Source organism: Streptomyces sp. ISL-12 (assembly GCF_018614415.1).
In the GTDB taxonomy this organism is placed as follows: domain Bacteria; phylum Actinomycetota; class Actinomycetes; order Streptomycetales; family Streptomycetaceae; genus Streptomyces.
The window spans coordinates 56,799-145,558 of record NZ_JAGGOO010000040.1; the positions used below are offsets into that span (position 1 = coordinate 56,799).

Genomic DNA, 88,760 nt, shown 5'->3' on the forward strand with positions numbered 1-88,760 from the left:
CGCGGCCGGCTCCTGGCGGGCGCCGAAGGCGCGCAGCCGGCCGGCGCACAGCCTGGCGACCGCGAGCAGGCGTTCCCGGTCGGCGGGCGGGAAGGCACCGCCGCGGCGCCGCAGCACACCGAGGCAGAAGCCGGACGCCTCGCCGCCCGGCACCGGCAGCCAGGCCCGCGACCGCCAGCGCTCTGGCGGATCGCCGATCAGCAGGTACCGCTCCCGGTCGCGGTCGAAATCCTCCAGCCAGCGCGGCTCACCGGCGCGCAGGACGTCCGGGGCGACCAGTCCGCCGAGCGGGGGCACCTGCCGCCACTGGGCGGCCAGCGCCTCGTCGATCCCGGCGTGCCCCGCCAGTTCCAGCGCGCCGGAGGGCAGTCGCGCGTAGAGCAGGACGGCGTCGGCGGCGGTCTCGGGGCCGAGGTGTTCCAGCAGAACCCGGGCCAGCTCCCGCGGGGACCCGACGCGGACCAGGGCCCGGGCGAGCCGGGCGAGGGCCGCCGGGACGTCGTCCGGGGCGAAGGCCGACGACATGTCGTCCGGGGCGGGGGACGCCGACGGGACCCCGGGGGCGGCGGAGCCGGATGGCGGGCCGCCGGTGCCGGCCACGGCCAGTTCCGGTCTCCGGTCCGGTCCGGAGACCGGCGGCCCCAGTGTCCCGAGGGTGATCCAGCACTCCTCCAGCAGCGTGCGGCGCCGGTCCTTCGCCCGCTGGAGCAGTGCCTCGCGCGCCTCGTCGGCCGAGCATCCGCGCAAGGCCATCTCCGCGCCCTTGGCGCGTTCGAGGACGGCCGACGTCGCGGCCAGGTCGCGCAGCCGGTCCATCTCGGCGCGCTGTCTGGCGACGACCTTGGCCAGAGTGGCCAGATCGGGCGTGGCGTGCTCGCTCGTCACGCCACGAGCATCGCACATCGGGCTGTCTCCGTTGTCCTGCTCGTCGCGCCGCCCCGGCGGCGGGCCGCAGGCCGTCGGGAGCCGGTGCCGGTGGGCCGGGCCGCGGGCGGGCTCCCGACCGGGTTCGCTCAGCGGCTGCCGCTGCCGCTGCCGCCGCCGTCGGAGAGCGCCGTCGTGACCGCGCGGACGCTGCGGGCGATGTGCTGCAACTGGCCGATCTCCGCCGCGTACAGCTTGATCGTGTGCTCGATGACGGACTCGGGCAGGCCCAGCCGGGGCAGGTCGGCCCGGGCGCTCTGCAGCGCGGTGCGGGCGACCCGGATCTCCTGCTGCACCTGGAGGTGCGCGTGGCGGGCGAGCAGCACCGGATGGCGGATCAGGGCCGGGTAACCGGCGTAGCGGGCCGGCACCAGCTCACGCAGCCACCTGACCGCGGAGCGCTCCCAGTCGTAGCTGCCGGGGTGCTTGACCTGGCACGGCCAGTCCGGGCCGGTGCGCGTGGACGTCAGGGGCATGATCTTCGCTTCCGGGTGTGCGGTCTCGCGGATGCGGTCCGGTACGGCCGGGTCGCGTTCCGTGAGCAGTATTTATATATACGGTCCGCTTTTCAAGAAGCATGAAAACATTCATACGGACTCGGCACAGGACCCGCACTCAGTCCCGCAGGAAGAAGCGGTGCTCCTCGGCGATCTGCTCGTACGCCTCCAGCCGTGCCTGCGTCCGCTCCGGATCGGCGTCGGTCATGGCCTGGAGCAGCGCCGCGCACAGCACTCCGGTGGCGGCGTAGGAGTCGAAGACCAGCCGGGACCCGGTGCCGGTGGCGAAGACGACGTCCGCCTCGTCCGCGACCGGCCCGAGCGCCAGGTCGGTGACGAGCGCCACCCGCAGGCCGGCCCGCCGCGCCACCCGCACCGCCTGCAGCGTCTCCCGGGCGTGCCGGGGCATGGAGAACGCCAGCACCCAGGTGCCGCCGGCCTCCCGCGACTGGAGCAGGGCGTCGTAGGCGACGCTGCCGCCCCGTGTCACCAGGCGCACATCGGGGTGGATGCGGCGGGCGGCGTAGGCGAAGTACTCGGCGTGCGAGACGGAGATGCGCAGCCCGAGCACGGTCAGCGGCACCGACCCCGACAGCGCGCGGCCCGTGCCGATCACCGCGTGCGGGTCGGCGAAGTCGCGCCGCAGGTTCTCCAGGTTCTCGATCTCGGCGTCGACCGCGGCCTGGAGCTCGTTGCCGCGGTACTCCTCGGCGGGACCGCCGCGCGCGGCGAGTGTCATCGACTGGAGCCGCTCCCGCAGCGCGGGGTACCCCGTGAAACCCACCGCCGAGGCGAACCGCGTCACCGAGGGCTGGCTGACCCCCACCCGGTCGGCGAGGTCGGTGATCGACAGGAACGCCGCCTCGGTGAGGTTCTCGATCAGGTACTGGGCGATGCGCCGTTGTCCGGGGGAGAGCCGGGGACGGTCGAACAACGCCCTGAGCTGGGACGCCGGGGAGGGTTCCGGCTCCGGGGCGGCAGGTTTCGAGGTGATCGCTGACGCCTGTGCGCGTGCCTGCTGCGGCGATGGCACCGTGCGCCTCCTTCGTCTGCCGAGGACGTCTCCCGCGGCAGGTTCAACATAGCCCAGGGATAGCCGCGGCCGGTCCGGGAACCCGCTGCCTCGGAACACCCGTACCACCGACGAGGAGAGGCGCCATGACCGTCCCCGAAGAGAACCGGCCGAAGACCGAGACGACCGACGAGGTCCTCGAACCGGAGAATCGCGAGGGCGACGCCCACGGCCAGGCCGGGGCGACCGGCCGCACGATGCGCGAGGCGCTGGAGGAGGCCCACGTCCGTCCTGACGACTACGAGGAGTAGCCGTCCCGTCGGCGGCGAGCGTCCGGCCCCGCCGGTTCCCGTGCTCACGCGCGAGCGGGGCGGCCGGCGGGCGGGGCGGTGACCGGGGTGAGGCAGAAGACGCGGATGTCCCGGCCGGAGCGGGCGGCGTAGGCGTCGTAGAAGGGGACGGCCAGCAGGACGCGGTCGCGCTGCCGCTCCTTTTCCCGGGCGGTGAGCAGGCGGGCGGTGACCTGCCAGGAGCGTCCCTCCGCGGTGACCGTGGCGTGGGGGCGGAGCAGCAGGTTGGTGCTCCAGGCCGGGTGACGGGAGCGGCCGAAGTTGCTGCCGACCACCAGCCAGGTGCCGTCCGCCGCCCGATGCGCGGCCAGCGGAGTGGACCGCGGGGCCCCACTGCGGTGGCCCGTGGTGGACAGCACGATCGTGTCCAGGGCGATCCTGCTCGGCAGCAGCCGGCCCCCGGTCAGGCGGTGGACGAACAGGTCCCAGCGCGGAAGGACATGAGGGGCGACACGCAGCACGGCACGGCTGGTGGCGAGCCGGACGAGAACGGGGTGGGTCACAGGGTCTTCTCCGTCGTGGGAAGCGGCACGCGCCGGTACGGCTCGCCCTGGGCGGGGCGTCGGTCGGGACGGCCGGCGGCGGGCCAGGCGGCGCAGGCCCGTTCGGCCATCGCCGTCACGGTGAGCGCGGGATTGACACCCAGGTTGCCGGGCACGGCCGAGGCGTCGGCGATGTGCAGGGCCGGGTAGCCGTGCACCCGGTGGTAGAGGTCGACGACGCCGGTGGCGGGGTCGGCGCCGACCGGGCAGCCGCCCAGCAGATGGGCGGTGACCGGCAGGCCCAGGGCGGCGCTCCACGGCAGCGCGGTCCGGCCGCCGGTGTGCCGGGCGTAGTGGTGCGCCACCGCCTCGGCGGCGGCCAGCCGTACGGGTTCGGGCCGCGGGCCGCCCGGCCGGAAGGTCAGCCTGCCGTACCGGTAGCGGCTGGTCAGGTGGGAGTCGCCCCGCTCCATGGCGAGGAGGACGGCGGTACGGCGGCCGAAGTCCCGCCAGGGGAGACCTGCCGTCGCCGTGAGCAGCGCGGCGGCCGGGTGGGAGCCCGGCCCGAGCCGGCACAGCTGGACCAGGAGGTCCGGGCGGGGCCGCAGCGCGCAGCTGATGGCGACGCCGGGCCCGATGTCGAAGCCGTTCGCGTACACGGCGGCGAACACCTCCCGGTTGGTGCGGGTGCGCGTGCCCAGCGCGGTTGACAGCTCCGGCAGGTATGGCCGGGAGCGGTGCAGGAGTTCCGCGGTGCCCCAGGCCCCGGCCGCGAGGACGACCTGGTGCGCCGACAGCGCCGCGCGGCGCCGGACGGGGCCGGCGCCCTCGCGGATGTGCACCAGCCAGGTGCCGTCCGGCCGTGGCTCCAGCGCCCGGACCTCGGTCAGCGGCCGGATGCGGGCTCCGGCCCGTTCGGCGAGGTACAGGTAGTTGTGGTCGAGGGAGTTCTTCGCTCCGGCGCGGCAGCCGAGGGTGCACCGGCCGCACTCCGAGCAGCCGGCGCGGGCCGGGCCCCGGCCGCCGAAGAAGGGGTCCGGCGTCGACCGGCCGGGAGCGCCGAAGTGGATGCCGACCCGGGTGGCACGGACCCCGCCGGGCACCCCGAGGGTCTCGGCCGCCCGGTGCAGGGCATGGTCCCCCGCCGCCCGCCGGGGGACCGGCGTGGTGCCCAGTATCCGTTCCGCCACCGCGTAGTGCGGGGCGAGTTCGTCCGCCCAGTCCACGGACGGGTCCCAGCAGGAGTCACGGAACACGGCCGCCTCGGGCCGGCAGTGCACCCCCGCGTAGACGAGGGAGCCGCCGCCGACTCCGACACCCGTCAGCGCGGTCAGCCGACGCCGCACCCGCAGGCGGGCGATGCCGCGCCAGCCGAGCCAGGGCGCCCACAGCAGGCGGTGCGCCTGCCAGGGGGAGGTGGCGAACTCCTCCGGCCGCCAGCGCCGCCCGGCCTCGACGACCGTGACGCGGTACCCCTTCTCCGCCAGCCGCAGCGCCGCGACGCTCCCGCCGAACCCGGAGCCCGCGACGAGCACTTCGTGCGGAACCACGCACCCCACCTCTCACTACTGCCGGTACATTGTCGATCACAGTATGTGCGTGTCATCCGATTTCAGAGAGGGCCCGTGGCTGTTTCCGTGCCTCCCACCCCCGTACCGACCGCTCCTGGCGCACTGCCCCTGCTCGGGCACGGCCTGAAGCTGCTGTGCGACCCGCTCGGCTTCATGACGTCGCTCAACGCGTCGGGCCCCCTGGTGCGGATGCGGGGCCCCGCCTTCACCCCCGACGTCTACCTGGTCAACTCGCCGGAACTCCTGCACCAGGTCCTGGTGACCGACGCCCGCAGCTACTCCCAGGCGCGGATCACCGCCGGAATCGGCTCCCAGTTCGGCATCAGCCTGGTGATGGACATGGAGTTCGACGGGTTGACGCTCTTCGCGTCGCACCTCCGGCACCGCCGTGCCGTCCAGCCGGCGTTCCACCCGCACCGGATCGCCGCCGGGACACCGGCGGTCCGGGACGCCACGCACGAGGCCGTCACCGGCTGGACCCCCGGCGCGACCGTCCGCGTGGACCAGGAGACGGCCCGCCTCGCCTACGACGTCAACGCCCGCGCCGTCTGCGGCGACACACCGGCGCTCGGCCGGGTGAAGGCCGCGCTCGCGGCCCTGAGTTCCCGGACCACCCCCGGCCTGTACTGGCGCCTCGCCCTCCCCGGGCTCGCCCACCTCCGGCACGTGCCGGGCACCGGCGGCTTCCGGCGGGCCCTGTCCCGCCTGCGCGCCGCCGTCGCGGCCTCCCTCGACCACCACCGCGGCCGGGGCGCGACCGGCGACGACGTCCTCTCCCAGCTCCTGCGGGCCCGCTACCCCGACACGGACGAGCCGCTCGGCGACCGGCAGATCATCGCCGACACGCTCTTCCTGCTCTGGGCCGCGACGCACGGCCTGAAGGACGTACTGCCCCACGTCCTCCACGAGTTGGCGCTCCATCCCGACGTCGAACAGCGGGTGCACGAGGAGATCGGCTCCGTCCTGCGGGGGCGTCCCGTGCGGGCCGAGGACCTGCCCGCGCTCGACTACACCCGGCGGGTCGTCAAGGAGACCCTGCGGCTGCACCCCGCTCCCTGGATGCTGGGCCGGCGCACCCTCGTCCCGGTCCGCCTCGGCGCCGCCGAGCTGCCGGCCGGTACCGAACTCGCCTACTGCACCTACGCGGTGCACCGCGATCCGGCGGTCCACCCCGACCCGCTGCGGTTCGACCCCGACCGCTGGCTGCCCGACCGCACCAGGGGGCTGGCGCGCTGCTCGGACATCGCCTTCGGCGCGGGGGTGCGCAAGTGCGTCGGGGACGCGATGACGGTCAACCAGGTCCTCACCGCCGTGGCCGCCATCGCCGCCCGCTGGCAGTTGCGCACCGTGCCGGGACACCGCCACCGACCGCGCGCCCGCATCGTCATCTCCCCCGGCCCGCTGCCCATGACCTGCCGTCCGCGCGGCAGTTGACCGCAGCCCGGCCCGACCCCGGCGGTGGTCGACTGCCGCCGTGCGCACCGGGACCGGCCGCCCGTCCACACCTCCGACGAGGCCGTCGGGCGTATGCCCCCGGTGCCCGTATCCGGCGGGGCAACCGGTCGCGACGGCTCTTCATCCGATGGTGTGATTGGCGGTACTTCGGTCCGGGGTGGTCGTTGGGCCGGGCGTGATCGATGACGACTCCTCCGTGCGGACGAGCGGCGGGCGCACCAGCCGCCGGCGGTTCGCTCTGGCACTGGCCCCCCTGCTCGTCGGCGCCTGCGCCCTGCTCGCCGGGAGCGCCACGGGGGTCGTCTCCGTGGCGTTCGCGGGGGAGGTCCCGGTCACGGTCCACGCCGCGCGGGTGTCCGGGTCGGGTGTGTCGGCCTCCCCGGCCGCCTCGGGCCGCGGCGGACTGCTGCCGGCGCTGGCCACGCGGATGGAGCGGGCGACCGTCGAGGACGCCTGTGTCCACTCCACCGCCCACCTGCCGGTCATCGGAGCGGTGACGGCCGTCGTACGCATCGAACGGGCCACCGCCACCGGGCTGACGGTGGAGGCGGGCATGGCCACGGCCCGGTCGGTGCGGCTCTCCGGAGCGGAGTTCAGCACGCCCGGGGGTCCCCGGACCAACCCACCGGACTGTTCACCGTCGGCGCGCGGGAGGTCAGCGGCAGCGCGGTGACCACGCGGCCGCACGCCTTCACCGCCGGAACCATCACGTCCCGGGGCGTCGCCGTCGAGCTGCGCCGTGGAGAGGGCGGCTGCGCGCCGGGAGCCACCCGATGACCACGGGGACGCGTCCCGGGGGGGCGGGGGTGGCGCCGAGGCCGCCCGTTCGCGGCGGGGCTGCTGCTGTGCCTCGGCGGTCTGGAGCTGGTCTGCGTCTCCTGGGCGGGGCTGGGCTTCCTCCGGCTCACCGGCACCGCGGGCGCCACCTCGTGGACCCTGGGCGCCGGGTTCGTCGTCGCCGGGGTGACGACGTGGCGCAACCCGGCCCTGCGCCACTTCTCCGGCGTACTGGCCGCGGTGCTGTCCCTGGTCAGTCTGGTCGCCGCCAACCTCGGCGGCCTGCTGCTCGGGTTCCTGCTCACCGCCGTCGGCAGTGCCCTGGCCCTGGCCTGGATTCCCCAGCCGGCACCTTCGACCCCACAAGAGGAGGCGTGAGGTGCGTTCTCCCGCCGTGCCCGCCCCCGGCGTCTACCGGCGCAGCGGCATCCACGGCGCGGCCCTGCGCCGCGGCTACGAGGCGTGCCGCCGCGCCACCCGCGCGACGGGCGAGATCGAGTACGCCGTCTCGCTGCTGCTGCCGCCCCCGCTGCGGACCGCCACCTGGGCGCTGTACGGCGCCGTCCGCGCCGTGGACGACCTGTCCGACGCGGCCGGACCCGCGGGCGAGGCGGACCCGGGGCGGGCCGCCCGGCTGGAGGCGTGGATCTCGGCGTTCGACACGGACCTGCGCGAAGGCCGCGGCAGCGACCCGGTACGGCGGGCACTGATCCACACCATGCTGACCTGGAACCTGCCGCCGGGGTTCCTGCACACGCTGTTCGAGGAACTCCGCCAGGACGCCGACGGACGGCAGTTCGCCACCTGGCAGGAGTGGCGGCACTACAACAGCCTGATCAACACCCCGCTCGTGCTGCGCGCGAGCTCACTGCTGCTGCGGGCCACGGGCCTGTCCACCGAGCCGGAGGCGATCGCCGCGGGCGTGCCGGACGTGGCCGTGGCCTGCCAAACCGCTGTCGAGGCGGTCTACCTCACCGACGCCCTCGTCGACCTCTCCGACGACCTCGGCCGCGGCCACGTGCCGCTGCCGCAGGAAGCTCTGGACGAGGCCGGCGTGCGCCGGGCGGACCTGCTGGCCCGGCGCACCACCCCGGCCTTCGAGGAACTGGTGCGCCGCCTCGCCGACCGGGCCCGCACCTGGCTGGACCGCACCCCACCGCCGCCGGCGCTGCACCCGGCGGTCGGCGTCGCGCTCGGCGCCTACACCGACCTGTACCGGCTGCGCCTGAAGGCCGCGGCCGCCGCGCCCGCCGCGCTGCTGCACCGCCGGCCGGCCCTGCCACGCGGCGCCCGGCTGCGCCTGCTGCTGCCCGCCCGGGCCAAGGCCGCGCTGGCCTGGGGCCTGTTCCCCTTCCCCGTCCGGCCCGGCCCACCGGAACCGGCACCGACGACGACACCCGAGGGGCCAGGCCGGGCCGAGGGGGCACACCTCCCCGCCTCCGGGCCTCGCCCGGCCGTCGCTCCGACGCCCCACCCCTCCGGCGCCCGCCCGCCCCGGCTGCCCGGCGAGGCCACGCCCCGCCACGTCGCCATCGTGATGGACGGCAACGGCCGCTGGGCCACCGCCCGCGGCCTGCCCCGCACCGACGGCCACCGGCGAGGAGCCGAGGCACTGGTCGACGTCGTCCACGGCGCCCTGGAGATCGGCCTGGAGTACCTGACCGTGTACGCGTTCTCCACCGAGAACTGGAAACGCCCCGCCGCTGAGCTGCAGGCCCTGATGTACGAGATCCCCCAGATCGTGCGTCACCTGGTGGACGAGAACCTGGACGTCCGCGTCCGCTGGGCCGGCGCGCGCTCCCGGCTCCCGGCCGACGTCGTCGAGCAACTCCTCCGCTTCGAGCGGCTCACCCGCGACCGCACCGGACTGACCCTGACCATGTGCGTCAACTACGGCGGCCGGGCCGAGATCACGGCGGCCGCGGCGACGCTCGCCCGGGAAGCGGCCGCCGGGAAGGCCGACCCCGGCGCCGTCTCCGAGCACGCCTTCGCCCAGTACCTGTACGTCCCCGAACTGCCCGACGTCGACCTGCTCCTGCGTACCGGAGGCGACCACCGCACCTCCAACTTCCTGCCCTGGCAGGCCACCTACGCCGAGCTGCTGTTCCTCGACACCCCCTGGCCCGAGGCGGACCGCCGCGACCTGTGGGACGCGATGGGCCAGTACGCCCGCCGCACCCGGCGCTACGGCTCCGTCCCCCGCGTCGTCGCCCAGGCCGCCGCCCCTTGAGCATCCCCCGAGGGGGGACAGTCGGTCCGCGGGAAGCGGATCACGACCCGCGCTGGTCCTTGACCCGGCGGAGCTTGCCGACGGAACGCTCCAGGCTCTCCGGTTCCACGACGAGCACCTCCACGCTGATGCCGACGCCGTCCTTGACGCCCTGCGCGATGGCACGGACGGCGTCGGCGCGCCGCTCCGGGCCGGCGTCCGGCCGCGCCTCCACCCGGACGGTCATGTGGTCCATGCGGCCGCGCCTGGTCAGCTGGATCTGGAAGTGCGGGGCCACGCCCGGCGTGCGCAGGACGACCTCCTCGATCTGGGTGGGGAAGACGTTCACCCCGCGCAGGATGATCATGTCGTCGCAGCGGCCGGTGATCTTCTCGATGCGGCGGAAGGCGGGCCGGGCGGTGCCGGGCAGCAGCCTCGTCAGGTCGCGGGTGCGGTAGCGGACGACCGGCAGGGCCTCCTTGGTGAGGGAGGTGAGGACGAGTTCACCGCTCTCGCCGTCGGGGAGGACCTCGGGGGAGAGGGGGTCGACGATCTCCGGGAGGAAGTGGTCCTCCCACACGTGCGGGCCGTCCTTGGTCTCCACGCACTCCTGGGCGACGCCGGGGCCCATGACCTCGGAGAGGCCGTATATGTCGACGGCGTGCAGGTCCACGCGCTCCTCGATCTCGCGGCGCATCTCCTCCGTCCACGGCTCGGCACCGAAGATGCCCACTTGAAGGGAGGTGGAGCGCGGGTCGACGCCCTGTCTCTCGAACTCGTCGAGGAGGGTGAGCATGTAGGACGGGGTGACCATGATGATCTCGGGCCGGAAGTCCTGGATGATCTGCACCTGGCGGGCGGTCATGCCGCCGGAGGCGGGGATCACGGTGCAGCCCGCGCGTTCGGCGCCGTAGTGGGCGCCGAGGCCGCCGGTGAACAGGCCGTACCCGTAGGAGATGTGGACCTTGTGACCGGGGCGGCCGCCGGCCGCGCGGATCGAGCGGGCGACGACGTCCGCCCAGGTGGCGAGGTCCCGCTCGGTGTACCCGACCACGGTGGGGCGCCCGGTGGTGCCGCTGGAGGCGTGGACGCGGCGCACCTCGGACAGGGGGACGGCGAACATGCCGAAGGGGTAGGTGTCCCGCAGGTCGGCCTTGGTGGTGAAGGGGAACCGGGCCAGGTCGGTCAGGGTCCGGCAGTCGTCCGGCGTGACACCGGCCGCGTCGAACTTCCCGCGGTACAGCTCCACATGGTCGTAGGCGTGCCGTAGAGTCCGGCGCAGCCGGCGCAACTGGAGTGCCTCCACCTCCTGGCGCGGCATGCGCTCGGCGTCGTCCAGCAGCTCTGCCGGAAGGGGCTCGCCACGACGGGACCGGGCGCCCACCGGTTCGGTCGGTTCGCTGATCATTGCGGCTCCTCGTACGACGTGTTCCGGACACTGCGGCTGCGGCCGCGGAACTCCGCGATCACCGTCTCGCCGCGTACGACGCTCACGTCGTAGACGCCGCTGCGCCCGAAACGGGTGGCCTCCCGGGCGGTGGCCGTCAGGACGTCCCCCTCGCGGGCCGGGGCCACGAAGGTGACATCCGCTCCGGAGGCGACGGTGACGGGGCCGTGGCTGTTGCGGGCGCAGGCGAACGCGGTGTCGGCGAACAGGAACAGATATCCGCCGTGGGCGGTCCCGTGCCCGTTGGCCATCGCTTCCGTCACGGTCATGCGGAGCACGGCGGTCCCCTCGCCCTGCTCCAGGAGTTCGATGCCCAGCAGCCGGGAGGCCCGGTCGGCGGCGAACACGCGCGCCGCCGGCCCCGGGACCGCGGGGGTTGCTTCCGTCACGGTTCACACCACCTTGTGTACCGACCGAACATTCGGTTAGCGTGCGGCACGGATCAGTAAGTCAAGTCGCGCCAGGGAATGTCAAGGGGTGCGCGCCCTCGGAGGCCGGGCGTCCGCTTCCATCGGTGAACGATTCGCTCCCGCCACTTGCCGGACAGGGGGAGGGGCGCCTTATCATATACCGAACGAACGGTCGGTTGGGATGGGTGGTACGGATGACGGAACAGCGGGCCGCCACGTCGGCCGCGGACACCGCGCTCGGCGGACCCCAGGAGCACTTCGACGCGACGATCGCGCGGGACCAGCGGATCGAGCCGCGCGACTGGATGCCGGAGGGCTACCGCAGGACACTGATCCGGCAGGTGGCGCAGCACGCGCACTCCGAGATCATCGGGATGCAGCCGGAGGGGGAGTGGATCACCCGCGCCCCGTCGCTGCGCCGCAAGGCGATCCTGTTCGCCAAGGTCCAGGACGAGGCGGGCCACGGCCTGTACCTGTACTCGGCGGCCGAGACCCTCGGCGCCGACCGCGCCGACCTCACCGAGCGGCTGATCGAGGGCCGGCAGAAGTACTCGTCGATCTTCAACTACCCGACGCCGACCTTCGCCGACGTCGGTGTGATCGGCTGGTTCGTGGACGGCGCGGCGATCTGCAACCAGGTCCCGCTGTGCCGCTCCTCCTACGGGCCGTACGCCCGCGCGATGGTGCGCATCTGCAAGGAGGAGTCCTTCCACCAGCGGCAGGGCTACGAGCTGCTGATGACGATGATGCGGGGCACCGAGGCCCAGCGGGAGATGGTGCAGGACGCGGTGGACCGCTGGTGGTGGCCGTCGCTGATGATGTTCGGCCCGCCCGACGACGCCTCGCCCAACTCGGCGCGGTCCATGGCGTGGAAGATCAAGCGCCACAGCAACGACGAACTGCGCCAGCGCTTCGTCGACATGACCGTCCCCCAGGCCGAGAGGCTCGGCGTGACCCTGCCCGACCCCGAGCTGCGCTGGAACGAGGAGCGGGGGCGCCACGACTTCGGCACGCCCGACTGGGACGAACTGGCGCGGGTCATCAAGGGCGACGGTCCGTGCAACGCCGAGCGGATCGAGCGGCGCCGCACGGCGCACGAGGAGGGCGCCTGGGTGCGCGAGGCGGCGCTGGCCCACGCCGCCAAGCGGGCGGCCCGCGCGCGGAAGGGAGCGGCGGCATGACCGGCGGGAAGCGGGAGTGGCCGCTGTACGAGGTGTTCGTCCGGGGCAAGCGCGGCCTGAACCACGTCCACGTCGGCTCGCTGCACGCCGCCGACGACCGGATGGCCCTGACCCACGCCCGGGACCTGTACACCCGGCGCAACGAGGGCGTCAGCATCTGGGTGGTGCGCAGTGAGCACATCACCGCCTCCACCCGCGACGAGAAGGACCCCTTCTTCGACCCGAGCGGCGACAAGGTCTACCGGCACCCCACCTTCTACGACATCCCCGACGACGTCCCCCACATCTAGGAGCGCGGGCATGAGCGACGACCACGTCTACATGTCCCTGGCCGAAGGACACGGGGACGACACCCGGTGGGCGTACGGCACCGGCTTCGAGGACCCGCTGCACGGCGTGGACACCACCGTCCCGGACGGTGTCGACCGGGACGGACTCGCCGCGTGCTGTCTGGCCCTCGGGGACGACGCCCTGGTGAGCGCCCAGCGCCTGGCGCAGTGGACCACCCGCGCCCCCGAGCTGGAGGAGGAGGTGGCCCTCGCCAACATCGGCCTCGACCTGCTCGGCCAGGCCCGCCTGCTGTACGCCCGCTGCGGCCAGGCCGACGGCACCGGCCGCGGCGAGGACGCCTACGCCTACTTCCGTGACCCGGACGACTTCCGCAACGTCACGCTGGCCGAACTGCCCAACGGCGACTTCGCGTTCACGGTGGCCCGGCTGCTGGTGCTCTCCAGCTGGCGGCTCGCGCACTTCGAGCGGCTGTCCGCGTCGCCCGACCCGGTGCTGGCCGCCGTCGCGGCCAAGGGCGTGAAGGAGCTGACGTACCACCGGCAGTACGCGGCCGAGTGGGTGGTCCGGCTCGGCGACGGCACCGAGGAGTCGCACCGCCGCATGCGGGCCGGGCTCCAGCAGGTGGTGCCGTACCTGGGCGAACTCGTCGACGCCCACGACGCCCGGGACGAGGTCCTCGGCGTTCTGCGGCAGGTCACCGACGCGGCGGGCCTCGACCTGCCGGACGTGCCGCCAGGCGTCGAGGGGTCCGGTCGACAGGGCCGGCACACCGGACACCTGGCTCCGCTGCTGGCCGAGTTGCAGTCCGTGGCCCGCGCCGACCCGGAGGCGACATGGTGACCGCCCTGACCCCGGCGCGGCGCGCCCGGCACATCGCCGAGCAGGTGCCGGACCCGGAGCTGCCCATGCTCACCCTCGCCGACCTCGGGGTGCTGCGCGCGGTGGAGGTCACCGACGACGGCACGGTCGTCGCGAGCCTCACCCCGACCTACTCCGGCTGCCCGGCGATGGCCGAGATGCGGGCGGGCGTGGCCGCCCGGCTGAGGGAGGCCGGCTTCGCCCGCGTGGAGATCCGCACGGTCCTCGACCCGCCGTGGACCACCGACTGGATCACCCCCGAGGGCCGGCGCAAGCTCACCGAACACGGCATCGCCCCGCCCGGCCCGGCACCGCGCCACCCGTCCGGACCCGTGCCGCTCACACTGGCGCCGACGCGGCACCGGGTGACGTGCCCGCGCTGCGGTTCGGCGGACACCGAGGAGCGTTCACGGTTCGGCGCCACCTCGTGCAAGGCGCTGTGGCGCTGCCGCGCCTGCCGCGAGCCGTTCGAGTACGTCAAGGAGATCTGATGGCGGACCTGTCGGCCCCTGCCCGCGCGACCCCCGCTCCCGGCCGCCGCACGCGCCGCCGCCCGGCCTTCCACGCCCTGCGGGTGGCGGACGTACGGCGGCTGTGCGAGGACGCGGCCGAGGTGAGCTTCGACGTCCCCGGGGAACTGGCGGAGGAGTTCGCCTTCGCGCCCGGACAGGCGCTCACCCTGCGCCGCGAGGTCGACGGACGCGAGGAGCGGCGCTCGTACTCGATCTGCTCACCGGTCGGCGACCGGCCCCGCATCGGGGTCCGTACGGTGCCCGGCGGGCTGTTCTCCTCCTGGCTGGTACGGGAGGTCCGGCCGGGAGACGTCGTGGAGGTGATGGCCCCGACCGGAGCCTTCACCCCGGACCTGTCCGTACCCGGGCACCACGTCCTGGTCGCGGCCGGCTCGGGCATCACGCCGATGCTCTCCATCGCCGAGTCGGTCCTCGCCGCCGACGGCCGCTCCCGCGTCACCCTCTTCTACGGCAACCGCCGCACCGACTCGGTGATGTTCGCCGACGAACTGGCCGACCTCAAGGACCTCTACCCGCACCGGTTCCAGCTCGCCCACGTGCTCTCCCGGGAACCCCGCGAGGCGGAGCTGCTGTCCGGACGACTGGACGCCGGCCGGCTGGCCGCGCTCGTCGACGGGCTGGTCGACGTGGCCGGGGCCGACCACTGGTGGCTGTGCGGCCCGCACGGCATGGTCCGCGACGCGCGACGGGTGCTGTCCGGGCTCGGGGTGCCCGACGACCGGATCCACCAGGAGCTGTTCTACGCCGGTGAGGAACCGTTCGCACCCGTGCGCCGGGAGGACCGGCGGCCCGACGGGCCGGTCAGCCAGGTCACCGTCGTCCTGGACGGCCGCTCCACCACGTCCCCGCTCTCCCGCGAGGAGCCGCTGCTCGACTCGGCGTCGCGGGTCCGGCCCGACCTGCCGTTCGCCTGCAAGGGCGGCGTCTGCGGCACCTGCCGGGCCCTCGTCACCGACGGCGAGGCCGACATGTGCCGCAACTACGCCCTCGAACCGGCGGAGGTGACCGGGGGGTACGTGCTGACCTGCCAGACGTTCCCCGTCTCGGACGCCCTGACTGTCGACTTCGACAGCTGAGCTGACGGCGGACCGTCACGGCGGGGCCTGGGGGATCTCGGCCTGGGGGTCTTTCGGGCGTGCCGGGCGTGTGTGTGGGGGGAGGAAGGAGGAGGGCCGGTCGGGTTGGTTCGTTTCGGGCCGGGCATGCGGGGTCCGGGCCGGTCGTTTCGTTCAGGAGCTGCTGCTCCGGGGTCCGGTCGGGGCGAGGGGTTACGGGCCGCGGGGCCCGGTCGGGGCGATTCCTCAAGGGTCACCGCCCCGGGGCCCGGTCGGGGCGATTCGCCCTGGGGCACGGCTCCGGGGTCCGGCCGGGTCCATCCGGCTCGGGTCGAGCATGCCGGGACCGGCCGGGCCCGTCCGCCCGGTTCAGCCGCGCCGCGCCCGGCCGGTGCCGGATCGGCGGGTGACGGACCGGCCCACGACGGGACCGGTCTCCGCTGAGTCGGCCTCCGCCGGGCCGGTCTGCGCCGGTCCGGGCCTCGCTGTACCGGGCCGGTCTGCGCCGGTCCGGGCCTTGCTGTACCGGGCCGGTCTCCGCCGGGCTGACCCCCGCTACGCCGGTCTCCGCCGGTCCGGCCCCCGCTCAGCCGACCCCCGCCGCACCAGTCCCCACCGCACCACCCCGCAGCGCCGACCCCGGTACCACCAGGTCGGCCCGTCCCCGGCCCGTGGCGACCAGGGCCGCGTTGCGTTCGTCGGTGCGCCGTACCCAGGCCTCCGCATCCTCGGGGGACTTGCCGAACCGCTCGTGCCGGGCGATCAGCCGGCGTACCCGTTCCGCGTCGTCGATCTCGCAGAACCAGACCTCGTCCAGCGCCCGCCGGACCCGGCCCCACGCACCGCTGTCCAGCAGCAGGTAGTTCCCCTCCGTCACCACCAGCCGGGCCGCCGGTTCCACCGGGACGGCCCCGGCGATCGGCTGCTCCAGCACCCGCTCGAAGCCCGGTGCGTAGACGACGTCGCCGCACCCGTCGGCGCCGTCCTCGCGCAGGCGCCGCAGCAGCGCCGCGTACCCCGCCGCGTCGAAGGTGTCCGGCGCGCCCTTGCGGTCCCGGCGGCCCAGCCGGTCCAGTTCGGCGTCGGCGAGGTGGAAGCCGTCCATCGGCACGTGCGCTGCCCACGCCGGCCCCGCGTCCCGGTTCAGCTCCCGCACCAGGCGCTCGGCGAGCGTCGTCTTGCCCGCCCCGGGGCTGCCGGCGATGCCGAGGACCGCGCGCCGCCCGTCCACCGGGAGGGCACGGGCACGGGCCAGGAGGTCGTCGAAAGTCAGTGGCACACCCAGCAGTGTGCCACCGCCGCCGCCGAGCCCTGGGCCCGGCGCTGTGTCACGGACCACCCGATGGGAGGCGCCCGGGCGGGGAACTGTCACGGGTATGACCACGCAGCTCGGCCTCCCCGAAACCGTGCAGGCATGCCTCTTCGACCTCGACGGGGTCGTCACCAGGACGGCGGTGGTGCACGCCGCCGCCTGGAAGGAGACGTTCGACTCGTTCCTGCGCGAACGCGACGGCGAGGACTTCCGGCCCTTCACCGACTCCGACTACGGCGAGTATGTCGACGGCCGCCCCCGCGCCGACGGCGTGCGCACCTTCCTCGCCTCCCGCTCCATCGAACTGCCCGAGGGCGACCCCGACGACCCGCCGGACCGGCAGACGGTCAACGGCCTCGGCAACCGCAAGAACGAGCTGCTCCTGAAGAGGATCCGCACCGACGGCGTCGAGGCCTACGACGGCACCCTGCGCTACATCCAGGCGGTACGCGCCGCCGGCCTGCGCACCGCCATCGTGTCGTCCAGCGCCAACACCGTGGACGTCCTGCGCTCCATCGACGCCGAGCGCCTCTTCGACACCCGGATCGACGGAGTCGTGGCCCGCGAACGCGGACTGCCGGGCAAGCCGCGCCCCGACACCTTCCTCGCCGCCGCCCGCGACCTCGGCGTCGACCCCTCCCGCGCCGCCGTCTTCGAGGACGCCCTGGCCGGCATGGACGCCGGCCGCTCCGGGCACTTCGGCTACGTCGTCGGCGTCGACCGCGTCGGCCAGAGGGACGCCCTCTACGCGCACGGCGCAGACCGTGTGGTCAAGGACCTCGCCGACCTCGGGAGCGGCGAGTGATCACCGACCGCGCCTACGCCGTCGACCCCTGGTCGGTGCGCGAGACCGAACTCAACCTCGACCTCCTCGCCCAGAGCGAGTCCGTCTTCGCGCTGTCCAACGGCCACGTCGGCTGGCGCGGCAACCTCGACGAGGGCGAACCGCACGGCCTGCCCGGCACCTACCTCAACGGCGTCCACGAACTCCACCCGCTGCCCTACGCCGAGGCCGGCTACGGCTACCCAGAGTCCGGCCAGACCGTCATCGACGTCACCAACGGCAAGCTGCTGCGCCTCCTCGTCGACGACGAGCCCTTCGACCTGCGCTACGGACGCCTCGTCACCCACGAACGCACCCTCGACCTGCGCCGGGGCGTCCTGGAGCGGGTCTGCGAGTGGACCTCCCCGGCCGGCTCCACCGTTCGGGTGCGCTCCACCCGGCTGGTCTCCCTGACCCAGCGGGCCATCGCCGCCGTCGACTACGAGGTCGAGGCCGTCGGCGGCCGCATCCGGGTGGTCATCCAGTCGGAGCTGGTCGCCAACGAGAGCCTGCCCGACCCCAACGGCGACCCGCGCGCCAGCAAGGCCCTCAAGTCCCCGCTGGAACCCGAGGAACACCACGCCCTCGGCCCCCGCCTGCGCCTGGTCCACCGCACCCGGCGCAGCGGCCTGCGGGTCGCGGTGGCCGCCGACCACCAGGTGGACGGCCCCGAGTCCACCACGACCGGCAGCGAGTCCAGCGACGACGTGGCCCGGCTGACCGTCACCTCCGTACTGGAGCCCGGGGAGCGGCTGCGGGTGCGCAAGACCGTCGCCCACGGCTGGTCGGGCGCCCGCTCCCGGCCCGCGATGAGCGACCAGGTCGAGGCAGCGCTGGCCGCCGCCGCGCACGGCGGCTGGGACGGCCTGGTGGCGGAACAGCGGTCCTTCCTCGACGACTTCTGGGCCCGTGCCGACGTCGAGGTGCACGGCGACGAGGAGATCCAGCAGGCCGTGCGCTTCGGCCTCTTCCACGTCCTCCAGGCCGGCGCCCGGGCCGAACAGCGCGCCATCCCCTCCAAGGGGCTGACCGGTTCCGGCTACGACGGCCACGCCTTCTGGGACACGGAGATGTTCGTGCTCCCGGTCCTCACCTACACCGAGCCCCGGGCCGTCGCCGAGGCGCTGCGCTGGCGCCAGGACACCCTGCCCGCCGCCCGCGACCGCGCCGCCCAGCTCGGCCTGCGCGGCGCGGCCTTCCCCTGGCGGACCATCGACGGCTCCGAGGGCTCCGCGTACTGGCCGGCCGGCACCGCCGCCTTCCACGTGAACGCCGACATCGCGCACGCCGCCGTCCGGTACGTGGCCGCCACCGGCGACACCGGCTTCGAACGCGACACCGCCCTGGAACTGCTGGTGGAGACGGCCCGCCTGTGGCGCTCGCTGGGCCACCACGACCACCACGGCGTCTTCCACATCGACGGCGTCACCGGCCCGGACGAGTACAGCGCGGTCGCCGACGACAACCTGTACACGAACCTCATGGCCCGCTCCAACCTGCTGGCCGCCGCCGAGGTCTGCGAGCGGTACCCGGACGAGGCGGCCCGGCACGGCGTGGACGACGAGGAGAGCGCCACCTGGCGGGACGCCGCCGAGTCCGTGCACATCCCGTACAACGAGGAACTCGGCGTCCACGAGCAGCACGCGGGGTTCACCCGCCACCAGCGCTGGGACTTCGCCCGCACGGGCGCCGACCAGTACCCCCTGATGCTGCACTTCCCCTACTTCGACCTCTACCGCAAGCAGGTCATCAAGCAGGCCGACCTGGTGCTGGCCATGTACACCTGCGGCAGCTGGTTCGACACGCACTGCGACGAGGAGCAGATCGCCCGCAACTTCGCCTACTACGAGCCGATCACCGTCCGCGACTCCTCCCTCTCCGCCTGCTGCCAGGCCGTCGTCGCCGCCCAGACGGGCCAGCTGCGCCTCGCCTACGACTACGCGGCGGAGGCGGCCCTGATGGACCTGGCCGACCTGGAGCACAACACCCGCGACGGACTGCACATCGCCTCCCTCGCCGGCACCTGGATGGCGCTGGTCGCCGGGTTCGGCGGCACCCGGCGCGACGGCGACATGCTCCGCTTCTCCCCGCGGCTGCCCGAGAAGTTCAGCCGGCTGGCCTTCCGGCTCCAGTTCCGCGGCCGGTGCCTGCGCGTCGAGATCGACGGGGGGAAGGCGACGTACACCCTGCTGTCCGGGCCGCCCATGCGCGTCGGCCACCACGGCACCGAGTTCACCGTGAACGGGGACGGCCCCGTCGTCCGCGCAGTCCCCCCGCTCACCCCGCGCCCGGAGCCCGAACAGCCGCCGCACCGCCGCCCGAACGCCCGCTGAGGGGGTCCGGCGACTGGCCGTATTCCGGCCTGCGGTCCCGCACACCCCGGGTTAGCTTGATCTCGTTCACCCGGGGTTCGCCCGGGGGTGTCCGTACGTGCGGGTGAGGGGTGCACATGGCCGACAGCGCGCACGCCGTCCTGACCGGCGGGCGGCGAGGCGGCACGGCGACCGGGCCCGGCGCCCCCGGGCTCCCCGCCACCCGCCTGTTCGCCGCCGTAGCCTGCGCCTTCACCCTGGCCCAGCTCCTCCTCGTCCACCCCGGCCTGGGCCTCGGCTGGGACGAGATCGTCTACGTCAGCCAGGTCACCGGACACACCCCCGCCGCGTTCTTCAGCGCCCCCCGCTCCCGCGGCCCCTCCCTGCTGGTCGCCCCGGTCGCCTCCTGGTCGTCCTCCACGGAACTGCTCCGCGTCTACCTCGCCCTCCTCTCCGGCCTCGGCCTCTTCCTCGCCCTGCGCGCCTGGCGCGGCCTGTTCCCGGCCGGCGTCCTCGCCGCGGCCGGCGCCCTCTTCGCCACCCTGTGGGTGACCCTCTTCTACGGCCCCCAGGCCATGCCCAACTACTGGGTCGCCGTCGGCGCCCTGATCTGCGCCGGCTCCTTCCTGCGGGCCCGCGCCGACCGCTCGGCGCGGGCCGCGCTGTGGGGCGTGGTGGCGGGAGCCGCGCTGATGGCGTGGATGCGCCCGGCGGACGCCGTCTACACCACCCTCCCGCTGCTGGCCGTCGCCCTGTGGCGCCGCCACGTCCGGCTGCTCGTCGCCCTCGTGGGCGGCCTCGCGGCCGGGGGAGTGGAGTGGGTGGTCGAGGCGTACGCCTGGTACGGCGGCCTCGGCGAGCGGCTGCGCGAGGCGTCCCGCATCCAGGGCGGCCTCGGGTGGCAGATCGCCGTCGACGACCAGCTCCGCACCCTGGGCGGACGCGCCCTGTGCCGCCCGTGCACCGGGTCGTTCCCGCACCCCGCGGTGACCCTGTGGTGGTTCGCGCTGCCCCTGCTGGCCGCCCTGGCCCTGGTGATCGCCGTACGGGCCGGACGCACCGCCCGCACCCTGCTGCCGCTCGCCTGCGCCGCGACCGCCGCCCTGCCCTACCTGTTCATGATCGGGTACGCGGCGCCCCGCTTCCTCCAGCCCTCCTACGCCCTGCTCGCCATCCCGGTCGCCGACGCCCTGCGGCACCTGGTGCGCACCCCCGGCGGCCGGTGGCGCCCGGTCGCGGCGACCCTGGTGGCCCTCGCGCTGGCCGGACACCTGGCGGTGCAGTACGCCGTACTGGACCGCACCGTCGACCGCACCACCCGCGCCCGCCAGGACTGGGCCCGCGCGGCGGACGCGCTTCACCGCCTCGGCGTGCGCCCGCCCTGCCTGCTCACCGGCCACGAGGCCATCCCGCTGGGCTACTACACCGGCTGTTCCTCCGGGAACACCGCCGGCCACAACGAGAACACCACCCCCGCCGAGGTCGAACGCACCGCCCGGCGCGTCCCGGTCGCCGCGGTCACCGCCCCCGGCGCCGCACCGCCCGGCTACGCCCGTACCTGGACCCCGCACCGCGTCGGCGACCTGCGCGTCCTCGTCGCCCCGCGGCCGGGGCCGGCCGGCGACGGCTGAGGGGCGGGTTTCCGGCCCGGCGGCATCAGGTAGGACTCCGGTTGTCGGTATCCGGGCGAAGGGGGAGAGGCATGGCGAGCGCCGAGACGGACGGGCGGCCGGTGGCGGAGTTCTTCACGCCGGGGACGTCGTCCTTCACCGAGTTCCTGGCGGCCCACCGCCCCGGACTGCTGATCACCCGGCGCGTCCTGCCCGACGGGGTGCGCGCCTCGGACGACGTACCGCACGGCACCACCGTGCTCGCCCTCACCTACCGCGACGGCGTGCTGATCGCCGGCGACCGCCGGGCCACGATGGGCAACCTCATCGCCCAGCGCGACCTGGAGAAGGTGCACCCCGCCGACGACCACACGGCGGTGGCGTTCGCGGGCACCGTCGGACTCGCGCTGGACATGGTCAGGCTCTACCAGGTCGAGCTGGCGCACTTCGAGAAGATCGAAGGCATCCCGATGACCCTGAAGGCCAAGGCCACCCGGCTGGCGACCATGATCCGGCAGAACATGGGCCAGGCCATGCAGGGCCTCGCCGTCGTGCCCCTGCTCGCCGGCTACGACGTCACCGCACCGGGCGGCGGACGCGGACGCGTCTTCTCCTACGACGTCGCCGGCGGGCTCTACGAGAAGGACGGCTTCCACGCCGAGGGCTCCGGCTCCCCGTACGCCCGGGGCGCGCTGAAGAAGCTCTACCGTGCGGACATGTCCCGGCGCGAGGCGGTCCTGGGCGCGCTGCACGCCCTGTGGGACGCCGCCGACGACGACTCCGCGACCGGCGGCCCGGACCTCGGCCGGGGCATCTACCCCGTGGTGTCGGTCATCACCGAGGCCGGGTTCGAGCGGCTCTCCGAGGCCGAGACGGAGGAGCTGAGCCGGGAGATGGTGGCGCAGCGCGACAGCCGGCCGGACGGACCGCCCGCCGCCCTCTGATCCCTTTGACGCCTTCTGGCTCCACGCCCCCTCGACGCCTGCCGAGGTTAAAGATCGCGTGACGGGAAACGCGAAAGCAGACCGAGACGCCCCAGGCGACGCAGCGCGAGCGAGAGGGAGGCAGCGATGGGCACGGACCCGATGGCCGACGATGTCTACCAGCCCACCGGAAGCAACGAGGGGCAGGAGGACGCCGCGCCGCTGGACATGGAGGACGCCCTCGACGAGCGCACCTACGACGACACCCTCGACGAGGGCTACTCCCCGCCGGAGAAGCCGCTCGGCGTCGACAAGGTGGGCACCACCGCCGCCGAGCAGCACGACGGCGAGACCCTGGACCAACGGCTGGCCCAGGAGGTGCCCGATGTCTCCCCGCCCGCCGGTGACGGCATCGGCGACAGCCCGGACGGCGAGGGCGAACCGGTCGACCCGGAGGCGGGCACGGACCGCTCCGGGCGCCTGGTCGCCCCCGACGAGGGCGTCCGCAGCGACACCACCAAGGAGACCGTCGCCGAGGACGTCGGCATCGACGGCGGCGCGGCCGGCGCGGAGGAGGCCGCCGTACACGTCGTCGAGGACGACACGGACCTCCCCTAGAGGACAGCACAGCTGTCAGGGCAGCAGCTTGTCCAGGGCCGCCGGGCCTTCGGCGGCCAGCTTGCGCCGGGCCCATTCCAGGTTGCTCTCGGTGAGGTCCCGTCCGGCCGCGAGGACCACGTCCTCGGGTGACACCTCGGTGCCGGTACGGGCGTGGAGCAGGCCGTCCGGGGTGACGCGGTCCTCGTCCGCGCCCGCCCCGGACGGCCGGGAAGCGTCGGGCTGTGGTGTCGACATGATCGGTACGCTCCTCGGGGTCCGGATCGCTGGTTCGGTCCCGGTGTCCATCTCCCGGTCCCGAATCTCCCGATATCACCGTAACGTCCCCGAGGGGCTCGGGCGCCCGGAGGAGCCCCTGTGGAGCCCCTGAGGGGCCCTAGAAGGCCGTGAGCGTCAGCCGGATCCCGGTGGGCGCGGTGTCCTGGATGTAGGAGGCGAAGTCGGCGACGTCGTCGAAGGCGAAGCCGTACGCCTTGCCGTCCTCGGTGGCCGCGTGCATCGCCTTGGCGTAGTGGTTGGTGAGCGCGGTGCCGTAGAACGCGGCGGGGTCGGTGGTCGGCTGGGCGGGCGAGGACAGCAGTGTGGAACGGTTGAAACCGGCACCGAGGACCGCCGCGACGGGACCGGTCGTGCCGTCGTTCGGCGCGGCCAGGGCGCCGTCGCAGAACAGCACGTCCCGGGTGGACGGCTTGGCGAAGGAGACCGAGGCCGGTCCGCTGAAGGTGAACTGCTCACCGCGCACCCGGCCGGTGAACGTCCCGGCGTTGGTGGTGACCGTGAGGTCCTTGCCGGTGTAGGTGCTCCACACCTCGTCGATGTACGGGGCGAAGTAGTCCTTCGCGAACAGCCCGGCGTCCAGGCCGTGCCCGGGGGCGATGATCCGGGTGTCGTCGATGACCAGCGGCGCGAACTCCTCCACCTGCCGGACCGCCGCGAACGCCGCCGCCCGGCCGCCGGCCTTCACGGTGCCCGTCGTCTGGTCCTTCGCGCCGGTCAGCCGGATGGCCATCGGCACGCTGAACATGTCGACCATCGTGGTGTTGCAGAACATGCCGGAGGCGTTGTACGTGAACTCCGCGCAGTCGTGCAGCACCCCGTAGTTGGGGTCGGACGACACCCAGCCCGCCGGGTACTGGAGCGCGGCGTTGCCGGCGCCGTCCGTGACCGCCTTGAACTTCAGCTTCTCGCCGAGCGCCACGTAGATCCGGCCGGACATGTACGGCAGGGAGAGCTGGGCCTCGCCGCCGCCGGACAGGCTGATGGCGTAGTCGGTAAAGCCGTCGGCGCCGTTGTCGGACAGGGCGATGGGGGCGAGGGTCCCGTCCGGGGTGAGCCGCACCTGCTTGCCGTCCGCGTTGCCCACGACGTACAGGTGGACGTCGCCGTTGCCGAAGGAGCCGGTCTCGTTGACGACCGTCAACGGCAGCGTGCCCGCCGCCTCGGTGCCGGCCCGGTCCGCCGAGCCGTTGTCGGCGAGGGCGTGCGGGGCGATGGCGGCGATGGCGGGTGCGGCCACCGCCGCTCCGCCGAGGGCGACGAGCAGCTTGCGGCGGCCGAGCGGACGCTGGTGACGAGCGGTCATGTGGGGGGCCTCCTGAGGGCTTGCGTGGTGCGGCGCGTGAGAGCGCTCTCAGAACGGGCCCGATGCTACGCAGGGGGAGGGGAGCGGCCAACGGTCGGTGAGGGAGTCAAATCGGGTGATCGGGTGAGGAGTTGGGGATACCGGAAGCGCCGCGGGTGCGCCTTAACCGGCGTTTAAGGGCCGCTTAATCCGCCCCGGCGCGGGCGGCGGCCCGCCGCAGCGCCCAGGCGGCGGCGCCGGCCACGATCACCGCGGCCCCCCACAGCACCGAGGCCGGCGGCAGGGCACAGGCCAGGACCACACACCCCGCCGCGCCGACGGCCGGCACGATCCGCGCGGGGCGGCCCTCGGCGGGCGTCAGGGTCCAGGCGGCGGCGTTGGCGACGGCGTAGTAGACCAGTACGCCGAAGGAGGAGAAACCGATCGCGCCGCGTACGTCGGTGACGGCGGCCAGGACGGCGACCACCGCGCCGACCGCGAGTTCGGCGCGGTGCGGCACACCGAACCGCGGGTGGACCGCGGCCAGCGCGTGCGGCAGATGCCGGTCGCGGGCCATGGCCAGGGCGGTGCGCGAAACCCCGAGGATCAGCGCCAGCAGCGATCCGGCCGCCGCCACGGCCGCCCCGGCACCCACCACCGGCACCAGCCCCGGCACGCCGGCCTCGCGCACGGCGTCGGCGAGCGGGGCCCCGGCCCGGGCGAGCCGGTCCGGCCCGAGCACCGCGAGCACGGCGACCGCGACGGCCGCGTAGACGGCCAGCGCGATGCCGAGCGCGAGGGGGACGGCGCGGGGGATGGTCCGCTCCGGGTCGCGGACCTCCTCCCCGAGGGTGGCGATGCGCGCGTACCCCGCGAACGCGAAGAACAGCAGCCCGGCCGCCTGGAGCACCCCGCCGAAGCCGGCCTCCGCCCCGGCGGCCGGCCGGGCGGCCCGGCCCGTGCCGCCGGCCAGACACGCGGCGACCACCGCGGCGAGCACCACCAGGACGACCGCGACGATCCCGCGGGTCAGCCACGCGGACTTGCGCACCCCGGCGTAGTTCACCGCCGTCAGCGCCACCACCGAGGCGACCGCCACGGCGTGCGCCCGCTCCGGCCACACATAGGTCCCCACGGTCAGGGCCATCGCCGCGCAGGAGGCGGTCTTGCCGACCACGAAGCTCCAGCCGGCCAGGTACCCCCAGAAGTCGCCCAGCCGCTCGCGGCCGTAGACATAGGTGCCGCCCGACCGCGGGTACCGCGCGGCCAGGCGGGCCGAGGAGGTGGCGTTGCAGTACGCCACCACGGCGGCCAGGGCCAGGCCGATCAGCAGCCCCGAACCGGCCGCGCGGGCGGCGGGGGCGAGCGCGGCGAACACCCCCGCGCCGACCATCGCGCCGAGCCCGATCACCACGGCGTCGAACACGCCCAGGTGCCGCTTCAGTTCGCCCGCTCCGGCAGCCGCCGACGACGTGCTCATCGCTCGCTCCTCGAACACTGGAAGGCCCGTTCATCTTCGTCCGGATTCGTCGGACACCCACCCCCGCGGCCGTCTACTCTACGGATAAAAGGAGTTACCCACCGTGGTCGTCCGAGGAGGATCCCTGTGTCATCGCCCTGCGACCCCCAGCACGCTCCCGCCGGCGATGTGGGCGCAGCGCTCATGATGATCGACTCGCGGCTGAAAAGCATCCACGACGGCAAGACCGGGACCGACCCCGAACAGCAGGAACTGATCGACCAGTTCGCCGCGTCCCTGGGGCCCGGCGGAGTCGATGACGTGCTCGACGGCGCCTGCACCCTCATCTACATGTTCATGCGGTGGCTGCGGATGGCCCACGAGGACCACGGCAAGGACGTCATCGAGTACGTGGTGCCCAACCTCGTGGCCACGATGCGGATGATGCCCAAGAGCGTTCCCCCCGAGACCATCCCCACCATGGCCGGCCTGGTCATCGCCGCGGGCACCGACCTGAGCCCCAGCCTCTGGCGCAAGCAGTACGGGTACTGGACCGAGGAGGAGATGACTCCCCTGGAGGCCACCGCCTTCCTGCTCGCGGAGCACATCAACCGCATCACCGACGATCCCGACTTCGCCACCCGCCTGATCACCGAGGCCCTGACCAGGTCGGACGAGGGCTGACGCGCCGCTGCCCGCGTCACTTCAGCAGCGCCTCGGCCTCGGCCAGGATCTCCGTCACCCGCAGGCCGAACGCGGCGTCGCACGGATGCGGCCGGCCTGTCCGGACGGCGGTGAGCAGCGCGTCCCCGGCCCGCAGCAGCGCGGGCACGGCCCCCTCCGCGCTCTCCGGGAGCAGCGTCACCCCGGTCTCGCCGCGCAGCTCCACCGTCGCGCCGGCCGCGGCCGGCGGTGCCGTCAGGCTGAGCGTCAGCACGCTCGACGCGCCGCCGGTGTGGTCCAGGACGACCTGCACGGTGTCCCCGGGGCCGGGCGCGGCCGCCGCCACCCGCCGGACGTCACCGAGGACCGGCAGCATGACGGAGAGCGCGTGCGGCCCCACGTCCCACAGCGCCCCCTTCTCCCGCCGCCACGGCGACCCCGCGAACGGGCTGTCGCCGGTGAACACCGCGCCGAGCCACTGCGCCCGCGCGGTGAACCAGCCGCCCCGGCCCGCCTGTTCACCGATCCACTCCTCGACCGCCGGCTGGAAGCGGGCGGTGAAGAAAACCACCGAGGCCACCCCGGCCGCCCGCACCGCCCCGGCCACGGCCCCCGCCTCCGCCACGGTGGTCGCCAGCGGTTTGTCCAGCAGCAGGTGGCGGCCCGCGCGGGCCGCGCGCACCGCCAGCCCCGCCTGGACCGACGGGGGCAGCGCGAAGGCCACCGCCTCCACGTCCGCCAGCAGGGCGTCCACGTCGTCGTAGGCCCGGGTGCCGTGCCGGTCCGCCAGTTCCCCGGCCGCCTCTAGGCGGCGTCCCCATACGCCGACGAAGTCGAGGCCGTCGTGGCGCCGCAGGGCGGGGGCGTGCGCCAGCTCCGCCCAGGGACCGGTGCCGAGCAGTCCGATACGCATGCCGCCGCCTTCCTCGGGATGCCGAAACGCCGGGACGGCCCGGAGGACGGGCCCGGCCGAGGCGAGCGTGCCACACCGTCCCCTGACCGTGCACCACCTTCGCGCGCACGCCCGGAGAGCCCGGTGCCAGGTGATGCCTGGTGCCCGGTGGGCGGGGGCCCTGGCGGGCGGGTGTCCGGCGGGCCGACGGACCGGCGCGTTCGCGTGGCCGGTGATATTGCCGATCCGCACAGCGCGCCGCCAGTCGACAGTGAAACGGCCAGTCCACCGGCGATGCCCGGCCGGTGCGGCACCGGAACGCCCGTTCCCGCGTGCCGGTGCCCGAACGGCCGTCGGCCGGGCCTGTCGCCACGAGAGAGAGGACGACTCGTCGTGCACTCCACCCCCCACACCCCCGCCGGTCACCGTGGCTCGCGCAGAACGTCCCGCCCGACCCGGCGTCGGCTGGCCGGCGCGGCGGCGGCGATCACCGCGGTCGTCGGGCTCAGCACCCTCACCAGCCCGGGCGCCCAGGCCGCCGACAACCCCTACGAGCGCGGCCCGGCTCCCACCCAGTCCAGCATCGAGGCGCTGCGCGGCCCGTACTCCGTGTCGGAGACGTCCGTTTCCTCGCTCGGTGTCACGGGCTTCGGCGGCGGCACCATCTACTACCCGACCAGCACCAGCGACGGCACGTTCGGCGCCGTGGCGATCGCGCCCGGCTTCACGGCGTACCAGTCCTCCATGGCGTGGCTCGGACCGCGGCTGGCCTCGCAGGGCTTCGTGGTGTTCACCATCGACACCAACACCACGGTGGACCAGCCCGCCTCCCGGGGCGAGCAGCTTCTCGCGGCCCTGGACTACCTGACCCAGCGCAGCACCGTGCGGACCCGCGTCGACAGCAGCCGGCTCGGCGTCATGGGCCACTCCATGGGCGGCGGCGGCACGCTGGAGGCGGCCAAGGACCGGCCCTCGCTCCAGGCCGCGATCCCGCTCACGCCCTGGAACACCGACAAGACCTGGCCGGAGGTCAGCACCCCCACCCTGATCGTCGGCGCGGACGGGGACACCATCGCCCCGGTCTCCTCCCACGCCGAACCGTTCTACTCCAGCCTGCCGTCCAGCACGGACCGCGCCTATCTGGAGCTGAACTCCGCGACGCACTTCTCACCGAACTCGTCGAACACGACGATCGCGAAGTACAGCATTTCCTGGCTGAAGCGGTTCATCGACAACGACACCCGCTACGAGCAGTTCCTGTGCCCGCTGCCGTCGTCGAGCCTGACCATCGAGGAGTACCGGGGCAACTGCCCGCACACCTCCTGACGCTCGTCCGGCCCCACCCGGCGGCGGTCGCCCATCCGGCGGCCGCCGCCGGTGCTGTGCAGGTGCACGGACGCGGGGGCCGCGCACTGGGCACCGACACACTTCGGGTCATGTGCATGACCAATGGATGCGCAGGTCGGACGGGACGGCAGCCCGTCCCGTAGTGCGGACCTCTCCCTTCCGCCTCTGGTTACGCGCGCGTAACCTCCCGGGAATGACCGGAAACACGATCGTACGTCCGGCTGTGCGGATGCACGGGCGGAGCACGCAACGACGGGCGGTCGCCGCCCTGCTGGACCAGCTGCGGACGCACGGCGCCGGACTCGTCGTGACGGGGGAGCCCGGCCTCGGCCGCACCGCTCTCCTGCGCTGGGCCGCCCGGGGCTTCACGGCCGGGAACGTTCTTCATTTGCGGGCCGGCCCGGGCGGCGGCCGAGCGGCCCCGGGCTGTCCGGACGGTCCAGGAGGGCCGGGGGTCTCGGCGGTACCGCACGGCCACGGACGGGCGTGGCCCCGAGGGGAGGGCGGGTTCGCGTGGCTCCCGGACCAGGACGGCCTGGAACGGCTCCCCGGCCACGGCACACGCGCCGGGGCCGGGGAAGCCGGCCGAGGTACGCGCGCGGGGGAGGGCGGCCCGGAGGCCGAGCCCGGCACGGACACCGCGGACGCCTGGGCAGGCCCGGAGGCCGGGCAGGGCGCTCACGCGGCGCGTCCCGATCGGCGGCCGCAGGCCCAGGGCCGCGAGCAGGGTGCGGACGGGTGGGCCCCCGGGCGGCGCACGTACACGTGGACCCCCGGTCCGGGTGTCACCCCGGGTGCGCTGCTCGACGCCTTCCGCGCCGCGGCCCACGGCGGCCCGCTGCTGGTCTGCGTGGACGACGCCCACCTCTGGGACGCCGCGGGCCGCGCCGCCCTGGGCGCGGTGGCCGGGCGGCCGGACGCCGCGGACCGGGTGGGGCTGCTGCTCTCCGTCGCCGGGCACCGCGCCGTCGACGCGGAGTTCGCCGCCCTGCCCGTCGTCCGCCTGGACCCGCTGACCCCGGCGCAGGCCACCGCGCTCCTCGACGAGGTGACCGACCGCGCCGTGGAACCCGCAGTCCGCGCCGAACTGCTGGCCGAGGCCGAGGGCAACCCGGCCCTGCTGCTCGCCCTGGTCCACCGCCTGTCCGCCGCCGAACTGCGCGGCCGGCGTCCGCTGCCCCGGCCGCTCGCCGACGCCGGCACCCTGGCCGCCGTGGCGGGACGGGCCCTGACCGGGCTGTCGCCGGACGCCCGGGACCTGCTGCTGACGGCGGTGCTGGCGGCACGGACGTCGGACGCCCCGGACGCCGACACCGGCCTGGTGCGGGACGCCGTACGGCGTCTGCGGCCCGCCCAGGCGGAGCCGCACCCGCAGCCGCCCCCGGAACTCGAACCCGTCGCCGAGGGCGGACTGCGCTTCCTCAGCCCGCTGCTGCGGCGGGCCGTGCGCGCCACCGCGGCCCCGGACCGGCGGCGGGCCGCGCACCGGGCGCTCGCCGACGTCCTGGAGGCCGGCGGACAGCGGCTGCCCGGGCTGCTGCACCGCTCCTGGTCCGAGACCGCACCGTCCCCCGGGCTCGGGGACCGGCTGGCGGCCGAGGCGTCCGCCGGGACGGCGCCCGCCTCCCACCGGCTGCGCGCCACGGCGTACGCCCGCGCCGCGGAACTGGCGGCGGACGGCCCGGTCCGCGCGGAGCGGTACACCGCCGCCGCCGAACAGGAACTGCTCGCCGGGCGCCCCGACCGGGCGCGTCCGCTGCTCGCCACCGCCCGCGGCTGCGCCGCGCCACCCCTGGTGCGGGGGCGGGCCGAGCTGGTGAGCGGGCTGACCGAACTGCGGGACGGTCCCGTCGAGGACGCCCACCAGTCGCTGCTGCTGGCGGCGTCCCTGCTCGCCGGCCCCGCCCCCGATCAGGCCGCCGCCGCCGTTCTGGCCGCCGCGAACGCGGCCTGGGCGGCGGGGGACCTGGCCGCCTGCCTGGCCACGCTCGGCACCGGCGAGGGGGCGCGGGGCACCGTGGGCGACCACCGGCTCGGCATGCGGGCGCTGCTCGAAGGGCGCTTCGACCGCGCGGCCGGACCGCTCGGGCACGTGGTGCGCCGGGCCGGCACCGACGACCGGCCCGAGTCGCTGCTGCGGTCGGCCGCCGCCGCCCTGCTGCTCGGCGAGGTGGACGCCGCCCGCCGGGCCGGGGCCCGTGCCCTGGCCGCCGCCCGGCACCTGGGGTCGGCCGCGCTCGTCCCCCAGGCCCTGGAGTACCTCGCCTACGCCGAACTGCGCGCCGGTCGGCACGCCCAGGCCCGCGCCCACGCCGAGGAGGGGCTGCGCACCGCGCTGCGGGCCGGGCAGCGCAACACGGCGGCCCTGCACCACGCGGTGCTGGCCCTGGCGGCGTCCATCGAGGACGCCCCGGACGTCGTGGCCCGCCATGTGGACGCCGCGCAGACCACGGCCCGGCGGCACGGCCTGGCGCAGGCCGCGACCCTCGCGGAGTGGGCGGCGGCCCGCGTCGACCTGGGCCGCGGCCGGCCCCTGGACGCGGCCGACCGGCTCGGCCTGCTGGTCCTGCCCGGCCCCCGGCGCGGCCACTTCGCGGTGTGGCGGCTCGCCGTGCCCTGCTTCGTGGAGGCCGCGGTGCCCGCCGGACGGCACGAGGAGGCCCGTACGCTGCTGGCGGACTTCGCCGACTGGGCGGCCTTCGGCGCCGACCGGCAGTCCGTCGGCCAGCTCGCCCGCTGCCGCGCCCTGCTGGCCGCGCCCGAGGACGCCGACGCGCTCTACCGCGCGGCGCTGGCGCGGCATGACGAGACCGACGGCGGTGACTTCGAACGGGCCCGTACGGCGCTGCTGTACGGCAAGTGGCTGCGCCGCCGGCGCAGACCGCGGGAGGCCCGGGACCACCTCGGCGGCGCGCTGGCCGGTTTCGAGCGGTGCGGCGCCGGCGTGTGGGCGGAACAGACGCGCGGCGAACTGCGCGCGATCGGCGGCGCCTCACGCGCCGAGGGCGCGGGCGCGCTGACCCGGCTGACCCCGCAGCAGCTCCGTATCGCGCGGTACGTCGCCGAGGGCGCCACCAACCGTGAGGTGGCGCTGGCCCTCGCGGTCAGCACCCGCACGGTGGACTACCACCTCCGCAAGGTCTTCGCGGCGCTTGGCGTCCGCTCCCGGGTGGAACTGGCCCGCATGGTCGAACAGTCGGAACAGACCGCCGCCCATCCGTGACCACCGCCCACCCGTGACCGCCGGCGGTCCGTGACCACGCCCACCCGTGACCGCCCCCCACCCACGACCGAGTGCCTCACTTGACCAGCGTCTCGAAACCCGTGTCGGCGCAGTAGGCCGCCGCGCGGCCCTCGGCGGCCGGATCACCCCCGACCGCCAGGCCGGTGTCCTGGAGGATGTGGCTGCCGTCGACGTCCAGGCCCTCCTGGTCCAGCGCCTTCGCGGCGGCGACGACCGCGTACCCGGCGACCTCGTCGCCGCCCTCCGACGCGCGCTCGGCCCGCTCCCAGACGGCCAGCCTGGTGCAGTAGGTCTCCCGGCGGTTGCGGACCTCCTCGGGATCGGTGCCGGAGCAGCCGGCCGACGCGCACACGGCGACGGCGACGGCCGCGGCCGCCACCGCCCGCACGGCACCCCGTGGCCCCCCGCGACCGCGTCTCCCGCTCCACCCCGTGCCACGCATGGACATCTCCGCACTCCCCACCCCGGAACGATCACGGCACCTTACCGGCCGACCCGGCCCGGAGCAGGATTCGTGCTGCCGAGGACCTAGGGACCGACCGGACGGTATGCCATCCTTCGGGGCAGGACGAGTCAGGGGACAGCCGCGCACGGGCCGGGCGCCCGGTGCGAGCCGCCGCTGGAAGCCCGAGCCTTGGGGAGGGCCGCGATGCAGCACGCCGTACGGTCACGAGCAGCGATCCGCTCCGCACCCGCACCCGTTCCGCGCCCGCGGACCCGCCGCGTCACGTCGCTGATCGACGCCGACGCGCTGCGGGTCCTGCACCGGGCCGCCCGCGTCCTCCTGGACGACCTGCCCGACCTCACCGACCGCCTGGTGGCGGTGCTCCAGGAACAGGAGCCCGCCTACCGCGCGGCCATGGCCGGCGACCCCACCGGGACCTGGCAGGAGGCGCACCGCTCGCTGCGGCACAGTGTCACCTCGTTGCTCGACCCGCGCAGCAACCGGGAGGCGGCCCGCCGCTGTTCCTGGCGGATCGGCGCCACCCGCGCCGAACAGGGGCTGCCGCTGGACGCCCTGCTGCACGCGTTCCGCCTCGGCGGCTCCCTGGTGTGGCAGCGCCTGGTCGAGGAGACGAGCCGCACGGCCCCCGAGGACGTGCGCCTGCTGGTGCATGTCGCCTCCGACGTGTGGAACTTCGTCGACGAGCACTCCACCCTCGTCGCGGACGCCTACCGGCAGGTCGAGTGGCAGCTCAACCGCCGCCGTGAGAACCGGGCCCGGCTGCTGGCCGCCGCCCTCCTCGACGGCAGCAGCCGCATCGCCGACCTGCCGGAGACCGCCCAGGCGCTGGACCTGCCCGAACACGGCCGGTACGTCGTCGTCGCCGTGGCCGGCGCGCACCCCGCGCGGTGCGACGCCGCCCGTGCCGCGGCCGTACCGGACGGGCTGCGCGTCCACTGGCACGCCGGAGTCGACGCGGACCACGGCATCGTCCTGCTCGGCGACGACGGCCTGCCCGGACCGGCCCCCGGCTCCACGGATCTCGCCCCGGGCGTCCGGATCGGCGTCGGCAGCCCCGTCGACGGCCTGGCCGCCGTCGGCGACGCCCGCCGTCTGGCCGACACCGCCCTGAGCATCTGCCCCGCCGGCGGCGGCACGGTCCGGCTCGCCGAGCACCTGCCCGCCGCGCTGGTCGTCTCCAGCCCCGAACTCGGCCACGCCCTCGCCGAGCGGGTGCTCGGCCCGCTGCTGCGGCTGGAGCCCGCCGACCGGGAGGTGCTCCTGGACACCCTGACCACGTGGCTGTCCTGCGACGGTTCCGCGCAACGGGCGGGGGAGCGGCTCTACTGCCACCGCAACACCGTCCTCAACCGGCTGCGCCGCTGCGAACAACTGACCGGCCGCTCCCTGGCCCGCCCGTCCGACGTCGTCGAGGTCAGCCTCGCCCTCACCGCACGGCGACTGCTGCCGGACCGGTAGGACCTGTCGTCCGGACCGGGCCGCGGGCGGCCCGCGGTGCCTCGTCAGCGCCGGTGCGCCGGAGCGGGCGCCGGGCTACTCCCGCCACTTCGCCGTCGCGGCGGCCCGCTCGCGCCACTGCCGCACACCCGGCCCGTCCGGCCGCCACCGGTCGCAGAACCGCCGCAGCGCCTCGCACCGGTCCAGCATGACCGCCCTGCGCACCGGCCAGGGCGGCACTTCCCCGCCGTAGGCCCGGAAGAAGTGCCCGAGGGCGTCCCGGTGTCCGGGGTGGTGGGCGCGCCCGATCCACTCGCACCACGCCAGGTCCTCCACCGGTTCCCCGACGTGGGCGAACTCCCAGTCGACCACCGCGGTGACCTCGCAGGTGGCGGGAGTGAACAGGGCGTTGTGCGGACCGAAGGCACCGTGCACGAGCACCGCGTCCGCCCGGTGCTCCCCGTCCTCCAGCACACTCGGCGCGGTGTCGTGGATACGGCGCAGCAGCCGGCCGCAGCTCGCGAGGACCGCCGGGGCACGGCCGGCGTCCAGCAGTTCCTGGCCGGGCACCCCCGTCACGAAGCCGAGCGTCAGGGTGCCCTCGGACGCCCCGCGCACCGGTGGAACCGGCAGCCGCCCGAGGAGCCGGCCCAGCAGCAGGTGCTCGCGGCGCAGCCGCGCGGCGGCGTCCGGGCCCTCGTAGGTCTTCGTCACGACGGCGCCGTCGCCGACGGTGTGATGGGTGTAGCCGTGCCCCAGCGGACGCATCCGCCGATCATCCGGCGCCCGCGGCGCCGTGGCCACCCCGCGTGCCCCGCCCCGGCCCGCTGGGCGTCCGCACAGAGTCACCGCCCCCGGACTGGGACGCCGCAGCGACCCGGGGCCCGGCGCTGTACCGGCCACCGGCGCCCGTGCTGTCGTGAGCGCGCGTTCCTCCCCGAACGCCCGAACGCATGAATACATGAACGCCGGAAGCCCCCGTACCCGTGCCGGTCGCACCGGCACGGCGCCAAGGAGCCGTGATGCCCGAAGCACCACCGGACGAGGCGCCCGCGCTGCACGTCGAGGAAGTCGACGTGACCTACGGCCGTGCCCTGTCCGCCCTCCGTTCCGTGTCGCTGACCGTCCCGCACGGCGGCGTCGTCGCCCTGCTCGGCGCCAACGGCGCCGGCAAGACGACGCTGCTGCGGGCCGTCTCCGGCACGCTGCGCCTGCACCGCGGCGCGGTCACCGCCGGCCGCATCCGCTACGGCGGCACTGCTCTCGACGGCCGCGACCCGGTGGCGGCCGTCCGCGCCGGGGTCGTCCAGGTACCCGAGGGCCGCCGGGTGTTCGCCGGGCTCAGCGTCGACGAGAACCTGCGGGCCGGGGGACTGGGACTCACCCGCCGCGCCCCCGCCCGCACCCGCGAGGCCCGCGACCGTGTCTTCGCGCTCTTCCCGCGGCTCGCCGAACGCCCCCACCAGGCGGCCGGCCTGCTCTCCGGCGGCGAACAGCAGATGCTCGCCATCGGCCGCGCCCTGATGGCCTCCCCCCGCCTGCTCCTCCTCGACGAACCCTCCCTCGGTCTCGCCCCGATGATGGTCCAGCGGATCGGCGACGTGGTCCGCGAGATCAACGCCCAGGGCACCGCCGTACTCCTCGTCGAGCAGAACGCCGGCCTGGCCCTCTCCCTCGCCGACCACGCCCACGTCCTGGAGGTCGGCGAGATCCGCCTGTCCGGCCCCGCCGCCGAACTCGCCCGCACGGACGCGGTCCGCCGGCTCTACCTGGGCGAGACCGCCGACGGTCAGGGGGCCGCGTGACCCACCGCACCGACGCGCCGCCCCCGCTGGAGGTCCGGGAGGTGACCGTCCGCTTCGCCGGCCTGACCGCGCTGGACGAGGTGTCGTTCACCGTCGCGCCCGGCACCGTGCACGCCGTCATCGGCCCCAACGGCGCCGGCAAGTCCACCTGCTTCAACGTCCTGTCCGGCCTGTACCGCCCCGCCTCCGGCACCGTCCGGCTCGGCACCACCGAGCTGACCCGGCTGGCCCCGCACCGGATCGCCGCCCTCGGTGTCGCCCGCACCTTCCAGAACATCGTCACCACCCAGGGCACGGTCGCCGACAACCTGATGCTCGGCCGGCACGCCCTGTCCCGCGCCGGCTTCGCCGCCAGCGCCCTGCGCCTGCCGCACGCCGTGCGCGAACAGCGCGAACACCTCGCCAAGGCCCGCGAGTTCGCCGGACTCACCGGCCTCGGCGCCCACTTCGACACCCCGGTCGCGCTGCTCTCCTACGGCGACCGCAAGCGCGTGGAACTCGCCCGCGCCCTCTGTCTGGAGCCCCGTGTGCTGCTGCTCGACGAACCCGTGGCCGGGATGAACGCCGGCGAACGGGCCCGCATGGCCGAGGTCGTACGGGACGTGCGCGCCGAACTCGGCCTCTCCGTCGTCCTGGTCGAGCACGACATGGGCCTGGTGATGCGGCTGGCCGACGAGGTGACCGTGCTCGACTTCGGCCGCCGCATCGCCCACGGCACCCCAAAGGAGGTCCGCCGCGACCCCGAGGTGCTGCGCGCCTACCTCGGTACCGAGGCGACGGGGGAGGACGCGGCATGACCGGCCTGCTCGACAGCCTCCTCAACGGCGTGGCCCTCGGCTCCGTCTACGCCCTGATCGCCCTCGGCTTCGTCACCATCTTCAAGGCGTCCGGCGTCCTCAGCTTCACCCACGGCTCGCTGCTCCTGCTCGGCGGCTATCTCATCGCCGTCTTCCACGACGACCTGACCTTCGCCGGGGCGCTCGCCCTCGCGGTCGTCGTGACGGCCACCGTCGCCGGACTCGTGGACCGGCTGATCCTCCAGCGGATCGGCACCGACCCGCACGCCGCCCACGTGGCCACCATCGCCACCATCGGCATCGACATCGTGCTCCTCACCGACCTGGCCCGGCGCATCGGCGGCGACCTGCTCACCCTCGGCGACCCCTGGGGCGACGCGGTGACCGAACTGGGCCCGGTGACCGTGGCCGACAGCCGCGTCGCCGCGATCGTCGTCTCCGCCCTCGCCATCGCCGGCGCCTTCGCCCTGTTCCGGTTCACGCCCTGGGGCCTGTCCCTGCGCGCCGCCGCCGAGGACTCCGAGGCCGCCGCCCTGATGGGCGTACGGCTGACCAGGACGCGCATGCTGGCCTGGTGCCTGGCGGGCGCGCTGGCCGCGCTGGCCGCGGTCTTCCTCGCCGCCTTCCCGGCACCGGGACTTGAGCGCACCACCGGCCAGATCGCGCTCAAGGCCTTCCCCGCCGCGATCCTCGGCGGCATGGCCTCGCCCGTCGGCGCCCTGGTCGGCTCGATGCTGATCGGCCTCACCGAGGCGTTCGTCGCCGGCTACCAGTCCGACCTGCACGTCCTCGGCGAGGGCTTCGGCGACGTCGCCCCGTACGCCGTGATGGTCCTCGTCCTCCTGGTCCGCCCCGCCGGACTGTTCGCGGCGAAGGGAGCGGCCCGTGTCTGACCGTCCCGTGTCCGGCCTCCTCAGGCGCGGCAGGTTCCTGCTCCCCCTCCTGCTGCTGTGCGCGCTCCCCTTCTACCTGGACGCCTTCTGGCTGCGCATCGGCCTGTTCTCCATGGCCGCCGCCATCGGCGCCGTCGGCCTCGGACTGCTCAGCGGCACCGCCGGGCAGCTCTCCCTCGGCCACGCCTTCTTCCTCGCCGTCGGCGCCTACGGCTACGTATGGCTGGCCGGGGAGGACGGACCCGGGCTGCCGCCCGCCCTCGCCCTCGTCCTCGCCGTCCTGCTCGCCGGAGCCGCCGGCGGCCTGTTCAGCCCCGTCGCCGGCCGCGTCAAGGGCATCTACCTCGGCGTCGCCACCCTCGCCCTGGTCTTCCTCGGCCACCATGTGCTGCTCACCGCCGACTCCGTCACCGGGGGCTTCAACGGCAGCTCCGTGCCGCCGCTGGAGATCGGCGGCTTCGCCTTCGACCAGGGCGACGGCCTCGCCGTGCTCGGCGTGCCGTTCGGCGCCGAGGAACGCCTGTGGTACCTGGGCCTGGGCCTGTTCGCGCTGACCTGGTTCACCGCCCGCGGCCTGCTGCGCGGCCGCCCGGGGCGTGCCCTGGTCGCCCTGCGGGACAGCGAGACCGCCGCCTCCGTGATGGGCGTGCACGTGGCCAAGTACCGCTCGGCCGCCTTCGTCGTCTCCTCCATGTACGCCGGTCTGGCCGGCGTCCTGCTCGCCCTCGCCTTCCGGCGCGTGGTGCCCGACTACTTCTCCCTCGCCCTCTCCGTCGACTACCTCGCCATGATCGTCATCGGCGGGCTCGGCTCCGTCGCCGGAGCCACCGCGGGCGCCGTCTTCGTCACCGCGCTGCCCCTGCTGATGACCCGCTACGCCGACCAGTTGCCGCTGGTCGCCGCCCCTGGCAGCGGCGACGGCTCGCTCGGCCCGACCGAGGCCGCCCGCTACCTCTACGGCGCCGCGATCGTCGTCGTCCTGCTGTTCGCGCCCGACGGACTGACGGGCTTGGCCCGACGCGCCCGCGCCCGCCTCGCCCGCCGCCGTGACCGCCCCGCACCCACCGACCCCGGGGCCGCGCCCCGGCCCCCGGCAACCACCGTACGAGCCAAGGAGCCCACCCCGTGAACACGCACCACAGGCCCCGCACCACCAAGATCGCCCTGGCCGCGGCCGTCGCCGCCGTGCTGCTCGCGGGCACGGCCTGCAGCTCCAAGGCCGAGGACGACGACGCGGGCGGCGGCGCCGACGGCGTCAAGGCCGGCCCCGGCGTCAGCGACGCGTCCATCAAGCTGGGCGCCCTCACCGACCTGACCGGCCCCTACGCCACCCTCGGCAAGTCCATCGTGCAGGCCCAGCAGATGTGGGCCGACGAGGTCAACGCGGCGGGCGGCATCTGCGACCGCAAGGTCGAGATCGTCGTCAAGGACCACGGCTACGACGTGCAGAAGGCGGTCACCGCCTACGCCGACATCTCCTCCGACGTGGTCGCCCTGCCCCAGGTCATCGGCTCGCCCGTGGTCTCCGCCCTGCTCGACGACATCGAGCGCGACAACGTCCTGACCTTCCCGCAGGCCTGGGCCGCCTCACTGCTCGACAAGGACGCCGTCCAGGTCCTCGGCACCACCTACGACCTCGACATGATCGCCGCCGTCGACTACCTCACCCGCACCAAGAAGGTGACCAAGGGCGACACCATCGGGCACGTCTACTTCGAGGGCGACTACGGCGCCAACGCGCTGGAAGGCTCGGAGTGGGCCGGGAAGGAGGCGGGGGTGAAGGTGGTCGGCCAGAAGATCAAGGCCACCGACACCGACCTGTCCGCCCAGGTCTCGGCGCTGCGCAAGGCCGGGGTGAAGGCGGTCCTGATCAGCGCCGGACCCGCCCAGACCGCCTCCCTCGCCGGCGTCGCCGCCTCCCGCGGCCTGACGGTGCCGATCGTCTCCAGCGCCCCCGGCTACGCCCCGCAGTTGATGAAGACCCCCGCGGCCAAGGCCCTGGAGGCCATGGTGAACGTGGTCAGCGCCGCGCCCGCGGTCAGCTCAGACCTGCCGGGCGTCAAGAAGATGGTCGCCTCCTACGGCAAGAAGTACCCGGACTCGCCGGTCGACTCCGGCGTGCTCTCCGGGTACAACGCCGCCCAACTGCTGGGCGCCGACCTGAAGAAGGCGTGCGAGGGCGGCAGCCTCACCCGCGAGGACGTGGTCAAGGCGCACCGCTCGCAGGAGAACGCCGACACCGGCCTCGGCACCCCGCAGAACTTCACCGACGTCTCCCGGCCCGCCAGCCGCTCCACCTATGTCCTCAAGCCCGACGCCAAGGCGGTGGGCGGCATGGTGACGGTCGAGGAGGCCCACGAGGCGCCCGGCGTCGAGGAGTACCTGGCCTCCCGGGGCTGACGGGACGACGGCCGGTCCGGTCCGCGGTACCGCCCGCGGACCGGACCGTCACCGTCACCGCTCTGGTTCCGGCGAGGACCGACTCCCTAGGATGTACTGTCAGTCAAGTCAGTGCAGTTGGCGCCGTTGAAAGCTGGGGGAATGATGCAGGCCGACAAGCAGCTGTCCAGGGAGATCAACGCCCACGTACCGACAGCGGCTCGTATGTACGACTACTACCTCGGCGGCAAGGACAACTACGCGGCCGACCGCGCCGCGGTCGAGGAGCTGGACAAGGTCGTCCCCAGCACGCGCCGGCTCGCCCTGAACAACCGGCGCTTCCTGCAGCGCGTGGTCAGGGTCCTCGCCCAGGACTACGGCATCCGCCAGTTCCTGGACCACGGCTCCGGTCTGCCCACCCAGGACAACGTGCACCAGATCGCCCAGCGCGTCGACCCCGAGTGCCGGGTGGTGTACGTCGACAACGACCCGATGGTGCTGGTCCACGGCCGGGCGCTGCTGGACCAGAACGACCGCACGGCGGTCATCCACGCGGACATGCGCGCCACCGACCAGATCTTCGCGCACCCCGACACCCAGCGGCTGATCGACTTCTCGCAGCCGGTGGCGGTGCTCTTCAACTCGGTCTTCCACTGCATCCCGGACAGCGACACCGACGGCCCCACCGCCGTCGCCCGCCGGGTCGTCGGGCGTCTCGCGCCCGGCAGTTACGCGGTGATGTGCCAGCTGGTCAGCGAGGACGCCGAGGTCCGCGAGTCCGTCACCGCCTTCATGGACCAGGCGACCCACGGGAACTGGGGCCGGGTGCGTGAACAGAAGGACGTGGCGGAGTGGTTCGAGGGGATGGAGATCCTGGAGCCGGGCCTGGTGGAGGTCTCCACCTGGCGTCCGGACACCGAGGTGGTGCCCCGTCAGCTCACCAGGGAGTGGATCGAGTTCGGCGGCGTGGGCCGCATCGGCTAGCGGCGCCGGGGAGGTGTCCGCTCAGCCCGCGGGGTAGCGCTGCTCGACCGTGCTGCGCAGCAGCTCCACCGACTCGCGCGGGGTGAGCGCCTCGTCGGCCAGCCGGTCCAGGGCGACCCGGTACTCCTCGGTCTCGTCCCGGTCCTCCAGGAAGTTGGCGCTCCTGATGTGCTCCAGGTAGACCACGTCGGGCAGATCGGCGCCGCTGAAGCGCAGATAGGTGACGGGTATCGCGGGCGCCGACGCGTTGGTCACGTTCAACGGCACGATCTGGAGCGTCACATTGGGCCACGCGGCCGTCCGCACCAGGTGCTCCAGCTGCTCGCGCATCACCTCCGCGCCGCCCAGCACCCGCAGCAGCACGGACTCGTCGATGATCGCCCACACCTGCGGCGCGTCGTCGCGGGTCAGCAGCCGGGCCCGCCGCATCCGCAGCTCGACCCGGCGCTGCACCTCGGTCTCGGGCGCGTGCGGCAGGCCGCGCTCCACCACGGCGCGGGCGTAGGCGGCGGTCTGCAGCAGACCGGGGACGTACTGGATCTCGAAGGTCCGGATGGTCGCGGCGGCTTCCTGGAGGCCCACCAGCCGGTCGAACCACTGGGGCATCAGCCGCTTGTCGTACCGCTGCCACCAGCCCGGCTCACCGGCCCGGCGCAACAGCTTGATCAGCGTCGACGCCTCGTAGGGGTCGGTCCCGTAGAGCGTCAGCAGGGTCCTGACGTCGGTCTCCGTCGGGGGCCTGCGGCCCTTGCCGGACTCGATGCGCGAGAGCTTCGCCGCGCTGAAGCCCGCCTCGCGCGCCGCCTGCTCCTGGGACAGCCCGGCGTCCTCGCGGATGCCCGCCAACTGGACGCCGACCAGCATCTTCAGCAGGGTGGGCGCGGGCTCGGGACGGTCCAGATAGGGTTCGAGACGGGAGAGACGAGGCGACGACGCGGCGGACATACCTGACTCCCAGCAGACCGGCAGACTTGGGGAACAGACTATCCCATCCTGCCGGTCCGCACCGTATCAGCCTCTGGGAAAAGGACAGTTGACCTGCTGCTGACCTCCGCTCGCGGCGGAGGCCGTCACACCAGGTGGTCGAACTCGCCGTCCTTCGCCCCGGCCAGGAACGCGGCCACCTCGGCGGAGGTGTAGACGAGCGCCGGGCCGTCCGGGTCACGGGAGTTGCGCAGCGCGACGCCTCCGTCCACCCGGGCGACCTCGACGCAGTTGCCCTCCGCGTTGCTGTGCCGGCTCTTGGTCCAGCTGGCGTCCAACGAACTCGCCTGTACTCCGTTGTGTACTGGTGGCACCGCGGTCTCCTTGCCGTGTTCGGGGGGAGGGGGAGGGGGGAGCGGACAGCGACTCCTCGGCCTCGCGCGCTCCCAGCCGATTTTTCGCGCAATTTCTCGTGCAATTGCACGCGAGCGCTGTCAGCGTGGATAATAGCTGTGACGCAACTCCCGCGTCGACGCCCCAAGCTGACTGCGTATCAGGGAGGCGCCGTGCCGTCATCCGCGTACCTCGTGCTCCGCCCGTCGAGCGAGTCCACCGCGGCGGGCGCACCGGGCCGGTCCGTGGCGCGGTCGGTGCCCGCCCGTGCGCAGGGGCGGACCGCGCCCGTCGGCCGGGACGAGGAACGGCCCCGTGCCCGGGACCGCCGTCCCGCTCCGGCCGGCTGCCGCGTCCCGCGTGAGCGCGGCCACGGCCCGCCCGTCGTCGACGCGCCGGCCGGTACCTGGGCGCGGACGCCCGAGCCCCCCACGGGCGCGCCCCTCCGGGCCGACTCGCCGGCCCGCCCCCTGACGTGACCTGCCCCCCGACCCGACCGCCGCGGAAAGGCCCCCACGCCATGCGCACCGCTCCGACCCCGCAGCCGAGCACCCAGCGCACCGACCGCCCGACGCCGCCGGCCCGCCCCGCCCGGGCCGCGTCCCTGCCCGGACTCGACCAGGTGCCCTGGGAGCACATCCAGGACTCCAGCGGCTCCGCCGCCGGCATCCCCGCCCTGCTCGACCGGGTGGCCACCGGCGACGCCGAGACCGCCCGCGCCGCCCTCGCCGAACTGCGCTCCCGCATCTGCCAGTACGGCTTCGTCGTCGAGCAGGCGACCGCCGCCACGGTCCCCTTCCTCTGGGAGCTGGCCCAGCGGCCCGAGGTGGCCTGCCGGGCGCAGATCATCCGGCTGCTGCGGAGCATCGCGGACGCCCGGCAGTGGGAGAGCACCGCCGCCGCCTACCCCAAGCTGCTCAACCACCGGGAGAACCCGGTGGCCTGGGAGCGCGCGGCCCGTCAGGCCGTCCGCGCCCGGCGCGGCGCCCTGGAGCGGCTGATGGCGGAGGACGACACCGAGATCACCCGCGTCACCTCCGAACTGGCCCGCACCCTGCGGGAGTAGACCCGCGCGCCCCGGAACGGGACCCGCGCCCTCCACGGGGGTGGGGGCGCGGGTCTCCCGGTGCGTGGGACGGTGTGGCGGACTCCGGGCCGAACCGGGTAGGAAAGCGCTTGCCCCACGCTTGCCTCACCCACGGCCGCACTGGAGGACCACGCCGATGGCGTCGTCGTTGGAAAAGCCGCTCGACCACCGCTACCGCGGCGAGCACCCGATACGCACCCTCGTCTACCTGTTCCGCGCCGACCGCGACCGCCTGATCGGCGCGGTCGTCGTCTTCACGGTCAAGCACAGCCCCGTCTGGCTGCTGCCCCTGATCACCGCCTCCATCATCGACACGGTCGTCCAGCACCGGCCGATCGGCGAACTGTGGACCAGCACCGGGATCATCATGTTCATCCTGGTGGTCAACTACCCGCTGCACCTGCTGTACGTCCGTCTCCTGTACGGCAGCATCCGCCGCATGGGCACCGCGCTGCGCTCCGCGCTGTGCACCCGCATGCAGCAGCTCTCCATCGGCTACCACTCCCGGGTCAGCGCCGGTGTGCTCCAGGCCAAGGTCGTACGGGACGTCGAGACCGTGGAGACGGCCGTGCAGCAGACCGCGGAGAACGGGCTCGGCGCCCTCACCGTGCTCACCGGCGGCCTGGTCATCATCGCCGTGCGTACCCCCGAGTTCCTCCCCGTCTTCCTCGTCGTCGTGCCCGCCGCCTCGCTCCTGGTGGCCAGGCTGAGGGCCCGGCTGCGCAGCCACAACGAGCACTTCCGCCACGAGGTGGAGACCCTGTCGTCCCGCGTCACGGAGATGACCCGGCTGATACCGGTCACCCGCGCCCACGGCCTGGAGCGCAAGGCGCTGCGCCGCATGGACGGCACCCTGGACCGCCTGCTCACCTCCGCCCTCCGCCTCGACCTCGTCAACGGCCGCTTCGGCTCGGCGGCCTGGGTGCTCCTCAACGTGATCGGCGTCCTGGTCCTGGCCGGCGCCGGGCTCGTCTCGTACTACGACGTGTGGGGCGTCACCGCCGGTGATGTCGTCATGCTCAGCGCGTTCCTCACCACCCTCACCAACTCCACGACAACGTTGGCGAGCCTCGCCCCGGTCATCACCAAGGGCCTGGAGTCCGTCCGTTCGGTCGGCGAGGTCCTCCAGGCGCCCGAACTGGAGGACAACGAGGGCAAGGCGGAACTGGACTCGCTGCGGGGCGCGGTCACCTTCGAGAACGTCGGCCACGTCTACGACCGCGACGGGCGGCCCGCGGTGCGCGACTTCACCCTCGACGTCGCGCCCGGCGAGACGATCGCGCTGGTGGGCGCCTCCGGCGCGGGCAAGTCCACCGTGCTCAACCTCGTCATCGGCTTCCTGCGCCCCACCTCCGGCCGGCTGCTGCTGGACGGCACGGACATGAACACCCTGGACCTGCGCACCTACCGGCGGTTCGTGTCGGTGGTGCCGCAGGAGTCCATCCTCTTCGACGGCACCATCAGGGAGAACGTCGCCTACGGCATGGACGACGCCGACGAGGAGACGGTGCGCGCCGCGCTGCGCGACGCCAACGCGCTGGAGTTCGTCGACCGGCTGCCGCAGGGCCTGGACACCCTGGTCGGCGAGCACGGCGCCCGGCTGTCCGGCGGGCAGCGCCAGCGCCTGGCCATCGCCCGTGCGCTGATACGGGATCCCCGGGTGCTCATCCTGGACGAGGCGACCTCGGCGCTGGACACCCGGTCGGAGGCGCTGGTCCAGCAGGCCCTCGCCCGGCTGCTGCGCGGACGCACCACGTTCGTCGTGGCCCACCGGCTCTCCACCGTGCGGGGCGCGGACCGGATCGTCGTGATGGGGGACGGACGGATCGAGGAGATCGGCACCCACGAGGAACTGCTCGGCCGCGGCGGGGCGTACACCGCGCTGCACAGCGGCCAGGTCGCCTGACCGGCCCGCGAGGCCGTCACGCGGCGCTGCTCCTGGGTACCCGCCGGGCGCAGCCCGCGTCGTGGTCGCTGCCCAGACTCGTCCACCAGCGTTCGCAGCAGGCCGCGTCCAGCTCGGCCCGGACCAGTGCGTCGGCGGCCCCGGTCGCCGCCGGCGCGCGGGACGGGCGTACCGGCGCGCGCCGCCGGGCGGCGACGGCCCGCTGGTCGGCGATGACCGTCTCGCGGACCACGGCGATCAGCGGCACCGCACTGGCGCCCGCGAACACGGCGGCGGCCCACAGCGGGCCGTACCGCAGCTCCAGGACCGCGGTCCAGGCGAGTCCCGTACTGGTGGCGACGTAGAGGGCGCAGAGCAGGCGGCTGGATCGTGTCATCGGGGGAACACCGTTCGTCGTGGATGCCGTACAGGCTGCTCAACGCGGGGCGGCGGGCCGGGGAAGCGGGGGCGTACCGGCCCATTTTCGGCCATGTCGCCGTCCATTCACCGTGGCGGATGGTCGGTAAGCGTAGAAAACCGGTCAATCGAGAGCAGTGGCGTGCATGTTGCGAATGATTCGGCCGGGTCCGGGCAGGCGCAGTGAAAATCGAGAGAGGGGCGCTACGTGCTGGTACCGGACCCGAAGGTCGTCAGGGAGCTGTTGACGCGATACGCGGCACTGCGGATCGCGCAGGCGGAGCGGGAGCGGCCGGCGACGGCGCGCGAGCTGGCCGACGTCAGCTACACGTTGTGCGTGATGACGGGGACCACCGACATCCACGACGCGGTGGCGGCGGCGGACGCCCTGCTGCTCGCCCTGGCGGCCGAACCGGACGAGGAGAGCGGCCTGTCGCTGGCCGTGTGACCCCGGGCGAGGTCCGCCGGGCCGGCCCTTTCCCCGGCGGACCGCGCCCGCACCTGGCGGGAATCCGTCGGAAGCTGTCATTCCCGCCCCTGTGCGATCACTCGGCGGCTTTCTACCGTGGGGCTCCGAACCACGCCGATCACCCCGCACCGGAGCCCGACCGATGACAAAGCTGTTGCTGTCCCTGCACGTCCTGGCCGCCATCGTCGCCATCGGTCCCGTCACGGTGGCCGCCAGCATGTTCCCGCCCGCGGTCCGCCGGACGGCGCTGCCCGGGGGCGCCGGCGACGGGGAGACCGGCGGGGCGGGCGGCCTGGGCACCGTCCGGCTGCTGCACCGCATCTGCCGCGTCTACGCGGGTCTCGGGATCGCCGTTCCGCTCCTCGGCTTCGTCACCGCACAGGCGATGGGCGTGCTCGGCGACCCCTGGCTCATCGTCTCCGTCGTGCTGACCGCCGTCGCCGCCGGCCTCCTCGTCGTCCTCGTCCTGCCCGGTCAGGAGGCCCTCCTGGAACGACTGACCGGCGGGCAGGCCGTGGAGCGCGCCGGTACCGCCCGGCTCGCCATGTTCACCGGCCTGTTCAACCTGCTCTGGGCCACCGTCACCGTCCTGATGATCGTCCGCCCGGGCTCCACGACCGGAGCCTGAGCCGGGGGCACGTCCTCATCAGGTCCGCGGCGTGGTGCCCGGTCACCTCTCGTCCGGCAGCGCCGTCTTCGCGGGGCCGGCGCGGCGCCCGACTAGACTGCGCAGTCGCGCCTGGACCCCCAGGGGCGGACGACAGGAAAGGCACGTTGACGGATGTTCCAGGATTCGCCCATCTACGACCGACTCGTCGCCGAATGCGGTGATGTCCCCACGGTGGTGCGGCGGGAGGCGGAGCGGGTGAGCAGGGAACTGGAGGCCGTCATGCGTCCGATGCTCTCCTCCGGTCGCGAACGTCCGCCGTCCCCGGGCAACGGCTGGCAGCGCACCGCCCTGCTGCCCGGCCCCGGCCCCAACTGACCGGCGGACCGGGCCGGGTGCCCCAGCGCCGTGGTCAGCGCACCGCCGCGCCGGCGCCGCCCGCGCTCTCCTCGTCGTCGGCCGACTCGGGCTCCCCGGTGCCGGGCCGGGCGAGCCACGCGGCGATGGTCCGGGCGATCGGCTGGCCGGTGTCCACCTCCACGAAGCCGAACTGCCCCGACTGGTTGCACTCCAGGAACCACCAGGTGCCGTCGCCGTCCTCGGCGAAGTCGAAGGCCCCGTAGGCCAGTTGGGCCTTCCGGGCGTAGGCGAGGACGGCCGCCGCGACCCGCGGCGCCACCTCGGTGGGGCGCCACGGCTCGGCGGACCCGTCGAAACGGACGTCGACCTCGGCCGAGTCCGCGGCGGTCGCCTTGCGGGCGGCCAGCAGCCGGTCGCCGACGACGGTCAGCCGGATGTCGGCGCGCTTGGCCACCCGCCGTTGCAGCAGCGTGGGGCCGAAGGCGACCGCGGAGAAGTCCGTCTCGGGGGAGACCCGGCTGGTCGGCACCGCCCGCGGCGGGTCCTGCGGATGCGCGCCCGAGACGGGCTTGACCACCAGGTCCGGATAGCGCTCGGCGAACTCGCGGGCCGCGCGTGGGAACGTCGTGATCAGCGTGGCCGGCACCGGCAGCCCGCACCGCTGGGCGAGCCGCAGCTGCCAGGGCTTGTGCCGGGCCCGGCGGGCCGCGTCCGGATGGTTCATCCACCGAGCCCCGCAGCCGCGCAGCATGCCGTACAGGGCCTGCGACGACTCCTCGGTCAGCCACCGCGACGGCGTGGCCGCCCGGGCGGCCGGGGTGCCCGGCCTGCGCACCCAGACGGAACGCAGCCCGCCGATGCTCACCAGCCGGCCCCCCGAGGACAGGTGCCCCCGGAAGGAGCCGTGGACGAACTCCCCGGACAGGGCGACGGAATCGGTCAGGTCGGCCGGGTCCAGGCGCACCACCGGCACGCCCGACTCGTTCAGGTGCACGACCACCATGTCCGCCGTGACGTCCTCTTCACAGGTCAGGATCAACACGGTCATCGAAGACGGTCCGTGTTCAGTCGTCGAAGTGGGTCTTCGAGCCCGCCGTGGACGTAGTGGTCCCCAGCTCCCTCAGCAGCGCGTGGTCGCCGGCGGCCACGCGTCCGTCGCGGAGCACGTTCAACTGCAGTCCGGAGTCGTAGACGTACGGAGCGGCGAACTCCAACTCCCCTACGGGACGTGCGTAGTCGAGCGCGAACGGTTGCATCGTCTCTCCCTGGTCGGTGCTGCGCCGATCAAGCGATGGGCCGCCTGTGCCGTCGCCTGGTCCGCCGACTTCCTTCGGCTTCCAGAGACTTATACGAATCGAACGGGTGAATGGTTTCCTTACTCTCCGTAGTCGCGACGCGGTTTCGCCAGGGAACCGCGAGCGGAACGCAGAGCCAGGAGCAGTACGCCCACGTCGTCCAGGTACACCGGATCGGGCACCAGGTCGGCGGGCAGTACGAGATAGAGGACGGCGCCCCAGAAGATCCAGCGCGGTCCGGCCGGCAGTCCGGCCCGGCGCAGCTCCCGCCGGGTCCGTACCAGCCGTACCAGCACCGCCACGGCCAGGGCCAGCACGACCGCCGCGAGCGACGCCGCCACGATCAGTACCGACGTGGTCGTATCCACCCCCGCCCCCCCTTCGTCCCGGTGCGCCGCGACGCACGCGTCCCTCACCGGATTCCCCCGCACGGCGCGGATATGGCAGCCGGACGGGTGCTCCGCGTCACCCCTCATCCGCGCGGCTCACCCGAGTGGCAGACCGGTGCGGGGGCGCCTAGTAATGGTCACCACACAAGTCGCGCGTCGCATGTCGGGGACGCAGGAAGCGGCCGCATTCCTTCAGACGGAGAAGACCATGACCACCGGCTCTTCAACACCCCGCCCGAACGAGTACGCCATAGCCACCTCCGTGGACCTGCCGTCCGCGGAGACCACCAGCGGCACCGGGACCCACCCGGTGCGCCCGCCGGACGCCGCGCCCGGTCAGCAGCAGCCCGACGGTCCGTACGCCGACGGCGCGTACGCCGGCCCCTCGTACGCCGATGACGCCCCGTACCCCGACGGCCCCCTCCCGGACGAGCCCTGCGCCGACGAGGAACCGGCGTTCGAGGAGCCCCGGGGGGCGAGGGAACCACAACAGCCCGGGGAGCCCACGGGGCCGGGGGAGCGCACGGGGCCGGGGGAGCGCACGGAGTCCGGGGAGCCCAGGGACCCCGCGGGGGCCGGAGAACCCGCTCGGCGACGCCACGACCCGGCGGCGTACGGCGACCCGGTCGGCGACCTGGTGCGGGCGGCCGTGGCCGACCGGCCGCTGGAGGAGGTCGTCTCGCTCATCACGATGCTGGAGCGGTCACCGCAGTACGCCCAGGCCACCCTCGACGCCCTGCGCGCGGTCGGTGTCAGCCGGTCGGTGGAGGACGTGACCCGGCTGGTCGGCCTGCTGACCCGGCCGCCGCGCCACGCCGACAGCGCCGACGAGGCGATCCGCGCCGCGGCCGAGCACCGTCCGGTGGAGGAGGTGACCCGGCTGATGGCGCTGCTGCACCGCACCCCGCTGGAACCGCACTGCGGGAAGGAGGCGGTCCGGGCCGCGGCCACCGGCCGGCCCGTCGAGGAACTCGTCCACCTGATCGGCCGCCTCGCCGAAGAGCGCCCCGACCCGCTGGGCCAGCCCGGCGAGCGGCCGCCGCGAACCGACGACGACGAGGAACCGGGCGGCTCGGGGACCCCGGGCGGCGGTTCCCGCCACGGTGGCCTGGGCGCCGCGCTCACCGGCGTCGGCCGCAGGGGTCGCGAACGCGCGTGGAGCGCGCGCCGGATCCGCGCCACCGGCACCCGTCGGGGAGTGCCGGAGGGCGCGGCCGAGCGTGCCGCGCGCCGGCCGGTGTCCAGGACCGCGTCGCTGACGAGCTGGCTGGCCGTGGTGGTGCTCGCCGGGTGCGGGGTGGCGTACTTCCCCCTCCACACCGGCGGCGCCTCCGCCCGCGTCTACGCCGCCGCCTTCGCCCTGTCCGCGCTCTGCCTGCTGCTGGCCCTGGTGATGTCCGTGCGGCCCCGCGTGCCGGTGCTCGCCGCCGCTGTGGTGGGACCGGCGGCGCTGGCCGCCGTCCGGCTCTACGCCGTGACGGCCGCGGAGTCCCGGCTGGACCGGCTCATGGACCTGGCCCTGGCCCCCGCCTGGCTGGCCGTCACGGTCGCCGTGGCCGCGTCGCTGACGGCGCTGACCGCGCTGTGCGTACGGGTCGCCTCCCTGCTGCCCGGCAGCCGCTGGGCGGTCGGCCCGGCGGCCGGGGCGCGCGGCGCGACGGACTGACCGCCTTCCCGCCGCCCGCAACGGCACGGGCCCGGGCCGCCGACACGCGGCCCGGGCCCTTTCACGGGGACCGTCCGTCGGGCCCTGCCACCGGGCCCTTCCGCCGGGCCTTTCCAGCGGGCCCTTCCGCCGGGCCTTTCCAGCGGACCCTTCCACCGGGCCTTTCCAGCGGGCCCTTCCGCCGGGCGTGTCCGGCTCGCACGCCGCCCCTCGTCCGTCGTCCGTCGCCCGTGGTCCGGCGGACACGCCCGCCGGACCACGGGCGCTGTGTCCGGCCCCCGGTCGGCCGCGTCCGCCGGACGTCACCCGCCGAACGTGCCCGCCGGGGCCTCGTGGCCGAGCAGCCCGGTGAGCACCCGGTCCGGGGTCAGCGGCAGTTCGCGGAAGCGGACGCCGGTGGCGTGGTGGACGGCGTTGCCGATCGCCGCAGCCGTGCCGACGATGCCGATCTCCCCGATCCCCTTGCTTCCCATCGGGTTGAGATGGGCGTCCTCCTCGTCCACCCAGTGCGCCTCGATGTCCACGGCGTCGGCGTGGGCGGGCACGTGGTACGACGCCAGGTCGGATTCGGCGAAGTCACCGAACGCCGGGTCCATGTGGCTGTCCTCGGTCAGCGCCATGCCCAGCCCCATGGTCATGCCTCCGACGAACTGGGACCGCGCGGTGCGGGCGTTCAGGATGCGTCCGGCGGCGTAGACGCCCAGCAGCCGCCGCGCCCGTACCTCACCGGTGACGGTGTCGACCGTGACCTCGGCGAAGTGCGCGCCGAAGGCGTGCCGGGAGTAGGCGCTCTCGGTCTCGGCCCGCCCGGTGGTGTCGGCGTGGGCGCCGATCCCCTCCGCGGGCACCGGGCCGGGCAGCTCGGCCAGCCGGTCCGCGAGCCGGACGCACGCGTCGTGCACGGCCCAGCCCCAGGAGGCGGTGCCGGAGGAGCCCCCGGCCAGCGAGGCCGCCGGCAGATCGCTGCTGCCCACCTCGATCCGGACCCGCTCCAGCGGCACCCCGAGGGCGTCGGCGGCGACCTGCGCGAGCACCGTCCGCGCGCCCGTGCCGATGTCGGTGGCGTTGATCCGGACCAGGAAGCCGCCGTCGGGCATCGCCCGCACCGCCGCGGTGGACGGCGCGACCAGCACCGGGTAGGTGGCCGCGGCCACGCCGGTGCCCACCAGCAGGGGACCCTCCGCGCGGGCCCCCGGGCGCGGGTCGCGTGCCGCCCACCCGAACCGGCGGGCGCCCTCCCGCAGGCACTCGACCAGGTGCCGGCTGCTGAACGGCTTGCCGCTGTCGGGCTCCGACTCCGGCTCGTTGCGGATCCGCAGCTCCACCGGGTCCACGCCCAGCTCGGCGGCGAGTTCGTCCATCGCCGACTCCAGCGCGTACATGCCGGGGGCCTCGCCCGGCGCGCGCATCCAGGAGGGCGTGGGCACGTCCAGCGGTACCACGCGGTGGACGGTCCGGCTGTGCGGCGCCGCGTACATGACGCGGGCGGGTACGGCGGCCTGCTCCACGAACTCCTTGACGTGCGAGGTGTGGGTGGTCACCTCGTGCCCGAGGGAGGTGAGCCGGCCGTCCCGGCCGGCGCCGAGGCGGAGCCGGTGCAGGGTGGGCGCGCGGTGCCCGACCACGGCGGGCAGCAGACGGCGCGGGAACGCCACCGTGACCGTCCGGCCGGTGTGCCGGGCGGCCATCGCGGCGAGCACCACGTCCGGGCGGGGCGTGCCCTTGGACCCGAAGCCGCCGCCGACGTGCTCGGCGGCGACGGTGATCCCCTCCTCCGGCACCTCGAACATCTGGGCGAGCGTGGTGCGTACGACGGTGGTGCCCTGGCTGGAGGTGTGCACGGTGAGCCGGTCGCCGTCCCAGCGCGCGGTGCTCGCGTGCGGCTCCATCGGGTGGTTGTGCAGCGGCGGCACCCGGTACTCGACGTCGATCCGCACTTCGGCGGCGGCGAAGGCGGCCTCCGGTTCGCCGCGCTCACGGACCGCCGGGTGGCCGCCGTTGGCCTTCTCGGGGACGTAGACGCCGGGGTGCGACGCGGTGAGCGTGACGTCGTGCGGTTCCGTCTCGTAGGTGACGCGGACGGCGGCGGCGCCGGCCCGGGCCGCCTCCAGCGACTGGGCCACCACCAGTGCCACGGGCCAGCCCCGGTGCGGCACGCGCGGGCCCTGCAGCACGGCCAGCACCGGATCGTCCGGTTCGGCGAGCCGCGGCGCGTTCTCATGGGTGAGCACCGCCAGTACGCCGGGCAGGGCGAGGGCGGGCACGGCGTCGACGCCGGTCACCCGGCCCCGCGCCACGGCGGCCGGTACGGCCCGGGCGTGGGCGCGGCCGGGCCCGTCGAACTCGGCGGCGTAGCGGGCGGCGCCGGTGACCTTCTCCCGCCCTTCCCGGCGTTCGGCCCCCGTGCCCAGGACGGTCTCGGTGACGGTCATGGAGTGACTCCTCGTGGATCGTGGACGCCGGTTCAGACCGGGGAGTGGGGCGCCAGCCGGCCCAGGACGTCGAGGGCGAGCCGACGGGCGAGGGGGACCTTGTAGCCGTTGTCCCGCAGCGGCTCGGCGGCGGCCAGCTCCAGGTCGACGGCGTGCTCGAACGCCGCCGCCGTGGGAGCAGCGCCGACCAGGGCGTCCTCGGCCCGCCGTGCCCGCCACGGCCGGTGCGCCAGCGCGCCGAAGGCGAGACCGACCCGCTCGACGACACCGTTCTCGCAGTGCAGCACGGCGGCGACGGAGGCGAGCGCGAAGGCGTACGACGCCCGGTCCCGGGCCTTGCGGTAGAGCGACGGCAGCCCGCCCGTGGCCGCCGGCAGCACCACCGAGGTGATCAGCTCGCCCGGGTGGATCTCGGTGTCCTTCTCCGGGTGCGTCCCGGGCAGCCGGTGGAAGTCGGCGGCCGGGACGCTCCGGGACCCCTCCGGGCCGCGCAGCTCCACCCGGGCGTCGAGGGCGGCCAGCGCCACGGCCATGTCGGAGGGGTGGGTGGCGACGCACTGCTCGGAGTGGCCGAGCACCGCGTGGTCCCGGTGCACACCCTGGAGCGCCCCGCAACCGGTGCCGGGCTCCCGCTTGTTGCACGGTTTGGTCACGTCCTGGAAGTAGGGGCAGCGGGTGCGCTGCAGCAGGTTGCCGCCGGTGGTGGCGGCGTTGCGCAACTGCCCGGAGGCACCCGCCAGCAGCGCCTGCGACAGCGCGGGCCAGCGGTCGCGGACCGCCGGGTGCGCCGCGAGGTCGCTGTTGCGGACCATCGCCCCGACGCGCAGACCCCCGTCGGGCAGTTCCTCCACGGTGTCCAGCGGGAGCCGGGTGACGTCGATGAGGGCGGCGGGCGCCTCGACGCCCAGCTTCATCAGGTCGACGAGGTTGGTGCCGCCGCCGAGATAGCGGGCGCCGGGCCGGGCGGCGAAGGCGTCGGTGGCCTCCTCGACGCTGGCGGCGCGGACGTAGGCGAAGGGCCGCACTCAGATCACGTCCTCGACGGCTTCGGCGATGCGCGGGTAGGCACCGCACCGGCACAGGTTGCCGCTCAGCCGCTCCCGGATCTCCGCCCGGTCCAGTGGCACGGGCTCGCCCGAGGGCGTCGCCGGGTCGGTGACGTGCGAGGGGTGGCCGGCGGCGGCCTCGGCGAGGGCGCCGAGCGCGGAACAGATCTGGCCCGGTGTGCAGTAACCGCACTGGAAGGCGTCCCGGTCCAGGAACGCGCGCTGCAACGGGTGGAGTCCCTCCCCGTCGCCGCCGAGCCCCTCGACGGTGGTGACCTCCGAGCCGTCCAGGGCCACGGCGAGCAGCAGGCAGCTGTTGACGCGCCGCCCGTCCACCAGGACCGTGCAGGCCCCGCACTGGCCGTGGTCGCACCCCTTCTTGGCCCCCGTGAGGCCGAGGTCCTCGCGCAGCAGGTCCAGCAGGACCCGGCGGTGGTCGACGGTGAGCGTGTGGGGTTTGCCGTTGACCCGGAGCGTGGTGTCCGAGTGCTCGACGGCGGTGACTGCGGTCGTGTGAGGGCTGTCCATGGCGTCGGTGACCTTCCGGGACGGGCCGGTACGGCTGTGCAGTCCGCGTATCCAGGTTGTCCCGGCTGACACGTCACGCGGAGTTCCCGGAGGCCGCCGAACACGGAGTTCCCGGAGCCCGCCGGCGGCCGCGTCCCGGTGTCCGGCCGGGCCGGACCGCTCAGCGCCCGTCGGACCGGGAACGACCGCCGGCGTCCGCGTCCGCTTTTCCGTCCCCGTCCGTCTTCCCGTCCCCGTCCGGCGTGCCGCCCCCCGGTGCGGGTGTGGCGGAGCGTGCCGCCGACGCCGCCTTCAGGCGTTCCAGCCCGCGGGTCAGCGCGCGCAGCGGGGACGCGGGACGGGACTCGGACGGCTCGGGCCGGACGGCCGGGGGCGTCCCGGTGGACTCGCGCAGGGCGGCGAGCGCCTCGCCGGCGCTCTCGGCCGCCTCCCGGTACAGGTCCCGGGACCGCGTCATCGCCTCCAGCGCCTCGGCGTACATGGCCACCAAGCGGCGTTCCCGCTCCAGTTCCTCCCGCAGTGTCAGCAGCCGCCAGTCCTCCCGCAGCGCGGTGAGCGCCGCCTCGCCCCCGTCCGGCAGCGGCCTGGCCAGCGCGGCGAACCGCCGGACCGTCGCGATCAGCTCGGCGGGCTCGGAACCGTCGAGGAAGACGGTGCGCACGGAGAGGTCGCCGGGCTCGGGCGGGGCCGGGGTGCCGGGCAGCACCACCGCGCCGCCGCGTGGCACCTGGACGCCGAACTCCTCCAGGGCCCAGTTCACCACCCGCAGCTGCTGCGGCGCGGCGCGGTGCTCGATCACACGGTGGCGCAGACTCGGCGGCAGCCACCGCACCAGCGGCACCCGGCCGCGGTGGTCGGGGGTCATCGCCTCGTGGACGACGACGTGGATCATCCAGGCGTCGCGCCCGGCGTCCCGCAGCAGCCGGCGTACGGCCTTGTCGTCCTCCGGCAGCGTGTTCAGACCCCGCAGCCGCAGTCCGGTGGCGGCGTCGCGGTCCCAGGTGACGTCCGGGTCGTCCGGCCAGAACATCCCGGCGGGGGAGGGCCACCCCTGGTCCCAGTGCTCCTCGGCCTCCGCGAGCAGCGTCCACTCCTGGGAGCCGGCCGAGCCGGCCCCCAGGGTCAGCCGGGCCCGGACGGTGACGTCCCCGGCCACCCGCCAGCGCGCCTCGAAGATGTGTTCGCCACTGTCCCCGTCGTCCCGCGGCAGTTCGTGGAAGTCGTCGATGACGCCGTCGTCCTTGTGCTGCCGCAGGGTGCGCAGCAGGACGTCCCGGGCGGCGGTTCCGACGTGGCGGCCGCGCGCCGGCCACACGGTCGGCGGGGTCGTGGGGCGATCGGTCGAAGAGGTCGGCATGAGTCCATCTGAAGGGCGGGGGCACGTGCGCAGGCCCAGTATCGTCGCCGCGGGCCGCCGTGGATCACCCGGGGTACGCCGACGCGCCGGGCGTGCGGCCGGCCGGGGGTGCGGACGGGCGAGGTGGCGTGGAACCCGGGCGGCGGTGGGCACAAGCACAGCGGACGACCGTACGGCACCCGAAGGAGCGACCTGATGAAACTCGACCTCGACGGACGGACCGCGCTGGTGACCGGATCCTCCCAGGGCATCGGCGCGGCGATCGCCGCGGGGCTGGCCCGCGCCGGCGCCCGGGTGGGCGTCAACGGGCGCGACGCCGGACGCCTGGACAAGAGCGTCGCCGCGCTGCGGGAGCAGGTGCCGGACGGCGAGTTCGTGCCGGTGGCGGCCGACCTGGGCACCGAGGAGGGCGCGGACCGGGCGGTCGAGGCGCTGCCCGACGTCGACATCCTCGTCAACAACCTCGGTGTCTTCGGCGCCGCGCCCGCGCTGGAGATCAGCGACGACGAGTGGCGCCGCTACTTCGAGATCAACGTCCTCGCGGGCGTCCGGCTCACCCGCGCCTACCTCCCCGGGATGCGGGACCGGGGCTGGGGGCGGGTGCTGTACATCGCGAGCGACTCGGCCGTCGTCATCCCGGCCGAGATGATCCATTACGGCATGTCCAAGACGGCGCTGCTCGCGGTCTCCCGCGGCTTCGCCAAGGAGGCCGCCGGCAGCGGTGTCACGGTGAACTCGGTGATCGCCGGGCCCACCCACACCGAGGGCGTCGAGGACTTCGTGTACCAGCTGGTCGACCGCGACCTGCCCTGGGACGAGGCCCAGCGCGTCTTCATGCGCGAGCACCGCCCGCAGTCGCTGATCCAGCGGCTGATCGAGCCGGAGGAGATCGCCAACCTGGTGGTGTACCTCAGCTCGCCGCAGGCGTCCGCCACGACCGGCGCGGCGGTCCGCGTCGACGGTGGATACGTCGACTCCATCCTGCCGTGACGGCCTGACAGCCGGATCCGCTACTCGCGGTCCGTGCCGCCGCTGCGGTTCGGGCGGTCCGGGTGCGGCTCCCGGCCGCCGACGATGTCGGTGACGCCGGACTCGTCGGCGGTGTCGGCGTGCGGCCGGGGGGTGCTCCGGCCGCCGCCGGGCTGGCCGCCGCCGGTGGTGCCGTAGCCGCCCGGCACACCGGGGACGCGGTCCGCGTCGGCCTCCTCACGGCTGATGTGCCGGGTGGCCCGCACATGGGGGCGCCGCTCGGGGGCGGGCCGGCTGAACGGCCGGGACGCGGCGCGTCGCTTCTCCGACTCCGCGGAGACGGCCTCGTCCCGGTGCTCGGGTTCGGGGGTCCTGCGCTGATCGGTCATGCCGTCCGCGTACCCGCCTGGCTCCGGGCCATGAGCGGGTTCACTCCCGTGGATCCGCGCGCCGCCGGTCCGCCTCGTCCCAGGCCCGGGTGTCGCGCGGCTCGACGTACGGCTCCCGGTCGGCGGGATGGCCGCCGTCGATGACCCGCTGCCGGGCCAGCTCGGCGTCGAACTCCAGGCCCAGCAGGATGGCCAGGTTGGTCACCCACAGCCAGACCAGGAAGATGATCACGCCGGCCAGGGTTCCGTAGGTCTTGTTGTACGAGCCGAAGTTCGCCACGTAGAACGCGAACCCGGCGGAGGCGACCAGCCAGATCAGCAGGGCCACCAGACTGCCCGGCGTGATCCAGCGGAAGCCGCGCACCCGGGCGTTGGGGGTGGCCCAGTACAGGATCGCGATCATGATGACGACCAGCAGGACCAGGACCGGCCACTTGGCGATCGACCAGACCGTCACCGCGGTGTCACCCATGCCGAGCGCGGTGCCCGCCTGCTCGGCCAGCGAGCCGGTGAAGACCACGATCAGCGCACTGGCCACGGCCAGCACCAGCAGCACCACGGTCAGGATCACCCGCAGCGGCAGCACCTTCCACACCGGGCGCCCCTCGGGGACGTCGTAGACGGCGTTGGCCGAGCGGATGAAGGCGGCCACGTAGCCGGACGCCGACCAGATGGCGCCGGCCAGACCGACCACCGCCAGTACCGAGCCGAGCCCGGCCTGGCCCTGCAACTGCCGGATCGCGTCGGACAGCATGTCCCGCGCCGGTCCCGGGGCGAGCTTCTGTACGTTGTCCAGGACCTCCTGGGTGGCCGACCGCCCGGCGATGCCGAGCAGGGAGACCAGCACCAGCAGGGCCGGGAACAGGGACAGGATCCCGTAGTAGGTGAGGGCGGCGGCGCGGTCGGTGAGCTCGTCGTCCTTGAACTCCTTCACCACCCGCCGCAGCAGCGCCGACCAGGAGCGCTTCGGCAACTCGGTGGGGGAGTCCGGCGCGGCGCGCTCGGTGGCGGTGTCCGGGCCGAAGTCCTCGCCGGCGTCCCGTGCGGTGGGGGCACCGTCCTGACCTGATGTGTGTTTCCCGCGGTGGGGCATGTGGAGTCGGGCCATGGAGCACGAGTAGCCCGTCCGGCACCGGACACGCATCAGGGTCCGCGCCGAGGCGGGCCTGTCCGCGTTCCCGCCACGGGAAGGACCGCCGACGCGGGCCGTGCACGGCCGTGGAAACCCGCAGTATGACGTACCGGCCGCACGTTCCTCTGGAGAATGCCAAAGCCTCCACCCGACGCGTGCACTTTCCGTAGTGTCCCCGTCACGTTGACGGTGGCGGCCGTGCGGGAGGGGTTTCGGCGTGCCCGGAATAGACGAGAGCCTGCTGGAGGCGATGCGCCTGCCCGGCGCGCGCGGGGCGTGGCTGGTCGACTGGATCAGCGGACTGGCCCTGGGCGCGGTGGGCGAGGCACCGGGCGGCGACGCCGAGGCGACGGCCGCGGTGACCGCGGAGCTGGCCCGGCACGCCGCGGAGAGCGGTGCGCTGGCGCCGGGCGGCCCGGACAGCGCGGGCGTCGGGACCTCACCCGTCGAGGACATGATCGTCACGACCGGGGACGCGTACCACCTGATCCGGTTCGTCAGCACCCCCTTCGACAGCACCGTGTTCCTGCACCTGTGGCTGGACCGCAACGACGGGAACCTGGCCCTGGCCCGCCTCCGGCTGGGCGAGATGGCGGGGCGGCTGGTGCTCGGATGACGACGACGTGGACCGCGCACGACACCACCTCGGCCGCGCTGGGCGCACTGGCCGCCGAGGGGGCCACCGGAGCCCTGACCGGCGAGCGGGGGGTCTTCTACCTCTCGGCGGGCCGGGTGGCGCACGTCGAGTCCGCGCACACCCCCGACCTCGGCGTCCTGCTGGTCCGCGGCGGGGCCCTCACCGAGGACGGCTGGTGGGAGGCGATCGACCGGGACGGCGCCCGGCACCGGGTGGGCCGCCGGCTCGTGGACGACGGGCGGCTCGCCGCCGGCGCGCTGGAGCTCTGTCACCTGGGCGCGCTGTTCGACGCCGCCTACTTCGCCCTCGCCCACGACGGGCGCGCGCACCGCTTCCGGCCGGGCGCCGGGCACTGGCTCGGCGTGGTCCGCCCGGTCCCGGTGGACACCGTGGTCCGCGAGTCGCGGCGCCGCCGAGACCTGCTGCACGACATATGGCCCGACCCCCTCGTCGACGTCGCCCCGCTCGCGCGCGCGGCCGGCGCGGAGCCCGCCGGTCTGCCGCCCCGGCGCGGACGGGTCCTCGCCCTGGTCGACGGCGTCCGCACCGCCGCCGCCATCGCGGAGGCCCTCGCCTGCCGTACGTACCACACCCTCGTCGAACTGCGCCGCCTGGCCGCCGACGGACTCGTCACCACCGCCCCGCGCGTCCCCGCGCAGGACACCCGGGCCGCCCCCGATCCGTACGGGGCCGCCTGGGACGACCCCGACGCCGCCCTGCTGCGACGGCTTCGAGACGCCTTGGAGGCCCTGTGATCCGCGCGCGTCGCCAGCGTGCCGAAAGGAGACTGCTCATGGCCGTCGAGAGCGACGTCCTGGCCGAACTGCACCGTCTGCGCCACCACGTGCCCCAGCTCACCGGCTCCCTCGCGGCCACCGTCGACGGACTGGTCCTCGCCCATGACGCGCCGGGCACCGAACCGGAGGGCCTCGCCGCGCTCACCGCCGCGGCCCTCGGCGTCGCCCACCGCACGGCGGACGCCACCGGCCGCGGCGACTTCCGCGAGCTGCTGCTGCGCGGCGCCGAGGGCTACGTCGCCACCTACGCGGCCGGTCCGGCCGCCGTCCTCACCCTGCTCGCCGAGGGCCGCGTCAACGTGGGCCGGCTGCACCTGGAGGGCCGGCGCAGCGGCGCCCGGATCGGCGAACTGGTCGCCGGCCACACCCGTACCGCCCATGCCGCGGAGGACCGGACCGGCTCCGGCGGACCCGCCGTGACCCCCGCGGACCTGGCCCGTCCCATCGGCACCCTGCCCGTGCGCACCCCGCAGCGGCCCGCCCATCCACCCCGTCCGCAGGCCGGCGGTCAGCGTCGGCCGACCTGAACCGACTCGACCGATCACATCCGGAAGGAAATCGACTCATGGCCAACCTGGAAACCTCGCTCAAGGAATGCCTCAGCGTCATCGACGGGGCCTCGGCCGCCGCGCTCGTCGACTACACGAGCGGCATGGCGCTCGGCACCCTGGGCGGCACCAAGGACTTCAACCTGGAGGTCGCCGCCGCCGGCAACACCGACGTCGTGCGGGCGAAGCTGCGCACGATGGAACTCCTCGGCCTGAAGGAGGAGATCGAGGACATCCTGATCACGCTCAGCAGCCAGTACCACCTGATCCGCCTGATCAAGGGGCGCGGTGGCAACGGCCTCTTCCTCTACCTGGTGCTCGACGCGAGCCGGGCGAACCTGGCGATGGCCCGCCACCAGTTGCGCCGCATCGAGACCGAACTGGAGGTCTGAACCGGCCCGGGCCGGCGACCACGCGGTCGCCGGCCCGTCGGCGCGACGCGCCGGAAACAGGGCGCCGCCCCGGGTTCCCCCCGCCCGGAGCGGCCGGCCCGCGACCAGCATGCCCAGGACGGCCGTCCTCGGCCTTGTCATCGCGCGCGGGACTGTTGTTGATCCGCGCGCCCCTCCTGGCGCACCGCGTTCCGGTAGTCCCGCGGCGGCATCCCGTAGGCGGCCCGGAACAGGCGGCTGAAGTGCGCCGGGTCGGTGAACCCCCAGCGGGCGGCGACGGCCCGCACCGGACGCGCGCCCAGGAACGGATCGGCCGGGTCGAGGCGGCAGCGCTCCAGCCGGCGGGCCCGCACCCAGGCGGCCGGCGACTCCTCCACCTCGGCGAACAACTGCTGGAGCGTGCGCAGGGAGATGTGGTGGGCGTCCGCGATCGTCCGGGGCGTCAGCTCCGGGTCGGCGAGATGCCGCTCGACGAACTGGTTCACCCGCAATTGCAGGGCACGCCGCCGGGTCTCGGGGGTCAGCGTCCCCTGGGCTTCCGGTGACCGCGCGAGCGTGGACGCCAGCAGGTCCAGGGTGACCGAGGCGAGGGCGGGGGCGTCCGCCGGGGCGAACTCTGCGGCGCGCGCGGTGAGACCGGTGAGCCAGGAGGCCAGCATCCCGCCCATGCCGTGACGTCCGTCGACCGGGACGGCGAGCAGGTCCCGCACCGTCCGCTCCGGCAGCGGCAGCAGCCCGCGGGCGAACTGCACGGTCAGATGCGACCAACTGTCCGGATCGGCCCGGACATCGCCCTGATAGGGGCTGCTGCTGTCCATCAGCACCAGATCACCGGTCCGCAGCGCCGTCTCGCTCCGGCCCAGGTGGACGGTCCCGTGTCCGTCGATGAAACAGTTGACCTGATACATCTCGGGATCGGACTGCCGTACGAGTCTCGACGTCCGCGCGATACCCAGGTGCGGGTAGGCCAGGGCGGACACCTGTACGTCACCCAGGTCGAGGAGCAGCATCCGGGCGCGGAAGTCGTCCTGGTCGTCGCTGCGCATCAGGTTGCGCAGGTGCGAGCGCGCCGTGGTCTCCTCCCACAGGGCGAACCGCTCCGGCGCCGCCACGGCCTCCGTGCTGAACTCCGTCACCAGCATGTGCCGCCCTCCCCCTCCACGCCCCTCGTTCCGCAGTGTCGCACGGGCCCCCGCGGTCATGTCCCGCTCAGGGCGGGGAAGCCGGTCCGGCATGAAGTCGACGACGGCGGCCCGTGCGGCACTGGTCCTCGCGCTCGTCTCCGGCACGGCGGGATGCGGGGGAGGCGGGGGCGGCGATGACCTGCCGGACGCGCGGGGAGCGCTGCGGGTGCCGGTCGGCGGCGAACTCGTCATCACCACGGACCACGGGGTGACCCTGCGCCCCGGCGCCGGCGGCGAGGTCGCCGTGGACGACCGGGCCGGCCACCGCTGGAGCCGCCGGGACGACACCAGGGTGCTCGACCTGGACTGCGCGGGACGGGACGGACGGTGTCCCCGGATGCCACGGGTGGACGTACCCGACGGAGTCTCCGTCACCGTCCGCGCCCGCGACGCCGGCATCGACGCCGCCGGGATCGCCGGCGCCCTGGACCTGACGACCGTCAACGGCGACATCACCGTCACCGGTTCCGGGGCGGACGACGGCGCCGTACGGCTGGCCACCCGCAACGGCTCGGTCCGCGCCGACGCGCTGCGCGCCGGGAAGGTCCGCGCCGGGACGGTGAACGGCGACGTGACGCTCGCCTGCGCGACGGCACCGGCCGGCGTCGGCGGGACCACGGTCGACGGCTCCGTCCGTCTCGCCCTGCCTGCCGACGTGCCCGCCTACCGCGTCAGGGCGGCCACCGACAATGGCAGCACCTCGGTCGACGTGCCCACCACCCACGACACGGCCGGCCGCACGATCCGGCTCACCACGGTCGACGGCGACGTCACCGCCGCGCGCGCCTGATCCCCGCACGCCCGCCACAGGAGACCCCCGCGCCGCACGCGACCGACCCCCGGAAGCCGGGCTTCCGGGGGTCGGGTCGGTCACGCGGGACGCGGGTCGCGGTCACGCGGTCGGTCAGGCGCCGCTCCAGCGGAGCATGTCCTCGCGCTCGACGTACTTGACGCGCTCGCGGCCCTGCGGCTCGCCCTGCGCCTTCTCCGCCGCGTCCAGCTTGTACCAGCCCTCCCAGGTGGTGAACCGGACGCCCCGCTCCGCCAGGAAGGCGTCGACGGCCTCCGGGCCGGGCGCGGAGGGCGTGTGCAGCCGCTCGTTGGCGAAGTCGTCCAGCAGGCTGGCCACCGTCTCGTTGGCGTCGCCCTTGGTGTGGCCGATCAGACCGATCGGGCCGCGCCGGATCCAGCCGGTGACGTACGTCGACTTCAGGTGCTCGCCGGACTCCTCGATGACCCGCCCGGCCTCGTCCGGGACCGTGCCGGAGTCGATGTCCCAGGGCAGCTTGGGCAGCTTGTCCGACAGGTAGCCCACCGCGCGGTAGACGGCCTGGACGTCCCAGTCGGTGAACTTGCCGGTGCCCTTGACGTTGCCGGTGCCGTCCAGCTCGGTGCGCTCGGTGCGCAGGCCGACGACCTTCCCGTCCTCGCCGAGGATCTCGGCCGGCGACTCGAAGAAGTGCAGGAACAGCTTGTGCGGACGGTCGCCGACATCGCGGATCGCCCAGTTCTCCAGGGTCTTGGCGACCATGTCGGCCTGCTTGTTGCCGCGCCGGGTGGCGATCGAGCCGTCGTCGTAGTCGATGTCCTCGGGGTCGACGATGACCTCGATGTTGGGGGAGTGGTCCAGCTCCCGCAGCTCCATCGGGCTGAACTTCGCCTGCGCCGGGCCGCGGCGGCCGAAGACGTGGACCTCCAGCGCCTTGTTGGCCTTCAGGCCCTCGTAGACGTTCGGGGGTATCTCGGTGGGCAGCAGCTCGTCCGCGGTCTTGGCGAGGACGCGGGCGATGTCCAGGGCGACGTTGCCGACGCCGAGGACGGCGACCTTCTCGGCCTCCAGCGGCCAGGTGCGCGGGAAGTCCGGGTTGCCGTCGTACCAGGCGACGAATTCGGCGGCGCCGTAGGAACCGTCCAGCTCGACGCCGGGGATCGACAGGTCGCGGTCGGCCGTCGCACCCGTGGCGAAGATCACACCGTCGTAGAAGGTGCGCAGATCGTCCAGGCTGATGTCGGTCGGGTAGTCCACGTTCCCGAAGAGGCGGATCTGCGGCTTGTCCAGCACCTGGTGCAGGGCCGTGATGATGCCCTTGATCCGCGGGTGGTCGGGAGCGACGCCGTAGCGGATGAGCCCGAACGGAGCGGGCATGCGCTCGAAGATGTCGATGGACACGCCGGGCTCGGCGGCCACTTCGGACTTGAGCAGGGCGTCGGCGGCGTAGATTCCGGCGGGACCGGATCCGACGATGGCTACCCGCAGAGGGCGGGGCATGTGCGGTTTCCCTTCGAGCGGTGACAGATCGACTCGACGGGAAGCCTAAGCTAAGGGGACCCTAAGTCGGTACGCGGGTCCGGTCTATGGGCCCATAAGGCCCGCTTATGAGTCCCTTACGGGTTGTTTGGACCGCCCGGGTTCGGTGACCGGTGACGCAGACACCAAGGCGGAGACCGGACCGGTGGAGGGAGTCCCCGTGAACGATCCGAACCGCTGGCGGGCGTTGTGGGCCACCCTGGTCGCCGGGTTCATGACCCTGCTGGACGTCACGATCGTCGCCGTGGCCCTGCCGTCCATGCAGCGGGAACTGGACGCCTCCGCCGCGTCCGTGCAGTGGGTCGTCTCCGGGTACGCGCTGGCGTTCGCCCTGACCCTGGTGACCGCCGGACGGCTGGGCGACGCCTTCGGCAGGCGGCGGGTCTTCCTGATCGCCCTGGCCGCCTTCGTGGTGTGCAGCGCCGCGGCGGGCGCGGCGCCCACGGTCGCCCTGCTCGTCGTCGCCCGGCTCGCCCAGGGCGTGGCCGCCGGCACCCTGTCCCCGCAGAACACCGCCCTGATCCAGCAGCTGTTCCGGGGCGCCGAGCGCGGCCGGGCCTTCGGGCTCTTCGGCGCCACCGTCGGCGTCTCCAGCGCCGTCGGGCCGGTGGTGGGCGGCGTGATCCTCGCCCTCGCCGACGGCCCCGACGGCTGGCGCTGGATCTTCTACGTCAATGTGCCGGTCGGGCTGGTAGCCCTGGTGCTCGGCTGGCGGCTGCTGCCCCGGGTGGCCCCCGGACGCCGGGGCCGCCTCGACCCGGTGGGGGTGGCGCTGCTGGGCACCGGCATTCTCGCGGTGATGCTGCCGCTGGTGCTGGCCGAGGCCGGCGGGCTGGGCAGCCTGTGGTGGCTGTTCCCGGTGGGGCTGGGGATCCTGGTGGGCTTCGTGGGGTGGGAGCGCCGGGTGTCGGCCCGGGACGGCGACCCGCTGCTCGACCCCCGGCTGTTCACGGCGACCCGCGGCTACGCCACCGGCGCGAGCCTCGCCACCCTGTACTTCGTCGGCTTCAGCGGAGTCTGGCTGGTCTTCGCGCTGTTCTTCCAGAACGGGCTGGGCTACTCACCGCTCGGCTCGGGGCTGGCAGTGACCCCGTTCGCCGCGGGCTCCGCCGGTGCCGCCGCGGTGGCGGGGCGCCTGGTGGGCCGGTTCGGGCGGCTGCTGACCGTCTGCGGACTGGTCGCCGTCATGGCCGGGCTGGGCGGCACGGCACTGGTGCTGTGGCTGGCGCCCGCGGACTCCGCCGCCTTCGTCGCCGCCCCGCTGCTGTTCCTCGGGGGCCTCGGCAGCGGCTGCGTCATCTCCCCGAACGTCACCATGACGCTGCGCGACGTCCCGGTCCGCATGGCCGGCGCGGCCGGCGGTGCCATGCAGACGGGGCAGCGGCTCGGCGGGGCCGTGGGCACGGCCGCGCTGCCGGGCCTGTTCTACCTGGTGCTGACCAGCACCCACGACAACTACCGCGACGCCGTGGCGCTCTCCGTCGGCAGCGGCGTCGCCTTCATGCTGTGCGCGCTGGCCGTCGCCGTCGCGGACTGGCGGCGGGACCGCGCCGACCGGGACCGGCGCGGCCCGGCGGAGACGGCCCACGGCCACACCCACGCGACCCGGGGCTGATCCGGCCGGTCCGGTCGGCCGGATCAGCCGGGGCTCAATGGCGCTTCCCGAACCGGCGCAGCAGCCCCTGGGCCTGTGCCCGGCGGCGCGGGTCCGCGGCGGCCCGGCGGACCTGCTCCGCCGTCCGGCGCCCCTGCGGACTGCGCGCGTACCGCTTGATCCTCTCCAGCAGTGCGGCCATCACGTTCCTCCTGTGGTTTTCCCGCTGTGGTCTTCCCGGCGGGCGGGATGCCCGCGCAGAACCCGCCTACCCGTCCCGGCCCCGCTCTCACCCGGCGGCCCGCCGGCGTTTCCCGGCCGGGGAGCGGGAAACCCGGAGGGTTCCCGGAGGATCCGCGACCGATGAGAGCGCAGAGGTGAGAACGACCGTGGCAGGCACCGAGAAGTCCAAGGCCAAGACGGAACAGACCAAGGGCAAGGCCAAGGAGGCGGTGGGCCGCGCCGTCGGCAACGAGAGGCTGACGGCCGAGGGCCGCGCCGATCAGACGAAGGGCGACGCCCGCCAGGCCAAGGAGAAGGCGAAGGACGCCTTCCGACACTGACCCGCCGCGCGTCCCGTGCTCTGTACGGGTGCGCCTCGCCGACGGCGGCCGAGCCCCGGCGCCCGCACGGGCGCCGGGGCTTTGCGTGAGGTCACGGCACAGCGGTCACGGCACCGGCTGTTCCGCCCAGATGACCTTGCCCGAGGGGGTGTAGCGGGTACCCCAGCGTTCGGCGAGCTGGGCGACGAGGAACAGGCCGCGTCCGCCCTCGTCGGTCATGGCCGCGTACCGCAGGTGCGGTGCGGTGCTGGTGCTGTCGGACACCTCGCAGATCAGGCTGCGGTCGTACAGCACCCGGACACGGATCGGCTCCGCCCCGTGCCGGATCGCGTTGGTCACCAGTTCGCTGAGGATCAGCTCGGTGGTGAACGCCAGCTCCTCCAGCCCCCACGCGGACAGCCGCCGCGTCACCTGGCCCCGTATCCCGCCGACGGCGGCCGGGTCGGCGGGCACCGGCCACTCGGCCACCCGGTCCGCGCCGAGCGCCCGGGTACGGGCGACGAGCAGGGCGATGTCGTCGCCGGGCCGGTCCGGCAGCCGGGCGTCGAGCACGGCCCGGCAGGTCTCCTCGGGCGAGGGCCCGGCCGCCGCCAGGGCGCCCCGCAGCTCGTCCAGCCCCACGTCGATGTCCTGCTCCCGGTCCTCGATCAGCCCGTCGGTGTAGAGCACCAGCCGGCTGCCCTCGGCCGGCCGCAGCTCCGTCGCCTCGAAGGGCAGTCCGCCCAGCCCGAGCGGCGGACCCGCCGGTACGTCCACGATCTCCACCCGGCCGTCGGGGTGGACCAGGGCCGGCGGTGGATGGCCGGCCCTGGCGACCGTACAACCGCGCGAGACCGGGTCGTAGATCGCGTACAGGCAGGTCGCGCCGGTGACCGGGGCACTGTCTCCCGCGGCCTCCTCGTCCTGGTCGATGCGGGCGACCAGCTCGTCCAGCAGGGCGAGCAGCTCGTCGGGCGCCAGGTCCAGCGCGGAGAAGTTGTGCACCGCCGTCCGCAGCCGCCCCATCGTCGCCGCGGCGTGCAGTCCATGGCCGACGACGTCCCCCACCACCAGCGCGACCCGCGCCCCGGACAGCGGCAGTACGTCGAACCAGTCACCGCCCACCCCGGCCTGCGCGGGCAGGTACCGGTAGGCGATGTCCAGGGCGTTCTGCTCGGGCAGCGTGCGGGGCAGCAGGCTGCGCTGCAAGGTCACCGCCAGGCTGTGCTCGCGGGTGTAGCGGCGGGCGTTGTCGATGGAGACCGCGGCCCGCGCCACCAGCTCCTCGGCGAGCGCGAGGTCGTCCGCGTCGAACGGCTCCGGCCTCCCGGCCCGCCAGAAGGTGACCACCCCGAGCGTCAGGGCGCCCGCCCGCAGCGGCACGGCGACCAGCGAGTGGACGCCGTACTCCAGCAGCCGCGCCGCGCGCTCCCGGTCCTGCGCCTGCCAGCCGCGGGCCCGGCTCAGGTCCGGTTCGAGGACGGCGCGGCCGGTGCGCAGGGCCGCCGCCTGCGGTGTGGAGCCGACGAAGTCGATCTGCCGGCCCGGCGGGAAGAGCACGGTGTCCGTCGCGAGCCCGCCGGCCGCGGTCCGCCGCAGCGGACGCCCCGGCTCCGGCGGGCCCCCGGTGAGCACGGCGTCGGACAGGTCCACGGTGGCGAAGTCCGCGAACCGCGGCACCGTCAGCCGGGCCAGCTCCTCGGCGGTGCGGGTGACGTCCAGGCTGGTGCCGATGCCCACACCGGCGTCGTAGAGCAGGTCCAGGCGTTCCCGGGTGGTCTCGGCCCGGCCGGACAGGGCGCGCAGCTCGGTGGAGTCGCGCAGTGTGGCGACGCTGCCGGGCGGCCCGCCGCGGATGTCCGTGGGGCGCTGGTTGACCGCCAGCAGCAGCTCCCCGACCCGGTGCACCTCGTCCGTGGCGACCCGTCCGGAGGCCAGCAGCCGCGCGGTGCCGGGGTCGAGGCCGAGGTCGCGCACCCGGCGTCCCTCGGCGTCGGCGGGCAGGTCGAGCAGGCGGTGCGCCTCGTCGTTGGCGAGCAGCAGCGTGCCCTCGCCGCCGACGATCAGCACCCCTTCCCGGACGGAGTGCAGCACCGCGTCGTGGTGTTCGTACATCCGGGCCAGCTCGTCCGGCCCCAGACCGTGGGTCTGGCGCAGCAGCCGCCTGCTGACCAGCGCCGTGCCGGCCGTGGCCAGCACCAGCGCCGCCGCGGCGGTGCCCAGCAACAGCGGCAGCTGGCGGTGGACGGCGCCGCCCAGGCGGTCGGTGGTGATGCCGGCCGACACCAGGCCCACGACGGTGCCGTCGGACGCCTCGACGGGGACCACGGCCTGGGTCAGCGGGCCGAGGGTGCCCTCGATCTCCTCGGTCACGGTGCGTCCGGCCAGGGCGGGGCCGAGGGTGCCGACGAACTCGCGGCCGATGCGGTCCGGCTCCGGATGGGTGTAGCGGACTCCGTCGGTGTTCATCACGACGACGAAGTCCATGCCCGCCGCCTTGCGGGCGGCCTCGGCCCTCGGCTGCAGCACCGCCGTGGGGTCGGGGGCGCGCAGCGCCTGGACGATCCCGGGGGAGCTGGCGAAGGCCCCGGCCACGGCGACCGAGCGGTTGCGGGCTTCCGTGCTGTTGTCGTTGCGGGCCTGGAGCACCAGCGCGACCACCGCGGCCAGCACGAGCAGCAGCACCACGACCACCTGCAGGACGAACACCTGCCCGGCCAGGCTGCGCCGGGACAGTGCGGACCGCAGCCCCGGGGCCGGTGCGCGCCGGAGCCGGCCGGGACTGCGGGTGGGCCGGGCTTCCGATCCGCCCGGGAGTCGGACCATAGGTCCATGTCTACCCTGCGGGGCCGGATGGGGCGACAGACGCATCACGGGGCGGCATGCCGACGGCGCCCGCCGCAGCCCGGTACGCGGCCGCCCCGCGGGCGGGCGCCGGTACGCCCGTCCGGGTGATGCGCCCGGGCGATGATGCCGTTCCGAATGTTTCGGACCCCGCATCCCCCTGTAACGGGTTCGCGGCATGTCACCGGCCTCCGGAAATCCGTGCCGTGACGGCCGTTGACCCGGACGCCGTGAATCCGTAGCCTCCACCGCGACATTCGGAAATCAGGCCGAAAGTTTCGAGCCGCTCGCATCTTCGCCGAAAGGGATGTCATGTATCTGACACGCTCACTGAGAGCCGCGACGGCCGGGCTCGTCGCCGCCACGGCCCTGGCGGCCGCCGCGCACACCGCCGAGGCCGCCGACACGCTCGGTTCGGCGGCGGCCGGCCAGGGCCGCTACTTCGGCACCGCCGTCGCCGCGAACCACCTCGGCGAGTCCGACTACGCCGCCACCCTGAACCGCGAGTTCACCTCCGTGACGCCCGAGAACGAGATGAAGTGGGACGCCACCGAGCCCACCCGGGGCGGCTTCACCTTCACGGCCGCCGACCAGATCGTGAACCACGCCCAGGGCCGGGGCATGGACGTCCGCGGCCACACCCTCGTCTGGCACTCCCAGCTCCCGTCCTGGGTGAGCACCCTCGGCGCCGCCGACCTGCGCACGGCGATGAACAACCACATCACCCAGCTCATGACCCACTGGAAGGGGGAGATCCACTCCTGGGACGTGGTCAACGAGGCGTTCCAGGACGGTTCCAGCGGTGCCCGCCGCAGCTCCCCGTTCCAGGACAAGCTGGGCGACGGCTTCATCGAGGAGGCGTTCCGCACCGCCCGTGCCGCCGACCCGGCCGCCAAGCTCTGCTACAACGACTACAACACCGACGGCGTCAACGCGAAGAGCAATGCCGTCTACGCCATGGTCAAGGACTTCAAGGCGCGCGGCGTCCCCATCGACTGCGTCGGCTTCCAGTCCCACTTCAACAGCGCCTCCCCGGTCCCGGCCGACTACCAGGCCAACCTCCAGCGCTTCGCCGACCTCGGCGTCGACGTGCAGATCACGGAACTGGACATCGAGGGCTCCGGCACCGCCCAGGCGACCAGCTACGGCAACGTGGTCAAGGCGTGTCTCGCGGTGAGCCGCTGCACGGGCATCACCGTCTGGGGCGTCACCGACAAGTACTCCTGGCGCAGCAGCGGCACCCCGCTGCTGTTCGACGCGAACTACGCCGCGAAGCCCGCCTACGACGCCGTCCTGGCCGCGCTGGGCGGCACCGGCGGCGGAGGGGGCGGCGGTGGCGATGCCGCCTGCACGGCCACGTACACCACCGGCGCGCAGTGGAACGACGGCTACAACGGCAAGGTCACCATCACCGCCGGCGACTCGGCGATCAGCGGCTGGACGACGACCGTCACCCTGACGGCGCCGCAGAAGGTCACCGCCGTGTGGAACGCCACGGCGACCTGGGACAGTGGCGGCAACGTGATGACCGTCGAACCCAGCTGGAACGGGAGCCTGGCGGCCGGCGCCTCGACCAGCTTCGGGTTCACCGTCGCGAAGAACGGCAGCGGCGCGGTGCCGGCGGTCGGCGCCTGCGCGGCCTCCTGACACCCGGGCGGCCGGAGACCCCGGGGCGCACCGTCCGGTACGCCCCGGGGAACGGATCAGCTGAACGGGTCCAGCGTCAGGAACGCCCTGGCCGGGCTGCCGTCGTGCACGAGCGACTCGTGGTTGCCGACATCGTCGAAGGCGAAGGCGTACGCCTTGCCGTCCGCCATCTGAGCGTGGACCGCACGGGCGTAGTGGTTGGTCACCGCGTCCTGGTGGAAGCCGGCCGCGGAGGTGTCCGGCTGGTTCGGGTTGGTCAGCAGCGTGGACCGGTTGAAGCCCGCGCACAGGGTGCGGGAGATCGGGCCGCGCACCTGGTCGTTGGGGGCGTCCAGCAGCCGGTGGCAGCCGAAGACACTGCTCGCGTCGGGCTTCTGGAAACTGGTGACGACGGCGCCCGAGCTGTTGGTGAAGTTCATGACGCCACCGGTGACCCGCCCGTAGTACTTCACGGCCGGCTGGTCCGTGAACGGGGTGACCGTCAGCGTCGAGGTGGCGTACTTCTGCCAGACGCGGTTGATGTAGTCGTCCATCACCGAGGCGGGCAGGGCGCCGGTCTCCACGCCGTACAGCGGGGAGAGCGCCCGCAGCACGGTGCCGTCGGCACGCGTCTGGATCAGACCGGACCAGCCGCCGGACTGCGCCCGCAGCGCGTCGAAGAACCCGTTGTAACCACCGGACTTGAGGTGTCCCGTGGTCACCGTCGTGCCGTCGGCGCGCTGCACGCCGACCGCGTACGGCGCCGAGAACATGTCGACCTGGGTGCTGTTGATCCACAGCCCGGAGTCGTTGAGCGTGTACTCCGACCAGTTGAAGAGGATGTCGCGGTTCGGATCGCTCGGGTTCTGCACGGCGGGCTGCACCAGACCGCCGGTGGCCAGCTGGAACACCAGCTTCTGGCCGTACGAGAAGTAGATCCGTCCGGAGAACTTGGGGATCTGGATCGTCGTGGACTGCCCGGGACCCGGTCCGGCGATCGAGGCGTCGGGGGCCGGGACGGGCGGGGCGCCGCCCGCGGGCCAGGCGTGGAAGGCGCCGCTCGCGTCGGCCCAGCCCTGCCGTCCCGTCGACAGTTCGGTGCTGAGGTTGTAGACGTAGAGCGGCCCGGAGCGGCCGGAGTTGTTGGTGATCTGGAGGGGGATCGTCGCGGGGACCGCGGCGTCGGCGGGGGTGGCGGTACCGGTCGCGAGGAGGGCGCCCGCCACGGTGGTGGCCAGGGCGGTCGCCGTCGCGGCGATCCGGTGCCTCAGTCGTCTGTGGAGTCCTCTGAACATGCGCAACCTCCGTACGGGCCCTGGGGACAGGACCGCGGAGACGTGGGGGGAGGGGGGAACGTATTGGTCCGGACCTGCTGAGAGCGCTCTCAGAGTGCCGGTGGGGTGTGCGCATGTCAACAGTGTGGGCTGGTCCGCATGTGCGGGCTGCTCCTGATACGTACCGGGACAGGAACGCGGAGCAGCCCGCGCCGCCCTTCTGCCCAGGGTCCGCGGCGGCACACTTCGGCGGTGTCCGGGAAACCCTGGATGGGGCGCGAGTTGCCGCAAGCGAATCGCAAGTGCCCGTTCCCTGCGTATCGTGAGGTGCCGCGGGATTCTGCTTCCGCTACTCGGCCCCGGACCGGACGGTGAGGCTCTGTATGACTCCGGCGCGCAGACCCGATGCCGCGGGTTCGTCCGTCCTGTCCACGGTGGTGGACTTCAGGGGCGGATCGGCGATGATCCCCGCCTCCCGGGACATCGTCCAGGGATTCGTCGGACGGCTCGCCGAGGCGGGGGTGACGACGTCCGCCGAGTTCCTGGACGCCGCGCGCCTGGTCGCCAGCGAGCTGGTCACCAACGCCCTGCGGCACGCCCCGGGGCCCTGCCGGCTGGTGCTGACCCTGGTGGAGGAGCAGGTGGAGATCGCGGTGTCGGACACCGGGGAGGGCTTCCCCACGTTCCTGCCCCGCGACCCGCTGCGGGTCGGGCGGCACGGGCTGGAGATCGTGACACGGCTGTGCGACGAGGTGATCACCAAGCCGCACGCCCAGGGGAAGACCGTGTACGCGCGCCTTCCCCTGTCGTGAGGGCCGCCCGCCCCGCCGCCGTCAGTCGGCGAGCGCCTGCTCGACCGTCGGATAGCAGGCGATCAGGATGTCCACTCCGACGAGCTGGAGCACCCGCCGGACGGCCTGCCGGGGGGCGGCCAGCCGCAGCCAGCCGCCGCCGGCCTCCGCCGCCTGGTGTGCCGCTATGAACACGTTGATGCCGCTGGAGTCCATGAAGGCCACGTCCGCCAGGTCGACCACCGTGCCCCGGGCGCCCTCCAGGCCCGACAGCAGTACGTCGCGCAGCTGGGCGCTGCCGTCGAGATCCACTTCGCCCGCGAGGGTGACGACACAGACGCCGTCGTCCGTGGTGGTACGGGTGATCAGCAGCCGCTCAGGCACCGCCGCTCCCTCGGTGTCCGACACGCTTCCTCACTTCTCGTGCAGGTCCGGCCATGGTTGGTGACCATGATGTTAAGGGTCCGGGGGCCCTTGGTGGGCAACTTGTGGAGGACCGGTTCGACGCGCGCGGGAGCCCCGCCGTGACTAGGGTCTTCTCCCGTGGCGTACACATTCGACGAACTCGTGCACAAGCGGCGCGCGGCGGACCTGGCGCAGAGCCGGGTCGAACAGTTGCGTGACGCGTACGGTCCGCCCACCCAGCAGCAGTGGACCCCGCGGCAGTCCAGTACCTACGAGACCGCCGTCCGGGCCTGGCGCGACCTCGACCGCGACTGGCGCACCGCGCTCGCCGAGTACGTCAGGCGGCACGGGCAGACGCCCCGCGAGGTGGAGGCGGAAGTGGGCCGGGCCCTGCGGCCGGACGGCGGTGACGGGTCGGAGCCGCCCGGCTAGGACCCCGCCCGCCTTCCGGCGCGGACCTCCATGAGAGAACAGTGCGGCACTGTTCGTCAGCCCGGAAGGCACACCGATGCGCCAGTTCACCGCCGTCGTCAACCCGGCCGCGGGCGGGGCCGCGACCCTGCGCCACGTGGCTCCGCTGCTGCGCGCGGCGGGGGCCGGGCTGGAGACGGAGTACAGCCGGGACCTCGCGCACGCCGGGGAACTGGCCCGGCGGGCCGGGCGGCGCGGCAGAGCCGTGCTCGCCGTCGGCGGAGACGGCGTCGTCGGAGCCGTCGGCGGCGCCCTCAGCGGGACCGGCACCCCGTTCGGCCTCGTCCCCTCCGGCCGTGGCAACGACTTCGCGCGCGCCCTCCGGCTCCCCGCCGGCCCCGGCGCACTCGCCCGTCTGCTCCTGCACGGCGAGCCGCGCCCCGTCGACACCGTCGAGCTGACCTCCGCCGTCCACGACCGCACCGTGGTGCTGGGCAGCGTCTACGCGGGCGTCGACGCGCTCGCCAACCGGCACGCCAACCGGGCCCGGCTGCTGCGCGGCACCGCCTCCTACTACGCCGGCGCGCTGCGTGCCGTGGCCGGCTGGCGCCCGGCCGGCTACCGCGTCACCGTCGACGGCGAGGAGCACCTGTGCCGCGGCTACACGGTGGTGGCCGCCAACTCCGGTTACTACGGCTCGGGCCGCCGCATCGCGCCCGGTGCCCGGGTGGACGACGGCCTGCTGGACGTCGTCATGATCCGGCACACCCCGCGGCGGCTGTTCTTCGCCCTGATGCGGGAACTGGCCGCGGGCACCCACGTCCACCGGCCCCAGGTACGGGTCCTGCGCGGCCGGGAGATACGCATCGAGGCCGACCGGAACGTGCCCTACGGCGCCGACGGCGAGGTCGACGCCGTGCTGCCGGTCACGGCCCGGGTGCTGCCCGGAGCGCTGCGCGTCCTGTACTGCGACCCGTACCGGACCCGCCCGCCGGACAGCACCCGCCGCCGGTGATTCAGACCTGCGTGGTGAAGCGTTCCCACACCCGGTGGCTGCCCAGGAGCCCGGTCACCTGCTCCAGGGCCGAGGTCCCGGAGGTGGCCAGGACCACGCCCGGCGCGTCGGTGGGCACCCCGGAGGCCTCCAGCGCCGCCTCGCCGCCCGCCCAGGCGCCGATCGCCTTGCCGTGCCGGAACGCCTCCGACAGCAGCAGCGCCACCCGCGGATCGGTGACGGCCGGACCCGCGGGCGCCGGGTCGGACTTGGCGTCCCGCGCGGTGTACGCGTCGCTGCCCACGCCGGGAACCCCGGCCAGCAGTACGGCGTCGAACTCCACCGAACGCGCCGTCACGAAGGTGCGCTGGACGGTCAGCGCGCCGCCGCCGAGCGTGCCGCCGGTGGGCGCGACGACCAGCGGGACCATGCCCGCGCCCAGCACCGCCTCCCGTACGGCCGCGACCCCGTCCAGGTCGTCCCCGCCGGTCACGATGCCGATCACCCGCCCCTCGGTGGGCCAGGTCCGCCCGATCTGGGAGAGGGCCGGGCTGGGCTCGACGTCGGCCAGCGGCACCGTCGGTGCCGGCGCCGGCAGCCCGAGCCCCGTGGCGACCTGCTCGCACAGCTCGGGGTCGATGTTGGCCAGCACCTGGAGGGTGCGCTCCCGGACCGACTGCTCGTAGCACTTGCCCAGTTCGAAGGTGTAGGCGCCGACGATGTGCTCCTTCTCCACCGGGCTCATGCTCAGCCAGAACCGGCGGGGCTGGCTGAAGTGGTCCGCGAACGACTCGGGCGCCTCGCGCACCTTCCTGCCCTCCGGCACCCGCACCGGCGCCTCGACGAACGCCCCGGCGTCCGCGCCGGCCGTGAACGGACAGCCCCCGTCCAGGGAGTTGGGCCGGTAGGGCGCGACGCCCCGGTGGACCGCCGTCTGGTGCATGCCGTCCCGCAGCATGTCGTTGACCGGCGCGTGCGGCCGGTTGATCGGCAGCTGCGGGAAGTTGGGGCCGCCGAGCCGGGTGATCTGCGTGTCCAGGTACGAGAAGAGCCGGCCCGCGAGCAGCGGGTCGTCGGTGATGTCGATGCCGGGAACGAGGTGGCCGACGTGGAAGGCGACCTGCTCGGTCTCGGCGAAGAAGTTCGACGGGTTGCGGTCCAGGGTCAGCAGCCCGACCGGCTGCACCGGCGCCAGCTCCTCGGGCACGAGGTTGGTCGGGTCCAGCAGGTCGATGCCCTCGAAGGTCTGCTCCGGGGTGTCGGGGAACGTCTGGATGCCCAGCTCCCACTGCGGGTACGCGCCCGCCTCGATGGCGTCGGCCAGGTCCCGGCGGTGGAAGTCCGGGTCGACGCCGTTGATGAGCTGCGCCTCGTCCCACACCAGGGAGTGCACGCCCAGCTTGGGCTTCCAGTGGAACTTCACCAGCGTCGTCTCACCCGCGGCGTTCACCAGCCGGAAGGTGTGGACGCCGAAGCCCTCCATCATCCGGTAGGAGCGCGGGATGCCCCGGTCGCCCATGAAGAAGATGGTGTGGTGGGTCGCCTCGGTGTGCAGCGAGACGAAGTCCCAGAACGTGTCGTGCGCGCTCTGCGCCTGCGGGATCTCCCGGTCCGGGTGCGGTTTCGCGGCGTGCACCACGTCCGGGAACTTGATGGCGTCCTGGATGAAGAAGACCGGGATGTTGTTGCCGACCAGGTCGAAGACGCCCTCGCTGGTGTAGAACTTCGTCGCGAAGCCCCGGGTGTCCCGCACGGTGTCGGAGGAGCCCCGCGAACCCACCACCGTGGAGAACCGCGTGAACACCGGCGTCTCCACGTCCGGCCCGAGGAACGCCGCCTTGGTGACGTTCGCCGCGGTGCCGTAGCTGCGGAAGGTGCCGTGCGCGCCCGCGCCCCGGGCGTGGACCACGCGCTCCGGGATGCGCTCGTGGTCGAAGTGCATCACCTTCTCGCGCAGATGGTGGTCCTGGAGCAGCACGGGCCCGCGCGGACCGGCCTTGAGCGAGTGGTCCGTGTCGTACAGCCGCGTGCCCTGCGCGTTCGTCAGATACGCCCCGGACTGCGCGTTGCGCGCCTGGTCGGCGCCGGTCGGCTGCCCGGTGGGCGAGACGGTGTCCGGGCCGCTCTGGTCGGCCTTGGGCGGCAACGGCTCGCGGGGCTCGGTGGGTTCGGCGACGGCCGGCGACCGGGGTCCCGGCTTGCCGGGGACGCCGTCCTCCGGTCCGTCGCCCCGCAGGGCGTCGCTGACCTTGCCGGCTACCCGCTTGAGAGGGTTCGCCTCGCTCATACGTCTCATTCCTCCGATGTCGGCCGACGGCCGGCCGGTCGTGTGTCGTCACGGCCGGGGCAACGAGTCCCCCGGCCGCGCGGCGAGTACCCACGGATGCCGGGATCAGCGCGCCGGTTCGGCGGCGAGCGGGGAGACGGGGCGGGGGACGAGCGCCTCACCGTCGTGGACCCCGCCCTGACACTGCCGGACGAACCCGCCCTGGCCGTCCCACTCCACGAGGAGCGACCCGCCGCCTTCGAGGCACTCGATGGCGGTGACGTCACCGGGTACGCGCACAGCGGCCGCGTCCGCCGACGGAACGGGGAAGGCGAGGGCGACGGCCAGTGCCGCGACCAACGCGCAGGACGACTTGTGCATGGCAGCTCCCGGCTCCGGTGACCCGTGCCGTACCAGCCTCACGGGCCCCGGCGCGCGCCGCGACCGGACACGGGCGGGCGGGGGACACCCGCCCGCCCGGCCGGTTCAGCCCGCCTCGTGCGTCACCCGGACCGGATCGAAGGAGACCCTGGTGCGCCCGCCGCCGTCGGCCCAGGCCAGCTCGACGCCCGTCGTGCCGTCCGTCGTGAACTCCGTGACGGCCTGCGCCAGCGGCCCCGGCCCCGGCGCGGCGGTGAGGGCGGCCAGACAGACGTGCAGGGACGTGCCGTCCGCCGGGCCGGCGAGGCGGGGCACCCGCGCCCAGCGGACGTACGCGGTGCCCTGCGGGGCACGGAGCGGCTCGGGCGCCGGGTCGAAGCCGTGCAGCGCGTGCAGGGACGAGACGAGGGGCTCGTCGGGGCCGGTGGCCCACCCGGTCTGGGTGACCCGGGCCCCGGCGGGCGCCCCGGCCACCCGGTGCACCCGCAGCTCGTACGCGCCGCGCACGACGGTCACGCTGTCCACCCGCAGCCCCGGCACCATCGGGGGCCCGCCGGCGAAGACCGGCCGGTGCCGGGACGCCGCCCAGCCCCAGCCGTCGCCGTGCCCGGCGCCGAGCGGCTCGATGCGGCGCCGCACGCTCGGCCGGCCGGCCACCTCGACCGACAGGTGGTTGTCGGCGACGTTCCCGGGCGCCGTCGGCCCGGTCCGGGTCGAGTACGCCTGCCGCCCGTAGTGCGGATCGTCCTCGGCGGCCGACTCGCCCTCGTGCGGCCGGACATGGTCACTGCCGTGGTTGTGCAGCCGTACGATCCCGTCCGCGCGGGTCGCCTGCACCAGCAGCCCGGGGGAGGGGAGGGCCAGTACCCGGTCGGACACCTCCGCCGGGGCCGGTTCCTCCGTCGCCGTCCACAGCGGGTGGTCCGCCGGGGCCAGCAGGGACACGAACGCCTTCGACGCCCAGTACGGGGAGGCGGGACCGGAGTACGACTGGAGGACGGCCTCGTGCGGGCCGTGCCAGCCCAGGCTCAGCAGCCCGTCGCCGGTCAGCGCCCCGCGGTCCAGGAAATACCGCAGGCTGCCGCTGGCCAGCCGCCGGGAGACGCCCGGTGCCAGCGGCGTGTGCCCGGTCAGCGCGCCGAGCCCGACGGCCGCCGACGCGGCGAAGCGGTACGTCAGCGACCGGCCGAAGTGCAGCGGCGCCCCGTCCCCGCCGAACAGCAGGGAGAAGCCGTCGAGATGGGCGCGCAGCCGCTCCCCGTACCGCGCGCCGGCCTCCGCGTCGCCGCCGAGGTGGGCGTCGAGCACCGGGTACAGGTGCAGCGCCCAGCCGTTGTAGTGGTCGAAGGCGCGGCCGTCGCCGTCGGCGTACCAGCCCCCGCCCCGGTACCAGCCCTCCAGCAGCTCCAGCGCCCGGTGCCGGGCCGCCGCCGTCTCGGCGTCACCGCGGCCGACCGACTCCAGGAAACCGGCGACCGTGTACGGGAAGAGGTACCAGTTGTTGGGCGCGGGGGTGTGCCGCAGCGCCCCGCGCAGCCACTCCTCCGCCCGGTCTTGGACGCCCGCGTCGAGGTGCTTCCAGAGCCAGGGCGCGGTCAGCCGCAGGCCGAGGGCGACCGAGGCCGACTCGACCATGGGCTGGCCCTGCACGTCGTGGTCGAGGATCAGCGGCCAGGACTCGGTGTCGTCGCGGCCCGGGGTGCGGGTGCCCGACGCGAGGCCCTCGGCGTAGCGGTCCAGCCAGCCGCGCGGATCGTCGCCGCCGGCGCCCGCCACCCGGAACGCGGCGGCCAGGAACGTACGGGCGTAGCCCTCCAGGCCGTCCGAGCGCACCCCCGAGCGGGACGGCCGGCCCGGCAGGTCGAGCAGGGCGCCGCCCGGGGTGGCCCAGCGCCACGCGGCGGCCAGCAGCCCGTCGGCCACCGCTTCCCAGTGGGCCCGGGTGTACCCGGTGTACGGGCTGGACGCGCGGTCCTCGGTGGGGAGTTCGAACGGGATGCTCATGCCAGGAAGGCCAGCCTTTCGCGTCGTACGGGGTGGAGGAATCCCTCGCCTGACGCCCAGCGGGCGGTCTCGGCGAGGGCCAGGTCGGCCAGCCGCCGCCACTCGTTGCCGACGGAACCGGCGAGGTGCGGGGTGATCAGCGCGTTCTCGCAGTCCCACAGCGGGTGGTCGGGCGGCAGGGGCTCGGGGTCGGTCACGTCCAGGACGGCCCGGACGCGGCCCGCCCGGACGGCGTCGGTCAGCGCGTCCTGGTCGACGACCGGACCCCGGGAGGTGTTGATGAGCACCGCGTCGTCCGGCATCGCGTCGATCAGGTCCCGGCTCACCAGCCCCCGGGTCTCGGGCAGCAGCGGAGTGTGCACGCTGACCGTGTCGCAGCGCGCGAACAGGTCGGCCAACTCGACGCGTTCCACGCCCAGTTCGGCCGCGTCGGCGTCGGACACGTACGGGTCGTGCAGCAGCACTTCCAGGTCGTGCGGGCGCAGCAGTTCGATGACGCGGCGGCCGATCAGGGAGGCCGAGAGGATGCCGACGGTACGGCGGTGGTTGCCGACGGTGCGCGGGGTGCGCAGCCAGTTGTCGCGCCGCCGGGCCGCCCGGTAGGCGCGGGCCTGTTCCAGCGCCCGCTTGCCGGTGAGCAGGATCATGCCGAGGGTGTACTCGGCCACCGGCACGGCGTTGGCCGCGGCGGCCGAGGACACCTCGACGCCGCGCTCCCAGCAGGCGTCGGTGACGTGCCCGCGGACGCTGCCCGCCGTGTGCACCACCGCCCGCAGCCGGGGCGCCGCCCGCAGCACCTCCGCGTCCAGCGGCGGGCAGCCCCAGCCGGTGACCAGCAGGTCGACGTCGGCCAGCACCTCTCTCGCCCGCGGGGTGGACAGGTCGTCCAGGGCCGGGAACGGGGCGAGGTGGCAGAGCGTACCCAGGGCGGCGCGGGACTCCGGATCGAGGACGGCCTCGGCGGCGTCCGGGGACATGGCGACGGCCGCGCGGGGCCGGAAGCCGGGACCAGGGACGTGCGGACTCACTTGACGGCTCCGGCGGTCAGTCCGCTGCGCCAGAAACGCTGGAGCAGCACGAAGGCGAGGATGAGGGGGACGACGGCGAGCAGCGACCCCATGATGACCACGGGGTAGTACTCCGGCGAGACCGAGGCGGAACTGTTCCACTGGTACAGGCCGAGGCTGACGGGATACAGGTCCTGGTTCGAGAGCATCACCATGGGCAGGAAGAAGTTGTTCCAGATCGCGGTGAGCTGGAAGAGGAAGACGGTGACCAGTCCCGGGCCGAGCATCCGCAGGGCGACTCGGGCGTACATGGTCAGTTCGCCCGCGCCGTCCACCCGCGCGGCCTCCAGCACCTCGTCGGGGACGTAGCCCCGGCTGAAGATCCGGCCGAGGTACACGCCGAACGGGTTGAACAGCACGGGGATGAACACCGCCCAGAAGGTGTTCACGAGGCCCGCCTCGGAGGCCATCAGGTACAGCGGCAGCGCGAGCACCGTCTGCGGCACCATGACCGCCGCCAGCACCAGGCCGAACAGCTTCTCCTTGTGCCGGAAGCGGTACTTGTCGAAGGCGTAGCCGCAGGCCACGCTCAGCAGCGCGCCGACGGCGGCGCCCAGCACCGCGTACAGCAGGCTGTTGAGGTACCAGCGGCCGTAGAGCCCGCCGTCCATCGCGAACAGGTCCTGGAGGTTCCGCACGAAGGAGAAGTCGGCGAAGGAGAGCAGGTCGCTGCTGAACAGCGCGTCCCGGGTCTTGGTGGAGGCCAGCAGCAGCCACAGCACCGGCAGCAGTGTGTAGAGGACGGAGACCGCGACGACCACGTTGACCGTGAGGCGGCCCAGCAGGTTCGGGCGCGGCAGGGTGGTGCCGCCGGCGGCGCTCATCGGGCCTCCTCGGCGGTGTCGGCGCGGCCGGTGAAGCGGGTGACGCCGTAGGACAGGGCGATGGTGCAGGCCAGCAGGACCACGGAGGCGGCCGCCGCCAGGCTGTAGTTGTTTCGGTTGAAGGCCGCGTCGTAGATGTACATGCTCGGCGAGAACCGGGAGTTGATCATCGGGGAGGACTGGCTGAGCAGCATCGGCTCGGTGAAGAGCTGCAGCGCCCAGATCAGGGTGAAGATGGCCACCATCACGATGGAGGCGCGCACCAGCGGGGTCTTGACCTGGAGCGCGGTGCGCACCGGCCCGGCACCGTCCACGACCGACGCCTCGATCACCTCGCGGGGTACGGCCTGCAGGGCGGCGTAGAAGACCACCATGTTGTAGCCGAGGTTGCTCCACAGGGCGATGTTCACGATCGACGGGATCACCGTGTGCACGCCGAGGAAGTCGATGGTGATGTCGGCGTGGGCGAACAGGTCGATGACCGGGCTGATACCGGGGGTGTAGAGGTACAGCCAGATCAGCGCCGCGATGATGCCGGGCACGGCGTGCGGCAGGAACAGGCCGAGTTGGGCGAAGGCGCGCAGCCGGGCCATGCCGGAGTCGAGGAGCAGGGCGAGGGCGAGGGCGCCGACGACCATCAGCGGGATGTAGATCAGGCAGTACAGGGCGACGGTCGCGAGCCCGCCGAGGAAGGTCGGGTCGGTGAGGACGGCCGCGTAGGAGCGCAGGCCGACGAAGACGGTGCGTTCGGGGCCGAAGCCGAGGCCGGGCTGGTCGTCGCTGTAGAAACTGAGGTAGACGGCGGTGCCGACCGGGATCAGGAAGACGGTCAGCAGCAAGGCGAAGAACGGCGTCATGAGCACGCCGCAGGCGGCCAGTCGACGGCGTTCGGCCGCCTTGCGGGCGCGCGGTCCGGCGGCGGGGTCCGGGGCGGCCGGGCGGGGCGTGCCGGCCGGCACCCGTTCGTGGGTGGTCGCGGTCATGGGGTGTCACCTGCCTTTCGGCGGCTCAGGTGCTGTGCTGGGTGGTGGCCAGGCCCAGGGCCTTGAGGTCGGGCATGGTGCCCTCCTGCGCGGTGCGCAGCGACTGGACGAGGCTGCCCTGACCGCCGCTCACCCGGGCGAAGGAGTCCTGCATGACCTTCTGGGTGGCGGTCATCCGCGGGCCCCACAGCCACTGTTCGCCGATCTTCTCGGCCTCCTCCTCGAACAGGCCGTAGATGTCCTGCCCGCCGTAGTACGAGCGGTCGAACGCCTCCCGGCCGACGGGGACCAGGTCGGGAGCGGCCGGGTACTGGCTGCTGGTGCCGCTGGAGAGACGGGCGCGCAGCGCGTCCGGGTGGGAGACCTGCCAGGCGATGAACTCCATCGCGGCCTCGGGATGCCGGCTGTCCTTGGTGACGGCGAAGGTGGAGCCGCCGTGGGTGCCGACGGAGGGGCGGGCGGTGTCCCACTGCGGCAGCGGAGCGATCCGCCACTGCCCCTTCTGCCCGGGGCGCGCGTTCATCTGCGCCCCGGCGTCCCAGGCTCCGCTGAGCCGGGTGAGGACCAGGCCGTTGCCGATCTGCGCGTCGGACTGCCTGCTCTCGACGGCGTTCATGAACACGTCGTCGGCGTCGATGAGCCGCTGCCAGTAGCCGGCGACCCGCCGGGAGGGGGCGTCGGCGAGGGAGACGTTCCACGCGCCGCGCGAGGTGTCGAACCACTGGGCGCCGGCCTGCCAGACGTAGGCGGCCATCTGGGTCATGCCGTCGGTCGGGAACAGCACCAGCCGCCGGTCGGCCGCCTTCCGCCGCACGGTGCGCGCCTGCTCGGCGAACTCGTCCCAGGTGCGGGCGGGCGAGAGCCCGTAGCGGTCGAACAGGTCGGCGCGGTAGTGCATCACCATGGGCTCTATGTCCAGCGGCACGCTGAACACCCGGCCCTCGAAGGTGGTCAGCCCGAGCGCCTGCGGCAGCAGCTTGCGCCGCAGCCGGTCGTCGACCAGGTCGGTGATGTCGCGGGCGACGCCGTCGATGGCGTACCCCGGGACCTGCGGATACTCGATGGTGGCGACGTCGGGGGCGTTGCCGGCCCGGGCGGCGTTGCTGAGCTTGGCGTAACCGCCCTGCCCGCCGGAGGGGATCTGCTGGAAATCGACCTGGATGCGGTCGTGGGTGCGGTTGAACGCGTCGACCACCTCCTGGCTGCCGCGCAGTGCGGACCAGAAGGTGATGCGCGTGGTACTGCTCGTGCCGCTCGACCGGCTGCCGCCACTTCCTCCGCTGCAGGCGCCCACGGCTCCTGTCAGCGGCACTGCGGCCATCGCGGCGAGCACGGATCGACGACTGTGTCGACCGGGCATGGCGCCTCCCGCGGCTCCTGCGTGCCGTCGTCCGGCGGCACGACTCTTGGGGACACGGGAATCCTGGACGCCCTGACGAAAACGGTCAATAGATCGATCAGAGGAAACTCAAACGCTCAAACGATCAGTCGATGGAAGCCGGCTCCCGGGTCGAGCCCCGCACCGTCAGCCGGGGCAGCAACTCCACCCGCCGAGCCGACCGCTCCGGCTCGTCCCGCAGCCGGTGCAGCAGCAGTTCCGCGGCCACCCGCCCGACCTCCGCCTTGGGTGGCGACACGGCCGTCAGCGGCGGGGTGCCGAGGCCGGCCACCACGTCGTCGTACGCCACCACCGAGCAGTCCCCGGGCACCCGCACCCCCTCCTGGGCCAGCCGCTGGACGATCATCAGGGTGTCCTCGTCGCCGTGCCCGACCAGCGCGGTGGCCCCCACCTCGCGCAGCAGCGCGGGCACGTCGGCCGTCTCGTCCGCCGCGTACGGCCCCTCCTGCCCGGCCCCCGGCGCGCTCAGCGCCCACGCCCACTCCTCGACCAGGAGGTGGTCGCGGGCTATCCCGGAGAAGGCGGCCCGCAGCGTGCGCGCGGTCGGACTGTCGTCCCGCGTCGCGAACACGATGCGCCGGTGGCCGAGCCCCACCAGGTGCTCCACGGCCAGATGCGCGCCGTACCAGTGGTCGGAGCAGACCGAGTCCAGCGCGTGCGGCGGGCTGCCCGGCCGGGGGCGCCGCTCCATGAGCACCGTCGGCACGTCCAGCGCGGCGAGCCAGCCGTGGTCGGCCTCCTCGTCGGCCAGGCGGAGCCAGCGGGGCGCGAGCAGCAGTCCCCGGGCGCCGTCCGTGAGCGCGCGCTCCACCAGCGGCCGCTCGGCGCCCGCCCCCCGGGGCGCGATGTGCAGGGTGAACGGCACACCGGCCTCCTCCAGGACCGTCCGGGCGCCGTGCAGGACCTCCGTCAGGTACGCGTGCCGCTCCGGCACCACCAGCGCCACCCGGCCCCCGTCCCGCGCGCCCGCGGCGGGCGCCTCCTCGGCGGGCGCCGTCGAGCGCACCACCCCGTGGCCGCGCCGCAGTCTGCCCTCCCGGGTCAGTTCCTCCACGTCCCGGCGCACCGTCACCACCGAGACCTGCAGTTCCTCGGCGAGATCGCGCACCCGCGCGGTGCCGCGCGCCCGGACCGCCGCCAGGATCCGCTGCCGCCTGGAATCGACCGGCTCCCGCACCTGGGCCTCCCCACCCACCCGAGTCGCACCCGAGAATGTTCGTTTGAGCGTTTCGGGCCATCATAGCGATCGTCCGAGGCGCGCAGCGGGCCTCGTCGGGGTGAGCGGTGATCACGCGGGTGGGAACCTCCGGGAGCGGAAGCCCGCAGTCGTCGGCCTCCGTGCCGTGCCGTGCCTCAGCCGGCCGGGAGGGTGTCCGCGCGCCGGCAGTGCAGGAAGAGCTGCGGTTCCGGGACGGCGTCCGGGTGCGCGGGCGTGAACAGCACGTCCTCCCGGCCCAGGACCTCCAGACCGGCCTCCTCCACCACGGCCGTCAGATCCGCCGCGGCGAAGCTGGTCACCCGTACGGGCTGCCCCATGAAGACGCCCTCGACGGCCTCCACGTCCAGCGGCACGGTGGCCAGGACCAGGTGCCCGCCCGGCTTCAGGGCCCGCGTCAGCCGCCGGACCACGTCCGCCTGCCCGGCCCGGTCCATCTGGAGCAGCGCGAAGTACACGCAGACCGCGTCGTAGGAGCCGTCGGCGAGCGGCAGCTCGCGGATGTCGGCGCACCGGAAGGCGGCGGCGGGCACCTGCCGGGCCGCCAGCTCGACCATGACGGGGGAGACGTCCACCCCCAGTACCTCGTGGCCCGCCCGCACCAGCGTCTGTGCCGTCGGCCGCCCCGTCCCGCTGCCCACGTCCAGTACCCGGCTGCCTGGCGCGAGCCGGCCGAGCAGCCACTCCAGCGACCGGTGGTGCGCCTCGGAACCGGCGAACGCCTGCTCGTAGGCGGCGCCCAGCGCGTCGAACACGGCGGCGGCCCGCGCCCGCTGCTGCTCGTCGGTCACGATCGGCCTTTCGGTGGTCGGTACGGGCATCGTTCCACCAGGGGCGAGGGCGGGCAAGGACCCCTCGAAGTCCGCCTCGGCGCCTGTCGGGACTTCAGCGCGGCGGCCCGTGCGTCGCCGCCCACCACGGCCGCCCAGCCGGCAGCGGCCCGCCGCCGCGTCGCGGCAGCCGGTACGCCGCGCCGACGCCGGTGACGCCGACGTGGACGCGCGGCGCCCCGGCGGCCTGCTCACGGCGGGCTTTCGACTCCCTCGTCGTCCAGCCCGACCCCGCTCCCCGGCCGGCCCTTGGGCCGTGACCGCGTACGGGAACTCCCTCGGCGCGGGTACGACGACGAGACGCCGGTACCCCCGCCGCACACGCCGAACGGTGGGCTCAGACCTTGCGGCCCTGCCCCTTCGGCGCCAGCAATTGTTCGCGCAGGGCCGTCAGCTGATGGGAGGCGTCCACCGCCCGTTCCTCCTCCAGCGTCGTCAGCGCGAGCAGCAGCACGTCCGCCACCACGAGGGCCGTCAGCGACTCCGACGTGATGCCGGTCGGGGTGTGCGGCGCGGTGAGCACGGCATCGACGCGGTCACCGAACCGCTCGCCCAGTTCGTCGGTGACCAGCACCACGCGCGCGCCCACCGCCCGAGCCCGCTCCACCAGTACGGTCAGCTCGTGCAGCGCCCGGCCCGGCTGGAAGATCACCACCGCGTCGTCCCGGCGCAGCGCCAGCAGGTCGTCGGCGAGGGCGAACCCGGTCGCTCCGACGAACCGCGACCGGCGGCCGATCCGCCCGAGCGCCAGCGCCAGATGCCGCGCGGCCGGCTCCGCGGCAGCGACGCCGAACGCGTGCACCTCCCCGGCGTCCGCGAGCGCCGCCACCGCCACTCGCAGCGCCTCCGGCTCCGTCAGCCGCCGGGTCTGCTCGATCCGCTCCCGCGCCTCGTCGAGCACCTCGTCCCAGATGCCGTCCAGGTCCCGCCCGACATGCGCGATGCGCTGCTTCAGCCGCACCTCGGGAGCCACCGCTGCCGTGAAGCCAGCCGCCAACTCCCGCTTCAGCGCGGGCAGTCCGGCGTACCCGAGGCGCTGGAGGGCCCGCACCACCGTGGCGTTGCTGGTGCCGCTGGCCGTGCCCAGCTGCTGTGCCCCCGCGAAGAGCAGCTGCTCGACAGGTGCGCCGACCAGGTACTGGGCGACGGCGCGCTCGGAGGCGGACAGACTCTCCCAGTGGTCCCGGACCGCCGCCCGGAGCCGGACCATGCCCTCGGCGTCGACACCGCCCTCGCCCCGGCGCTCGGAGCCGCCGTGCTCTGAAATTTTCATTACGGTCATTGACTTCCCTGTTGCGGCCGTTACTCTCCTGGACAACGCATTCCAAGAGGAGCGCTGCTCGTAATCGAAGTTACAGGACGTAGGTGGTCCAGGCAGCCCTCCCGCAGCTAGGAGAAGAATGACAGCCCCCGCCGTAACGGCCACCCCAACGCCCCGTACCCTCCCGCTCGTTGAGATTTCCGGCACGCCCCGCGACCGGGGCCGCCAGTACGGCGAGGCCGTCCGCCCCCAGCTCCGTGCCGCCCTCGCCTATTACGAGGAGGCATTCGGACACGCCGCCGGCCTCACCTGGGCCCAGGTCACGGCCCGGGCCGCCCGCTGGCAGCGGCCGGTGGACGCCTACGCCCCCGACCTGCTGGAGGAGATGCGCGGCACCGCCGACGGCGCCGGCGTGGACCTGCTCGACGTCCTCGCCCTCAACGCCCGCGGCGAAGTCCTCTACGACAAGTCCTTCGCCGCCATGGAGACGGAGGGGGAGGCTGACGGGAAGACGGAGGGGGAGACGGACGCACCGGACGGCTGTACCTCCTTCGCCGCCTTCGGTCCCGCCAGCGGGGACGGCCATGTATGGGCCGGGCAGAACTGGGACTGGCGGGCCGCCGTCGCCGACACGGTCGTCATGCTGCGCATCGTCCAGCCGCCCGCACCGACCCTGATCATGCAGGTCGAGGCCGGGCAGGTGGGCCGACAGGGCGCCAACTCCGCCGGGCTCGCGCTCAACGCCAACGGTCTGGGCGGCCGGTTCAGCTCCGCCATCGGCCTGCCGCAGACCGTCGTACGCCGCCGGGTGCTGGACCAGTCCGTCGTCACCGATGCCCTCGATGTGCTGTGCCGCACCCGCGCGCACATCGCCTCCAACGCCCTGCTGACCTGCCGCGAGGGCTTCGCCATCGACCTGGAGACCACTCCGGCCGGCCACGGCTGGCTCTACCCGACCGACGGTCTGCTCGTCCACGGCAACCACTACCAGGCCGGGGTGCCCGCCGCCCTCGCCGCCGACTACCGACCGCTCTCCCCGGACTCCCTGGTCCGCGTACCCCGCGCCGAACAGGGCCTCAGAGCCCTGCGCGAGTCCACCGGCCCCGACGAGTCCCGCAAGCTGATCAAGCAGGCCATGTCCGACCATCTCGGCCACCCCGAGTCGCTGTGCACCCATCCGGACGCGCGCCGCCCCGCCGTGCGGCACTGGCAGACCCTCGTCTCCTCCTGCGTGGACCTCACCACCGGCGACTACCACATCACCGCCGGCACCCCCTGCGACCGCGACTACCAGCACCTCCCCTGGAACCTCTACGACGGCCCGTACGGCGACGCCGCCACGGCCGGCTGTCCCGCCTGACACAGGAGCTCACCGATGAGGAGCTCACCGAAGAGGAGTTCAGCATGACGAAAAGAAACGTGGGGACCGCCGCCCTGCTCGCCGCCGGCCTGTTCGCCACCGCCGGTTGCAGCGGTGCCGACACCACCGCCACCGGCAGCGTCGACGCCGCGTCCTTGAAACTCACCCCGACCACCCCCGCCGCCCAGGGCGCGGTGGCGAAGGTGGACTGGCTGCTGGAGGACGAACCCGACTCCCTCGACCTGGACGCCCAGGGCAGCAGCGCCGGCCGCGCCGTCCTCACCAACGTCTGCGAGCGCCTCTACCAGCTCCAGCCCGACATGACCGTCGAGCCCCTCCTCGCCGAGAAGGCGGCCACCCCCGACGACAAGACCCTCGTCCTCACCGTCCGCGACGGCGTCACCTTCCACGACGGCTTCGCGCTCACCGCCGACGACGTGCTGTGGAGCCTTGAGCGCCACGCCGACCCGGACATGGAGCAGAGCGACGAGTTCGGCAACGTCGCCTCGATGAAGAAGACGGGCGCGGCCGAGATCACCATCCGCTTCACGTCTCCGGACGCCCTGTTCACCAAGGCACTCGCCGGTGACGCCGGCATCGTCTGGAACAAGGAGCAGGTGGAGAAGGCCGGCCGCGACTTCGGCACCCCCGGCCAGAGCGACGCCTGCTCCGGCCCGTACGAACTGTCCGGCTGGAAGTCCGGCGACTCGATCACCCTCCGCGCCTACGACGGCTACTGGGGTGAGCGGCCCCTCACCGAGGAGGTCGTCTTCCGCTGGGCCTCCGACAGCGCCCTCGTCAACGCCCTGAAGACCGGCGCCGCCGACGGCACCTACGCCGAGTCCCCCAACACCGCGTCCGCCTTGCGCGGCATCGAGGGCCTCGACCAGTACTACGGCC

The 88,760-nt window shown here is 74.2% G+C and carries 87 protein-coding genes and 1 pseudogene (1 of these 88 only partly in view); 46 read left to right on the plus strand and 42 right to left on the minus strand.

What is annotated here, in order from left to right:
* The 3 genes from J7I94_RS11630 to J7I94_RS11640 form a co-directional block, all read right to left on the minus strand.
* Positions 1-903 carry the 5' end (the start) of a SpoIIE family protein phosphatase gene (locus tag J7I94_RS11630; protein ID WP_215166952.1) on the minus strand. It extends 1,527 nt beyond the left edge of the window, so only the first 903 of its 2,430 coding nucleotides appear in the window; its start codon is at positions 901-903; its stop codon lies off the left edge, out of view.
* 110 nt (positions 904-1,013) lie between these two features.
* Positions 1,014-1,400 carry a hypothetical protein gene (locus tag J7I94_RS11635; RefSeq protein ID WP_215166953.1) on the minus strand — a complete coding sequence of 129 codons (387 nt, stop codon included), beginning with the start codon at positions 1,398-1,400 and terminating at the stop codon, positions 1,014-1,016.
* Between the two features lie 139 nt (positions 1,401-1,539).
* Entirely contained in the window at positions 1,540-2,454 is a 915-nt protein-coding gene (locus J7I94_RS11640) for a MurR/RpiR family transcriptional regulator (protein WP_215166954.1), read from the minus strand.
* 125 nt (positions 2,455-2,579) lie between these two features.
* Here J7I94_RS11640 and J7I94_RS11645 point away from each other — a divergent pair, with 125 nt between their 5' ends.
* Positions 2,580-2,744, plus strand: coding sequence for a hypothetical protein (locus J7I94_RS11645; RefSeq protein WP_215166955.1), 165 nt, complete (start codon positions 2,580-2,582; stop codon positions 2,742-2,744).
* 44 nt (positions 2,745-2,788) lie between these two features.
* Here the strand turns inward: J7I94_RS11645 and J7I94_RS11650 are convergent, their stop codons facing one another.
* Together J7I94_RS11650 and J7I94_RS39330 are read right to left on the minus strand one after the other, a co-directional pair.
* Entirely contained in the window at positions 2,789-3,286 is a 498-nt protein-coding gene (locus J7I94_RS11650) for a nitroreductase family deazaflavin-dependent oxidoreductase (RefSeq protein ID WP_215166956.1), read from the minus strand.
* On the minus strand, positions 3,283-4,815 hold the full coding sequence (locus J7I94_RS39330) for a GMC family oxidoreductase N-terminal domain-containing protein (RefSeq protein ID WP_215166957.1): 1,533 nt from the start codon (positions 4,813-4,815) through the stop codon (positions 3,283-3,285). The genes J7I94_RS11650 and J7I94_RS39330 overlap by 4 nt, the downstream gene beginning before the upstream one ends.
* 75 nt (positions 4,816-4,890) lie before the next feature.
* On the opposite strand from J7I94_RS39330, the gene J7I94_RS11660 reads away from it, so the two are divergent.
* The 4 genes and pseudogenes from J7I94_RS11660 (at position 4,891) to uppS (ending at position 9,298) form a co-directional block, all read left to right on the plus strand.
* Positions 4,891-6,270: a cytochrome P450 gene (locus J7I94_RS11660; protein ID WP_215166958.1), complete on the plus strand. Its 1,380-nt coding sequence runs from the start codon at positions 4,891-4,893 to the stop codon at positions 6,268-6,270.
* A gap of 196 nt (positions 6,271-6,466) precedes the next feature.
* Positions 6,467-6,964 (plus strand): DUF6230 family protein, encoded by a 498-nt coding sequence (locus tag J7I94_RS11665; protein ID WP_215166959.1) that lies wholly within the window; start codon positions 6,467-6,469, stop codon positions 6,962-6,964.
* A gap of 140 nt (positions 6,965-7,104) precedes the next feature.
* A pseudogene (locus J7I94_RS38270) lies at positions 7,105-7,446 on the plus strand (DUF6114 domain-containing protein); the annotation flags it as partial.
* Between the two features lies 1 nt (position 7,447).
* The gene (gene uppS, locus J7I94_RS11675) at positions 7,448-9,298 is read left to right on the plus strand and encodes a polyprenyl diphosphate synthase (RefSeq protein WP_215166961.1); all 1,851 of its coding nucleotides are present in this window, start codon (positions 7,448-7,450) and stop codon (positions 9,296-9,298) included.
* A gap of 40 nt (positions 9,299-9,338) precedes the next feature.
* Here uppS and paaK read toward each other — a convergent pair whose 3' ends face one another.
* Positions 9,339-10,685 (minus strand): phenylacetate--CoA ligase PaaK, encoded by a 1,347-nt coding sequence (gene paaK, locus J7I94_RS11680; RefSeq protein WP_215166962.1) that lies wholly within the window; start codon positions 10,683-10,685, stop codon positions 9,339-9,341.
* Positions 10,682-11,113, minus strand: a complete 432-nt coding sequence (gene paaI, locus J7I94_RS11685) for a hydroxyphenylacetyl-CoA thioesterase PaaI (protein ID WP_215166963.1) — start codon at positions 11,111-11,113, stop codon at positions 10,682-10,684. The genes paaK and paaI overlap by 4 nt, the downstream gene beginning before the upstream one ends.
* Before the next feature lie 215 nt (positions 11,114-11,328).
* Here paaI and paaA point away from each other — a divergent pair, with 215 nt between their 5' ends.
* From paaA to paaE, 5 genes are read left to right on the plus strand one after another with little or no spacing between them, the layout of a single operon-like run.
* Positions 11,329-12,315 carry a 1,2-phenylacetyl-CoA epoxidase subunit PaaA gene (gene paaA / locus J7I94_RS11690; protein ID WP_215166964.1) on the plus strand — a complete coding sequence of 329 codons (987 nt, stop codon included), beginning with the start codon at positions 11,329-11,331 and terminating at the stop codon, positions 12,313-12,315.
* Positions 12,312-12,605 (plus strand): 1,2-phenylacetyl-CoA epoxidase subunit PaaB, encoded by a 294-nt coding sequence (gene paaB, locus J7I94_RS11695; RefSeq protein ID WP_215166965.1) that lies wholly within the window; start codon positions 12,312-12,314, stop codon positions 12,603-12,605. Before paaA ends, paaB begins: the two co-directional genes overlap by 4 nt.
* A gap of 10 nt (positions 12,606-12,615) precedes the next feature.
* Positions 12,616-13,446, plus strand: coding sequence for a 1,2-phenylacetyl-CoA epoxidase subunit PaaC (gene paaC / locus J7I94_RS11700; RefSeq protein ID WP_215166966.1), 831 nt, complete (start codon positions 12,616-12,618; stop codon positions 13,444-13,446).
* Complete coding sequence (paaD, locus tag J7I94_RS11705) at positions 13,440-13,955, plus strand: 1,2-phenylacetyl-CoA epoxidase subunit PaaD (RefSeq protein WP_215166967.1); 516 nt, start codon at positions 13,440-13,442, stop codon at positions 13,953-13,955. The genes paaC and paaD overlap by 7 nt, the downstream gene beginning before the upstream one ends.
* Positions 13,955-15,073: a 1,2-phenylacetyl-CoA epoxidase subunit PaaE gene (paaE, locus tag J7I94_RS11710; RefSeq protein ID WP_215166968.1), complete on the plus strand. Its 1,119-nt coding sequence runs from the start codon at positions 13,955-13,957 to the stop codon at positions 15,071-15,073. The genes paaD and paaE overlap by 1 nt, the downstream gene beginning before the upstream one ends.
* 565 nt (positions 15,074-15,638) lie before the next feature.
* Here the strand turns inward: paaE and J7I94_RS11715 are convergent.
* Positions 15,639-16,331 carry a nucleoside/nucleotide kinase family protein gene (locus J7I94_RS11715; protein ID WP_215166969.1) on the minus strand — a complete coding sequence of 231 codons (693 nt, stop codon included), beginning with the start codon at positions 16,329-16,331 and terminating at the stop codon, positions 15,639-15,641.
* A 97-nt stretch (positions 16,332-16,428) separates the two neighbouring features.
* Here J7I94_RS11715 and J7I94_RS11720 point away from each other — a divergent pair, with 97 nt between their 5' ends.
* From J7I94_RS11720 to J7I94_RS11740, 5 genes are all read left to right on the plus strand, one after another.
* Entirely contained in the window at positions 16,429-17,169 is a 741-nt protein-coding gene (locus tag J7I94_RS11720; protein WP_215166970.1) for a beta-phosphoglucomutase family hydrolase, read from the plus strand.
* Complete coding sequence (locus J7I94_RS11725) at positions 17,166-19,520, plus strand: glycoside hydrolase family 65 protein (RefSeq protein WP_215166971.1); 2,355 nt, start codon at positions 17,166-17,168, stop codon at positions 19,518-19,520. The genes J7I94_RS11720 and J7I94_RS11725 overlap by 4 nt, the downstream gene beginning before the upstream one ends.
* Positions 19,521-19,636: 116 nt before the next feature.
* A complete protein-coding gene (locus tag J7I94_RS11730) occupies positions 19,637-21,130 on the plus strand; it encodes a hypothetical protein (RefSeq protein ID WP_215166972.1) in 1,494 nt (497 codons plus the stop codon).
* A gap of 71 nt (positions 21,131-21,201) precedes the next feature.
* Complete coding sequence (gene prcB / locus J7I94_RS11735; RefSeq protein ID WP_215166973.1) at positions 21,202-22,053, plus strand: proteasome subunit beta; 852 nt, start codon at positions 21,202-21,204, stop codon at positions 22,051-22,053.
* A 126-nt stretch (positions 22,054-22,179) separates the two neighbouring features.
* The gene (locus tag J7I94_RS11740) at positions 22,180-22,650 is read left to right on the plus strand and encodes a DUF5709 domain-containing protein (protein WP_215166974.1); all 471 of its coding nucleotides are present in this window, start codon (positions 22,180-22,182) and stop codon (positions 22,648-22,650) included.
* Between the two features lie 15 nt (positions 22,651-22,665).
* On the opposite strand, the gene J7I94_RS11745 is transcribed toward J7I94_RS11740, so the two are convergent.
* The 3 genes from J7I94_RS11745 to J7I94_RS11755 form a co-directional block, all read right to left on the minus strand.
* The gene (locus tag J7I94_RS11745) at positions 22,666-22,887 is read right to left on the minus strand and encodes a hypothetical protein (RefSeq protein ID WP_215166975.1); all 222 of its coding nucleotides are present in this window, start codon (positions 22,885-22,887) and stop codon (positions 22,666-22,668) included.
* Between the two features lie 139 nt (positions 22,888-23,026).
* The gene (locus tag J7I94_RS11750; RefSeq protein ID WP_215166976.1) at positions 23,027-24,232 is read right to left on the minus strand and encodes a beta-1,3-glucanase family protein; all 1,206 of its coding nucleotides are present in this window, start codon (positions 24,230-24,232) and stop codon (positions 23,027-23,029) included.
* 184 nt (positions 24,233-24,416) lie between these two features.
* Positions 24,417-25,691 (minus strand): APC family permease, encoded by a 1,275-nt coding sequence (locus tag J7I94_RS11755; RefSeq protein WP_215166977.1) that lies wholly within the window; start codon positions 25,689-25,691, stop codon positions 24,417-24,419.
* A 126-nt stretch (positions 25,692-25,817) separates the two neighbouring features.
* On the opposite strand from J7I94_RS11755, the gene J7I94_RS11760 reads away from it, so the two are divergent.
* Positions 25,818-26,354, plus strand: a complete 537-nt coding sequence (locus J7I94_RS11760; RefSeq protein ID WP_215166978.1) for a hypothetical protein — start codon at positions 25,818-25,820, stop codon at positions 26,352-26,354.
* A gap of 16 nt (positions 26,355-26,370) precedes the next feature.
* Here J7I94_RS11760 and J7I94_RS11765 read toward each other — a convergent pair whose 3' ends face one another.
* A complete protein-coding gene (locus J7I94_RS11765; RefSeq protein WP_215166979.1) occupies positions 26,371-27,246 on the minus strand; it encodes a Gfo/Idh/MocA family protein in 876 nt (291 codons plus the stop codon).
* Positions 27,247-27,618: 372 nt separating this feature from the next.
* Here J7I94_RS11765 and J7I94_RS11770 point away from each other — a divergent pair, with 372 nt between their 5' ends.
* The gene (locus tag J7I94_RS11770; protein ID WP_374198378.1) at positions 27,619-28,551 is read left to right on the plus strand and encodes an alpha/beta hydrolase family protein; all 933 of its coding nucleotides are present in this window, start codon (positions 27,619-27,621) and stop codon (positions 28,549-28,551) included.
* Between the two features lie 214 nt (positions 28,552-28,765).
* Positions 28,766-31,795: a LuxR family transcriptional regulator gene (locus J7I94_RS11775; protein ID WP_215166981.1), complete on the plus strand. Its 3,030-nt coding sequence runs from the start codon at positions 28,766-28,768 to the stop codon at positions 31,793-31,795.
* Between the two features lie 76 nt (positions 31,796-31,871).
* Here the strand turns inward: J7I94_RS11775 and J7I94_RS11780 are convergent, their stop codons facing one another.
* Positions 31,872-32,195 carry a hypothetical protein gene (locus tag J7I94_RS11780; RefSeq protein ID WP_215166982.1) on the minus strand — a complete coding sequence of 108 codons (324 nt, stop codon included), beginning with the start codon at positions 32,193-32,195 and terminating at the stop codon, positions 31,872-31,874.
* Positions 32,196-32,465: 270 nt separating this feature from the next.
* Here J7I94_RS11780 and J7I94_RS11785 point away from each other — a divergent pair, with 270 nt between their 5' ends.
* A complete protein-coding gene (locus J7I94_RS11785) occupies positions 32,466-33,740 on the plus strand; it encodes a CdaR family transcriptional regulator (protein ID WP_215166983.1) in 1,275 nt (424 codons plus the stop codon).
* Between the two features lie 75 nt (positions 33,741-33,815).
* Here J7I94_RS11785 and J7I94_RS11790 read toward each other — a convergent pair whose 3' ends face one another.
* A complete protein-coding gene (locus J7I94_RS11790) occupies positions 33,816-34,487 on the minus strand; it encodes a phosphotransferase (RefSeq protein ID WP_215166984.1) in 672 nt (223 codons plus the stop codon).
* 254 nt (positions 34,488-34,741) lie between these two features.
* Here J7I94_RS11790 and J7I94_RS11795 point away from each other — a divergent pair, with 254 nt between their 5' ends.
* From J7I94_RS11795 to J7I94_RS11820, 6 genes are all read left to right on the plus strand, one after another.
* Complete coding sequence (locus J7I94_RS11795) at positions 34,742-35,524, plus strand: ABC transporter ATP-binding protein (RefSeq protein WP_215166985.1); 783 nt, start codon at positions 34,742-34,744, stop codon at positions 35,522-35,524.
* The gene (locus tag J7I94_RS11800; RefSeq protein ID WP_215166986.1) at positions 35,521-36,321 is read left to right on the plus strand and encodes an ABC transporter ATP-binding protein; all 801 of its coding nucleotides are present in this window, start codon (positions 35,521-35,523) and stop codon (positions 36,319-36,321) included. Before J7I94_RS11795 ends, J7I94_RS11800 begins: the two co-directional genes overlap by 4 nt.
* Entirely contained in the window at positions 36,318-37,214 is an 897-nt protein-coding gene (locus tag J7I94_RS11805) for a branched-chain amino acid ABC transporter permease (RefSeq protein WP_215166987.1), read from the plus strand. The genes J7I94_RS11800 and J7I94_RS11805 overlap by 4 nt, the downstream gene beginning before the upstream one ends.
* The gene (locus tag J7I94_RS11810; RefSeq protein WP_215166988.1) at positions 37,207-38,343 is read left to right on the plus strand and encodes a branched-chain amino acid ABC transporter permease; all 1,137 of its coding nucleotides are present in this window, start codon (positions 37,207-37,209) and stop codon (positions 38,341-38,343) included. Before J7I94_RS11805 ends, J7I94_RS11810 begins: the two co-directional genes overlap by 8 nt.
* Positions 38,340-39,614, plus strand: a complete 1,275-nt coding sequence (locus tag J7I94_RS11815) for an ABC transporter substrate-binding protein (RefSeq protein ID WP_215166989.1) — start codon at positions 38,340-38,342, stop codon at positions 39,612-39,614. The genes J7I94_RS11810 and J7I94_RS11815 overlap by 4 nt, the downstream gene beginning before the upstream one ends.
* Before the next feature lie 144 nt (positions 39,615-39,758).
* Complete coding sequence (locus J7I94_RS11820; protein ID WP_215167044.1) at positions 39,759-40,577, plus strand: SAM-dependent methyltransferase; 819 nt, start codon at positions 39,759-39,761, stop codon at positions 40,575-40,577.
* A gap of 21 nt (positions 40,578-40,598) precedes the next feature.
* On the opposite strand, the gene J7I94_RS11825 is transcribed toward J7I94_RS11820, so the two are convergent.
* Positions 40,599-41,522, minus strand: a complete 924-nt coding sequence (locus tag J7I94_RS11825) for a helix-turn-helix transcriptional regulator (RefSeq protein WP_215166990.1) — start codon at positions 41,520-41,522, stop codon at positions 40,599-40,601.
* 125 nt (positions 41,523-41,647) lie between these two features.
* The gene (locus J7I94_RS11830; protein WP_215166991.1) at positions 41,648-41,875 is read right to left on the minus strand and encodes a DUF397 domain-containing protein; all 228 of its coding nucleotides are present in this window, start codon (positions 41,873-41,875) and stop codon (positions 41,648-41,650) included.
* 192 nt (positions 41,876-42,067) lie between these two features.
* Here J7I94_RS11830 and J7I94_RS11835 point away from each other — a divergent pair, with 192 nt between their 5' ends.
* The 3 genes from J7I94_RS11835 to J7I94_RS11845 all read left to right on the plus strand — a co-directional run bounded on the left by J7I94_RS11835 (position 42,068) and on the right by J7I94_RS11845 (position 44,887).
* Positions 42,068-42,373, plus strand: coding sequence for a hypothetical protein (locus J7I94_RS11835; RefSeq protein ID WP_215166992.1), 306 nt, complete (start codon positions 42,068-42,070; stop codon positions 42,371-42,373).
* Positions 42,374-42,414: 41 nt separating this feature from the next.
* Positions 42,415-42,960, plus strand: coding sequence for a hypothetical protein (locus J7I94_RS11840; RefSeq protein ID WP_215166993.1), 546 nt, complete (start codon positions 42,415-42,417; stop codon positions 42,958-42,960).
* Positions 42,961-43,117: 157 nt separating this feature from the next.
* Positions 43,118-44,887, plus strand: a complete 1,770-nt coding sequence (locus J7I94_RS11845) for an ABC transporter ATP-binding protein (protein ID WP_215166994.1) — start codon at positions 43,118-43,120, stop codon at positions 44,885-44,887.
* Positions 44,888-44,903: 16 nt separating this feature from the next.
* Here J7I94_RS11845 and J7I94_RS11850 read toward each other — a convergent pair whose 3' ends face one another.
* On the minus strand, positions 44,904-45,263 hold the full coding sequence (locus tag J7I94_RS11850; RefSeq protein WP_215166995.1) for a hypothetical protein: 360 nt from the start codon (positions 45,261-45,263) through the stop codon (positions 44,904-44,906).
* A gap of 228 nt (positions 45,264-45,491) precedes the next feature.
* On the opposite strand from J7I94_RS11850, the gene J7I94_RS11855 reads away from it, so the two are divergent.
* The 3 genes from J7I94_RS11855 to J7I94_RS11865 all read left to right on the plus strand — a co-directional run bounded on the left by J7I94_RS11855 (position 45,492) and on the right by J7I94_RS11865 (position 46,737).
* Positions 45,492-45,731 (plus strand): DUF5133 domain-containing protein, encoded by a 240-nt coding sequence (locus tag J7I94_RS11855; protein ID WP_215166996.1) that lies wholly within the window; start codon positions 45,492-45,494, stop codon positions 45,729-45,731.
* A 163-nt stretch (positions 45,732-45,894) separates the two neighbouring features.
* Complete coding sequence (locus tag J7I94_RS11860) at positions 45,895-46,380, plus strand: hypothetical protein (RefSeq protein WP_215166997.1); 486 nt, start codon at positions 45,895-45,897, stop codon at positions 46,378-46,380.
* Positions 46,381-46,533: 153 nt separating this feature from the next.
* Positions 46,534-46,737, plus strand: a complete 204-nt coding sequence (locus tag J7I94_RS11865; protein WP_215166998.1) for a hypothetical protein — start codon at positions 46,534-46,536, stop codon at positions 46,735-46,737.
* A gap of 34 nt (positions 46,738-46,771) precedes the next feature.
* Here J7I94_RS11865 and tgmB read toward each other — a convergent pair whose 3' ends face one another.
* The 3 genes from tgmB to J7I94_RS11880 all read right to left on the minus strand — a co-directional run bounded on the left by tgmB (position 46,772) and on the right by J7I94_RS11880 (position 48,382).
* Entirely contained in the window at positions 46,772-47,767 is a 996-nt protein-coding gene (gene tgmB, locus J7I94_RS11870) for an ATP-grasp ribosomal peptide maturase (RefSeq protein WP_215166999.1), read from the minus strand.
* A gap of 16 nt (positions 47,768-47,783) precedes the next feature.
* A complete protein-coding gene (gene tgmA / locus J7I94_RS11875) occupies positions 47,784-47,975 on the minus strand; it encodes a putative ATP-grasp-modified RiPP (protein ID WP_215167000.1) in 192 nt (63 codons plus the stop codon).
* A 119-nt stretch (positions 47,976-48,094) separates the two neighbouring features.
* Positions 48,095-48,382 carry a DUF1232 domain-containing protein gene (locus tag J7I94_RS11880; protein WP_215167001.1) on the minus strand — a complete coding sequence of 96 codons (288 nt, stop codon included), beginning with the start codon at positions 48,380-48,382 and terminating at the stop codon, positions 48,095-48,097.
* Positions 48,383-48,611: 229 nt separating this feature from the next.
* Here J7I94_RS11880 and J7I94_RS11885 point away from each other — a divergent pair, with 229 nt between their 5' ends.
* Positions 48,612-50,069: a hypothetical protein gene (locus tag J7I94_RS11885; RefSeq protein ID WP_215167002.1), complete on the plus strand. Its 1,458-nt coding sequence runs from the start codon at positions 48,612-48,614 to the stop codon at positions 50,067-50,069.
* A 302-nt stretch (positions 50,070-50,371) separates the two neighbouring features.
* Here J7I94_RS11885 and J7I94_RS11890 read toward each other — a convergent pair whose 3' ends face one another.
* From J7I94_RS11890 to J7I94_RS11905, 4 genes are all read right to left on the minus strand, one after another.
* Positions 50,372-52,501 carry a xanthine dehydrogenase family protein molybdopterin-binding subunit gene (locus tag J7I94_RS11890; protein WP_215167003.1) on the minus strand — a complete coding sequence of 710 codons (2,130 nt, stop codon included), beginning with the start codon at positions 52,499-52,501 and terminating at the stop codon, positions 50,372-50,374.
* Positions 52,502-52,533: 32 nt separating this feature from the next.
* Positions 52,534-53,526 carry a xanthine dehydrogenase family protein subunit M gene (locus tag J7I94_RS11895; protein ID WP_215167004.1) on the minus strand — a complete coding sequence of 331 codons (993 nt, stop codon included), beginning with the start codon at positions 53,524-53,526 and terminating at the stop codon, positions 52,534-52,536.
* On the minus strand, positions 53,527-54,075 hold the full coding sequence (locus tag J7I94_RS11900) for a (2Fe-2S)-binding protein (protein WP_215167005.1): 549 nt from the start codon (positions 54,073-54,075) through the stop codon (positions 53,527-53,529).
* Between the two features lie 160 nt (positions 54,076-54,235).
* Complete coding sequence (locus J7I94_RS11905) at positions 54,236-55,432, minus strand: hypothetical protein (RefSeq protein WP_251074996.1); 1,197 nt, start codon at positions 55,430-55,432, stop codon at positions 54,236-54,238.
* A gap of 195 nt (positions 55,433-55,627) precedes the next feature.
* Between J7I94_RS11905 and J7I94_RS11910 the strand changes: the two genes are divergently transcribed.
* Positions 55,628-56,422, plus strand: a complete 795-nt coding sequence (locus J7I94_RS11910) for an SDR family NAD(P)-dependent oxidoreductase (RefSeq protein WP_215167006.1) — start codon at positions 55,628-55,630, stop codon at positions 56,420-56,422.
* Positions 56,423-56,442: 20 nt separating this feature from the next.
* Here the strand turns inward: J7I94_RS11910 and J7I94_RS11915 are convergent, their stop codons facing one another.
* Positions 56,443-56,790 (minus strand): hypothetical protein, encoded by a 348-nt coding sequence (locus J7I94_RS11915; protein WP_215167007.1) that lies wholly within the window; start codon positions 56,788-56,790, stop codon positions 56,443-56,445.
* Positions 56,791-56,830: 40 nt separating this feature from the next.
* Complete coding sequence (locus J7I94_RS11920; protein ID WP_215167008.1) at positions 56,831-57,898, minus strand: YihY/virulence factor BrkB family protein; 1,068 nt, start codon at positions 57,896-57,898, stop codon at positions 56,831-56,833.
* Positions 57,899-58,139: 241 nt separating this feature from the next.
* On the opposite strand from J7I94_RS11920, the gene J7I94_RS11925 reads away from it, so the two are divergent.
* Genes J7I94_RS11925 through J7I94_RS11940 form a run of 4 tightly spaced genes read left to right on the plus strand, consistent with a single transcriptional unit; the run spans position 58,140 to position 60,296 of the window.
* Positions 58,140-58,538, plus strand: a complete 399-nt coding sequence (locus tag J7I94_RS11925) for a hypothetical protein (RefSeq protein WP_215167009.1) — start codon at positions 58,140-58,142, stop codon at positions 58,536-58,538.
* Positions 58,535-59,314 carry a hypothetical protein gene (locus J7I94_RS11930; RefSeq protein ID WP_215167010.1) on the plus strand — a complete coding sequence of 260 codons (780 nt, stop codon included), beginning with the start codon at positions 58,535-58,537 and terminating at the stop codon, positions 59,312-59,314. The genes J7I94_RS11925 and J7I94_RS11930 overlap by 4 nt, the downstream gene beginning before the upstream one ends.
* Before the next feature lie 38 nt (positions 59,315-59,352).
* Positions 59,353-59,883: a roadblock/LC7 domain-containing protein gene (locus tag J7I94_RS11935; RefSeq protein WP_215167011.1), complete on the plus strand. Its 531-nt coding sequence runs from the start codon at positions 59,353-59,355 to the stop codon at positions 59,881-59,883.
* A gap of 38 nt (positions 59,884-59,921) precedes the next feature.
* A complete protein-coding gene (locus tag J7I94_RS11940; RefSeq protein WP_215167012.1) occupies positions 59,922-60,296 on the plus strand; it encodes a hypothetical protein in 375 nt (124 codons plus the stop codon).
* A gap of 137 nt (positions 60,297-60,433) precedes the next feature.
* Here J7I94_RS11940 and J7I94_RS11945 read toward each other — a convergent pair whose 3' ends face one another.
* A complete protein-coding gene (locus J7I94_RS11945) occupies positions 60,434-61,438 on the minus strand; it encodes a helix-turn-helix domain-containing protein (RefSeq protein ID WP_215167013.1) in 1,005 nt (334 codons plus the stop codon).
* Positions 61,439-61,529: 91 nt separating this feature from the next.
* Between J7I94_RS11945 and J7I94_RS11950 the strand changes: the two genes are divergently transcribed.
* Complete coding sequence (locus J7I94_RS11950) at positions 61,530-62,270, plus strand: DUF4097 family beta strand repeat-containing protein (protein WP_215167014.1); 741 nt, start codon at positions 61,530-61,532, stop codon at positions 62,268-62,270.
* A gap of 114 nt (positions 62,271-62,384) precedes the next feature.
* Here J7I94_RS11950 and J7I94_RS11955 read toward each other — a convergent pair whose 3' ends face one another.
* Positions 62,385-63,749, minus strand: a complete 1,365-nt coding sequence (locus J7I94_RS11955; RefSeq protein WP_215167015.1) for an FAD-dependent oxidoreductase — start codon at positions 63,747-63,749, stop codon at positions 62,385-62,387.
* A gap of 253 nt (positions 63,750-64,002) precedes the next feature.
* Between J7I94_RS11955 and J7I94_RS11960 the strand changes: the two genes are divergently transcribed.
* Positions 64,003-65,403: an MFS transporter gene (locus J7I94_RS11960; protein WP_251075024.1), complete on the plus strand. Its 1,401-nt coding sequence runs from the start codon at positions 64,003-64,005 to the stop codon at positions 65,401-65,403.
* Between the two features lie 34 nt (positions 65,404-65,437).
* Here J7I94_RS11960 and J7I94_RS11965 read toward each other — a convergent pair whose 3' ends face one another.
* Positions 65,438-65,584, minus strand: coding sequence for a hypothetical protein (locus J7I94_RS11965; RefSeq protein WP_215167017.1), 147 nt, complete (start codon positions 65,582-65,584; stop codon positions 65,438-65,440).
* A gap of 187 nt (positions 65,585-65,771) precedes the next feature.
* Here J7I94_RS11965 and J7I94_RS11970 point away from each other — a divergent pair, with 187 nt between their 5' ends.
* A complete protein-coding gene (locus J7I94_RS11970; RefSeq protein ID WP_215167018.1) occupies positions 65,772-65,945 on the plus strand; it encodes a CsbD family protein in 174 nt (57 codons plus the stop codon).
* A 105-nt stretch (positions 65,946-66,050) separates the two neighbouring features.
* Here J7I94_RS11970 and J7I94_RS11975 read toward each other — a convergent pair whose 3' ends face one another.
* A complete protein-coding gene (locus J7I94_RS11975; RefSeq protein ID WP_215167019.1) occupies positions 66,051-68,750 on the minus strand; it encodes a SpoIIE family protein phosphatase/ATP-binding protein in 2,700 nt (899 codons plus the stop codon).
* A gap of 330 nt (positions 68,751-69,080) precedes the next feature.
* Here J7I94_RS11975 and J7I94_RS11980 point away from each other — a divergent pair, with 330 nt between their 5' ends.
* Positions 69,081-70,415: an endo-1,4-beta-xylanase gene (locus J7I94_RS11980; RefSeq protein WP_215167020.1), complete on the plus strand. Its 1,335-nt coding sequence runs from the start codon at positions 69,081-69,083 to the stop codon at positions 70,413-70,415.
* Positions 70,416-70,471: 56 nt separating this feature from the next.
* Here the strand turns inward: J7I94_RS11980 and J7I94_RS11985 are convergent, their stop codons facing one another.
* Complete coding sequence (locus J7I94_RS11985; RefSeq protein ID WP_215167021.1) at positions 70,472-71,689, minus strand: glycoside hydrolase family 64 protein; 1,218 nt, start codon at positions 71,687-71,689, stop codon at positions 70,472-70,474.
* 362 nt (positions 71,690-72,051) lie between these two features.
* On the opposite strand from J7I94_RS11985, the gene J7I94_RS11990 reads away from it, so the two are divergent.
* Positions 72,052-72,480: an ATP-binding protein gene (locus tag J7I94_RS11990; RefSeq protein ID WP_215167022.1), complete on the plus strand. Its 429-nt coding sequence runs from the start codon at positions 72,052-72,054 to the stop codon at positions 72,478-72,480.
* Positions 72,481-72,501: 21 nt separating this feature from the next.
* Here J7I94_RS11990 and J7I94_RS11995 read toward each other — a convergent pair whose 3' ends face one another.
* On the minus strand, positions 72,502-72,867 hold the full coding sequence (locus J7I94_RS11995) for an STAS domain-containing protein (RefSeq protein ID WP_215167023.1): 366 nt from the start codon (positions 72,865-72,867) through the stop codon (positions 72,502-72,504).
* A 135-nt stretch (positions 72,868-73,002) separates the two neighbouring features.
* On the opposite strand from J7I94_RS11995, the gene J7I94_RS12000 reads away from it, so the two are divergent.
* On the plus strand, positions 73,003-73,296 hold the full coding sequence (locus J7I94_RS12000; protein WP_215167024.1) for a hypothetical protein: 294 nt from the start codon (positions 73,003-73,005) through the stop codon (positions 73,294-73,296).
* Positions 73,297-73,372: 76 nt separating this feature from the next.
* Positions 73,373-74,290, plus strand: coding sequence for a diacylglycerol kinase family protein (locus J7I94_RS12005; protein WP_215167025.1), 918 nt, complete (start codon positions 73,373-73,375; stop codon positions 74,288-74,290).
* Between the two features lies 1 nt (position 74,291).
* Here the strand turns inward: J7I94_RS12005 and J7I94_RS12010 are convergent, their stop codons facing one another.
* From J7I94_RS12010 to J7I94_RS12055, 10 genes are all read right to left on the minus strand, one after another.
* Entirely contained in the window at positions 74,292-76,556 is a 2,265-nt protein-coding gene (locus tag J7I94_RS12010) for a catalase (RefSeq protein WP_215167026.1), read from the minus strand.
* A gap of 105 nt (positions 76,557-76,661) precedes the next feature.
* Positions 76,662-76,916 carry a hypothetical protein gene (locus J7I94_RS12015; RefSeq protein ID WP_215167027.1) on the minus strand — a complete coding sequence of 85 codons (255 nt, stop codon included), beginning with the start codon at positions 76,914-76,916 and terminating at the stop codon, positions 76,662-76,664.
* Between the two features lie 105 nt (positions 76,917-77,021).
* Positions 77,022-78,920 (minus strand): DUF2264 domain-containing protein, encoded by a 1,899-nt coding sequence (locus tag J7I94_RS12020; RefSeq protein ID WP_215167028.1) that lies wholly within the window; start codon positions 78,918-78,920, stop codon positions 77,022-77,024.
* A complete protein-coding gene (locus J7I94_RS12025; protein WP_215167045.1) occupies positions 78,917-79,897 on the minus strand; it encodes a hydroxyacid dehydrogenase in 981 nt (326 codons plus the stop codon). Before J7I94_RS12025 ends, J7I94_RS12020 begins: the two co-directional genes overlap by 4 nt.
* Before the next feature lie 47 nt (positions 79,898-79,944).
* Positions 79,945-80,811, minus strand: coding sequence for a carbohydrate ABC transporter permease (locus J7I94_RS12030; protein ID WP_215167029.1), 867 nt, complete (start codon positions 80,809-80,811; stop codon positions 79,945-79,947).
* A complete protein-coding gene (locus tag J7I94_RS12035; protein WP_215167030.1) occupies positions 80,808-81,794 on the minus strand; it encodes a carbohydrate ABC transporter permease in 987 nt (328 codons plus the stop codon). Before J7I94_RS12035 ends, J7I94_RS12030 begins: the two co-directional genes overlap by 4 nt.
* Positions 81,795-81,819: 25 nt before the next feature.
* Entirely contained in the window at positions 81,820-83,154 is a 1,335-nt protein-coding gene (locus tag J7I94_RS12040; protein ID WP_215167031.1) for an ABC transporter substrate-binding protein, read from the minus strand.
* Positions 83,155-83,278: 124 nt separating this feature from the next.
* Positions 83,279-84,370, minus strand: coding sequence for a substrate-binding domain-containing protein (locus J7I94_RS12045; protein WP_215167032.1), 1,092 nt, complete (start codon positions 84,368-84,370; stop codon positions 83,279-83,281).
* 176 nt (positions 84,371-84,546) lie between these two features.
* Positions 84,547-85,230, minus strand: coding sequence for a bifunctional 2-polyprenyl-6-hydroxyphenol methylase/3-demethylubiquinol 3-O-methyltransferase UbiG (locus tag J7I94_RS12050; protein ID WP_215167033.1), 684 nt, complete (start codon positions 85,228-85,230; stop codon positions 84,547-84,549).
* A gap of 346 nt (positions 85,231-85,576) precedes the next feature.
* A complete protein-coding gene (locus J7I94_RS12055; RefSeq protein WP_215167034.1) occupies positions 85,577-86,512 on the minus strand; it encodes a MurR/RpiR family transcriptional regulator in 936 nt (311 codons plus the stop codon).
* 127 nt (positions 86,513-86,639) lie between these two features.
* Between J7I94_RS12055 and J7I94_RS12060 the strand changes: the two genes are divergently transcribed.
* Positions 86,640-87,860 (plus strand): C45 family peptidase, encoded by a 1,221-nt coding sequence (locus J7I94_RS12060; RefSeq protein WP_215167035.1) that lies wholly within the window; start codon positions 86,640-86,642, stop codon positions 87,858-87,860.
* 44 nt (positions 87,861-87,904) lie between these two features.
* A partial coding sequence (locus J7I94_RS12065; protein ID WP_215167036.1) for an ABC transporter substrate-binding protein occupies positions 87,905-88,760 on the plus strand: 856 nt, incomplete at its 3' end.

Coding starts and splice junctions, on each gene's coding strand:
- J7I94_RS11635 (WP_215166953.1), bottom strand. CDS start 1,400: ATGCCCCTGACGTCCACGCGCACCGGCCCGGACTGGCCGTGCCAGGTC.
- J7I94_RS11645 (WP_215166955.1), top strand. CDS start 2,580: ATGACCGTCCCCGAAGAGAACCGGCCGAAGACCGAGACGACCGACGAG.
- paaK (WP_215166962.1), bottom strand. CDS start 10,685: ATGATCAGCGAACCGACCGAACCGGTGGGCGCCCGGTCCCGTCGTGGC.
- paaA (WP_215166964.1), top strand. CDS start 11,329: ATGACGGAACAGCGGGCCGCCACGTCGGCCGCGGACACCGCGCTCGGC.
- paaB (WP_215166965.1), top strand. CDS start 12,312: ATGACCGGCGGGAAGCGGGAGTGGCCGCTGTACGAGGTGTTCGTCCGG.
- paaC (WP_215166966.1), top strand. CDS start 12,616: ATGAGCGACGACCACGTCTACATGTCCCTGGCCGAAGGACACGGGGAC.
- paaD (WP_215166967.1), top strand. CDS start 13,440: ATGGTGACCGCCCTGACCCCGGCGCGGCGCGCCCGGCACATCGCCGAG.
- paaE (WP_215166968.1), top strand. CDS start 13,955: ATGGCGGACCTGTCGGCCCCTGCCCGCGCGACCCCCGCTCCCGGCCGC.
- J7I94_RS11720 (WP_215166970.1), top strand. CDS start 16,429: ATGACCACGCAGCTCGGCCTCCCCGAAACCGTGCAGGCATGCCTCTTC.
- J7I94_RS11730 (WP_215166972.1), top strand. CDS start 19,637: ATGGCCGACAGCGCGCACGCCGTCCTGACCGGCGGGCGGCGAGGCGGC.
- prcB (WP_215166973.1), top strand. CDS start 21,202: ATGGCGAGCGCCGAGACGGACGGGCGGCCGGTGGCGGAGTTCTTCACG.
- J7I94_RS11740 (WP_215166974.1), top strand. CDS start 22,180: ATGGGCACGGACCCGATGGCCGACGATGTCTACCAGCCCACCGGAAGC.
- J7I94_RS11745 (WP_215166975.1), bottom strand. CDS start 22,887: ATGTCGACACCACAGCCCGACGCTTCCCGGCCGTCCGGGGCGGGCGCG.
- J7I94_RS11750 (WP_215166976.1), bottom strand. CDS start 24,232: ATGACCGCTCGTCACCAGCGTCCGCTCGGCCGCCGCAAGCTGCTCGTC.
- J7I94_RS11755 (WP_215166977.1), bottom strand. CDS start 25,691: ATGAGCACGTCGTCGGCGGCTGCCGGAGCGGGCGAACTGAAGCGGCAC.
- J7I94_RS11765 (WP_215166979.1), bottom strand. CDS start 27,246: ATGCGTATCGGACTGCTCGGCACCGGTCCCTGGGCGGAGCTGGCGCAC.
- J7I94_RS11775 (WP_215166981.1), top strand. CDS start 28,766: ATGACCGGAAACACGATCGTACGTCCGGCTGTGCGGATGCACGGGCGG.
- J7I94_RS11785 (WP_215166983.1), top strand. CDS start 32,466: ATGCAGCACGCCGTACGGTCACGAGCAGCGATCCGCTCCGCACCCGCA.
- J7I94_RS11790 (WP_215166984.1), bottom strand. CDS start 34,487: ATGCGTCCGCTGGGGCACGGCTACACCCATCACACCGTCGGCGACGGC.
- J7I94_RS11795 (WP_215166985.1), top strand. CDS start 34,742: ATGCCCGAAGCACCACCGGACGAGGCGCCCGCGCTGCACGTCGAGGAA.
- J7I94_RS11805 (WP_215166987.1), top strand. CDS start 36,318: ATGACCGGCCTGCTCGACAGCCTCCTCAACGGCGTGGCCCTCGGCTCC.
- J7I94_RS11820 (WP_215167044.1), top strand. CDS start 39,759: ATGCAGGCCGACAAGCAGCTGTCCAGGGAGATCAACGCCCACGTACCG.
- J7I94_RS11825 (WP_215166990.1), bottom strand. CDS start 41,522: ATGTCCGCCGCGTCGTCGCCTCGTCTCTCCCGTCTCGAACCCTATCTG.
- J7I94_RS11840 (WP_215166993.1), top strand. CDS start 42,415: ATGCGCACCGCTCCGACCCCGCAGCCGAGCACCCAGCGCACCGACCGC.
- J7I94_RS11845 (WP_215166994.1), top strand. CDS start 43,118: ATGGCGTCGTCGTTGGAAAAGCCGCTCGACCACCGCTACCGCGGCGAG.
- J7I94_RS11850 (WP_215166995.1), bottom strand. CDS start 45,263: ATGACACGATCCAGCCGCCTGCTCTGCGCCCTCTACGTCGCCACCAGT.
- J7I94_RS11860 (WP_215166997.1), top strand. CDS start 45,895: ATGACAAAGCTGTTGCTGTCCCTGCACGTCCTGGCCGCCATCGTCGCC.
- J7I94_RS11865 (WP_215166998.1), top strand. CDS start 46,534: ATGTTCCAGGATTCGCCCATCTACGACCGACTCGTCGCCGAATGCGGT.
- tgmB (WP_215166999.1), bottom strand. CDS start 47,767: ATGACCGTGTTGATCCTGACCTGTGAAGAGGACGTCACGGCGGACATG.
- tgmA (WP_215167000.1), bottom strand. CDS start 47,975: ATGCAACCGTTCGCGCTCGACTACGCACGTCCCGTAGGGGAGTTGGAG.
- J7I94_RS11885 (WP_215167002.1), top strand. CDS start 48,612: ATGACCACCGGCTCTTCAACACCCCGCCCGAACGAGTACGCCATAGCC.
- J7I94_RS11890 (WP_215167003.1), bottom strand. CDS start 52,501: ATGACCGTCACCGAGACCGTCCTGGGCACGGGGGCCGAACGCCGGGAA.
- J7I94_RS11900 (WP_215167005.1), bottom strand. CDS start 54,075: ATGGACAGCCCTCACACGACCGCAGTCACCGCCGTCGAGCACTCGGAC.
- J7I94_RS11905 (WP_251074996.1), bottom strand. CDS start 55,432: ATGCCGACCTCTTCGACCGATCGCCCCACGACCCCGCCGACCGTGTGG.
- J7I94_RS11910 (WP_215167006.1), top strand. CDS start 55,628: ATGAAACTCGACCTCGACGGACGGACCGCGCTGGTGACCGGATCCTCC.
- J7I94_RS11915 (WP_215167007.1), bottom strand. CDS start 56,790: ATGACCGATCAGCGCAGGACCCCCGAACCCGAGCACCGGGACGAGGCC.
- J7I94_RS11920 (WP_215167008.1), bottom strand. CDS start 57,898: ATGGCCCGACTCCACATGCCCCACCGCGGGAAACACACATCAGGTCAG.
- J7I94_RS11930 (WP_215167010.1), top strand. CDS start 58,535: ATGACGACGACGTGGACCGCGCACGACACCACCTCGGCCGCGCTGGGC.
- J7I94_RS11935 (WP_215167011.1), top strand. CDS start 59,353: ATGGCCGTCGAGAGCGACGTCCTGGCCGAACTGCACCGTCTGCGCCAC.
- J7I94_RS11940 (WP_215167012.1), top strand. CDS start 59,922: ATGGCCAACCTGGAAACCTCGCTCAAGGAATGCCTCAGCGTCATCGAC.
- J7I94_RS11945 (WP_215167013.1), bottom strand. CDS start 61,438: ATGCTGGTGACGGAGTTCAGCACGGAGGCCGTGGCGGCGCCGGAGCGG.
- J7I94_RS11950 (WP_215167014.1), top strand. CDS start 61,530: ATGAAGTCGACGACGGCGGCCCGTGCGGCACTGGTCCTCGCGCTCGTC.
- J7I94_RS11955 (WP_215167015.1), bottom strand. CDS start 63,749: ATGCCCCGCCCTCTGCGGGTAGCCATCGTCGGATCCGGTCCCGCCGGA.
- J7I94_RS11960 (WP_251075024.1), top strand. CDS start 64,003: ATGACCCTGCTGGACGTCACGATCGTCGCCGTGGCCCTGCCGTCCATG.
- J7I94_RS11965 (WP_215167017.1), bottom strand. CDS start 65,584: ATGGCCGCACTGCTGGAGAGGATCAAGCGGTACGCGCGCAGTCCGCAG.
- J7I94_RS11975 (WP_215167019.1), bottom strand. CDS start 68,750: ATGGTCCGACTCCCGGGCGGATCGGAAGCCCGGCCCACCCGCAGTCCC.
- J7I94_RS11980 (WP_215167020.1), top strand. CDS start 69,081: ATGTATCTGACACGCTCACTGAGAGCCGCGACGGCCGGGCTCGTCGCC.
- J7I94_RS11985 (WP_215167021.1), bottom strand. CDS start 71,689: ATGTTCAGAGGACTCCACAGACGACTGAGGCACCGGATCGCCGCGACG.
- J7I94_RS11990 (WP_215167022.1), top strand. CDS start 72,052: ATGACTCCGGCGCGCAGACCCGATGCCGCGGGTTCGTCCGTCCTGTCC.
- J7I94_RS12005 (WP_215167025.1), top strand. CDS start 73,373: ATGCGCCAGTTCACCGCCGTCGTCAACCCGGCCGCGGGCGGGGCCGCG.
- J7I94_RS12010 (WP_215167026.1), bottom strand. CDS start 76,556: ATGAGCGAGGCGAACCCTCTCAAGCGGGTAGCCGGCAAGGTCAGCGAC.
- J7I94_RS12015 (WP_215167027.1), bottom strand. CDS start 76,916: ATGCACAAGTCGTCCTGCGCGTTGGTCGCGGCACTGGCCGTCGCCCTC.
- J7I94_RS12020 (WP_215167028.1), bottom strand. CDS start 78,920: ATGAGCATCCCGTTCGAACTCCCCACCGAGGACCGCGCGTCCAGCCCG.
- J7I94_RS12025 (WP_215167045.1), bottom strand. CDS start 79,897: ATGTCCCCGGACGCCGCCGAGGCCGTCCTCGATCCGGAGTCCCGCGCC.
- J7I94_RS12030 (WP_215167029.1), bottom strand. CDS start 80,811: ATGAGCGCCGCCGGCGGCACCACCCTGCCGCGCCCGAACCTGCTGGGC.
- J7I94_RS12035 (WP_215167030.1), bottom strand. CDS start 81,794: ATGACCGCGACCACCCACGAACGGGTGCCGGCCGGCACGCCCCGCCCG.
- J7I94_RS12040 (WP_215167031.1), bottom strand. CDS start 83,154: ATGCCCGGTCGACACAGTCGTCGATCCGTGCTCGCCGCGATGGCCGCA.
- J7I94_RS12050 (WP_215167033.1), bottom strand. CDS start 85,230: ATGCCCGTACCGACCACCGAAAGGCCGATCGTGACCGACGAGCAGCAG.
- J7I94_RS12055 (WP_215167034.1), bottom strand. CDS start 86,512: ATGAAAATTTCAGAGCACGGCGGCTCCGAGCGCCGGGGCGAGGGCGGT.
- J7I94_RS12060 (WP_215167035.1), top strand. CDS start 86,640: ATGACAGCCCCCGCCGTAACGGCCACCCCAACGCCCCGTACCCTCCCG.